This window comes from Acinetobacter sp. YH12152 (assembly GCF_013418285.1).
GTDB lineage: Bacteria > Pseudomonadota > Gammaproteobacteria > Pseudomonadales > Moraxellaceae > Acinetobacter > Acinetobacter amyesii.
In genome coordinates, this window is sequence record NZ_VPCH01000003.1 from 57,672 (window position 1) to 148,728 (window position 91,057).

At 39.7% G+C, this 91,057-nt stretch carries 79 protein-coding genes, 1 tRNA gene and 1 pseudogene (1 of these 81 running past the window's edge); 31 read left to right on the top strand and 50 right to left on the bottom strand.

Annotation, left to right across the window (positions count from 1 at the left end; genetic code table 11):
• The 6 genes from FTU83_RS01780 to dnaB all read left to right on the top strand — a co-directional run.
• A protein-coding gene (locus FTU83_RS01780) for a hypothetical protein (RefSeq protein WP_180105552.1) crosses the window boundary here: on the top strand, nt 1-2,072 show its 3' portion. Its footprint begins 46 nt before the window's first position; the window shows 2,072 of its 2,118 coding nt (coding positions 47-2,118); its start codon lies beyond the left edge, outside the window; the stop codon is at nt 2,070-2,072.
• Nucleotides 2,073-2,078: 6 nt separating this feature from the next.
• Nucleotides 2,079-2,867: a DUF3142 domain-containing protein gene (locus FTU83_RS01785; protein ID WP_180105587.1), complete on the top strand. Its 789-nt coding sequence runs from the start codon at nt 2,079-2,081 to the stop codon at nt 2,865-2,867.
• Nucleotides 2,868-3,024: 157 nt separating this feature from the next.
• Entirely contained in the window at nt 3,025-3,411 is a 387-nt protein-coding gene (gene rpsF, locus FTU83_RS01790) for a 30S ribosomal protein S6 (protein ID WP_004696436.1), read from the top strand.
• Between the two features lie 12 nt (nt 3,412-3,423).
• On the top strand, nt 3,424-3,651 hold the full coding sequence (gene rpsR, locus FTU83_RS01795; RefSeq protein ID WP_004278792.1) for a 30S ribosomal protein S18: 228 nt from the start codon (nt 3,424-3,426) through the stop codon (nt 3,649-3,651).
• Between the two features lie 9 nt (nt 3,652-3,660).
• On the top strand, nt 3,661-4,107 hold the full coding sequence (gene rplI, locus FTU83_RS01800; RefSeq protein WP_078188585.1) for a 50S ribosomal protein L9: 447 nt from the start codon (nt 3,661-3,663) through the stop codon (nt 4,105-4,107).
• A gap of 238 nt (nt 4,108-4,345) precedes the next feature.
• Nucleotides 4,346-5,785 (top strand): replicative DNA helicase, encoded by a 1,440-nt coding sequence (gene dnaB / locus FTU83_RS01805; protein ID WP_078188586.1) that lies wholly within the window; start codon nt 4,346-4,348, stop codon nt 5,783-5,785.
• 21 nt (nt 5,786-5,806) lie between these two features.
• Here the strand turns inward: dnaB and FTU83_RS01810 are convergent, their stop codons facing one another.
• Nucleotides 5,807-6,373 (bottom strand): hypothetical protein, encoded by a 567-nt coding sequence (locus FTU83_RS01810; protein WP_180105588.1) that lies wholly within the window; start codon nt 6,371-6,373, stop codon nt 5,807-5,809.
• Between the two features lie 466 nt (nt 6,374-6,839).
• Between FTU83_RS01810 and alr the strand changes: the two genes are divergently transcribed.
• Nucleotides 6,840-7,913, top strand: coding sequence for an alanine racemase (alr, locus tag FTU83_RS01815; protein WP_180105553.1), 1,074 nt, complete (start codon nt 6,840-6,842; stop codon nt 7,911-7,913).
• 96 nt (nt 7,914-8,009) lie between these two features.
• On the opposite strand, the gene FTU83_RS01820 is transcribed toward alr, so the two are convergent.
• From FTU83_RS01820 to FTU83_RS01835, 4 genes are read right to left on the bottom strand one after another with little or no spacing between them, the layout of a single operon-like run.
• A complete protein-coding gene (locus FTU83_RS01820) occupies nt 8,010-8,744 on the bottom strand; it encodes a proteasome-type protease (protein WP_180010367.1) in 735 nt (244 codons plus the stop codon).
• Nucleotides 8,745-8,761: 17 nt separating this feature from the next.
• The gene (locus tag FTU83_RS01825) at nt 8,762-9,541 is read right to left on the bottom strand and encodes a transglutaminase family protein (RefSeq protein WP_168377742.1); all 780 of its coding nucleotides are present in this window, start codon (nt 9,539-9,541) and stop codon (nt 8,762-8,764) included.
• Nucleotides 9,538-10,140, bottom strand: a complete 603-nt coding sequence (locus FTU83_RS01830) for an alpha-E domain-containing protein (RefSeq protein ID WP_168377743.1) — start codon at nt 10,138-10,140, stop codon at nt 9,538-9,540. Before FTU83_RS01830 ends, FTU83_RS01825 begins: the two co-directional genes overlap by 4 nt.
• 22 nt (nt 10,141-10,162) lie before the next feature.
• On the bottom strand, nt 10,163-11,710 hold the full coding sequence (locus FTU83_RS01835; protein ID WP_180105554.1) for a circularly permuted type 2 ATP-grasp protein: 1,548 nt from the start codon (nt 11,708-11,710) through the stop codon (nt 10,163-10,165).
• A gap of 260 nt (nt 11,711-11,970) precedes the next feature.
• On the opposite strand from FTU83_RS01835, the gene FTU83_RS01840 reads away from it, so the two are divergent.
• Both FTU83_RS01840 and FTU83_RS01845 read left to right on the top strand, forming a co-directional pair.
• On the top strand, nt 11,971-12,969 hold the full coding sequence (locus FTU83_RS01840; RefSeq protein ID WP_180105555.1) for a YafY family protein: 999 nt from the start codon (nt 11,971-11,973) through the stop codon (nt 12,967-12,969).
• A gap of 840 nt (nt 12,970-13,809) precedes the next feature.
• Complete coding sequence (locus FTU83_RS01845) at nt 13,810-15,480, top strand: FMN-binding glutamate synthase family protein (RefSeq protein WP_180035278.1); 1,671 nt, start codon at nt 13,810-13,812, stop codon at nt 15,478-15,480.
• A gap of 450 nt (nt 15,481-15,930) precedes the next feature.
• Here the strand turns inward: FTU83_RS01845 and FTU83_RS01850 are convergent, their stop codons facing one another.
• Genes FTU83_RS01850 through FTU83_RS01865 form a run of 4 tightly spaced genes read right to left on the bottom strand, consistent with a single transcriptional unit; the run spans nt 15,931 to nt 19,697 of the window.
• Nucleotides 15,931-16,974, bottom strand: coding sequence for an alpha/beta hydrolase (locus FTU83_RS01850; RefSeq protein WP_180026424.1), 1,044 nt, complete (start codon nt 16,972-16,974; stop codon nt 15,931-15,933).
• Nucleotides 16,974-18,113 carry a YdcF family protein gene (locus tag FTU83_RS01855; protein WP_180105556.1) on the bottom strand — a complete coding sequence of 380 codons (1,140 nt, stop codon included), beginning with the start codon at nt 18,111-18,113 and terminating at the stop codon, nt 16,974-16,976. Before FTU83_RS01855 ends, FTU83_RS01850 begins: the two co-directional genes overlap by 1 nt.
• 21 nt (nt 18,114-18,134) lie before the next feature.
• Nucleotides 18,135-19,172, bottom strand: a complete 1,038-nt coding sequence (gene murB / locus FTU83_RS01860) for a UDP-N-acetylmuramate dehydrogenase (protein ID WP_180105557.1) — start codon at nt 19,170-19,172, stop codon at nt 18,135-18,137.
• A gap of 9 nt (nt 19,173-19,181) precedes the next feature.
• A complete protein-coding gene (locus FTU83_RS01865; protein ID WP_111884272.1) occupies nt 19,182-19,697 on the bottom strand; it encodes a low molecular weight protein-tyrosine-phosphatase in 516 nt (171 codons plus the stop codon).
• A 118-nt stretch (nt 19,698-19,815) separates the two neighbouring features.
• Here FTU83_RS01865 and FTU83_RS01870 point away from each other — a divergent pair, with 118 nt between their 5' ends.
• Both FTU83_RS01870 and FTU83_RS01875 read left to right on the top strand, forming a co-directional pair.
• Nucleotides 19,816-20,976 (top strand): iron-containing alcohol dehydrogenase, encoded by a 1,161-nt coding sequence (locus FTU83_RS01870; protein WP_180105558.1) that lies wholly within the window; start codon nt 19,816-19,818, stop codon nt 20,974-20,976.
• A 36-nt stretch (nt 20,977-21,012) separates the two neighbouring features.
• The gene (locus tag FTU83_RS01875) at nt 21,013-21,474 is read left to right on the top strand and encodes a thioesterase family protein (protein WP_180105559.1); all 462 of its coding nucleotides are present in this window, start codon (nt 21,013-21,015) and stop codon (nt 21,472-21,474) included.
• On the opposite strand, the gene dnaX is transcribed toward FTU83_RS01875, so the two are convergent.
• The 6 genes from dnaX to FTU83_RS01905 form a co-directional block, all read right to left on the bottom strand.
• Entirely contained in the window at nt 21,467-23,686 is a 2,220-nt protein-coding gene (gene dnaX / locus FTU83_RS01880; RefSeq protein WP_180105560.1) for a DNA polymerase III subunit gamma/tau, read from the bottom strand. The two genes, FTU83_RS01875 and dnaX, sit on opposite strands and share 8 nt — an antisense overlap.
• A 136-nt stretch (nt 23,687-23,822) precedes the next feature.
• The gene (locus FTU83_RS01885) at nt 23,823-24,449 is read right to left on the bottom strand and encodes a hypothetical protein (protein ID WP_180105561.1); all 627 of its coding nucleotides are present in this window, start codon (nt 24,447-24,449) and stop codon (nt 23,823-23,825) included.
• Nucleotides 24,450-24,549: 100 nt separating this feature from the next.
• On the bottom strand, nt 24,550-24,996 hold the full coding sequence (locus tag FTU83_RS01890) for a copper resistance protein NlpE N-terminal domain-containing protein (protein ID WP_180105562.1): 447 nt from the start codon (nt 24,994-24,996) through the stop codon (nt 24,550-24,552).
• Nucleotides 24,997-25,080: 84 nt separating this feature from the next.
• Nucleotides 25,081-26,367, bottom strand: a complete 1,287-nt coding sequence (locus tag FTU83_RS01895) for a serine hydrolase (protein ID WP_180105563.1) — start codon at nt 26,365-26,367, stop codon at nt 25,081-25,083.
• Nucleotides 26,368-26,442: 75 nt separating this feature from the next.
• Nucleotides 26,443-27,297: a MaoC/PaaZ C-terminal domain-containing protein gene (locus FTU83_RS01900; RefSeq protein WP_078188603.1), complete on the bottom strand. Its 855-nt coding sequence runs from the start codon at nt 27,295-27,297 to the stop codon at nt 26,443-26,445.
• Between the two features lie 133 nt (nt 27,298-27,430).
• The gene (locus FTU83_RS01905) at nt 27,431-28,822 is read right to left on the bottom strand and encodes a 3-oxoacyl-ACP reductase (protein WP_180105564.1); all 1,392 of its coding nucleotides are present in this window, start codon (nt 28,820-28,822) and stop codon (nt 27,431-27,433) included.
• A 241-nt stretch (nt 28,823-29,063) separates the two neighbouring features.
• Here FTU83_RS01905 and FTU83_RS01910 point away from each other — a divergent pair, with 241 nt between their 5' ends.
• Complete coding sequence (locus FTU83_RS01910; RefSeq protein WP_180005218.1) at nt 29,064-30,584, top strand: acetyl-CoA C-acetyltransferase; 1,521 nt, start codon at nt 29,064-29,066, stop codon at nt 30,582-30,584.
• A gap of 67 nt (nt 30,585-30,651) precedes the next feature.
• Here FTU83_RS01910 and FTU83_RS01915 read toward each other — a convergent pair.
• Nucleotides 30,652-31,755: pseudogene (locus FTU83_RS01915) on the bottom strand (OmpW family protein).
• A 204-nt stretch (nt 31,756-31,959) separates the two neighbouring features.
• Entirely contained in the window at nt 31,960-32,385 is a 426-nt protein-coding gene (gene aceI / locus FTU83_RS01920) for a chlorhexidine efflux PACE transporter AceI (protein ID WP_168377760.1), read from the bottom strand.
• Between the two features lie 117 nt (nt 32,386-32,502).
• Between aceI and FTU83_RS01925 the strand changes: the two genes are divergently transcribed.
• From FTU83_RS01925 to FTU83_RS01940, 4 genes are all read left to right on the top strand, one after another.
• On the top strand, nt 32,503-33,393 hold the full coding sequence (locus FTU83_RS01925; RefSeq protein ID WP_180026433.1) for a LysR family transcriptional regulator: 891 nt from the start codon (nt 32,503-32,505) through the stop codon (nt 33,391-33,393).
• Between the two features lie 89 nt (nt 33,394-33,482).
• Complete coding sequence (gene tal / locus FTU83_RS01930; protein WP_078191801.1) at nt 33,483-34,472, top strand: transaldolase; 990 nt, start codon at nt 33,483-33,485, stop codon at nt 34,470-34,472.
• A 73-nt stretch (nt 34,473-34,545) separates the two neighbouring features.
• Complete coding sequence (gene leuE, locus FTU83_RS01935) at nt 34,546-35,196, top strand: leucine efflux protein LeuE (protein ID WP_180055164.1); 651 nt, start codon at nt 34,546-34,548, stop codon at nt 35,194-35,196.
• A gap of 256 nt (nt 35,197-35,452) precedes the next feature.
• Nucleotides 35,453-36,622, top strand: coding sequence for a benzoate/H(+) symporter BenE family transporter (locus FTU83_RS01940; RefSeq protein ID WP_180105565.1), 1,170 nt, complete (start codon nt 35,453-35,455; stop codon nt 36,620-36,622).
• A gap of 304 nt (nt 36,623-36,926) precedes the next feature.
• On the opposite strand, the gene FTU83_RS01945 is transcribed toward FTU83_RS01940, so the two are convergent.
• From FTU83_RS01945 to FTU83_RS01955, 3 genes are all read right to left on the bottom strand, one after another.
• Entirely contained in the window at nt 36,927-37,487 is a 561-nt protein-coding gene (locus tag FTU83_RS01945; protein ID WP_180055160.1) for a TetR/AcrR family transcriptional regulator, read from the bottom strand.
• A gap of 1 nt (nt 37,488) precedes the next feature.
• On the bottom strand, nt 37,489-37,833 hold the full coding sequence (locus tag FTU83_RS01950; RefSeq protein WP_078188613.1) for an SMR family transporter: 345 nt from the start codon (nt 37,831-37,833) through the stop codon (nt 37,489-37,491).
• Between the two features lie 81 nt (nt 37,834-37,914).
• Entirely contained in the window at nt 37,915-38,922 is a 1,008-nt protein-coding gene (locus FTU83_RS01955; RefSeq protein WP_180105566.1) for an alpha/beta hydrolase, read from the bottom strand.
• A gap of 311 nt (nt 38,923-39,233) precedes the next feature.
• On the opposite strand from FTU83_RS01955, the gene FTU83_RS01960 reads away from it, so the two are divergent.
• A complete protein-coding gene (locus FTU83_RS01960) occupies nt 39,234-39,677 on the top strand; it encodes a universal stress protein (RefSeq protein ID WP_078191806.1) in 444 nt (147 codons plus the stop codon).
• A gap of 141 nt (nt 39,678-39,818) precedes the next feature.
• Nucleotides 39,819-40,265, top strand: coding sequence for a universal stress protein (locus FTU83_RS01965; protein WP_078188616.1), 447 nt, complete (start codon nt 39,819-39,821; stop codon nt 40,263-40,265).
• Nucleotides 40,266-40,314: 49 nt separating this feature from the next.
• Here the strand turns inward: FTU83_RS01965 and FTU83_RS01970 are convergent, their stop codons facing one another.
• The 5 genes from FTU83_RS01970 to FTU83_RS01990 all read right to left on the bottom strand — a co-directional run bounded on the left by FTU83_RS01970 (nt 40,315) and on the right by FTU83_RS01990 (nt 46,137).
• Nucleotides 40,315-41,343, bottom strand: coding sequence for a DUF1311 domain-containing protein (locus FTU83_RS01970; RefSeq protein ID WP_180105567.1), 1,029 nt, complete (start codon nt 41,341-41,343; stop codon nt 40,315-40,317).
• 121 nt (nt 41,344-41,464) lie between these two features.
• Entirely contained in the window at nt 41,465-42,940 is a 1,476-nt protein-coding gene (locus FTU83_RS01975) for an OmpA family protein (protein WP_180105568.1), read from the bottom strand.
• Nucleotides 42,941-43,149: 209 nt separating this feature from the next.
• On the bottom strand, nt 43,150-44,385 hold the full coding sequence (locus FTU83_RS01980; RefSeq protein WP_180105569.1) for a dihydroorotase: 1,236 nt from the start codon (nt 44,383-44,385) through the stop codon (nt 43,150-43,152).
• A gap of 9 nt (nt 44,386-44,394) precedes the next feature.
• A complete protein-coding gene (locus FTU83_RS01985) occupies nt 44,395-45,411 on the bottom strand; it encodes an aspartate carbamoyltransferase catalytic subunit (RefSeq protein ID WP_180041141.1) in 1,017 nt (338 codons plus the stop codon).
• Between the two features lie 369 nt (nt 45,412-45,780).
• Nucleotides 45,781-46,137, bottom strand: a complete 357-nt coding sequence (locus FTU83_RS01990) for a hypothetical protein (RefSeq protein ID WP_180026441.1) — start codon at nt 46,135-46,137, stop codon at nt 45,781-45,783.
• A gap of 221 nt (nt 46,138-46,358) precedes the next feature.
• Here FTU83_RS01990 and rlmKL point away from each other — a divergent pair, with 221 nt between their 5' ends.
• Complete coding sequence (gene rlmKL, locus FTU83_RS01995) at nt 46,359-48,563, top strand: bifunctional 23S rRNA (guanine(2069)-N(7))-methyltransferase RlmK/23S rRNA (guanine(2445)-N(2))-methyltransferase RlmL (RefSeq protein WP_111884254.1); 2,205 nt, start codon at nt 46,359-46,361, stop codon at nt 48,561-48,563.
• 41 nt (nt 48,564-48,604) lie between these two features.
• On the opposite strand, the gene FTU83_RS02000 is transcribed toward rlmKL, so the two are convergent.
• From FTU83_RS02000 to crp, 8 genes are all read right to left on the bottom strand, one after another.
• Entirely contained in the window at nt 48,605-49,072 is a 468-nt protein-coding gene (locus FTU83_RS02000) for a hypothetical protein (protein WP_180050577.1), read from the bottom strand.
• 189 nt (nt 49,073-49,261) lie between these two features.
• Complete coding sequence (locus FTU83_RS02005; RefSeq protein ID WP_180063520.1) at nt 49,262-50,563, bottom strand: DUF945 family protein; 1,302 nt, start codon at nt 50,561-50,563, stop codon at nt 49,262-49,264.
• Between the two features lie 128 nt (nt 50,564-50,691).
• Complete coding sequence (locus FTU83_RS02010) at nt 50,692-51,858, bottom strand: GNAT family N-acetyltransferase (RefSeq protein WP_180105570.1); 1,167 nt, start codon at nt 51,856-51,858, stop codon at nt 50,692-50,694.
• Between the two features lies 1 nt (nt 51,859).
• Nucleotides 51,860-53,410, bottom strand: a complete 1,551-nt coding sequence (locus FTU83_RS02015; protein ID WP_180105571.1) for a GH3 auxin-responsive promoter family protein — start codon at nt 53,408-53,410, stop codon at nt 51,860-51,862.
• Nucleotides 53,410-54,246: a hypothetical protein gene (locus FTU83_RS02020; protein WP_306669647.1), complete on the bottom strand. Its 837-nt coding sequence runs from the start codon at nt 54,244-54,246 to the stop codon at nt 53,410-53,412. The genes FTU83_RS02015 and FTU83_RS02020 overlap by 1 nt, the downstream gene beginning before the upstream one ends.
• A 225-nt stretch (nt 54,247-54,471) precedes the next feature.
• The gene (gene clpB, locus FTU83_RS02025) at nt 54,472-57,051 is read right to left on the bottom strand and encodes an ATP-dependent chaperone ClpB (RefSeq protein WP_180105573.1); all 2,580 of its coding nucleotides are present in this window, start codon (nt 57,049-57,051) and stop codon (nt 54,472-54,474) included.
• Nucleotides 57,052-57,397: 346 nt separating this feature from the next.
• Nucleotides 57,398-58,447 carry an NADP(H)-dependent aldo-keto reductase gene (locus tag FTU83_RS02030; protein ID WP_180105574.1) on the bottom strand — a complete coding sequence of 350 codons (1,050 nt, stop codon included), beginning with the start codon at nt 58,445-58,447 and terminating at the stop codon, nt 57,398-57,400.
• A gap of 202 nt (nt 58,448-58,649) precedes the next feature.
• The gene (crp, locus tag FTU83_RS02035; RefSeq protein ID WP_180004890.1) at nt 58,650-59,360 is read right to left on the bottom strand and encodes a cAMP-activated global transcriptional regulator CRP; all 711 of its coding nucleotides are present in this window, start codon (nt 59,358-59,360) and stop codon (nt 58,650-58,652) included.
• Nucleotides 59,361-59,508: 148 nt separating this feature from the next.
• Here crp and FTU83_RS02040 point away from each other — a divergent pair, with 148 nt between their 5' ends.
• Nucleotides 59,509-59,937 (top strand): OsmC family protein, encoded by a 429-nt coding sequence (locus FTU83_RS02040; RefSeq protein ID WP_180088117.1) that lies wholly within the window; start codon nt 59,509-59,511, stop codon nt 59,935-59,937.
• A 403-nt stretch (nt 59,938-60,340) separates the two neighbouring features.
• Entirely contained in the window at nt 60,341-61,087 is a 747-nt protein-coding gene (locus tag FTU83_RS02045; protein WP_168377779.1) for an IS5 family transposase, read from the top strand.
• An 86-nt stretch (nt 61,088-61,173) separates the two neighbouring features.
• Here the strand turns inward: FTU83_RS02045 and FTU83_RS02050 are convergent.
• From FTU83_RS02050 to efp, 7 genes are all read right to left on the bottom strand, one after another.
• A tRNA-Val gene (locus FTU83_RS02050) sits at nt 61,174-61,250 on the bottom strand.
• A gap of 32 nt (nt 61,251-61,282) precedes the next feature.
• On the bottom strand, nt 61,283-63,295 hold the full coding sequence (locus FTU83_RS02055) for a DUF3488 and transglutaminase-like domain-containing protein (RefSeq protein ID WP_180105575.1): 2,013 nt from the start codon (nt 63,293-63,295) through the stop codon (nt 61,283-61,285).
• A gap of 3 nt (nt 63,296-63,298) precedes the next feature.
• Entirely contained in the window at nt 63,299-64,204 is a 906-nt protein-coding gene (locus FTU83_RS02060) for a DUF58 domain-containing protein (protein WP_180063516.1), read from the bottom strand.
• A 12-nt stretch (nt 64,205-64,216) separates the two neighbouring features.
• A complete protein-coding gene (locus tag FTU83_RS02065) occupies nt 64,217-65,173 on the bottom strand; it encodes a MoxR family ATPase (protein WP_180105576.1) in 957 nt (318 codons plus the stop codon).
• Nucleotides 65,174-65,402: 229 nt separating this feature from the next.
• Nucleotides 65,403-65,705, bottom strand: a complete 303-nt coding sequence (locus FTU83_RS02070) for a YbdD/YjiX family protein (RefSeq protein ID WP_078190160.1) — start codon at nt 65,703-65,705, stop codon at nt 65,403-65,405.
• Between the two features lie 13 nt (nt 65,706-65,718).
• Nucleotides 65,719-67,821, bottom strand: coding sequence for a carbon starvation CstA family protein (locus FTU83_RS02075; protein WP_078190161.1), 2,103 nt, complete (start codon nt 67,819-67,821; stop codon nt 65,719-65,721).
• A gap of 194 nt (nt 67,822-68,015) precedes the next feature.
• Nucleotides 68,016-68,585, bottom strand: coding sequence for an elongation factor P (efp, locus tag FTU83_RS02080; protein WP_067762759.1), 570 nt, complete (start codon nt 68,583-68,585; stop codon nt 68,016-68,018).
• A gap of 388 nt (nt 68,586-68,973) precedes the next feature.
• Between efp and epmB the strand changes: the two genes are divergently transcribed.
• From epmB to FTU83_RS02095, 3 genes are read left to right on the top strand one after another with little or no spacing between them, the layout of a single operon-like run.
• Nucleotides 68,974-69,990 (top strand): EF-P beta-lysylation protein EpmB, encoded by a 1,017-nt coding sequence (gene epmB / locus FTU83_RS02085; protein ID WP_180105577.1) that lies wholly within the window; start codon nt 68,974-68,976, stop codon nt 69,988-69,990.
• A 14-nt stretch (nt 69,991-70,004) separates the two neighbouring features.
• On the top strand, nt 70,005-71,750 hold the full coding sequence (locus FTU83_RS02090) for a GTPase (protein ID WP_180105578.1): 1,746 nt from the start codon (nt 70,005-70,007) through the stop codon (nt 71,748-71,750).
• Nucleotides 71,732-73,861, top strand: a complete 2,130-nt coding sequence (locus tag FTU83_RS02095; RefSeq protein WP_180105579.1) for an EAL domain-containing protein — start codon at nt 71,732-71,734, stop codon at nt 73,859-73,861. The genes FTU83_RS02090 and FTU83_RS02095 overlap by 19 nt, the downstream gene beginning before the upstream one ends.
• A gap of 85 nt (nt 73,862-73,946) precedes the next feature.
• Here FTU83_RS02095 and rpmE read toward each other — a convergent pair whose 3' ends face one another.
• The 5 genes from rpmE to FTU83_RS02120 all read right to left on the bottom strand — a co-directional run bounded on the left by rpmE (nt 73,947) and on the right by FTU83_RS02120 (nt 78,860).
• Nucleotides 73,947-74,171, bottom strand: coding sequence for a 50S ribosomal protein L31 (rpmE, locus tag FTU83_RS02100; RefSeq protein WP_078190165.1), 225 nt, complete (start codon nt 74,169-74,171; stop codon nt 73,947-73,949).
• Nucleotides 74,172-74,388: 217 nt separating this feature from the next.
• Nucleotides 74,389-74,859: a hypothetical protein gene (locus FTU83_RS02105; RefSeq protein WP_180105580.1), complete on the bottom strand. Its 471-nt coding sequence runs from the start codon at nt 74,857-74,859 to the stop codon at nt 74,389-74,391.
• A gap of 57 nt (nt 74,860-74,916) precedes the next feature.
• On the bottom strand, nt 74,917-75,891 hold the full coding sequence (locus FTU83_RS02110; RefSeq protein ID WP_078190167.1) for a bile acid:sodium symporter family protein: 975 nt from the start codon (nt 75,889-75,891) through the stop codon (nt 74,917-74,919).
• 224 nt (nt 75,892-76,115) lie between these two features.
• Nucleotides 76,116-76,517 carry a lactoylglutathione lyase gene (gene gloA, locus FTU83_RS02115; RefSeq protein ID WP_078191833.1) on the bottom strand — a complete coding sequence of 134 codons (402 nt, stop codon included), beginning with the start codon at nt 76,515-76,517 and terminating at the stop codon, nt 76,116-76,118.
• Nucleotides 76,518-76,715: 198 nt separating this feature from the next.
• Nucleotides 76,716-78,860, bottom strand: a complete 2,145-nt coding sequence (locus FTU83_RS02120; protein ID WP_180105581.1) for an MFS transporter — start codon at nt 78,858-78,860, stop codon at nt 76,716-76,718.
• 205 nt (nt 78,861-79,065) lie between these two features.
• Between FTU83_RS02120 and FTU83_RS02125 the strand changes: the two genes are divergently transcribed.
• Nucleotides 79,066-81,711, top strand: coding sequence for a Lon protease family protein (locus tag FTU83_RS02125; RefSeq protein ID WP_373685349.1), 2,646 nt, complete (start codon nt 79,066-79,068; stop codon nt 81,709-81,711).
• 170 nt (nt 81,712-81,881) lie between these two features.
• Here FTU83_RS02125 and grxD read toward each other — a convergent pair whose 3' ends face one another.
• Nucleotides 81,882-82,223 (bottom strand): Grx4 family monothiol glutaredoxin, encoded by a 342-nt coding sequence (gene grxD, locus FTU83_RS02130; RefSeq protein WP_067762767.1) that lies wholly within the window; start codon nt 82,221-82,223, stop codon nt 81,882-81,884.
• Nucleotides 82,224-82,421: 198 nt separating this feature from the next.
• Here grxD and FTU83_RS02135 point away from each other — a divergent pair, with 198 nt between their 5' ends.
• On the top strand, nt 82,422-83,633 hold the full coding sequence (locus FTU83_RS02135) for an aspartate aminotransferase family protein (protein ID WP_180004879.1): 1,212 nt from the start codon (nt 82,422-82,424) through the stop codon (nt 83,631-83,633).
• A 67-nt stretch (nt 83,634-83,700) separates the two neighbouring features.
• On the opposite strand, the gene FTU83_RS02140 is transcribed toward FTU83_RS02135, so the two are convergent.
• The 3 genes from FTU83_RS02140 to surE all read right to left on the bottom strand — a co-directional run bounded on the left by FTU83_RS02140 (nt 83,701) and on the right by surE (nt 86,441).
• Nucleotides 83,701-84,630, bottom strand: a complete 930-nt coding sequence (locus tag FTU83_RS02140) for a LysR family transcriptional regulator (RefSeq protein ID WP_180004878.1) — start codon at nt 84,628-84,630, stop codon at nt 83,701-83,703.
• Nucleotides 84,631-84,722: 92 nt separating this feature from the next.
• Complete coding sequence (locus FTU83_RS02145; RefSeq protein WP_180004908.1) at nt 84,723-85,553, bottom strand: peptidoglycan DD-metalloendopeptidase family protein; 831 nt, start codon at nt 85,551-85,553, stop codon at nt 84,723-84,725.
• A gap of 114 nt (nt 85,554-85,667) precedes the next feature.
• Complete coding sequence (gene surE / locus FTU83_RS02150; protein WP_078190173.1) at nt 85,668-86,441, bottom strand: 5'/3'-nucleotidase SurE; 774 nt, start codon at nt 86,439-86,441, stop codon at nt 85,668-85,670.
• Between the two features lie 116 nt (nt 86,442-86,557).
• On the opposite strand from surE, the gene FTU83_RS02155 reads away from it, so the two are divergent.
• The 5 genes from FTU83_RS02155 (at nt 86,558) to FTU83_RS02175 (ending at nt 90,793) form a co-directional block, all read left to right on the top strand.
• Entirely contained in the window at nt 86,558-86,932 is a 375-nt protein-coding gene (locus FTU83_RS02155) for an MCR_0457 family protein (RefSeq protein ID WP_078190174.1), read from the top strand.
• A gap of 216 nt (nt 86,933-87,148) precedes the next feature.
• Entirely contained in the window at nt 87,149-87,535 is a 387-nt protein-coding gene (locus tag FTU83_RS02160; RefSeq protein WP_180105583.1) for an MCR_0457 family protein, read from the top strand.
• 118 nt (nt 87,536-87,653) lie between these two features.
• Nucleotides 87,654-88,802 carry a D-alanyl-D-alanine carboxypeptidase PBP5/6 gene (gene dacC, locus FTU83_RS02165; protein ID WP_078191838.1) on the top strand — a complete coding sequence of 383 codons (1,149 nt, stop codon included), beginning with the start codon at nt 87,654-87,656 and terminating at the stop codon, nt 88,800-88,802.
• A 103-nt stretch (nt 88,803-88,905) separates the two neighbouring features.
• Nucleotides 88,906-89,439 carry a gamma carbonic anhydrase family protein gene (locus tag FTU83_RS02170; RefSeq protein WP_180105584.1) on the top strand — a complete coding sequence of 178 codons (534 nt, stop codon included), beginning with the start codon at nt 88,906-88,908 and terminating at the stop codon, nt 89,437-89,439.
• Nucleotides 89,440-89,485: 46 nt separating this feature from the next.
• On the top strand, nt 89,486-90,793 hold the full coding sequence (locus FTU83_RS02175; protein ID WP_180105585.1) for a PD-(D/E)XK nuclease family protein: 1,308 nt from the start codon (nt 89,486-89,488) through the stop codon (nt 90,791-90,793).
• 85 nt (nt 90,794-90,878) lie between these two features.
• On the opposite strand, the gene FTU83_RS02180 is transcribed toward FTU83_RS02175, so the two are convergent.
• A partial coding sequence (locus tag FTU83_RS02180) for a transposase (RefSeq protein ID WP_180003507.1) occupies nt 90,879-91,057 on the bottom strand: 179 nt, incomplete at its 5' end.

Below are 91,057 nucleotides of genomic sequence, written 5' to 3' on the forward strand. Positions count from 1 at the left end.
TTATTCCTTTTGGCATTTTCTTTAGTGCACACAGTCATGCAGGTATGGATGTCTATTGTGAACCTTCGACAGAAATTCAGACCAATGCCTATACTGCATGCAATGAATTGCCTGCGCTCACGCCGGCAAATGACAATCAAACCAATATGCTGCTGTTGCTTAGCGATTTAGGCATTGCCAAATTTAATATTCAAGAAGAAAAATCCACTTTATGGACAACTAGCTATAGCAAAGTCCCTTTTGAAGTTTCCAGTCTTTTAGTGAATAGCCACAATAAATTGCCAAATGCACGCAAACCTCTAAAAGCACCAGATTTAAGCTATAACGAGCATTGCAATAGCCTGCAAAATGGTGCGCACGCGTTTATTCAACAAGTCAAAACCGACACTAAGCTTTCAAGCAGTGAAAAAGACATGTTGATCCACGAGCGTGAAAAAATTAATAACTGTGAAAACACATTAGCTTTACTGAGCGTGAATCCCAATTGGTCTGCCGCTGCACGTCAATATGTATCCTATTTAAATGCAACGATCTCTTTTTATAATGCTCACTTTTCCACAGCGACTAAGATTTATTCAGTACTAACCAATGTTGATCAAACGTGGTTAAAAGAAACTTCTCAATATATGCTTATTCGTAGCACCTTAAATGAAGCCTATCAAAGTGGTGTTGGTGAATATGGTGATTTAGTACATGACAAACTCAATCAAAACTTATTAACCACTTTTTTTAATAACATTACTCAGTACTTTAAGCTCTATCCGCAGGGTCAATATGCTGCAAGCGCACGCGGTTTATTAAGACGTGGTTTTTGGCTCAGCGGTAAACACGATTTACTGATCAATGAATATGTTTGGCAAATCAATCATCCAACATCCAGCGTCTATAATTTAGAATTGCCAAATCTACCTTATGAATTAGATCGACATGTTTTTCAAAGTAATAGACTCAATGTCAAAAATTTGAAAGATCCATTTTTTCTTAGCATTTATGACCTTATGCATATGCGCAAAAAAGAAACGGCAGATGATGTGGTCATTTCATGGGCTGAGTTAAACGCACAGAAAAATTATTTTAAAGATTCACCAGAACTGTTCCAGTATTTGCAGGCAAATCACTTATTTTATGTGCAAAACAAAGCACAAGAAGCACTCAAATATCTGCCACAACAAGTACCGAGCAGCATCAACAGTTACCTACAGTTGAGTCAGCTACTACTTAAAGGCCGCATTCTGGAAGCTAGTGGGCGAAATCAAACCACTCAAAAATATTGGGAAAACCTACTTTCCATCAGCAAAACCGCCGAACAACGTGGATTGGCTGAACTTATGCTGTATCGTTACTATGCTCAACAGCAAAATACTGCACAATTTATTGGTTCTTCAGCCAAAATCAAGCAAGCTTATCTACAGCAACAATATTTAGTCGATGCAGCGAATGAACAAAGTTTAATGTCTGTGGTCAAAAATAACGTGGCCACGCAAGATCAAAAAAATGTTGCGCTTTATACCCTACTAAATAAGTCATTGGCTTATCAAAACTTTGATTTATTTAACCAAGCGTATCGTGAATTACCAAGCAACGCGGCTCAATTTAATACTGAACAAAACACTGCGGAGAAGTTTCGCAATCAGCCATCATTTGCAAATTTCTTATGGAAAGGTGCAAGCGTGAGCAATTCGATTAAATGTCCTGACTTGGCAACTTTGACCCAACAATTGCAAGTCAACCCAAAAGACCTGAGCCTTAATTTATGCTTAGGTGAATATGCGCGTAGTTCACAAGCCTATACCATACTAAATCTCAACTACCTGCCTGATCATTCACTGCAAAGTTTCAAGGGTACTTATTTTGCCCGTGGCGATGTATATAAAAACATTATTAAAACAGGGACAAAATCTGAATTAACGGCTTATGCGCTGTACCGTGCCATTCAATGTTATGCGCCAAGTGGCAATAATGAATGCCAAGACAAAGATGTAAATAAGTCGGTTCGAAAACAATGGTTTGATCAAATCAAACGCGACTATCCAGAAACCAGCTGGGCTAAATCTCTAAAATATTATTGGTAATTGATGATGATTTTGCAGGTGATAAGGCGGGTAAATACATTAGAACTTTTGTTCATATTGAGCATTGTTTTGTGTTCCGCATGTTCACCTGCCCAATCTGGAAATACACAACAAGCTCACACCGAAATACAGCAACGTGTTAATGCAGCACATTATTCAAGTTTTTGGATTTGGGGCAATATTTCTAGTAGCCCCTACTTACAGCAAGCCACGGAGCTCTATATTTTACAAGGTGAAATGAATTGGAATAAACCGTTAAAGCAATCCGAGTTTATCCCACAAGGTATTCAAGTCCTCCATAAACCACAGCAGAAAATTTGGATTGTAATCCGTAGCCATCATTTACAATGGTCAAATAACAATATTCAGCAAATTTTGCAGCGGCTTAAATATTGGGAAAAAAATGGCAATCAGATTCAAGGCTTACAAATCGATTTTGACGCAAAAACTAAAAACATTCATCAATATGCCTTATTCCTTGAAAATATACGAAAGCAACTACCTCAAAAATATCGTTTAAGCATTACTGGTTTAATGGATTGGACAAATATTCAAGATCAGCAAACGCTCAGTGTTTTGCGACGCAATATTGATGAGATCGCTATTCAAACTTATCGTGGTAGTGTCACGATCGAGAATTACACGAGCTATTTGAATAAAGTCTCAAAATTAAAACTACCTTATAAAATAGGCCTTGTACAAAATGGCCTTTGGCAAGCACCCAAACATTTAATTCAAGATCCTTATTTCAAAGGTTATGTGGTGTTTTTATTGCGTACCGCTAATCAGCCTTAAACCATAAATAATTCAAGCATTTTAAATCCATGCCTTGTATTTCAAACCTAAACGCTCTAAAATTCACGCTTCGCAAACTTTGCGACACAACTTTGGTTGTGACTCCTTGCTTCAATCAATTAATGATTGGGGCTGCCTAAACCGTAAGGAGCTGACAATGCGTCACTACGAAATCGTACTATTGGTACATCCAGACCAAAGCGATCAAGTTGTGGGTATGGTAGAACGTTACCTAACTCACATCAAAGAAGCTGAAGGTCAAATCCACCGTCTTGAAGACTGGGGTCGTCGTCAATTGGCTTACCCAATCAACAAGATCCACAAAGCTCACTACATTCTTATGAATGTTGAGTGTGGTCAAACTACTCTTGATGAGCTAGAAGAATTGTTCCGTTACAACGACGCAATCATTCGTAGCCTTATCATCCGTCGTGAAAACGCTATCACTGAAGAGTCACTATTGGCTAAGAGTGCTGAAGAAAAACGTGCGCGTAAAGCTCAACGTGAAGAAGCACAACAAGCTCAAGACTCTGCTGAAGCATAAGGAGAACATAACATGGCACGTTTTTACCGTCGTCGCAAGTTCTGCCGCTTTACAGCTGAGAACGTTACGTACATCGACTACAAAGATATCGACACTTTAAAACAGTACATCACTGAAAACGGCAAGATTGTTCCTAGCCGTATTACAGGTACTAAAGCTCGTTACCAACGTCAATTAGCGCTTGCTATCAAACAAGCTCGCTACTTGTCTTTGATCCCTTACACTGACAATCATAAGTGAGGTTGAGCTGTGGATATTATCTTATTACAACGCATTAAAAACCTTGGTAAATTAGGCGATAAAGTTTCAGTTAAAGCTGGTTACGGCCGTAACTTCCTTATCCCTCAAGGTAAAGCAGTTGCTGCTACTGAAGCTAACACTGCTGCATTTGAAGCTCGTCGTGCTGAACTTGAGAAACAAGAAGCTGAAGTATTAGCTGCTGCTCAAGCACGTGCTGACCAATTGAACGAAGTTAACATCGTGATCACTGCTAAAGCTGGTGACGAAGGTAAACTATTCGGTTCTATCGGTACTCGTGACATCGCTGACGCGTTAACTAATGCTGGTCTTGTTGTAGACCGTGCAGAAGTTCGTTTACCAAATGGTGCGCTTCGCAACACTGGTGAATTCAACATCGCAATCCAATTGCATCATGATGTTGTTGCAGAAGTTCTAGTTACTATCGTAGCTGAGTAATTTCTTGCAAAGAAAAGAGCATGCTTACGCATGCTCTTTTTTTATCTGTAAAAAATAGTGCTCCAACTTTTTTATATTTTTAACTCTTCATTCAATTCAATGTATGACGAATTAATCGGAAATACTTGTTCGCATTTCTGTAGAAAACGCCTATCATTTCAGTTCAATGAAGAGTTGAAAAAACTGTAATTAGCACCCATTTCCATCACATTAAATGGTTTCAGCATCAGGGATTTTTATGTCACAGGCGAATGCCAGCAAGCCAAACTCTACGCCAACAGCAAAAACCACAGAACAAAGTTCGTTGAAAGAGTTTCGTACCCCACCCCATAACCTTGCGATTGAACAAGCCGTGCTTGCTGCACTGATGACCGTTGCAGAATCTTTTGAGCAAGTGGGTGATGTACTGACTGAAGCTGATTTTTATGCGACCCGTCATAAATATATTTTCCGTGCCATCGATCAACTGTCAAAAGATAGCTCACCTTATGATGCGGTCTTGGTCAATGACTGGCTGATTAAACAAAACTTGCTCGATGCTGCTGGTGGCGAAGAATATCTGATGCAACTCATGTCAGATTCACCTTCAAGTTTCTATAACCTTGAAACGTATGCTGCAAAAATTAAAGAGTTTTCCACTTTACGCAGCATGATTAAAGTCAGCTCAGAAATTTTACAAAATGCCTATGACACCAAAGGTCGTACGGTCAGTGAAATTTTAGATCTAGCAGAAACCAATATTTTCTCGATTGCCGAGCAACACAACAACAACGCCAAAGCACAAGGCCCTAAAGCTATTAACTCTGTCGTTGCTAGTGTTTTTGATAAATTGAATGAACTTTCACAAACTGAAGGCAGTATCACGGGTTTAACCACTGGATTTGTTGAACTAGATAATAAAACCTCAGGTATGCAAGCAGGCGATTTGATTATTGTAGCGGCCCGTCCATCGATGGGTAAAACCACTTTTGCCATGAACTTGGTTGAAAGTGTGCTGTTTAATAACAACCTGCCCGCTCTGGTTTATTCCATGGAGATGCCCGCTGACTCGATTGCCATGCGTTTGATTTCCTCGTTCGGTCGTGTACACCAAGGGCATTTACGTGCAGGTAAAATGGATGCTGATGAATGGTCAAAAGTGACCAGTACCATTGTGCATCTCCAAGAAAAGAATTTGTATATCGATGACTCGTCTGCACTACCTCCAACGGAAGTACGTGCCCGCGCGCGCCGAATTGCCAAAATGCACGGCGGTAAACTTGGCTGCATTATGGTCGATTACTTGCAGCTTATGAAAGTACCCGGTATGGGCGATAACCGTGTTGGCGAGATCTCGGAAATTTCCCGAAGCTTAAAAGCACTGGCTAAAGAAATGCACTGCCCAGTAATTGCACTGTCACAGTTGAACCGATCACTGGAAAACCGTCCTAATAAACGCCCAGTGATGTCCGACTTACGTGAATCAGGTGCAATCGAGCAGGATGCCGATTTGATCATGTTTATTTACCGCGACGAGGTTTATAACAAAGAGTCTAAAGAAGCAGGTACTGCAGAAATTATTATTGGTAAACAGCGTAACGGTCCAATTGGTACTGTGCGTCTTGCCTTCGAAGGTCAATACACCAAATTTAGTAACCTCTCCCCTGAGTTTTATGCTCAGTATGATGATGAAGAGTAATGCTTGCATTGCTCTTTTTTATTAAAACCATGTTTTAATCTGACTTATTAACTTTGCCCACCATAGTTTCCAACTTGAGAGTAATTTATAATCTTGACTATTTTCTTCCATTTCAAGTGATGGAAATGCTTTATTTAATTGCTTGCATGTCGGATACTTTTGTTGCAGTTGCGCCAAATAATGTGTCTGATCATAGTCTATAAAACCATCTAAAATCCCAACCTCTGATCTATCGACTGTAGAACAATTTGAGGTCTGCTTATTCCAAGCTAAAAATGGGACAATCGGTTTAGATAAAACAAGCTGGTCATTCTTACAGTTTAATGTTGCAAATGAAACTACTTGATATTGCTGGGGTTTAGCACCATCTGGTGCATAAGCTAAACCAATAATTAATTGGTTTTTAGCTGTACTTTTACCTGAAAATCCACTGTACCATTGAGTAGGCTTTTTATATTTAACCTCATCTAGTATTGAGCGAAAAATAAATTGACCTGAACTGAGTTCAAAAATGAAGTCTGAACTCTCCTGTACTGCCAGTGAACCTTGGTAACGGGCAATAAAAACGTCATTGGGTGAATGTGGCATACAAGCCATAACTGACTGACAAAAAAATAAAGTACTCGATCCCAGATAACAAAATATTTTCATTATTTATTCAACATATCCAAGTTTAAAATGCATTGTTTAATCTCTCTTTGAGTTCATTTAAATTACGAACCCACTCTCCACAATCTTCTGAGTCTTGCCATAACTCGTACAGTTTAGAATTTCCTGAGTGAGAGCATCTAACACCATAATAGCTTTTAGAACGTATAGTTTTATATGAAAAATAAAGTCTGAAACTTTTACAAATTATTTGCAATCAATAACCTAATAGATTTTTCGATCTTAAATTAATTTATGATCAAAAACTTAAATGTTCATGTCTATTTGAGGTTGATAGGTCTACAATAGTGAATATTTTTAAATAGAACTATTTTTAGTATTTATTTATTACTCCACAGTGTATCTAACACAAATTACCAATTGTCATTCCCAAGGAGTATTTAGGGTGCGCCAAGCAACAGTTTATATTGACAGTCAGGCACTGCAATATAATTTAAACCGTGTCAAACAACTTGCCCCAACCGCTAAAATTGTAAGCATGGTGAAAGCCAATGCTTATGGACATGGAGTTAAAGACTGCTTAGCAGCCTTAAAAGACAGTGATGCCTTCGGTGTTGCCTGCCTAGAAGAAGCCTTAGAAATTCGCGAACTGGGTTATGAACAACCCATTACTTTAATTGAAGGCATTTTCTCAGATGATGAAATGCAAATTATCATCGATAAAAAAATTGAATGTGTGGTGCATCATCAGCAACAACTAGATTGGTTACGTGCACATAAGGATGCCTATATTGCTCAAGGTCTGAAAGTTTGGGTCAAACTCAACAGCGGTATGAACCGTTTAGGTTTTAAAGTGCCTGAAATTATTGATGTCATCAATGCTTTAAAGGCGGAAGGTTTTACTTGCGTACTGGCGATGCACTTTGCCAATGCAGACGCAGAAAATCATCCTTTAAATGACCAACAACGTGAACAATTCTTACACGTAAAAGAAGCTTGTGCGCCAATCATGGGTTCGTGCTGTAACTCGGCTGCGATTTTCAAATGGCCAGAACTGAATTTTGATTTTGTTCGCCCAGGCATCATGCTATATGGCGCGACACCTTTCTCAGACCGTTCTGTAGAAGCATTAGATCTTAAACCGGTGATGACCTTTACCGCTGAAGTGATTGCTTTAAATACCATTCAAGCTGGTGAATCTGTGGGTTATGGATCGACTTTCGTTGCAGAACAAGAAATGAATCTTGCGATTGTGTCGATTGGTTATGGTGACGGTTATCCACGTGCCTTCCCTAAACAAAACTATGTATCCATCCATGGACAGAAAACGCGTGTGATTGGCCGTGTTGCCATGGATATGATTGCGATTGATATCACCGGTATGCATGCACCGATAGGCACTGAAGTTGAGCTTTGGGGCAAAGATCGTCTGGTTGATGACGTTGCAGAAGCGAACGGAACCATTGGCTATGAATTATTATGCCGTATGAGCGCGCGCCCTGTACGTAAATTAGCTTAATTACGCCAAATCAAAAAGCCCAGATCAAATCTGGGCTTTTTTTTATCTCGCTTTTTTTATTCACTTTTTAAATTGATCGATTTGTTGATCAAATGGTTATTGAAAATAGTCAGCTGTTGGTTTTGCCAATTCAATCAAACCCTGACGCAATGCTTCTGACCAGCCTTTACTGATCATGGTGAAATATGGGTCCTCTTCATAAATGCGCTTACCATTTGGTATTTCTAAACTGTCTTTTTTATAAACCAAAGCATCTAAAGGCATACCTACTGACACATTTGAACGTATCGTTGAATCAAAAGAAATCAAGCTACAGCGCATTGCTTCATCGAGTGGCATATCGTAACGCAAAGTTCGGTCGAGTATCGGCTTGCCATATTTGCTTTCACCAATTTGAAAATATGGGGTATCCGGTGTCGCACAAATAAAGTTGCCTTGCGGATAGATGTTATATAACTGCATATCTGCACTGCCAATTTGACCGCCTACCAATAAACTACAGTAATAATTACTTTGTTCTAAAGTATCTGATGTGACATCTGAGATGACTTTTTTTAAGGTATGCCCGACCAATTCAGCCACTTCGAACATCGTATTTACACTATATAAATTCGGCTCTTGTTTGACCTCTAGCTGATTTTGTAAATGCCCAATGACCGCTTGTGTTGTGGCTAAATTTCCAGAGGTTTGGATGGTAATAAATCGCTCACCCACAATACCAAAGGAATAAAGTTTGCGAAAAACTGAAATATGGTCAACACCTGCATTTGTCCGTGTATCACTGATAAATACCATGCCATCTTTTAACCGTAATGCACAACAATAGGTCATTTTTATCCCTCAAATGATTAACAACTCAGCACTTGTACAATTGAGCTCATAGACTCAATACCACCTTTATCACGAACGCCTCGAACTGGAGCTACATCCCAGTAGTCCCGCCCAATCGCAACATAAATATGTGATTGTGGTGTAAATAGCTGATTACTGACATCAAAACAATACCATTTATTTTCGATATAGACTTCTACCCAAGCGTGACTGGCAAGGTGGCTACTATTCGGCACAAATAAATACCCAGAAATATAACGTGCAGGAATACCCAAATAGCGACACATTGCGATCATGACATGGCTATGATCCTGACATACCCCTTGCTTATGATGAAAAGCATCAATCGCTGAAGTATGTACCGATGTTTGATTCGATACATAGGGAATATGCGCCAATATCGCTTCAGCCAAACGAATCAGATTGGCACGATTGATACGAGGGACATAGCAATCGGCAAAACTTTTCATGTGAATATCGTACTGCGTACTCGGCGTTGGCTGTAAAAACAATTTCGGGTTTAAATCATCCGCATTTGAATCATTTGAACTCAAATTCATCTCTACGATGCCCTGCGCCATAATGGTCATTTGCAGATAAGGTTCGCGCTGCGTTGTGGTCAACCACACATTACCAAAAGTATCCAATTGCATATCACGCTGCCCCGGCACACTCACATCCCAATTTTGCACCTGTTGGTGTGCATTGGTGGACGGGGTCATTTTGATATATTGAATGCTTCTGTTTACCACATCAGTGTAAACATAATGGGTCTGATGGTTGATCATGAGCCTCATACAGCCACCTCAAACATATTTTGGATATGATCACTGAAATGGTAGAAGTTTTGGCTATTCGGCTGCTGTTTAAGTGCCAACCATGCCTCTTGCACGCTTTCCCATCCAAACTGAACCAAAGCCATGACAATATGTTCAATCTTCGCTAGGGTGTGTTGAATGTCCTGCTGCATGCGTAACTGGCGATCAAGCTGCTCTATGGCTTGTCCTAAACTAAAAAATAAAAATACATCTTCAGATTCGGACTCTAAAACATCTTGGCAATCTGTTACCACGTCACAGATATAACCTGGGTTATCACTCGCATTACGAATTAAACGGCTGAGTTCTGCATAACTTTTTGCTGAAAGTACACCCCTTAAGTCCTGAATATTACTTTGCGCATATTGAAATTGGCTGGAAAATGACGCCGGCTGCTCCGCATTTAAAACTAACTCATTCATTGAGTCGGCATCAAATGCTGGCAAACAAAAAGCATGTGCATAGTTCAATGCCGTATCAACATCTTGAAAAGGGAAAATACTGCATAAATATTGAGTACGTGCTAAATAACGCCCCAACCAAAAAATATGTTCTGCATTACTGTTTAATAAAATCATGTTTTGCTCCTTCACTGGAGTGCTATGAGCGTAAATCGTCTACTACCCACGTATCTTTAATGCCGCCGCCTTGAGAAGAATTCACTACTAATGAACCTGCTTGCATCGCGACACGAGTTAAGCCACCCGGTACAATTTCAGTTCGATATGGTGAACTCAGTACAAATGGGCGTAAATCGATATGGCGTTCCGAAACACCCGCCTCACTTAGGGTTGGGCTGACAGATAAATTTAAAGTCGGCTGTGCAATATATAAATGTGGTGCTGCGGCCACTTTATCTTTAAAGCTATTTAATTCTTGTAAAGAAGCTTGTGGACCGATCAGCATGCCGTAACCACCTGAACCCTGCGCTTCTTTGACCACCAATTTTTCGATATTCGAGAGCACATAATCCAATTCGTTCTGCTCACGACATTGATAGGTCGGCACATTTTTCAGGATCGCTTGTTCGCCTAAATAGAAATGAATCATTTTATCCACATATGGATAAATCGATTTATCATCTGCTACGCCTGTTCCCGGTGCATTTGCAATGACCACATTATGTTGCATATACGCTGACATGAGCCCTGCTACGCCCAAAGTACTGTCAGGTTTGAAACATAATGGATCGAGAAAAGCATCATCCACACGACGATAAATTACATCAACCTGTTGTCGGCCTTTAATGGTTTTCACATAAACCTTATCGTTTTCTACATAAAGGTCACGCGATGTCACTAAGGGTACATCCATCTCCCTTGCCAAAAAGGCATGTTCATAATACGCACTGTTAAAACGCCCTGGGGTTAAAACCACGATAAACGGGTTATCGACGTAGGCATTTTCTGCAAGAATTTCACGTAAAAGCTGCGGATACTGCTCAATCCCCATGATGTTGCTTTGCTGGCAAAGTTCAGGCATCAGTTTTTGACTGATCTTACGGCTTTCCAGCATATACGACACACCAGACGGTGTTCTAAGATTATCCTCAAGGACGTAAAATTCGCCTGATTGATCACGTATGATATCAATGCCACTGATTTGGCTATAAATTTTACCTTTTAGCCCATGCATATACATTTGTGGCAAATAGGCTTCATGGGTTAAGACTTGCAGTTCAGGAATAATTCCTGCTTTTAAAATATCTTGTTGATGATAGACATCATGTAAAAACAGATTGAGTGCTTTCACGCGCTGTGCGCAGCCTAGAGATAAATTATTCCATTCCTTTCGTGCAATCACACGCGGAATAAGATCATAAGGTATGGTGCGTTCAATGCCCTCATCTTCGCCATACACTGTAAAGGTAATGCCTTCATAGAGAAAATGTTGTTTTGCAACCTGATTTAGTTGCTTCAATTCATCAAGCGTATGCTGTGATAACCACTGCTCTATCCGTTGGCATGATTCTTTTACTACCGTTTTGCTGTCGCGCATTTCATTAAAAAAATCCGAATTAAATTGATTAAACAGCGCATGTCCTCGAGCAAGTGGTAAAGTTTTTAATGTAGAGACAGAAGTATTAACCAACTTTGCCTCATAACCCTCAATTCCATTTGAAGTTGTATTACGATTTTCTTTCAGCATAGCAACTCCATGTTTTTGTCATGTTTTGTAAATCAGATAAAGCAATATATATGCCATCAATACATATGCTGCTTCTCTTTGATTATTTATGCATCATTTTTGCAAAGTGGTACAGCATGTAACTGCTCAAGTTATGTCAAATTGCGTTATTAAAATCATGTTAGTTTTTTCAGATGAAGACTTGCTTAACGCAGGAAGATTTCTTATTGTGTCCCACAGCATCATTTTATTCATTTAAGTCCAAGTTCAAGCACGAGATTATGTCTTCACAAGAAAAAGAAACGTCGAACAGCCTCTATCGTCAGTGGCAAATTCTTTCACGACTGTCCACAGGTAAGTGGATGGGTACGCGTGAATTACAAGAAATACTGAACCGTGAAGGCATTGATATCAGCCTACGCACCATTCAGCGTGACTTAAACCAAATTTCTCTACGTTTCCCAATTGAGAGCAGTAAAACAACGCCGCAAGGCTGGCGTTGGCGTTCTGATGCACCTATTCAAAGCTTGCCTCATATGACCAGCTCACAAGCGGTCACCTTTATGATGGTTGAGGAGCACCTAAAACATTTGCTTCCACCAAGCTTAATTGAAGAAATGAATCCTTGGTTTGACCTCGCACGTCGAAGTCTATCGTCGCAAAATAATGTTCGTCAGTGGATTAACCGCGTGCGAATCGTGCCAGCAACTCAGCCATTGATTCCACCAGTGGTTGAAAAGGCCGCACAGCAATCGATTTATGAAGGTTTACTACAAGACAAACAACTGGAATGTCAATATCAAGGTCGTGGACAGCAAAGCGAAGAAAAGACCTATATTTTAAATCCACTGGCGTTGGTCCAAAAAGGTGCAATTATTTATTTGGTGTGCACACGTCATGACAAAACAGACATCCAAACCTTTGCTTTACATCGTTTTAAATCAGCTACAGTCTTAAATTCACGTGCATTACACCCTGTCGATTTTGATATTGATGCCTATATTGACTCTGGAGCGCTTGGCTTCCGTGTGGACTTCAATAAGCCGACTGAAATGATTCAGCTCAAATTAACCATGTCGGAATCAGAAGCAGTTTATTTTGAAGAAAGTCAGCTAAGTAAAGATCAAGTGATTCAAAAAACCGAAGATGACTGGGTTGAAGTTAGCGCAACAGTACCATTTACCTCTCAGTTAACATGGTGGCTGCGTAGTTTTGGGAAAAAGATTCAGAAAATTGAACCTGAAGAAGTCGCTATAGTTGTACAACAACGCAATGATTAAACCGATCTAAGGTTTTCTGCTACCTTAAATACTAACTAATGTTACGCACATAAAAGTAATTTCGCATTTTAAAAATGATTTTTAAGTCTATTCGACGGAGTCTTACATCTAGGGTTTAAATAAAGGAATTAGCCTTCGGCTGGAGGTACTTTTGTTTCGGCAAAAGTACCCAAAACCATTGTCATCCGCAAAACTCGTTCACTAACGTCTACTTATTCAAAGTATCGCAAAAACATTTTTAAATAAATGTAGTCCTGTCTCAAACACTTGCGGATGACCTTACCGCGTATCATTCTTTTATTTGAGGTGACAACTTCTAACGCATAATGAATATCTAGTACATTATTTATGCTTAGATTTTCCCTTAAAATATCAACACATAAAAAAGTCCCAACGCTGGGACTGGATAATTTCTTAGAATATTTTTGTAATTTTAGTCGTTTAGGTCAAAGGAACTACAGCATAAGTATCTGCTGAATACCTTATGCCGTAGCGCTAACTTCTCATGGCTATAATCAATTACTGACATAGGCAGGCTAGGTCGGCATTATTATAACGAATAGATTTCATAGTCATATTCAGCACCTCGTGTTTAGAAAGTAAAATCACTTTAACCTCCATTTTGCACACCGTGAAATAACAAGAACCGCGCTACTTTTCACAAATTTTCTTAAAGAACATTCCTGCTTTTCTTATCTCATTTGGCTTTAAATGAAAAATTCATCCAACTTCAGTGCTGTTTTTTATAAATGCTACACTGAATCAACAAATTAAAGCTTGAGCATTGTGCATAAACTCGGCAAATTATGAGCAAATGAGCTGAATAAGATTTTTCAAAATATGGCCAGTCCAGCGCAAACTATCAGACATAAACTTTTAAATACTTTTTTCTCTCGACATTCCATTTGGTTTGCTTGTATTTTTATCTTCCTACTCATTTCGAGTTTTCATTTAGGTTATTCCCCTCGTTATATTCAATATTTTATTCCACAGACCTTATTGAATAGTATCTGGGTCATTACTGGGCTTTTGAGTTTATTGGGTTTGTATGACGTCATACAAAACAAACATTCGATCTTAAAAAATTACCCCATCATGGGGCACTTTCGTTTTCTTTTTGAAGAATTTCGACCTGAAATTCGCCAATATTTTATTGAATCTGATCAAGATGCACTGCCCTTTTCTCGTATGCAGCGTAGTTTGGTCTATCAACGTGCAAAAAACCAAAATGCAGATAAACCATTTGGTTCAATTGTTGATGTATACCAAAATGATTACCGCTTTATCAATCACTCCTTGTCACCTTGCATTCCTGCCATTCCTGAAACTTTCCGTATTAACATCGGCAATGAACAGTGTAAGCAACCGTATAGCGCATCAATATTAAACATTTCTGCGATGAGCTTTGGTAGTTTAAGTGCCAATGCCATTCGTGCCTTAAACTTAGGCGCAAAAATGGGCAATTTCTACCATGACACCGGTGAAGGCAGTATCAGTCCGTATCACTTGGAAAATGGTGGCGACATTGTCTGGGAACTCGGTAGTGGTTACTTTGGCTGCCGTACGATTGATGGTCAATTCGACCCTGTACGTTTTGCTGAACAAGCCAAGCACCCTCAAGTCAAAATGATTGAGATCAAATTATCTCAAGGTGCAAAACCAGGCCATGGTGGCATTTTACCTAAAGACAAAATTTCCGAAGAGATTGCTCAAATCCGTGGTGTCAGCCGTGAACATGACTGTATCTCGCCATCTAGCCATCCTGCCTTTAGCACCCCTATAGAAATGATGCAATTTATTCAGCAATTGCGCGAACTGTCAGAAGGCAAACCTGTGGGTTTTAAACTGTGTATCGGGCAACCGTGGCAATTTATGAGTATCGTAAAAGCCATGTTACATACGGGGATTACACCTGATTTTATCGTGGTGGATGGTTCTGAAGGTGGGACTGGCGCTGCACCTATAGAACTGATTGATAATATGGGGACACCACTGCGTGAAGGCCTACTCTTTGTCAATAACACCCTGATTGGTGCAGGCTTGCGTTCAAAAATTAAAGTCGGTGCCAGTGGTAAAATTATTAGTGCTTTTGATATTGCCAGTACCATGGCAATTGGCGCAGATTGGGTCAATTCGGCTCGTGGCTTTATGTTTGCAGTCGGGTGTATTCAGGCTCAAAGCTGTCACACCAACCAATGTCCTGTTGGCGTTGCAACGCAGGACAAAGACCGTCAAAAAGCCATCCATGTTCCGACCAAAGCAGAACGTGTTTTTAATTTCCACAAGAACACCATGCATGGTTTATCTGAACTTATTGCCTCAGCAGGTTTACAACATCCATCAGATATCCGTGCGCACCATCTAGCGCAGCGGATTAATAACCGTGAAATTAAAAACTATGCACAGCTACATTTTTGGTTAAAAGACGGGGAGCTGCTCAGTTGTGAAAATAAAGATGAAGAAAACTTCTATTTCCGTATGTGGAATATGGCCCATCTAGAAAAGTTCTGATTCCTCCACCCAAAAAAAAGAGGCGTCCACGCCTCTTTTTTTCGTCTAGATCCATCACACTGATTAAGGTAGGCTGTGCTCAATCGTCAATTAGTAACTGATGTTACGCGCGTAAAAGTAATTACGCATTTTAAAATAATTTTTAAACCTATTCGACGGAGTCTTACATCTAGGGCTTAAACATAGGGATTAGCCTTCGGCAGGAGGTACTCTTACGAAACGTTGTTTCTCATTCGGCAAAATGAGAAGCAAAGCTTCGCAAGGAAACCATCTTGCGGTGCAATGCACCTCACCGACAAAACTCGTTCACTAGCGTCAAATTATTCAAAGTATTGCAAAAACATTTTTGATTAGAAGTAGTCCTGTCTCAAACACTTGCGGATGAACTTCCCGCGTATCGTACTTTTATTTGAATCAAATTACGCTCCTGATGTTAGTGCGTAACATCAGTTAGTAATAAGACTTACTATTCGATTGAGCATGCAAGAATGCCGGGATCAAACCTGTTAATGCAGCACGAATATCGGCACGTTCATTAATCAGCTGATGTGAACCTTCTTCAAGCATGAGAAGCGTCTGTAAACGGAATTTACGACGTATAAACTCAATGTTATAACGCCAATCCACCGTTTGATCCTGTGCGCCTTGAGCTAACCACACTGGAATACGACACGCAGGTCGTTCTTCCATTTCCTGCATCCATTTTGACATGGCCAAAATCCAATCCATCCCCATCATTCGAGGTTGTAGAGGATCCTTTAAACGTACAAAACGTAAAAACTCAGGGTTGTGATTATTCCGTCTAAAATGACGTGGCACTTCACGTTTAATACGACGAATAATGCCTAATCCAACCGAGTTATGCCACCATGCCGTTTTTGCAGGACGAATCAGCGGAGATAATAATAAAACCCGTTCGACATAAGGGTTTTTGCGATGTTCAGCAAAATCTAACAGATGATGCAGCCAAATCGCACCACCCGTACTCTGCCCAATCCCTAACCACGGTGTCGGTAATTGAGCTGCATGTTTCACATAACGATATACCGCTTCCAAAACTTGTTGGTAATGGTCAAAGTTTTGAATACTGGCTGGCGATCCATTACTTAGACCATGCCCCGGTAAATCATAGGTCAAAACACTAAAACCTTGATCTAAGAGCTCACGAATAATCGGCTGATATATTCCACTATGCTCTAAATAACCATGCAATAAAAATACAGTGCCTTTAATGACATCCGTTTCAGTTTTCAGTTTCGGTTGAAATACTTGTACATGTAATTTGAACAAAGGCATTTCTACATAGCCTTGCCAATGTTCACAGTTCAAGGCATCTAAGCCGTAGAGTCGTCGATAAGATTGTATTTCGACACTAGGCTCAAACGGCCGATTTAAATTTAGCGGTTCTAATAATTGTGGGGTTAATTCTCGACTTGGAACAGGAAGATCTAATTGTTTAAGGATCGAAGGATTAAGAAATGGGATATCTGACATTATGGGACCTCCCGACAGTCACTTGAGCCAAACCAAACGTCACGTAAGGTAGCTAATAATTCATAATTAGCACGACGACTATGGTCATAATTTTTTTCACTTGGTCGCCATGTAGTTAATGTTGTTGGCATAGGTGCAACAACAGGAATGGTTTCGATACCATTTAATGCAAATAAACGACGTGTTCGAGGCATATGATATTGGTCAGTGATTAAAATAACCGTCGGTGCCCCACCTTTTTTCTGTAAAAGCAACGAACTAAAACGCGAATTTTCGCAAGTATTCATACTGCGGTCTTCAAGCAATTTCGCATCGACATCATATTGCTTCAACCATGCTTGCATATACGGTGCTTCAACACCACTCAGTACAATCGGTAACTTATTGGCTCGTTCAACATCGAGTGTTTTTTCCAGTCGAAGTCGTGTGTAGTCATTCACTACGATATCTTTATCATTTTTAGCTAAGGTTAAACCACCACCTAACACCACGATCGCATACGGCTCTGCGGTTGGCTGCTTCAGGGTTTTATCTTTCATTTTGGCAAGATCAAGATACGTTTCATCATCGATCGGTTCTGCTTCTGAAGCAGCTTGCTCAATTTCATGGGTTTTTAAGAACTCAGTATATTGAGTCATCAGGCCTTTATTTTCCGCACTATTGAGCTCAAGCAGCTCTTTCATTTTTTGAGCAGGATTTTCCGCCATTGCTTCAGAGGATGCCGCCTCGGATGCAGAAGGATTCAGCAAAGGAACTTTCGGTATGTCCTTTTGATTATCACTTATTTCTTTTTCATGTTCTTCTTCAATGAGCTGCTGTAAAGCCTTATAACGCGCTTGTATAAGGGTCAAGTCTTGAGGCTCATCGGACTGTATGGTTTGCTCCATGAGTTGTAAATACGCTTGGCGTGCAATCCATAAATCTGAGCCCGGCTCATAGTTATCATCATCACTCAAAGCACCGAGTTTTTGACTTTGCGCTGCGAGCTGATTGACTTCTACAGGAACGAAATAATTTAAACTTTTAACGATCAATTTAGAATAAAACGGCGTATAGATAAAAATCATTAGACAGCCCAAAAGTACAAATAGCACTGCGGCAATTTGTACTAAGCGAACCATCCAATGTGTTTTATGCATAAATCTAAAACCTATGTGTTTTTATTGATCTGCGTGAGATCGAATCAAGCCATTTGTATCAAATAATACAGGCTCAGGATGTAGTTCAATATTAAATTTTTCAAAAACATCATGTTGTACAGCTTTGTAAGTTGTACGCACATCTTGCAGCGTGGCGTCCTGATAATTGACCAACACCAAAGCTTGCTTATGGAACATACCCACTGAACCCACAGATTTCCCTTTCCAACCTGCTTGGTCAATCAACCAGCCAGCTGCTAGTTTTACCGCATTATTCGGTTGCGGGTAATGGGGTAAATTGGGAAATTGCAGCGCAATTTGGTCAAAGGCTTGCTGGCTAATCACAGGATTTTTAAAGAAACTTCCGACATTTGGAAATTCTTTCGGATCTGGGAGTTTGGTTTGACGAATATGAATGACTTGTTGTTGTAGGTTTTCTGCACTTAAGTCTTCACCTACCGCCTGCTTTAAATCACCATAATTTAATTTTAAATCTGCATGTTTTAAAAGTTTAAACGTGACATGCGTAATAATAAAACGCTCTGGCTCATCTTTAAAAATACTATGGCGATATGAAAAATGACAATCGGCAGCGCTAATACTACTTTGCTGTTTTTTTACACGATCATAGACCTGCACAGATTCAATAAATTCACCCGCCTCAACACCATAAGCTCCAATATTTTGCACAGGTGAAGCACCGACTAAACCGGGTATCAATGCTAAATTTTGTAAGCCATAAAACTGGTGTGCCGTCGTCCATAGCACAAAGTCATGCCACACTTGCCCTGCACCCACTTTTAAAGTCTGTGTATCGGCATCGTCTTGTACATATTCAATCCCTTGAATATCCATGTGCATCACTAAAGCATGTATTTGCTCAGGCAACAGCATATTACTGCCTCCTGAAAGTACCAATACATTTAATTGCTCAGCTTTGGCAAAGTCGAGCGCTGCTTGGATATCTTCTACCGATTGAACACGTACATAATGAGATGCTACAGCATCGAGGCTTAATGTATTAAATGGCTTAAGCTGAACCTGTGTTTGAATTTGCATTCTTAAACCTTAATTTTTTTGCTGTGCTTGTAACTGAGTTTTTAAATAATTGACCCAAGCCTGACTGCTAGATTCGCATTGATCTAATACATGTTCAAACCCTGCATCACCACCATAGTACGGATCTGGTACTTCTTGTTGCGGATATTGGTGATCATGTTGACTCATCAAAGACACTTGTGCACGTAGTTGACCGAATTGTTGCTGCGCCTTTTGCATGAGGTTTTGAATATTGTCTAAATTTTCGTAGTCCATGGCCAAAATCAAATCAAATTCAATAAAATCATGAACCGTTAACTGACGTGCACGTAATGCAGATAAGTTATAGCCACGTAATTTTGCATGCTGTTGGCTACGTAGATCAGGCGCTTTGCCCGGATGATAATTGCTCGTACCCGCAGAATCGACGTGAATATTGAGTTGCGCTTCATCACAAAAATGTCTGAGAACCACTTCAGCCGTAGGTGAACGGCAAATATTTCCTAAACAAACACACAACACCTTATATGGCGTGCTGGATGACATAACAACCTCAAGACTACTTTTATTTCAAGCGTCTTATGTTAAGTTATTTACAGGATGAATCCTATATCAACACTCAAGAATAATGTTTATTTGGATATAAAAAATTAGGGATAAGCCAATGAGTCAATTTCAGTTTCAAACCGTCAGCAATATTATTTCAGGCTTAGGCTCTATTTCCCAACTGAGAGAGGTCCTAGGCGACTTTCAAGCCAAGCGTGTCATGCTTGTGACTGACCCCGGTATGTTGCAGCAACAATTGCATTTACCCATTTTGGATATTTTAGAAAGTATCCATCAAGACTATGTGATTTATTCCAGTATTCAAGCTGACCCTGCAGAACATATAGTTTTGGATGCAGTTCAATTTGCCAAGAATGAAAAAGTGGATTTGATTATTGGATTTGGTGGTGGAAGTTCAATGGATGTAGCTAAAATTATTGCGATCTTGGCTCATCCTAAGCAAACACAACAGATCCGTGATTTATATGGTGTTGCTAATGCAAAACGACCACGCTTGCCGCTCATTTTGATCCCGACAACGGCTGGGACGGGCTCTGAAGTCACACCAATCTCTATCGTCACCACAGGTGAAACCACCAAAACTGGTATCGTCTCCCCTGTACTGTATGCCGATGTCTGTATCCTCGATGCGAACTTTACTTTAAATCTTCCCGCACATATTACCGCAGCGACAGGTATCGATGCCATGGTGCATGCCATTGAAGCCTATACGTCAAAAATTAAAAAAAATCCGTATGCGGATATGCTCGCCAAACAAGCTTTGCGTTTATTAAATAAAAACTTAGCAGTGGTTTTACAAGATGGACATAACCTCGAAGCGCGTCAGCACATGCTAGTCGGTTCAATGCTTGCAGGTCAGGCCTTTGCTAATGCACCAGTTGCAGCGGTGCATGCACTCGCCTATCCACTCGGTGGACACTTTCATCTCTCGCATGGTCATACCAATGCACTGGTTCTCGCTGAAGTGTTAAAGTTTAATGCACCTCAGGCCAAGCAGCATTATGCAGAACTTATGAGTTGGCTAGACCCATACAGTACGGGCTGTACCGATGGTTTATGTGATTTATTTATTGATCATATGCAAAATCATTTAGATCAGAGCGGTTTGGTGCTAAAACTCAGCCAACTGAATGTGCCTGAAAATATGCTCGATCGTTTAGCAGAAGACGCATTATTACAAACACGACTATTACAAAATAATCCGCGAGAACTGCAGTTTGAAGATGCTCGCCAGATTTACCAATCAATATATGCCTAAAGTTCACTCATTTTTGAAATAAAGAAAATACCAACGATGAAACCTGAAACTAAACGCCGCCAAAACTATCGATTTTTATTTCCAATCCAAACGCGTTGGGCAGACAACGATATGTATGGCCATGTCAATAATGTCACCTATTACAGCTATTTTGATACCGCTGCAAATGCACTCTTGATTCAACATGCCGGTTTTGATTTGCAAAATACCCCGATCATCGGTTTAGTGGTCGATTCAGCCTGCAGTTTTTTACAAGAACTGTCCTATCCAGAAATCATTGAAGTTGGGGTTGCGATTGAAAAAATTGGTAATTCTTCACTGCGCTATGACTTGGCTATTTTTAAACAAGGACAAAATGAGGCTGCAGCCCAAGGACATTTCGTACATGTGTTTGTCGACCGCCAAACACGAAAAAGCACCTCGATACCCGATGATATGCGAGATGCTTTAACCCAGTTTTTACTTCAATTTTTAGAATCCAGCTTAGAACTTATTTGAGCTGGATATTTTGCAACTCACCATCAAAGCTTTTGAGCAAATCTTTCACAACAGGCTCTGCATGTAATAACTCATTTGCACGTGCAAACGCTTTTTCTTTGCGGACATGTTGTAAAGCATACGGTGTGGTTTCTTCGACATCTTCAAAGCTGATATGTAAACGACATTTTGACCATTGCGCATGAATGGCTTGTTCCAATACATGCTGTAATTGAGTCACTAAAGCTTCGTATCGCTTTGGAATATGGAAAGTCGATTCACCGTCAATCGTACCTCGCATAATGCCATGCTGCGCCAACTCTTGTACCGCAGGTGAAAGTTGACTATTTCGGAACCAATACTCCCACTTTTCGACCGTCCACTCACCTTCAAGGGTTTGAGGCTGTAAAGTCAAAATATCTTGTGGCATCAAGGTAGAGGATGAACCCGTTTGAACAGCATCCGAAGAAACGGAACTTTGCGTAACTTGTGGTGATGCTAGATCAAAACCATTGTCGCCTTGAGCACCCGAAACTGATTCATTCACCACATGTTGTGGTTCAACGGCATTTATCAAATGTGGCTGAGCTGTTTCAGGCTGTGTACTTGTTGGCTCTAAAGCTGTTGGTTCTAAAGGTGCAATATCTTCAAAATTTATAGCGCTCACATCAACTTCTTCAGTTTCAGTACTCGGCGTCGGATCTAAATCAAATAATGTATCTTCTGCCACGGCATCCATAACAAGCGTGTCATTTTGCTGTGTCGATACAGACTCAACCGGTGCAACCTCTTGCGTATCTAGAGTGCCATTTGCTGTAGATGCTGTAGAAGTTTGGCTAATCACATCCTCTTCAGGATCATCTAAAAAATCATCAGATGAAGGTTCGTCGGCTGCAGGTGCAGAAACATAGCCATCATCGTCATCATAATGTGAATCATCAAAATCATCGAAAGCTGGCGATGTGTCTACAGCGGGTACAGCTTCAGGCTGCTCAACAGTGGCAACCTGTGCAGCAGACTCAACAACGGTATTGGGTTGCTGCAAAGACTGTGTTTGAGTCGGCTGAACTGTTTCGGCCTGATTTTGAGCAAGCTGTGGCTGTGCGGCTGACTCTTGCTGTACGGCAGAGACCAACATTTCGTTTGGCTGTAATGGTCGGAATGCTAATAGACGCAGCACACACATCTCAAAACCTTGCTCTTGCGTGACTGCCAACTGCAAGTCTGCCCGACCTTTGCATGCGACTTGATAATACAGCTGCAAATCTTGAGCTGAAATCAACTGCGACAATTGCATAATTTTTTGATTGATCTCAGCGCTATATTTCAACGCTAAGTCTGGCAAGTATTGTAATAATGCCAGTTCATGTAACGTTGAAATCAACTGATCTAATACCAGAGAAACATCCAGCGCTTGTTGACGGAATTGCATGAGTAAAGCACTCACGCGTTCACGCTGATTTTGATGAATGGCTAAAATCAAATCATAAATAATGGTACGGTCAATTAGGCCCAACATGTCTTTAACATCTTGGTGCTGAATTGAACCCTGACCATAGGCAATGGCTTGGTCAGTCAGTGACAATGCATCACGCAGTGAACCTTGAGCCGATTCAGCAATTTGCCAAATCGCATCTTGCTCCGCTTGAATTTGTTCTTTTTGTAAAATATCGGTCAGATGCATGGTGATTTCATCCACGGCTAAAGGACGCAAAGTAAATTGCAAGCAACGTGAAATGACAGTAATCGGTAATTTTTGTGGATCTGTGGTTGCAAATAAGAACTTCACATGCTCTGGCGGCTCTTCCAACGTCTTTAATAACGCATTAAATGAATGCGTAGAGAGCATATGCACTTCATCGATTAGATAAACTTTGAAGCGACCTTGCGTTGGTGCATAAGGAACGTTATCGAGTAGTTCTCGCGTATCTTCAACTTTGGTCCGTGATGCCGCATCGATTTCAATTAAATCAATAAAACGACCTTCATTTACTGCTTTACACGTTGGGCAGACTTCACACGGCGTTGAGGTTACACCTGTTTCACAGTTCAGACATTTTGCCAAAATACGGGCAATGGTGGTTTTACCCACGCCACGAGTACCTGTAAATAAATACGCATGATGTAACCGACCACGTTCTAAGGCACTGGTAAGTGCGCGTGACACATGGTTTTGCCCCACGAGTTCAATGAAATTTCGTGGACGGTATTTTCGTGCAAGTACTTGATACATGTATGCTCCTTTTTACAGGTGTAAGCATACTGTTTTTTTGTCTAAGAGTGAATGAAGTTCTTAGTCAGTGGAACTAATTCGATCAATATCTTCGAATTTAAGAACTTTTGAAATAAATTTATTTGTATTTACAAGTTTATTCGCTTACAAATTGTTTTTTTGAAATTCGTTCTGAGACAGTTCCCTCGTCTGTATCTATCTGTATTCCAATTCCTCTTATCTTAGAACCAGTTTGAGTAAATTCCTCTGTTACATAATGGTCCAATTCACTTTTATTAAACTTTGTACCGGCTCCCCAAAACTCACCAAGTCCCTGCCAAAAACTATCACCCTGTGCATATTCAATTGAATAATTCCCAATTGGCAACATTAATTTTTCGCTGCTTCTTCTTGGTACTTGCACAATGGCCATAATTCCATTGTTCAATTTATTTCTAACAATGAACACCGCATCTGTATTATTTGATGCCCTCAACTGAACCGGGCCTAGAACTGAGCCATCATCAGAATAACGTAGCATTACTTTAGCAACAAAAGGCTGAGCATTTTTTTTCAATTCAGACTCATGCCTTTCGTAATCATGCTCTATTCTTTCTAAGGCATTCGGCTGATCATTATTCCCGACAGAAAGATTTAAATTCGCCAATACCGCAGAGCGGTTAACATTTTTATCAGTGAAAAAAATATATAAACTACCAACAATCACTGAAGCAATTAAAAACCCAGAAAATTGTGATCCTAAATTACGATTATTAAAGCCCACAAACCACTCATTACTAAATCATTAATTTAGCAATCAATAGCTTATAATGATCATAATTGCAACACTTTAAATTTACCAATGTAACTTTAAGATTTTTACTTTAGATTTTCCCTAGCAAAAAATCACTCTGCATTTGATAGCGTTTCGCCGTCTGGTCTTCACGAATTTCAAGCAATTGCTGATCCAAATCTACATACAAAAGATTACGCGTTTGCACATTCATAAGTTCTAGCTGCTGCTTTGATTCATCTTTAAAACGAATTACACCTTTTAGCACTTCAACGTCGTTATGACCGCTTAGACTTTCACGAGTAAGTGTATAGGTTTGATCTTCATGTAACTCAAGAGCCACAGCCATACCGGGACAATCTTCACAACGAGAAAGACAGCCCATACACGGCGTGGTACCTTTAAAATCACCCACCCATGCAGCTTGCTGTTTTTCGGCAGTAATCGCTTCTATCTCTTTTGCTTTCGTTTGAGTTGAATCCTGACAACCCAACATTGCCGACGTTGCTACTAAGGGAATCAAAACAACTTTTTTCATAGGGATATCACAGCAGTCTAAAACTGCGAGGGAAAATAGCATATTTTTCACATTTCCCCAATTTCTGTTCTATTCCGAAGTATCTTAAATCCAGCCTTTACGACCTTTTAATACTTTATCTGCACAGCGTAAGGTTTCTTGAGTTAAGCCCCATAAGCGATAATCGCCGGTGATTGAACCCGTCGCAAAGTTATGTGTATAAGCAAAACTTAAATCACGCTGCGGATCACACCAAGCCCCAGAACCATTAAAACCAATATGTCCAAAACCTTGACTCGATTTGCCTAAAGTCAAAATTCGATGATATCCCAAACGCCAATTCATCGGTAAAGGCATAATACGATCACGTTTTTTATATTGAATTTTACTTAAAGATTCAAAAACTTGTGGTGTGATTAAGGTCTGTCCTCGCCACTGGCCATGATTGGCTAGCATTGCATAGATTTTCGCTAAACTATTAGCACTAAATACGCCTGTTGCCGCAGGAATAATGGCTTGCAAACCCTCATCACTAAAAAATGAAAACTTGCGCATTCCTTTAGGAATCATACCATCTTGAAAGTCTTGCAAATTTTGTCCTGAAATTTGCAGGAGCTGATCAAAGATTGACGGTTTTCGTGTCTCGGTCTTTTTTTTCGTTGTCTGCGCTTGGGTATTTTCTTGAACAGAAGCATCTATAGTGCGTTCTACTTGTTTCTTTTTCGGAATCAAGCGTGCAACCTTACCAAGTTGATGCTCTGGTACACCAAAAAAAGCATGATCCAATGCTAAAGGTTCAACCAAATACTGTTGCATCAATTCTGTAAGCGGTCGACCTGTGGCCTTTTCAAGTACACCACCGACTTGCCAACCGAAGGTTAACGGTTGATATGCTGCATCAGTTGATGGCTCAAAACGTGGCTTAGCTTGTTCGATGACTTTAAGCATATGTGACCAATCAGCCATTTCAGATGCTGTTTGAATGATATTACGAATATCGTATAAACCACTCTGATGACTCAGCATGTGCCTTAATGTGATATCCGACTTACCATTTTGAGCAAACTCCGGCCAATATACGGCAACGGGAGTATCGTAATCTAGAAAGCCTTCGCTCACTAAGATATGTGCAAGCGTTGCAAGTACACCTTTACCCGTGGAATAACAGACCGAGGGCGTATTGGACTGCCAAGCTTCTTCGGCTGACTTTTTACCGGTCCAAATATCCACAACTTTTTGACCTTTAAAATACACCACTAAGGCGGCTCCGCCTAAGTGGGTTCGAGCATCCTGCATACGGCTAAATTGCGCCGCCAAATCTTGAAACGCCTCGTCAACCGTACCTTGAAAATTATTCTTCTGTGCAAATAGATATTCTTTGAGCGCCTGCATCATCATTCCTTTGAATATGAATCGCTTGAGATTAAAACAAAAAAGCCTAAACCGATATCGATTTAGGCTTAAGTCTTAAAGTGCCTTTACACTTCCCGCTACATGCGGCTTTTTGTTCTTACTATTTCGAATAGCAAACTCTGTATCTTTACCCGTTTGTGCAGTAAGGAACTCAACTTGAGAAGGCAAATACATCGGTAATTTAAACCAGACATCCGCTTCATAGGCATCTGGCAAAGTTAAGCTCGACAAGGCTTTGGCTTTACTCCACATACCATGTGCAATGGCTTGTTTAAAACCAAACGCTTTAGCGGTTACAGCATGAATATGAATCAAGTTAAAGTCACCAGAAGTCAACGCATAACGGCGACCGGTATTTTCAGAAACATTCCATTCAGCTTGAACTTGCAACTCAGCTGACTTTGTTTCGGTAGATTTTGCCGCAGCTTTGTTCTCTGTTTTTTGACGTGCTAAATACGTGGTTAATGATTCTACAACCACTTCATCGCCCACTTTTGCAGTGGTAATAAAGTCAAATTGCACGCCTTTATCATGTGGCTGTAATTCACCAAATTTGCATGACAATGACAGTGTTTCATTCACACCAACTTTGCGATATTGCTTCACTTGGTTACGAATATGTACCAAACCTAAGATCGCAAATGGAAAAGCTTCCGTAGTCATCATATGCATTTGCAAACTTTGAGAAAGCACAGCCAAATAAATCGCTGGGATATAACCATTGTTTTTAAAGCCACACACTTCGTTATAGGCTTTTAAATGCTTTTGATCAACCTTAAATGAATCCACCACATATTCAACTTGCGGCAGCACTTTTTCAGCTTTAGGCTTTTTAAAAATCAAGCCTTGAATCACTTTTGGATAGGCTAAATAAGGTTTTGGAAGTTGACTAAAATGGCGAGTATTCATACTAAACCTTTGGAAGTTTTATCTTTATAAAGTTCCCTTCCTTTTAAAGAAGGATATTTTAAATCCCCCTCATCCCCCTTTGATAAAGGGGGACTTCTCCTCTCTTTTTCAAAGGGAGGTCGGGAGGGATTAATTAAGCCCCTAACAAGCTTTGACCACACACACGTACCACGTTACCGTTCAAGCCTGTCGATGCCGTTGAAGCAAACATCGCAATCGTTTCAGCAACGTCTACAGGTAAACCACCTTGACTCATCGAGTTCATACGACGACCTGCTTCACGGATTGCAAATGGAATCGCAGCAGTCATTTGCGTTTCAATGAAGCCTGGAGCAACAGCATTAATGGTTACGCCATTTTTCAATAATGGAGCAGTAAATTTAACCACACCAACAACACCTGCTTTAGAAGCAGCATAATTGGTTTGACCTAAGTTACCTGCGATACCTGAAATAGAAGATACGCACACAATACGACCATTTGCATTGAAGCCATCATTTTCAAGAAGGTAATCATTTACACGCTCAATCGCAGACAAGTTAATGTTAATCACCAAGTCCCAAAGCTCAGGTTTCATATTGGCCAAAGTTTTGTCACGGGTAATCCCTGCATTGTGCACGATGATATCCAAACCACCTTGAGCAGCTGCCGCCGCTTTGATTTTTTCACCGGCATCGCTTGCAGTAATATCAATCGCGAGCGTAGAACCGCCAATTTCACCTGCAACACGGTCAAGGTCTGCTTGCTGCTGTGGAACGTCTAAACAAATCACATGCGCGCCATCACGTGACAATACATGTGCGATTGCTTCACCAATACCACGGCTTGCACCTGTTACAACAGCTGTTTTGCCTGCAAGCGGCTTATTCCAATCAACATCCACAACATCTGCTTTAGATACACGAATCACCTGACCCGATACATAAGCTGAACGTGGTGAAATTACAAAACGTAATGCAGATTCTAAGTTTGCTTCAGCACCTTCGTCCACATAGACTAACTGTGCAGCAATCCCTTTCTTAAACTCTTTACCGACTGATTTTACAAAACCTTCTAATGCACGTTGTGCAATGGCTTGTTTCACAGTTTTCGCAGTTTCTGGTGTTGTACCAACAACGACAACGCGACCAGACGCCTGAATTTGACGCGCGATTGGGTTAAAAAATGCATATAAGGCATGCAGTTGTTCTGAGTTTTGAATACCTGAAGCATCAAATACCACAACTTTAAACTTAGACTCTTTATCGCCTTCGTTAAATGCGCTTAAGTTCAGACCTGATTTTGCCGCAGCTTGTTGTAATTCAGCATTATTACCTGCATAGCTATTGGCATGAATATTTGCCAAGACTTGTGCAATTGCACCAGACAATGTTGAAGCAGGCGCTGCACCGAATAAAACCGCACCTTTAACTACAGGTGTTGCAGACTCAAAACGCTCTAAAAAAGTCGGTGATGGTAAACCTAAATTTTTGATGACAAATTTACCAATAGGAGATTTTGCAAATGTTTGGTATTGATCAGTCATGTTTATTATCTCTCATACAGATTAATTTTTGATGGATCTGAAGATATCCCTTTAACTTCAAGATGATGTCAGATACTTATATTTCAATAGTTCCATCAGTTTCCATGGAATCATACTTGAGTTAAACCGCAGATGGCTTGACCTGAATGCTTTAGCGAATGTCATTTTAGTCAATTTACCCCTTTGGTGAATATGCTAATGTAGCCGTCAAGAAGATCATCAACATGCTTGGAAAAGCCTTATGAGCAAAACAACTCAAGAAAATCCAGCAGTCGAAAGTCCGACTACGGAAACTGTGTCAAATACATCAAAGAGTACGCCACGTAGCGCTAAAAGTACGGGCACAGCAACCAAGTCTACAAGTGATGCCGCTAAAACGAGCCGTCCTCGTCGTGCATCTACGCGCACTAAGACACCCGCTTCAAACCCTAAAACAGCTTCAAAATCAACAACTCAAACGTCTGTTCAACAGGATAATACCATGAGTCAAAACACAGTTCGCCGCGTTGCTATTATCGGTGGTAATCGTATTCCTTTCGCTCGTTCTAACGGCGCTTACTTCACTGCATCGAACAGCGATATGTTCACAGCTGCATTAAATGGTCTTGTTGAACGTTTCAACCTTCAAGGTCAACGCCTTGGTGAAGTTGTTGCTGGTGCCGTGTTAAAACATAGTCGTGACTTTAACATGACCCGTGAGTGTGTACTCAATACCGAACTTGCTCCTGAAACACCTGCTTACGATATTCAACAAGCATGTGGTACTGGTTTACAAGCAGCTTTCTTGGTTGCTAACAAAATCGCATTGGGTCAAATCGAAGTGGGTGTTGCTGGTGGTGTAGATACAACCTCTGATGCACCGATCGCTTTTGGTGATGGCTTACGTAAAGCTTTACTTGAATTGAATATTGCTAAAACAGGTAAAGACCGCCTAAAAGCATTAACTAAAATTAATGTTAAAGATTTGATGGATGCACCGAAGAACGGTGAACCACGTACAGGTCTTTCTATGGGTGACCATCAAGCAATTACAACGCTTGAATGGGGTATCTCTCGTGAAGCGCAAGATGAACTTGCTGCATCTTCACATCAAAAAATGGCAGCTGCATATGAAGAAGGTTTCTTCGATGACCTTATTACGCCATTCCTAGGTTTAGAACGTGACAACAACTTACGTGCAGACTCTTCTGTAGAAAAACTTGCGAAGTTAAAACCAGCGTTTGGTAAAGGCGATGCACGTACGATGACTGCGGGTAACTCGACTCCACTGACTGATGGTGCGTCATGTGTCCTTCTTGCCTCTGAAGAATGGGCAAAAGCAAACGGTCACGAAGTTCTTGCTTATTTAACTTTCCAAGAAACAGCGGCGGTTGACTTTGTCGAGAAAAAAGAAGGCTTATTGATGGCGCCTGCTTATGCAGTGCCTCGTATGCTTGAACGTGCAGGTATTACGCTACAAGATTTCGATTACTATGAAATTCATGAAGCATTTGCATCTCAAGTATTGTCTACACTGAAAGCATGGGAAGATCCTAAATTCTGTAAAGAACGTTTAGGCTTAGATGCACCATTGGGTTCAATTGATCGTTCTAAATTGAACGTGAAAGGTTCATCTCTTGCTGCAGGTCACCCATTTGCTGCAACTGGCGGTCGTATTATCGCAACTGCTGCAAAACTATTGAACCAAAAAGGTTCAGGCCGTGTACTTGTATCGATCTGTGCTGCGGGTGGTCAAGGCGTAACAGCGATTATTGAAAAATAATCCTTTATGCTTTAAAGCAAAAAACCGCTCTTATGAGCGGTTTTTTATTTCAGAGATTTCATAATTTTTAGAAACGATAACCGACACCTAAATAAGTAATGATGGGATCAATATCGATCTTTGTCGTTGCATGAATTAACTGTTCACCGGTCGTTTGGTTAATCACATCGATCTTGGTCTTATTATTTAACTTTGCATAAGACACTGAAGCTGCTGTAAACCAATTTGGGGTGAAGTCATAGGTAAAACCGAGTGTGACAATTGGAGCAATCGCATCATCCGCATCGACATCGACCACCATTTTACCTGATGATTCTTTACCGTCTAATGCAGCACCTGCAAGATTATCCTTAATATTTTGAATCATATGCCCTGCAGCAATTAAGTCAGATTCAATACCTTTATTGAGTTCAATATCATTAAAATACGCATACATAATCCCTGCACCTACATAAGGTCTGAATTTATTCACGCCCGATTTTCCAAATTGATACTGAGCTTGAAATGCTGGCGTCCAAGCACGCGCTGTTGCTGCTTTACTATAAGCATCCAGATTGGTAATTGGTACATCATAATCCAAAGGTAAACCGTCCGGAAACAGCAAACCAGCAAGACCTCCCGGCATTGCATTGCCAGATAAAGGTGCCGTAATCATCCCTTTCCCTTGAATATCCACTTTGGGAGGAATACCGCCAATCATCTGTAAGGATACGTTGTCATTGATATAATAATTGACCATCAAACCTAAAGTATCAACATCCTCTGCTTCTAGACCAGTGCCTCCTGCTGACCAATTTTCCAATCCATATAATGTCGATGTCCCTGCAATATCTGGTTTGATATTGCCTTTGCCATCTGTCATGAGTCCATTAATAAAACTATCTTCTAATAATGTTCCTAAAGTCTCCTTTAAATTTACTGTGTTATCACCGTCTTGAATCGTTGCATTTGGGTCAATTGCTTGTAAAAAACCCTCTTCACTAATGCTTCCAACTTTGGCCTGTGTCCCATTTGCCACAGAAGTATTAATGTTAAAAGGATTCGCCTTTCCTTACGGCATCACGTGTAACCAACCTGCAGATACAGAAAAGCGCTTAAAGTTACCATCTGCAAATGTAAATTGTGTAAGCCCAAGTAAAACAACAGGTGTGACAATTTTTATCAATTTCATATTCTAACTCCTTGTTTTGCATATTTTTTTAATTAATATATAAAAACATTCTTTGTTCTTATATTTAAAAGTTATGTAATTATTTTAACTTTTTATAGTTAGTTTATGTTTTTATATATTATTATTTGTTAAATATTGCACTATTTTGATGCAAAAAAGGCCTGTATTTATCAGTACAGGCCAATGTGATTTTCTTATTGAAATTTAACGATATTGTGGTTGGTAGCCCAAGTGCGCCTCGATCTGGTCATAGCACCATTGGAAAATAAATGTGTAGACTAAAATGCACATGGTCATACTAAAATCGAGCAAAATCGCCTGCCATAAGGTCATATGCATGGCATAAGCCACCATTGGGATGGTTGCAAGCATTAAGCCGCCCTCAAATCCAATCGCATGTAAAACACGTACACCAAAGGTTCTTTTTAACTTTCTTTTTGCTTCAAATTTTTCAAAATAATGATTAAAAATCATGTTCCAAATCACAGAAGTGACCGCCATCGCAATACCTAGCGTACCCGTTACTTCCATTGGAACTTTAAAAATAAAACTTAAAGCAATAGCAATGATCACCAATAGGATGATCTCATAGCTTAGCGCATGAATAATCCTTCTCTTGGAAATCGTCATTTTGAAACACTCTATTATTTGTAAAAAACTTATTTTATTTTTATATTATTGATTAATCGAGTTAGGTTCTTTCAATATTATTGAAAGGTTGTATTCCTTTATTTTTTCTGTATGCACATGAATATTAATCAAGAACAACTGATGATTTTTAAAACAGTCATGGAAACAGGATCATTTTCCGCAGCTGCCAGACAACTCGGCAAAGTACCTTCGGCTGTCAGCATGTCCATTGCGAATTTCGAAATTGATCTCAACCTTAAACTGTTTGAGCGCGTTGGTCGTGAGCCTGTGCCCACCACTCAAGCGCTTAACCTGTATGAAAAAACTGAACAATTATTGATAGAAATCAATCAGTGGAAACAGCATGCGATTGCGCTGAGTCATGGTTTAGAGTCTTCACTGAATATCGTGGTGGTATCAGAACTGCTTCATACGCAGTGGACCGACTATATCTCTTTGCTAGAAACTCATTTTCCATCTTTGCAAATCAATATTTTTTCTGCGCCTCAAGAAGATGCTCAAAAGATGTTATTACAGGGTCAAGCGCAGCTTGCTCTAATGTTTGAACGTGAACAGCTTGAGAGTTATGAACAATTTGTCGAATTGAAGCGTGAAGCATTGGTTCCTGTTGCAGCGACAAAACATGCCCTGTCTAAATTTAAGCAAGTCAGTTTTGAGCAAATTTTGCAAAGTCGGCAAATCGTGGTTGCAAGTCGTGATAAAAGCATCAAACCAGAATTGTTATTTTCCAAACACAGTTGGCGTACAGATAACCACCACTCTGCCTGTTCGATGATTATTCAAGGGCTGGGTTGGGGTGTGCTTCCATTAGAGATGTTTAATGAAAATCCGACGCTCAAAGATCAACTCAAAATCTTAAGCTTTCAAGATTTCACACCCAAATTTGAATATTTCGTCGACTTGGTCTGGAACCGTGAAAAACCACTCGGCTCGGCTGCTCATTTTTTGATTAATCACATCCGAAATTCACGAAAAACTACGATTTAGACCGCCTAATTGGGCGGTTTTTGGTTGGGTTCTAAACAGATTGTGTTATAAAAGTATGTACACCAAGAACATTAAGAACTAGATTTCAAATGACTCAAAATGCGTTAAACCAATTAAAAAGCCTAACAACGATTGTTGCTGACAGCAGTGATTTAGCTGCGATTAATACATTCCGTCCATTGGATGCGACTACAAATCCATCTTTAATTACAGCAGCGGCAAATCAACCTGAAAATAAAGAACTGATTGAAAGTGCTTTTGAACAAGCGCGTAAAGAAGGTTATCAAAACGATGAGCTGGTTGAGCGCACCATCGATATTCTTACGGTCAAATTTGGTGTTGAAATTTTAAAATTGATCGAAGGACGTGTATCTACAGAAGTCGATGCAGCCTTGTCTTATGATACTGATGCCACCATTGCAAAAGCTAAAGAGTTATTGGCTTTATATGCACAGTATGGTATCGATCAAAACCGTATCTTAATTAAAATTGCCTCAACATGGGAAGGCATTCAAGCCGCTAAAGCCCTTGAAGCTGAAGGCATTCACTGTAATCTGACGTTATTGTTTGGCTTACATCAAGCTCAAGCCTGTGCAGATGCTCAAGTCACGCTGATTTCGCCATTTGTTGGTCGTATTTTAGATTGGTACAAAAAAGCTGAAAATGTGGATAGCTACCCGATTGAGAAAGATCCGGGCGTGTTATCAGTGAAGCAGATTTACCACTACTACAAACAACATGACATCAAAACTGAGATTATGGGTGCTAGCTTCCGTAGTATTGATCAAGTGCTTGGTTTAGCAGGTTGTGATTTATTGACGGTTTCACCGAATTTATTGGCAGAACTGGAAAAAGATCAGCGTACCGTGGAAGTGCAATTGTCTAATCATCATGCGCATGCACACTGTCAACACGATGTACAAGTGCTCGACAAGCAAACTTTCAAAGCTGAAGTTGAAAAAGACTTAATGTCTTTCCAACTATTACAAGGCGGTATTGATGGTTTTATTAAAGCCCGTGAGCAATTAAGTAGCTTACTGCGTCAAACTTTTGGCTTAGATGCTGAAATAAAAGCATAAATTAGAAATTTTCAGTTTCATCTAGAACCGAAGTTGTATACTACAGCTTCGGTTTTTTATTTGAGTGTCTTCAGTGTTTGGAATCACAGACTTAACGACCTTTATTATTGGTACGATATTAATTGTGATTTTACCCGGTCCAAATTCACTTTATGTCATGTCTGTTGCTTCTCGCTATGGCATTAAGGTCGGCTATTTAGGCGCTTTTGGTGTCTATACTGGCGATTTAATCTTAATCTTACTCACCGCTCTGGGGGCTGCATCCTTACTTCACGCCTTCCCTTGGTTATTCTTATTATTAAAAATTGTCGGTGCGCTGTATTTAAGTTATCTAGGTATCAAACTTTTCAAGGCTGCCTACCAAACATGGAATGCCGTTCAAATGCCAGAACAACTCGACACCAAGCAACTGAGTTTGAGCGAACTGAAACCGTTTAAGACTGCATTAACCATCAGTATTTTAAACCCTAAAGCCATTCTTTTTTACTTATCGTTCTTTGTGCAATTCGTTGATCCTACGTATCCATATCCTGCGATTACATTTACCGTACTCGCGATCGTATTGCAAATTATCAGTATGAGCTATTTAACGATTTTGATCTTTTCGGGTGCAAAACTGGCTACCTATTTTAGCCATCGCTATAAATTTACGGCATGCTGCGTGGCAGCGGTTGGTCTTCTATTTTGTGGATTTGGTCTAAAACTTGCGACATCTACGTTGTAAATGACATGTGAGACATAGTTCAATTTTTTAAATTATAAAAATTTACAATGCTTTTAAATTTTGAATGGATGAAACATCCACAATCTAGGCTGTCGGTTCGTACTATTAAAGTGCCGTTTGTTAAAGTGTCATTTGTGAATAAATAAAGTATTTCCATAATATCTCGATGAGCACTTTTACTGTACAGGACTTGAGCGTATCATCCTGAAAAATGTCATCTTAAATCTGCGCCAAAAATAGTCATAGCTCGATCATTATGCAAAAACTACTACAAGACTTCTCCATTCCAGCTGCTTTTGCAGGTTTTATTACGTTCTTAGTCGGGATCAGTGTCTCGGCTGTTTTGGTGATCCAATCTGCACAAATGCTCAGTGCCAACACTGCAGAAATAACCTCTTGGTTTTGGGCTCTAGGTTTGGGTATCGGCTTAAGCGGGTTGATTCTGTCTTGGAAATTTAAATATCCCGTTGCGACTTCATGGTCCACTGCGGGACTGGCACTGATTTTAGCGACTGCAAATGGTTACAGCATGAATGCCGCTCTAGGCGCATTCTTGGTCTGTGGCCTATTAACAGCAGTACTCGGATTTTTAGGCATTTTTGAAAAAATACTGCGCTATATCCCACAAAGTCTAACCAGTGCAATGTTGGCGGGCGTACTCCTTAAATTTGGTATTGAGCTATTTATCAGTTTACAAAATGAATGGGCATTCGTTCTTGGTTTACTCGCGGCTTATGTCCTCAGTAAACGACTGTTACCACGATATAGCATTGTCATTACGGTGATCATTGGCATCATGCTTTGTCCATTATTACTTGGCTTTCAATTACCGGCGCTTAATTTAGAACTCGCACAGCCAGTTTGGGTCACACCTGAATTTTCGATCTCAGCAATACTGGGTTTAGCGCTACCACTCTTTGTAATCAATATGGCCTCTCAGTATTTACCGGGTTTAGCCATGATTAAAAGTTATGGCTATCAACCCCACGTTAATCAACTGATCGGTTGGACTGGGACAGCCCAAACGCTACTCGCGCCATTTGGATGTTTTAGTGTCAATATTGCTGCGATTAGTGCCGCCATCAGTCTAGATGACCAAGCCCACCCCGATGAGAAAAAGCGCTATATTGCAGGTATGACCTGTGGCTTTTTTTATATTTTGATGGGCCTGTTTGCAGCCACTTTGGTGAGTTTCTTAACCGCTTTCCCATTGGTGTTTATTACCGCTTTAGCAGGCATTGCCCTACTCGGCACTATTGGACACAACATCGTCATTGCTTTCCAAGAAGCTAGTGAACGTGAAGCCGCTCTGCTCACCTTCTTGTTTAGTGCATCCGGCGTACAGTTTTTTGGTATTGGCTCTGCATTTTGGGGTTTGGTCTTTGGTTTAGTCGTGCATGCTATTTTCAAATATAAAAGAAATTAAGCCCTCAGTTAAATAATTTGCTTCAAATAAAGAATGATACGCGGTAACGTCATCCGCATGTGTTTGAGATTGGACTATTTCTAATCAAAAATGTTTTTGCGGTGAGGAGCAATGCTCCGCAAAATGGTTTCCTTACGTAGCACGCTTCTCATTTTGCCGAATGAGAAACAACATTTCAAGAGTACCTCCAGCCGAAGGTTAATCCCTTTATTCAATCCCTAGATGTAAGACTCTGTCGAATAGACTTAAAAATCATTTTAAAAATGCGTAATTACTTTTACGTATGTAAAATCAGTTATTTAATCTATTTCGCTCGATACGTTCTGGCGATCAGTTCTTGTTTTAATAATTGGGTTTCACTTTCATCTTCCACTTCTGTAAAAGCGGTGAGCCAAATACCATCAGCTGCATAACGAACAATTTTGAGTTCTATATCTAAATCGGTCTGATGATGTCGCTCTAAACGTGAGTTCATCCATTCAATCCAATATTCATTAAAAGTTTTATCAGTCAGCATGGTCATCGAAATCGCAGACCATGACTGTTGCAAACCCATGATTTGTTTTTCTAAAGTAATTTCAATATAGGCTCGGGTAAAACGACCGTATGGCTCAGGGTCTTCGTCAATTAATCGGTCAACGACCTCGTCTAATTGAGCCAAAAGCATCACAATCATGGACTCTAAGAGCTTTTGCTTATTTGAAAAATGATGAAATACACCACCTTTTGTAACCCCAACTAAATCCGCAACGGCTTGAATCGACACCCCGTTGACACCTTTATCTGCAGCAAGACGGATTGCATGCTGCAAAATACTTTGGCGTATCAGTTGAGGCTCTTTCTTGCGCTGATGCGGATTATCCATATTAATGTCCAGCTGAAGTTGAAAACAGGTTGATCACGACCACACCTGAAACAATCAGGCCTATCCCTAACATGGCTGGGAGGTCTAAACTTTGACGAAAGATAAAGTAGCCAATTAGTGCGGTTAAAACAATACCAACGCCTGCCCAAATGGCATAAGCAATACCAAGTGGTATGACTTTAATCACCTGAGACAATAAATAAAATGCCAAACAGAATAAAACTGCGACAGCCAATGAAGGCGCAAGTTTGGTAAAGCCTTCTGACTTCACCAAAAATGTCGAACCAATTACTTCTGAGATAATCGCCAATGACAGTAAGCCATACGCCAATGTTACCGAATTCATTATTCATTCCAAAACAAACATACCAACTGGTAGGTATGTTATTAAGTTAGAGATTATTCTGCAAGCATTTTAAGTCTGTTTTTAATTTTTAACGGACTGTACGTGTTGTTGCAAAAATTCTAAAGTGCGATCAAAGGTCTGCTGGCTAGCCTTTTTACTCATCATAAATTGATATTCATGTACCAAATATTCTTTCGAATCTGGATAAAATACCGCCGTCACAGGTACATTATTTGCCTTCAATTTTTCTACAAAAGGCTCAGATTGCGTTTTGGTTAAAAAATCTTTATTGCCACCGCTGATAAATACAGGCGGATAATTTGCATTAATATTTGAGGCCGTTGAAATACGCGTTAAAAACTCGGCATCATCTTTTTTGTCTCCGGTATACGCCTGAACTAAGTTATAGACGCCCCACTCGATCAGTCCAATCTCTGCGGGTGCAGTATTTACAAAGCTGTTTAAATCATAAATACCACAATGTAAAATCAGCCCTTTAAGCTGTGAAGGCTTTAATACAGGTTGAATCTTTGACGCTTTCGCAAAATCTGGATTCGTAACCAAGGCGGCATAATGACTGGCCATATTTGCACCTGCAGAATCCCCTGCCAAATACATATTTTGCGAATCAATGCCATATTGTGCTGCATGTAGATTCAAAAACGTCAGTGCTGCATCTATTTGGTTGAGCTGTGTGGGATAAATGGCGTCAGGTGCAAACTGATATTGAACAGAAACCACATTATAGCCTTGGGCTGCGAGCCGTTTAAAATATCCCCCTGCATGTTCTTTTGAGCCAGAGACCCAACCGCCCCCGTGGATCCAAACAATTGTTGGTCTGGGTGCAATAACCGTACTTGTTTCAGGTTGATAGATATCCAAGCTTAAATTTGGATTTTGTAGATATTGAATATTTGACTGCACAATAACATTGTCAGGTGCATGTAGGTTGATAAAGGTCTTTTGGACTTGTGTCGATAAGTTAAATGCACCTGCAATCACTTTGGTACTGCTTTGCGTGTTTTGACAACCAGACAAATGCAACACTGAACACATGCTGAGTACAACCAACCCTACTTTATATGACATATCTAACTATCCAATCGCATCAATTTTGTTATAAATCTAAGATTTAAAACTGTATATAGTTTAGGCTTATTTTTATAAAGTTCATATTGATCTTTTAGGCTCAAAATCCGAGAAAATTAGTCGATTTTATTTTAATATTTTTTGAGCAAAGTCCGAGTTTTTCGCTCAGATTTATTTGACGACTTATCGACATTAATTTATGTAATTTTATGAATTTACAATATTTTTTAGATTAATAAATTGAACCATTCACGACAATGTGTTATCAATAATCTATAGGGTTTAAAAGCAAAATTACAGGAGATTGTTCCATGTCATATCAAAACATTTTAGTACCTGTCGATGGTTCAGAAATCTCGTTTTCTGCAGTTAAAAAAGCTGCAATTATTGCCAAGGCGTTTAACAGCCAACTCACTTTAATCAGCCTTGTTGCTGAAGACCCATTTACCGATGCAGACTTCTATTATTCTTCATCAATCATGAAAGAATATTTCGTACAAGCTTATGCAAATGCAGAATCCGCATTGAAAGAAGCTGTGCAAATTACAACTGAAGTGGGTGTAGAAGCACAAAGTAAGATTATTAAAGGTCAAGTTTCTGCTGAAGGTGTCGTAGAAGCAGCCAATGAAGTCAAAGCCGATTTGATTGTGATGGGTTCACATGGTCGTAAAGGCTTTAAGAAAATGCTACTCGGCAGCTTCGCACAAGATGTACTCAGTAATACTGAATTACCTGTGTTGGTTGTAAAAGCTTAAGATGACTAAGCCCACATCATGTGGGCTTTTTTCTATTCAGCACACCCTTCACCCATAGGCTTACCCTTTTGTCTAATTCATACAATATCGTGAATAGAGCAAGATTAGATTGATAACATTTAAAATATTAAGGAAGCAGATATGAGTCAATATCAACAAATTTTAGTCCCTGTGGATGAATCTCCAATTTCATATTCTGCTGTTGAACATGCCCTCAGCTTGGCTAAAAGTCAAAATGCACAAGTGACCATTGTCAGTGTTGTTGCTGTTGATCCATTCGTTGGTGTCGATTTCTATGCTGTTGCACCTGCAATCACTGAATATTTTATGCAAGCTGAAAAAAGTGCTCAGCTGCGTTTAGAAGATATCAAACAAACCTTTGTACGTGATGGTATCGAAGTTAAAACCCGTTTGATTCATGGTGTATCGCCAACCGAAGGGATTTTACAAGTGGCTGATGAAATCTCTGCAGACTTAATCATCATGGGTTCGCATGGACGCACAGGTTTAAAAAAAGCCATGCTGGGTAGCGTAGCACAAAATATTTTAACGCAGTGCCCAATTCCTGTTTTGATCATCAAGCAATAAACTAAGATTCAAAAAAAAGCCCTTCATTGAGGGCTTTTCTTCTTTTAGATCAATTAAACACGTTATTTAAATACACAATTCGTTCTGTAGTTTTCTGATTAAAACATTTGGTATATTGCAACTCTTGATTTTGCGTATTCATCGCATCATCCCAGTATTGCGAATGCTTTTGATAAGTCTCTTTTTCACTTTCATTTAATGAATAAACACTTTTTTGTGCAAGCACTTTACAGTCGATATCACGCTTTTCAAACCAGTCTGCTTGATCTTGCTGTAACTGCGCCTTTTGTTCATCACTAAAACGATCCCAAGTCTGATTGAGACGGTCCACCACTTTGCCATTATCCTGATCTAGCTCTTTCTTACGAATATCCATTGCCTTTTGTGCAAGGCTCATTTGTTGAGATTGACTCTCCATCCCTTGCTGATAGGATTCTTCGTTTCGCTTATTTTGAGCACTATATGCCGCATATAGCACCGCATGACGTGTCACTGTTACAACGCTATCAATTACGTCATTTTGACTTGGGACACTTAAACTTAAACCATCTTTGTCCGTTTTAGTGATGCTATAGCTAAAGTTCCCTTTAAGCTGATCATTGTCCATGCTTAAGCCTGACTCACCATCTTCGAGTGAATCATTCAAAGTATAATTACCACGTTCTTCACAGCCTTCATCACATGGTCGTTCAGCAAAGGCGTTTTCAGCACGCTTTTGTAATCCTTTCGGGAAAACCACCAACAATTGACTGCTACATTCCAATGTTTTGGCTTTATTAGGGTCTTCAGTTAAAGTCGTGACATTTTGAATGTTAAATTTTAGATTTTTTACAATCAGATCCATGAGTTGCTGATCGGCTTCATAATCTGACTGACGTATTTCTTTGTTTAATTCTTTGAGATATTCTTTTTTTAAATGATCTTGCAATTGGTCAATATTGGCTTGTGCAGTACAACTCCAATCTTCCAAAGCAGGCGCTTCCGTTTTGGCTTCTGTATCTTTTTTATTTTTAAAATTATCACAGCCGGATATTAATGCCGCAGACAACATGAGGCTCGTGATGACTATTTTTTTCATTGTATAAGTACCATTATGATTTTATTCTTCGGGCGTATTTTACTCAAAATTACAGCGCTTTGACGAGAAAAATCCCCGCATGTGCAGGGATTTTTTATATATCATCTCATTTAGTATGGTTTTAATTGGTCTTTTCAGCCACGCCTTCACTGGTAACATCTCGTACTTTGCCATTCTCAGTATTTAAAACTTCAAACTCAATACGACGGTTTTTGAATTGACCTTCTTTGGTGCTGTTTTCTGCTACCGGTTTTTCTTGACCATAACCCACCGCTTGAAGCTGTGCAGGATCAACGCCTTTCGACACCAAGTAATCCACCACAGCTTGTGCACGCTCTTGCGATAACGCTTTATTCGCTTCCGCATTACCCACAGCATCGGTATGACCTTGTACAGTCAGATGTACCTGTGTAGCGCGCTGCATTAACGCTGCCGCCTGATCCAAAATCGATTTATTCACATCAGGAATATCAGATGAACCAGTCGCAAAATTAATAATTTGTAAGTTCAGCGCAGTCGCAACATCTAGAGCACGAACTTGTTCAGGGTTAATGCTCGCTAATGCTTTTTGCGCATCAGTAATACTGTTATCTACTGCTGTTTGTTCACTCACACCTTCTTGAACCAATACTGTCATATTTTTTGCTAAAGGTTTAATTTGATTGGCAAGGTTTTGAGCATCTGCAGGATTTTGCGACAAAATTGATAACTGATTTTCTGTCCAGGTCAAAGTGGTATTTGGCACACCTTTTAGTTTTTGCAGAACCGTTGGAATGGTATCTTGATCAATAAATTGAGTATGGTAACTGGCATCAGATGTTGCACCACAGCCCGTATTAAAGTTAAAGATCTGTTTGACTTGTTGCTGCAAAATTTCAAGATAGTTTGAATCACCTGTTTGAATTTGACAGTTGGTTAACTGCCCATCCGCACCAGTGCTAAATTGCAAATGTGCTGGCTGAGAAGCTGCAGGCTGTGCAACCGTTGTTGCAGAGGTGGTTGGTTCTTGTTTATTGGTACAAGACTTAAACCAAAATGCGATCAGACCCAATAATATAAGCAGCGCAATAATCGGCAATAACCAATTCGAGCGTTTTTCTTCAACGATAACAGGCGTTGGTTCAACGGCAGGCGCTTGGTGTAATGTACGACCGGCTGCTGTATTGATCCCTAAACCTGCGAGTAAAGGCACTGCCCATTGTGGCAGTGCAGCCAAAATGCTATCTGCATGATTATCGAGTAAATGCGTGATTGCGACGGGATCAGATGAACCCGCTTCATTTTCAAGTACCCCTAAAGTTGGGGCAATCGTGTGGTTCAAGGTCTGCTCTATTTCTGACGCTGGTGCTGCACCGCCACCCAGATGTTGCAGAAATTGATCTTTTAATGTGGGATTCGCTGAGAAAATATCACCAATGCGGGGATTTAACTGTTTTTGGAACGCATCAATAAATTCAGGTTTGGATCGAAAAATATTCAACAGGACTGGAACAAACTGGCTAATGGCTGAATTTTTTTCAGTTAAGTGTTGTGTATCACCGTCCAGCACAATCGAGGAGACGTGCTGCTTAATCAGCGCTAATAAGTCTATATTCATATTTGTACTCCATGCAGTTGTCATTATTTTCATGTGTACTTCAGTTTATATGCTTATTTTTTGATCAAATGTAATAATTTGTTCGGACTTGTCAACGCTTTAATTTCTTCTTTTATTTTCAATCTTCACTAAAAAAGCCAGCCGAAGCTGACTTTTTAATGTCTAATCAAAATTCTGAGAATCAACAAATTTCCATGTTGAGCGTGCGCTTAAACGGCATAAAAAGCGTGAACTACTTTACCTTTTACCGTTTGCTGAATTAATGGTGTGTTCTTACCATTTGACACAATCGCGTCTTTATTAATGGTCCACTCAAGCTCTGGATCAACAAGCACCCAACCCGCTTCATCTGCCCAACGTTGTTGCATATTGGCTACTTTAGCAGGTGCGAGTGTGACTTTCTCAACCCATTCCAGTGGGCTTAATAGGCCTTCTTGAATCAGTTGAATACCAAAAGGCACATAAGTATCAAATGCGGTAAAACCGGGCTGTGTTTCAGCAAATGGCGCCATTTTCGCAGAGCTGCTCAGCGGCTCATGATGCGTACAAATTGCATCAATCACACCGTCTTTCACTGCTTGGCGGAGCAAGTCTTTATCTTGCTCAGAACGCAGCGGCGGACGAACATGTGCAAGTGAGTTAAAGCCATCAATCAACTGATCAGTTAAATGTAATTGGTGCATGGCTACATCGCAAGTCACAGGCAAGCCTTTCGCTTTAGCATGTTTAATTAATTCGACAGATGCGCCTGATGACAACAGACCAAAGTGCGCACGCACTTTAGTAGCTTCAATCATCAATAAATATTTTGCAATGGCTACGGTTTCCGCTAATGCAGGGATCATCGGTAAACCTTGACGAGATGCGACAAAGCCTTCATGCACACAACCATCTTTGGCAATTTGCGGTTCTTCGGCATAGAACACAACGGTCATGTTCAGACCCGCTGCATATTCCAAAGTACGAATCACCACATCATCGTCCATAAATGGCGCATTGGCATTCGATACTGCTGTACAGCCGCCTTTTTTCAAACCTGCCATATTCGCCGGCTGCTTGCCTAACAAGCCTTGAGTTTGCGCACCAATCACCTGCAGATAAATGCCGCCGTCTAGCATGGCTTTTTCCACCAGGCCATGAATCAATGCGCCATTGTCCTGCACAATCGGTTTTGAGTCAGGCGGGGTAAACACATGCAAAATACCATTCGCACGTGCAGCCTTACCTTCTGACTTTAAAGTGCCGTGCTGCTGCTGACCCGGCTCTCGTAAACGCGCGCAAAGGTCAACCATACTTGGCATCAGCCATTTGCCTTGACCATCAATGGTTTCAGCGGCATTGCTTTCGGCAACCAATCGGCCATTTTCAATATAAACCGTCTGTACGCTGTCAGTTTGATTAATTGGATCTAAGACACGTACATTTTCAACTTTAACAATACTCATGACTATCCCTTAAACCGCAATCGCTTCAATTAAACCTTTTTCTTGCAACTGACCTTGCATTGCCAAAGCCAGTACCGCCATACGCACCGCAATACCATTGGTCACCTGATGTAAAATCACTGACTGAGTGCCATCGGCAATACTCGAGTCAATTTCAACACCACGGTTCATTGGTCCCGGATGCATCACAATGCAGTCAGGTTTTGCCAAAGCCAAGCGCTCTTTATTCAAACCGTACATTTTGTAGAATTCAGCTTGAGATGACAGCGCAGGAGAATCAATACGTTCGTTTTGAATACGTAAAGTAATAATCACGTCGCAGTCTTGAATGCCGTCTTCCATATTGTTGAACAGACGAATGCCTTCGCCATAATCATCAAAACCGTAAGGCAGCAAAGTATTTGGCGCAATGACACGAATATCTTTACAGCCCAATGTTTGCAATGCAGCGACATCTGAACGGGCAACACGCGAATGCTTAATATCGCCAATAATGGCAATGGAAATGTCTTCAAAATTCTTTTTGGTTTCACGGCGAATCGTCAACATATCCAACATGGCTTGCGTAGGATGCGCATGACGGCCATCGCCTGCATTGATGATTGCCACATGCGGACAAACATCTTTGGCAATAAAGTGCGGCGCGCCTGACGATGAATGACGAACCACAAAAATGTCGGTCGCCATCGCTTCTAAATTCCACAAGGTATCACGCAGTGTCTCGCCTTTTGATGTACTTGAACGCGCAATATCAATGTTCAATACGTTTGCAGACAGACGTTTTGCTGCCGCTTCAAAAGTGGTACGGGTACGTGTTGAATTTTCAAAAAACAGGTTCATTACCGTACGGCCTTCTAAAAGGTTGTTGGTAATCAGCTGATTTTGGTCATTAAAAAAGGACTGCGCAGTGTCCAATATTTTTGTGAGAGTTTCTTTAGAAAGGCCTTCGATGGTGAGGAAATGTTTTAAGTTACCATCTTGGTTGAGTTGAATCTGGCTCGGTGTATGCAATGCCGCCAAGTGCATGAGAGATTCCTTATCGTTAAGTTAACGCATTATACAGAGAATCTTGGCAAATGGCAGTTGAAGTTTTCAACGTTCAATGCAAACGCATGATGTTATTCAAAATGAATTTTCAAATTCCTATCTATCATTTCAATTAGATAAATTAAACGTTTTAATTTAAACTTCACCTTTCCCCTTTCAAAAAGCCTTCAAACAGGACTTCTATCTGTCCTTATTTTTGATTGAATTGAATACTTTCAAACAGATAAAGTTCAGCTATAAACAGCCGCCTTCTGCGCAGTTAAATAACTTGTGAAATAAAGAAAGAGAGTTGATACGTCAGGCTGCGTGCAGCAGGAAATTTATGCTGCTGCTCACAGCGGGATTGAATTAACGCAATGCGCCAATATAACGATGTGCAACCTGTGCTTTACAGATGTCTTCCGCAGTCGGTTCGCTCATTAATATTTCTGCCGTTTCAGGCTGTACTGAACTGTCCGTCAATTCCTCTGCTTCAGAAACGGCAGCTTCATGCAAATTCAACTCGCTGTAAAGCCGCGCAACCAAACGAGATAATTCAGGATCGGCCGTTTCCAGAGCCAAGTTAGAAACAAAGCGTGCGTATTCGACATTCTCAACCACATATAATGCGTCAATAACCCGACCTGACACACGACGTAAACGCGCGTAAATTAAAGTGGCGATTGAAAATGCGTTTGATTGACTATTGATTGCCAGCCCTGTCATAAATACCCCTAATGATATCAATATTATAAAGATCGAAATTTGATCAGGGTTATAGCAATTTTTGTACCATTAAGTGATATTTCTCACAATGTACACAGAATAAATTTGATAAAGTCATTCAAATCTACCGATATTTCTCCCGTTTCAGCGCAATATCGTCCGCCCAAATCCACGAAAATACGTTAAAATATGCGATTGCTTTTTTGCCTTTGGAAATTTACATGAATTCGAAACCGCGTCTTTCTACATATTGGGTTACCTGTGCAGATGGACTGGAAACCTTACTCCGCGAGGAAATTGAAGGTTTAGGTGTTCAAAATATTGAACAATTCCCGGGTCGTCTTGTATTCAAAGGCACACTTGAAGATGCATACCGTATTTGCATGTGGTCACGTTTGGCTTCTCGTGTACTCACCCCGATTCATACACATGAATTAGAGTTCACGCATGATGCACGTGATGTAGCGGAAGAGCTCTATGAAGGTGCAATAAACTTTGACTGGTCACTTATTTTTGCACCACAAAGTACATTTGCTGTTCGTTTACACATCGAACGTGACATTAAAGTCAATTCTCAGTTCGCAACTTTACGTGTCAAAGATGGTGTGGTCGATTCCTTTATGGAAGCTGTGGGCAAACGTCCTAGCATTGACATTAAGCAACCTGAAATTACGTTGTATGTATTAGCTGGCAAAACTGAACATACTTATTGCTTAGATTTATCAGGTGATTCTCTGCATAAACGCGGCTACCGTCGCTACATGACAGATGCACCGATTAAAGAAAACTTAGCGGCTGCTATCTTACAGAAAGCAAAACTTAAACAACATCAACCCGATATTATCTTGGACCCAATGTGTGGTTCAGGGACCTTTATCATTGAATCTTTAATGATTTTGACTGACCGCGCACCAGGCCTTGTTCGTCGTTTTGGTTTTAATGGTTGGAATGGTCATGACCATGAACTTTGGATGTCAATTAAAGGCGAAGCGGCTGAGCGTCATAAAGCTGCACTTGAAAATCCTCTCCCACAATTCTATGCATTTGATGCAGACTGGGAAGCGGTAAAAGCGACCAAACAAAATATTATTGCTGCAGGTTTCGAATCTGTACTTGATCAAATTAAAATTGAAGAACGTACACTTGCAGACTGGCCAGAATTCCAAGCAACAGGTAAGAAAAGCTTTGTTGTCACTAATCCTCCATACGGCGAGCGTTTAGGTGATAAAGCCTCTAACCGCGCACTGTATTTAGGTCTATCGGCATTATTACAAAAGAACTTCCCAAATCAGCCTGCTGCGATTATTGCAGCACAAGTTGAACAGGCCGATGTCCTTGCCTTTAATGATCCGCAAATTTTGCGTTTGATGAATGGTAAGCTCCCAATTTACGTCCGTTTTGGTACAGTCAAACCTGCAGCAGTTCAAAAGCCTTTCCTCGAGCATTGGGAACCTCAACAATTTGAAAAAATTGAAGGTGCAGAAGACTTTACTAACCGTCTGCAAAAAAACATGCAGAATCTTAAAAAATGGGCAGTTAAAGAAAATATTTTCTGCTTACGTTTATATGATGCCGATTTACCAGACTTTAATGTCGCAGTAGATTTGTATGGTGATCGTTTACACGTACAAGAATACGCACCACCGAAAAAAATTGACCCTGAGAAAGCCAAAAAACGCTTTAACTTAGCACTGCAAGCGATTCGTGCAGTGACAGGCTTAGGTCGTGATGCGATTTTCATTAAAACACGTGCCCGCCAAGAAGGTAAAAATCAGTACACCAAACAAAGTACTGCGTCTAAACGTTTTATCGTTCAAGAAGGCAAAGCAAAGATTTTGGTGAACCTAACAGACTACCTCGATACAGGTTTGTTCCTTGACCATCGTCAAATGCGTCTACGTATTGCCAAAGAAGCCAAAGGTAAACACTTCCTGAACTTATATAGCTATACCTCTACAGCGAGCTTACATGCAGCGCTTGGCGGTGCAGCAAGTACGACCAGTGTCGATTTGTCAAATACCTACCTAAACTGGTCTAAAGAGAACTTTGTACTGAATGGTTTGACAGTAGATCATGCAGATGAACAACATCAGTTCTTCTCTAGCGACTGTTTTGAATGGTTGAAAGAAGGTCACGAGCAATATGACCTGATCTTTATTGACCCACCAACATTCTCTAACTCTAAAAAGTTCTATGGTACGTTTGATGTCCAACGCGACCATATGTCTTTGCTTAAACGTGCCATGAACCGTTTAACCACTGACGGAACGCTTTACTTCTCAAACAACTACCGTGGTTTTGAGATGGACGATGTGATCATGGCAATGTTTGACGTTGAAGAAATCAGCAATGAAACCATTGGCCTAGACTTTAAACGTAATACCAAAATTCACCGTGCATGGAAAATCACTCATCCACAAATCTAAGGTTTGACTTTAGAAATTCCTGATCTATGAAATGAAGCACGTCAGTGCTTCATTTCAACCACGACTCCATCTGGATACGTTACTCGAATATTTTCATGTCGCTCTTGCAGCACAATACGGTTAATCGGTGCAACTTCAGGAGATTGTATTAACCCGACCTGATCCGCTGCCCTTTTCTTTTGAAGCAAATAATCACTCATGGTTGAGCCTTCAAGCTGGGTCTCCTGAATGATCTTATTATTACGATTAGATTTATGATTTGAATTGTTCTGCTGCTCTTCTTTGGGTTTAGCTGCTTCACTCTCAATAATATCTAAGGTTTCTTCACTAAATTGTTTTTTACCTTGCGTTTCATTCGACAAACGTTGATCTGAAATTGAAGTACCCGCAAAAACTGTAGACTGAACAGCGATCAGAAAAATGCTACTAATAAGACTGTGTTTTACCCAAGAACATTTAGGCATGGATGAATGAACAAGTTTCCGTCTAAAAAAATAATCGTGTGACATGGTGTCTTTCCTATTGTTGTTTTCATTGGCTAGTTGCCCATTGACGCTAGCAACTTTTCAACTGTTCAACAATGGCTAGGCCGCTGTGTTCCGATAAACTGAAAATCATAATTCTGTAGCCAAAAATACAAAACCGCCAATCTATGACGGTTTTATATTTTTTAAACTTAACTACTCACTACTGGTTGCTTATTTCTTTTGTATGGCTTGACCAAAAAGCTTTTGACCGAACTTATATTGCATACTCATGACCATGTTATCGCCATCGCGCTTGCCTTGCCCTGATGTTTCAAAACCAGCAAACATGGCTTCAGCTTCCTGTCCTGACAAACTTTTGCCCTGTAATTGCAAAAAGTTATTCATGATTGCAGTCATCATATTTTTATCAAAACTTAAGTCTGCTTGAAAATCCAGTAAGCTCGGCACCATTTTAATAAAAGACTCCATTGAGGCATGGTGACCCGGCATGACTTTCCCCACGACATTTGCAGAGGCTTTACCTCCACCAATACTGATCGAGTTATCTTTAGACTCAAAATCAAAACCTTGGCTTGCGATAGCTAAGAAAGCTTGAGTCATTTCTTCACTTGATTCACTCACTGCATCGCATGAATTTTCCACCTGATGCAAAAGTTCACTAAATGCACGAACTTTATCTAGATTGACTTTATGTAATGCCAAATTTAGTGCGAAATCTTTGGTGACTGGTGAACCTGGGAAATCCATCTCATCAGCTTTTAAGTAGCCTTCAAAGTCCACATCATGTTTATTTAGTTCGGTCTCCCAACGCAGTTGCATACCACGCATGCCGCCTGAGAACTTTTGATCTAAACGTTTGATAGAACCCGCTTGGATTTCAACAAAGCCATTTTCAAGATTTTTCTGATTTAGACCTTGATTGGTCTTCATCGAAAAATTTTGCACCATGGTTTGCATTGGACCTTCACTCAACCGAACCACAGGTAAATGGATTGAAAGCTCAGATACCTTAGTGACTTGCCCCGGTAAACTACTGATCCGAATTTGCAATTGGCTGGCATCAGCTTGTACCGTTGCACCTTGTGCAGTCGTTTTAAATGCAGGAATCTGTAGATCTGTTTTACTTTGACCAATCCAATTGACCAACGTTTTTGCCGTTAAGTCCGTGCCAAAAAGCTTGGCATATTCGGACGTACTTTGTTGTTGAACAATCTTAAAGTTCGAGTTGATGTTATAACCTTTCAACCCACGTTGAATCTGATCGGTACCCTTCAATACGATCACTTCTTTGGGTTTACACGGGTCTGTTTTCAGCGTTAATACCCAATCGACCGTTCCGCCCATCAAGCCCATTTGATAATTGCTGTACTTCACATCAACATCTTGTACAGCTGCTGACCAATTATTCTGTGTATAAAATTGGGCAAGAGATTTATCTGCATATAAATTTCCTCCCACCACAGCTGCTGAAAGCACCGCTAAACTGCCAATTCCCCACATCAATTTTGACATGTCTTTCTCATTCTGATTATTCTTTGCGCAGTATACTGAAGAACTCAGTTACATAAGTACACAATTAGAATGATATTAAATGATTGATTTGGCAGTTTTAATTGATTTTTTGATGGCTATCACTTCAACTATATACGCCCAGCTTCAAAATAACTTATACGTTTACGATCAAAAGCTGCATATGGATTGCCTTTAAAACTATGAAAATAGTGCTTGGCTTTTAACACGTGAGAGGTGGTATTTTTCATCCATCCTATACGTGGGTCCTTCTCTGCCAAAGTGATGCAATAGGTTTCTTTGCCACGTCGCTTGGTCTGTTGCTTGGCATGAAAAACCAAACTTGCAAATACATCCAGATGTTCAGGATGACATAGTGGACTATGCAACATTAAATAATCAAAAGTTCCCTGAATTTTTGGCAGTGATAACACACCACGCACACTCGCGTAGGCATTATAAAAAGGCTTCATCAACTTTAATGGACGCGAATAGTCGATTACGCGGGTTTGTTTAAAACTCTTTTGATTCCATAATCCGTAGAGTCCAACCAACAGATTGTGCTGATCATAAATCAAATAAAAATCGTCCAGATTTAAGCCTGCCCAAAATGGATTTTGACCATCAACCAAAGCATTAAAATCATAGCTAGGTAAAAAATTATAATGGTCTTTCATTTTTAAAATGAAATCATTTGCTTCATCTACACGTTCAGCAGTCAGCGTTTTAAATTGATATTGATTGAAAGCTTTTGGTTTCACTGCTTGTGAAACAGTAAAGGTTCGGATTTCGTCATAAAAATATGGCAACGGAAAACCTGATCTTTCATGATGTAAAATACTAGCTGCGACAATATTGGCGTTTAAAACTACACTTTCAAAAATCGTATCTTGGGGGATTTCATCATGGACATAGTCCATTAATAAGCGCATGACTTTAGCACCACGATACGCTGGATTCATTCTTAAATCGGCGACATAACGCATCAGGTCAGGCTGACCATTGATATAACAATAACGCCATCCCAAATTCATCATCGCAATTACAATAGTTGGATCATCCACAGGGACAACCACTTTTAAATCTGGTCGATTATACTGTGCATGGCTAGCAGCCAAATAACTCGGGTGACGTTCATAAGATAAGGTAATGCCATTACTTGGCACAGTCTCAGCACTAATTTTCATTAGTTGCTCATCATCTTCTACATTCGCATTTCGAACCGCAAACTTAGTCTCGTTCTTTGAATGATATAGCACCGTTTCGTCGAACGGTGCATCTAACACATCGATATCCATCTCAATACTCAATTATTTTTGTTTTCATTTTCTTAAGCGGTTCAGGCTTAATATTCCCTTCAATCATGCCATTGTTCATGGCTAATGTTTTGTAGTAGTCCCATGCATCTTGTACATGAACTACTTCAGGTTCATCCAACTGCCCTAGATCGCGTGCCAATTCATAATGAAAATTATGTTTAAGCAAACGGTCTAGTGTTTGAGCGGATGGTTGTTTGTCTACATTGCCTTCACTGAGTAAAATATAGTGCGGTTTTTTAACCGAACATTGTTCAATACCCAAGATACTAATCGGCAAATAATCCGCTTGTTTAAACTCTGCAAGCACTTTAACTGCAGCATTGTGGTCGAGCTTTTCTCCAACCAAATCAACCGTCATTTTACGACCTAAAAACTTGAAGCATGGCACTTGCTGATAAAAGTCTGTGACTTCTAATTCATCATCAATCACATAACGAATTAATCCTGAACCTGTCGTGATCACAGGACTAACGATATCGCCTATTTTTAGTTGCCAAGATGGCACCACTTTTTGGCTGTCCTGCAAAATAAATTCATAAAAATGTGACTGATAACTTAAGGTAAAACGCTCTGCAAATGGAATCGTCACTACGCCTTCAGTTGCCCATAAACCTTTACCTTCAAATGCCACACCTGCAATTCGTTGCTGGAGTTGTACTGCCCACTGCTCTGCGCTCGCTGTATCCCAACTCGAAACCAGACTGAGTTTAGGCCACAGTTTTTTCCACGCCGTTGCTTGGGTCAAATCCAAGTCTTGTAAACGATAGCATTGTTGACAAGATTTAGGAACTTGCAGAAAACTCAAACCCTCACGTTGCCATTGTCCAGTTTTCAAGACCTGCACAATTTCAGCTTGATGTTCTTGAATGATATCCAACAATTGCAAAGCAAATGTAGGACTCCATACCGAAATCATGCCTAAATGCTTATCTGCAACGAGATACACCGCGGTTGCAAACATGGCATCTTCGGCTGAATTTGCCATCGCAATTTCAGTCGGTACCGATTGAGTAATTTTACTCAACACTCGCTTCGACAGATTAAGCAGCGCACTGTCATCATTTAAATTACTATTTTCTAAAAGCTTTCGCTGGCTTTCAGGCAACCATGAAACCGACCAATAATGCGTTGAATTTTTAAGTTGTGGGTGTGTCAGATATAAATTAGTCAGCCATAAACCAATAGCCTCATCCAGTTCATCTAAAAAAGCCTGAGTATAGGGAATGAATTTAATTGCTTCACTCGACCCACTGGTCGGTTGAAACCGTACAATTTTTTCAGGCCCCAAACTATTTTTGCCACTTTGTCTGGATTGTTCAATTTGGCTTTTCCAATTGCTATAACGAGAAAGCGGATACTTTTTGGCAAATTGCTCATAGCTTAAATTTTGCGAAATGTGCTGCTTTAAAAAATGGCTTAATTTTTTACGTTGCACATTTTCTAGCTGATTTGCCTGCTGTGTATAGCGTTGAAACGCTTTGCGGCAGGCAATATTCAAAACTTGATGTGCAGTGGTGAGAAGCAATCCCATTAGGCCACCTTCGAGTCAGAACCTATCGCAATATGTAATGTACGTGATTTATAACGTAACTTGCTATCATGTTTGCTCACACTGGTGGTCTTGGTTAAGAATCGATTCACATAACGGTATAAATCGCTCCAGCGTAATTCACCAATGCACGGAAGTTCTGTTCCATCGACCCAAGTTGGGTTCTTATCTTCAAAGAAAGCTATCTTGGTATTATTTTCGCGCATTTCATGGGTGATGGGCGCAACATCTGCTTTGAGTGGTTGATAGTCTTCGCCAAAATTCAGCAGACCCGTTTCGTGGTTATAATATTCTGAGAAGTATTCTTTACAGTACGATTCAACAAAGTCTTTGAGATGAGCATTTTTCTCACCATAGTGTGGATAGTAGCTGTAGTAGTTATTGGCTAAGAGCAGATAAGTTTTAAAGCCTTTAGAGATTAAAATCCAATATATAGGTGTTCTTGGATGACGAAATTTAAAACTAATAATATAACGGAACATTGCTCTAGTTAATGCACGATTTCCCCAATACTCTTTCTCAATAATGGTATCTCCACTGAAAAAAGCATGTCGGGCTTTACCATCAACAACAAAGTCACGTTCCATAACCGTCGAAAATCCGACAATTTGATTATTTTTCGGTTCAATAATAAAAAAAACACCGGTTTTTTCTAAGAAGTCGCGTTCAAAAATTTCATAACGGGTATTGGCATAATACTTTTGATAAATACCATACATGCGTTTGAGTTCTTGAACAGTGATGTCACCAGTAGGTTTATATAAACTATAAGGTTCTTTTTTGATCTGCCTAAGCAGTTTAAATTCCATCATAATCATAATTCCCTGTTGCCATTCATTCATGATGAACGAGCGATATTGTTTTTGTTTTACAGAACACAGTCATCTCGTTGGATGTGTGCGGACGTCATATTAGTGGGTGAAAATGATGAAATGCAATGAACTTTACGTATTTAAACGAAAATTACGACAAGCGTAAAATTAAAAAACCCGGCCTAAACCGGGTTTCTGTTTTTACAACTGGATGTAGCAGATTTGTGCTTTTTAGTTGAGTTTTAACTTTTCAAAAGTTAGGTGATCTCCTTCCGCTTGAACGACAATCGTATCGCCCGGTTGGAAAGCACCTGATAAGATTTTCTGTGCCAATGTATTTTCAACTTGTTGTTGGATAGCACGTTTCAGAGGACGTGCGCCATACACAGGGTCAAAACCAGCATCGATAAGTAATTCAAAGGCACTATCTTCAACCGCCAGACTCATGTCTTTATCTGCCAAACGAGAACGTAAGCGATCCAACTGAATATCCGCAATGCCACGAATTTGCGCTTTTTGTAAAGAGTGGAAAACCACCAACTCATCAATACGGTTCACAAATTCTGGACGGAAATGTTCCGAGACAGCAGCCATCACCACAGCACGAACTTCGTCTTTCGACGGGTTTTCACCTAATTCACGAACATCGGTTGAACCTAAGTTCGAGGTCATCACGATCACGGTGTTTTTGAAATCAATCACACGACCTTGTGAGTCTGTTAGTCGACCATCATCCAACACTTGAAGCAAGATGTTAAAGACGTCTGGATGTGCTTTTTCAACCTCATCAAACAACACCACACTATAAGGTTTACGACGTACAGCCTCGGTTAATACACCGCCTTCTTCATAACCCACATAGCCCGGAGGCGCACCTACTAAACGGCTCACCGAATGCTTTTCCATAAACTCTGACATGTCGATACGAATAATCGCATCATCACTGTCAAATAAGAAATTACCTAGCGCTTTGGTTAACTCAGTTTTACCTACACCTGTAGGCCCAAGGAATAAGAATGAACCACTTGGGCGGTTTGGATCGGATAATCCTGCACGAGAACGACGCACCGCATTCGACACTGCTACGACAGCTTCATCTTGACCCACTACACGGTTATGTAAGAACTCTTCCATATGTAAGAGTTTTTCACGTTCACCTTGCAACATTTTCGCAACAGGAATACCTGTAGCCGCACTTACCACTTCAGCGATTTCATTTTCTGTGACTTTGGTACGAATCAGTTTCGGTTCTTCGTTCACCTCGGCGACTTCTTCTTCATTCAAGCGTTTTTGCAACTCAGGAATAACGCCATATTGCAAACGGCTCGCTTCTGCTAAATCACCTTCACGTTGTGCTTTTTCAAAGGCAGTACGTGCTTTATCTAGCTCGATTTGAGCCTGATTCGTGCCGTCAACCAGACGTTTTTCCGCAATCCACACTTCTTCCAAATCGCTATATTCTTTTTGAACTTCAGCAATTTGTTTCTCCAAATGCTCAACTTCAGCCTTCGACACCGAATCCGCATCTTTTTTTACGGCTTCAAGTTGCATTTTTAACTGAATTAAACGGCGGTCTAAACGATCAAGTGGCTCTGGTTTAGAGTCAATTTCCATTTTGATTCGTGATGCTGCTTCATCAATCAAATCAATGGCTTTATCTGGCAACTGACGGTCTGTGATGTAACGGTGCGACATTTTTGCCGCAGCAATAATCGCAGAGTCTAAAATTTGCACACCATGATGGGTTGCATATTTGTCTTTTAGACCACGTAAAATCGCAATGGTGTCTTCCACGCTCGGTTCATCAACAATCACTTTTTGGAAACGGCGTTCTAATGCCGCATCCTTTTCGATATATTGACGGTACTCATCTAAGGTGGTTGCACCTACACAGCGAAGTTCGCCACGTGCCAACGCAGGTTTAAGCATATTCCCTGCATCCATTGCACCATCACCTTTACCTGCGCCAACAAGCGTATGTAATTCGTCAATGAAGAGAATGATCTCGCCATCATATTTGGCCAAATCTTTTAGAACTGCTTTAAGACGTTCTTCAAATTCACCACGGTATTTTGCACCTGCAAGCAATGAACCAAGGTCGAGTGAAAGTACACGTTTACCTTTCAGACTTTCAGGAACTTCGCCATTGACGATACGCTGTGCTAAGCCCTCAACGATTGCAGTTTTACCCACACCCGGCTCACCAATCAGTACGGGGTTGTTTTTACTACGGCGTGATAAAACCTGAATGGTACGGCGAATCTCTTCGTCACGACCAATGACCGGATCTAGCTTACCTTCTAATGCACGTGCATTGAGGTCTAAGGTATATTTGTTGAGTGAATCACGTTGATCTTCGTGGTTATTACTCATGACTTGTTCACCGCCTCGTATTTGTTCAATTGCACTACGTAATTTATCTGTCGTTACGCCTACACTATTTAATAAGGTTTTGGTTTTACCCGTTTCAGCTAAACCGAGAATCACCCAATCTGTAGAAAGAAACTCATCTCCAGCTTTTTGCGCAAAACTATCGGCTAAATTTAGCGCTTTGACTGCTTCAGGATTTAGGTTGATGTCCCCTGTCGGCGTAGCAATGGTGGCGGTATCCTGTAGGGCTTGCTGAAGTTTGGTTTTTAACTCAGGAAGATTAGCACCTGCCTGTTGTAACAAGCTTTGGTTCGAAGGCTCTTCAAGCAATGTCGAAAGAATATGGATTCCTTCAATGGCTGTATGGTCTTTCCCCATTGCTAAAGATTGGGCATCGGATAATGCTTGCTGCAAACGGTTTGTGAATTTTTCGAATCGCATTCTTGTTATTCCTCACAACAAATTCTGTACTTGAAGCATATATGGGAGTCATATTTAAAATTTCAAATACATTTTTAAATATTTTTCAATGAGTTAATTTTAAGATAAAGATAAATCTCAATTATAATATTGGTATAAATAGAATACTTTTCAAGTCATTTATTGAAGAATTTAGTACTTTATTATATTGTTTAAATACATATGTATTTTTAGGCAATTTTCTTGTCAACTCAACTGACTTTCTGACAATAAAATTCAATGATTTTCCATTTGCTTAAATAATACAAATGTCAAAAAAGCCCACATTTACATGCAGGCTTTTGCTTAATCCACTAAAAAGTTCAGCTTAAGGTGCAGGATTTGGCTGTTGGCGATGAATAGCTTCAATCCCTTTTAAAATGTCTTCTGATAAATTCACCTCAAAAGCATCAATATTTTCTTTCAACTGATCTAGATTTGTCGCACCAATAATTGTACTGGTGACAAAAAATTGCTGCTTAATAAATGCTAGTGCTAACTGTGTCAACGTTAAACCATGCTGTTCTGCCAATTGTGCATATTGTTCTGTTGCCCATTCACTCTCCGCATTTGAATAGCGGCTAAAGCGTGAAAATAGTGTCACTCGAGCATTGGCAGGACGCGCACCATGACGGAATTTACCTGTTAGATAACCAAATGCCAATGGAGAATATGCCAATAAGCCCACGCCTTCGTAGTGTGCAATTTCAGATAAACCTATTTCATAAGTACGGTTCAATAAACTATACGGATTTTGCACACTGACAATTTTTTCTAAACCATGCTTTTCTGCAAGTTGTAGGAATTTTAAAGTTCCCCATGGTGTTTCATTGGAGAGTCCAATAGTACGAATTCGGCCTTTTTTCACCTCATAACTTAAAGCAACCAATGTTTCTTCTAAATTGGTAATGGTTTGCGTACTGTTCGCTTCGGCATTGCCATAACCCAATTTACCGAAAAAGTTGGTTGGACGTTGCGGCCAATGCAACTGGTATAAGTCAAGATAATCTGTTTGTAAGCGCTGAAGAGAATGATCCAGTGCAGACTCAATTTCCGAAGCAATAAATTTAGTTTGCCCGTCACGAATATGACTACCGCCTTGTGACGGCCCTGCAATTTTTGAAGCTAAGATTAATTTATCACGTCCACCGCGAGCTGCAATCCAGTTACCAATAATAGTTTCAGTTGAACCTTGGGTTTCAGGTTTCGGTGGGACAGGATACATTTCTGCAGTATCCCAAAAGTTAAGACCACGCTCTAAAGCATAATCCAGTTGCTCGAAAGCTTCTGCTTGGGTGTTTTGTTCACCAAACGTCATAGTGCCTAAACAAATTTCTGGAACTAAAATTCCGCTATGTGCCAATGGTTTAAATTGCATGCCACAAATTCCCTCTTTATTTTAAATATCAATATATAAGTCACGAAGTAGCTTACCTAAGATATCGGCTTTGTTTAAATCATAATTTTCTGTTTATTTGTCAAAAAATGTGAGAAAAGCTTGTTCAGATATAATAGTGAGAAATGAATAGACATAAAAAAAGCAAACCCCTGAGTTTGCTTTTTTTTATTTAGAAGAATGATTATTCTTCGTCGTCAAATTCGTCAGAAGCCAATTGACTTTTATCTTCAAGCGATGCATCAAAAATTAGAATCGCTTTACCATCAGTTTCAATCATGCCTTGCTCTTCAAGTGTTTTTAGAACACGACCAACCATTTCACGGGAACAACCCACGATACGACCAATCTCTTGACGAGTAATACGAATCTGACGACCATTCGGCAAAATCATTGCTTCAGGTTGTGAAGATAAATCAATTAAGCAACGTGCAATTCGACCTGACACGTCAATAAACGCAAGGTCAGTTACTTTCCGTGTCGTATTTTTAAGACGGCGTACAAGCTGTGCAAATACCGCATAACTTAAGTCTGGGTATTGTTTACTTAATTCATGAAAGTTTTCATAGGTAATCTCAGCAATTTCACATACATCTCGCGTACGCACTTCTGCAGTACGCTGTGCATTTGCTTCGAATAGACCCATTTCCCCAAAAAAGTCACCCGCATTTAAGTACGCAACCACAATTTCACGCTCATCATCTTCGCGTAAAATGATAGATACTGAACCCTTAAGAATTAAATACAAAGATTTAGATTCTGAGCCCGCATCAATGATTGTTGTACGTTTTGGGTAACGATTAATATATGCACGTTTTAATAATGCCTTCACCGACTCAGGTAACTGCCCCGGAGATAGCGCATCTGTGCTAAGTTGTGAAAAGTTTGAAGTCATGCTAACAGTTTCCGAATATGGATAATTTATAGATCGCACAAGACCTAAAGTGAACTTGTCACACGTAAGAGTTGAAATTCCTTATCAACTCAATTTATGTTAGTGTACAGGTACTGCGTAAATTTATAGCTTTTTTTAGGGACTTGCAATGCAAACTAGTGTTCATTGGCTAGAGAATGTTGCTTTTGAAGCAAAAACTCAAAGTGGTCACACTGTTATGATGGATGGATCACAAGAATATGGCGGTGAAAACCGTGGTCCGCGCCCAATGGAACTGATTTTAACAGGACTTGGTGGTTGTGCATCTTTCGATATTGTGACGATTTTAAAGAAAGCACGCCAAGACATTACCGATGTTCGTTGTGAATTAAATGCAGAACGTGCCGACACTATTCCTGCTGTATTCACTAAAATTCATTTGCACTTTGTAATCACTGGTCATGGCGTGAAGGAAAAGCAAGTTGCAAAAGCGGTTGAACTTTCTGCTGAAAAATACTGTTCTGCTAGTAAAATGCTGATGGACGGTGGTGTAGAAATTACCCATGACTTCGAAATTTTAGAAGCTGAAGCGGCATAATATATTTGCTCAATTAAAAGCCGCATAGAATGCGGCTCTTTTGTTTCAAACAATCCGCTAAAGCACACATTGTATAAAGCACTGCTATATAGTCATAAACGCAGAAATATGAGCCAAAGAAGTTTGGCTTAATCACTTAAACAATCAATATCCAAATTGATGTATTTGCACATAGATGCATTTACACCCAATTCCATCTCATGATGATTTTACGACTCAATCCATATGAATCTATTCAAGCCAAATACGATTGAAAACGATTGCGAAGAACACCTTACATATAAGTAGATTTGATTTAACTATAGTCTTAATAACACTTTAATTAGGGTGTGTTGACACTTTTAGCTTAAAAAAATAGCGAAGTAGTAAAATCAAATCACCAAACCCAATTTTACTATTCGCTATGCCTCGTACCATGCTGACAGATCAACACTGGCAAAAGTTGAAAGTTATTCTGCGTAATTTATCCATTCACCACAACTCAAATTTACGCAATTTTATTGAAGCTATTCTCTATAGAATTAGAACAGGCTGTCCGTGGCGAGATATTCCTTCTTGTTTTGGTCATTCAAACTCTATTTTCAAACGTTTTAATCGTTGGTCAAGCAGCGGTAAGTTACTTAGATTATTCAAATTACTAGCCTCATGCCCCGATATGGAGTGGATTTTTATTGATGGCTCTCATGTACGTGCTCATCAACATTCTGCCGGCATAGCGAATCAATCTATTTCTAAAAGTGTAGGAGGAAACTCCTCAAAAATACATTTGATTGTTGATGCACATGGCAATCCTATTGATTTCATGATTACCGATGGAACCACACATGATGTTAAAGTTGCACATGATTTAATATCAACATTAGATTTAAAAGAGACAAAAGTGGTATGCGCAGATAAAGGCTATGATTCAGAATCACTGCGTGAACAGATCAGGAAAACAAGGACTAAAGCGAATATACCAAGGAAAACGAATAGCCAATCGAACAATGACCATATGGACTGGTATTTATATAAAATCAGGCATTTAGTTGAAAATATGTTTTGCAGATTAAAGGAATTTAGAGGAATAGCTACTCGATATGACAAGCTCAAAAGGAATTATCAAAGTTCTGTTGCTTTAGCCTGTATATTTTTATGGCTACCTTTATAGGGTTAATTATGAACAGTAAATGTCAACAGACCCTAATAATTTCAGATAAAAAAAAGCAGAATAATTTTGATTCTGCTTTTTGAATTTGGTAGGTTTAACCAGATTCGAACTGGTGACCTCTACGATGTCAACGTAGCGCTCTAACCAACTGAGCTATAAACCTAGAATGCGTAGAATCATATTCATTTTTATTTTTTATGACAAGCCCTTTTCTGAGTTTTTTAAACTTTGCGTACAAGTTTTAAGCAAAGCCTTAAAATATTGAATATCATGAGAACTTAGCGCGGTACCTACATAAATTTCCTGCTCAAATAACGTAATAACTTGTTCAAATGCCGCCCTTTCCTGTTCAGGTATATTTTCAGCCAAACGTTGTAACCAATGCCTAAAACTTTCTGAAGCCACTTTTTGCTGGCTCAAGGGTAAATTCTTAGCAAACTTGGCAATTTCTCTTTCAAGAGGGCTTAGGCTTTTTCTTTTTTTCCACAAAATCCATATAAAATATAATGCTACAATGCCACCAATACTCAAAATAAGAAGTAACCCACCTGCATAAGCAGAATTTACCCCGAGCTTTTTAAACCATTGTTGCTGTGATTCAGCATTATAACCCACCACTTTGCTTTGCCATTGGTAACTCGCATAATCACTCCATACACGGACTTTTTTCAACATCGAAAATTGTTGATAGGCCCAAGTCGACTGCTGGCTCCCCAAAATTGTCCGATCTTGTTCCATATAATCCTGCATCCCCCCATCGATACGCTGCGGTGCGATCATGGCCGTCGGATCAATACGACGCCAATGTTGATTGATATAAACCTCTGTCCACGCATGTGCATCAAGTTGACGAACTTCCCAACTTTTTCCATCTGGTGCTAATTGACCACCTTGATATCCCACGACAATACGCGATGGAACACCAACATAGCGCATCAACATTGCAAAGCTCGAAGCAAAATGTTCGCAAAAGCCCTGTCTTGATCCGAATAAAAAATCATCTATCCGATTTTGCCCCAATACACCTGGGCTTAAGGTATATGCAAAGCGATTTTGTTTATACCATTGCAAAACTTCGGCAATATAACGCTCGGGATTTTGATGACTTCGCTGCCATAATGTTTGGGCCAATTGTTGTGATTGAACATCCAAGTGTTCAACATAACGAGTATTTAATTTTTCAAGCAAAGCCACATTTTTTATTTGTGGCGGCTCTGCACGTCCTAACCATTTCAGTTGAATCGGCTCCGTGCGTGCTGTTAATCGGTAGGGTGTAATTCGACCATCTTGACCTAATGCAAAACGTGCTTCATTGGGAACGGATTGCTCCAACGACATAATCCACATCACACTTGGGTCGGCAGCCAAATATTGATAATTCAATGTCCGCTTGGGTTTTAACTCGGCTGGATTCAGCTGTATAACGTTCTGGTTAAAAAAATGACTGGTCCATTTAGAACCATCATATTCATCTAATGCCATCGCCCGCCAATACAGCTCTGTACGTGGTGGCAAGGCCTGAATATCTCCAATTATACGAAAAGCCAAACTACTCGACTGTGATAACTCAGCAATATCGCCCGGAGACATGCTATCACTTATCCCTGTTGTGGCTTTATTTTCAGGAATAGGAATGTGCCATAGCGGTGGCAGGCGTGGAAAAAAGAGAAACAGTAAAATAAAAAATGGAACAGCTAAGCCAATAAATTTTCCCACATGCCCAATATCTTGTTTAATCGCCTGTATTTCACCGCTTGAGTCTTGGCTAAAACCAACGGTCTGTAAACGGTACAACCCAATAAAACAGCTCAACAACGCCAATAAAATAACCAATGCCATGGCAAAAGACTGGCTAAACAAAAAACTACTGGCAATCACAAACATCGCAAAGTTATATAAAATAATTACATCACGACGTGTTTTTGTTTCTAAAGATTTAGCAAATAAAAATGTACTGAGTACTGCAACCCCTGCATCAACACCAATAAAGGTTTTATGGCTTATATAAATGCTAAATAATGCTGTCAATGTCAGCACATAAGTTAAAATTTTAGAAAATGGTTTTTTACTGGCGCGGGTATTGAGTAATAAAATAAGCCAAATGACTAAAAATACTAATGATGTCGCCACAGGGATATAAAGCATTTGTGCAATGAGCACCAAGGCTAAAGTGAGTAATATTGAGCGGCGTATGGTATTTTCAATCATCTCTTAAGCCTGCGCCAATAACCGTTTAGCTTCGGAAAAATGCAGTGCTCCAGTGCCTGATGCTAACTCAGCATTAGGTAAATACAGTGCATATTGATCGTGATTTTGCTCAGCCTGCTCGACCAAACCCATCATAAGACTAAGTTTTTCTTCATGACTTTGAGCTGGCATATAGTGATAATGAATCTCCAATTTCTTTAGATCTTCATATTGTTCAAAGACTTTCACATATAAGCCTTGTCCTCGTGCTGCTTGTTTCCAAGACACCGCATGAAGTGAATCCCCCGTCTGAAAACTCCGTAATTCGCGAAATTCATCAAGATCAGGTTCAAAATTTTGCTGTTGTTGCTTATTTTCAACGGAATGCAAACTGGCTTGAGGTGCAACCCACGCTGGTTGCTGTACGTACAAATACGTCCAGGCCCGAACTAAACCAAAAGGATAAACACTATAAATTTGTATTGGCGGAATCTGAAAAACACCGCGTTGGCTGGTTGTAAAATTTAATTGAAAGCATTGCTGTTGCGTATTGAACAGTAATTTATGTAGCTGATTTTCTGTTTTAATCCACAAATATCGCGCCTGTTCAACCTCTTGTTTAAAATAAATTTCGACCGAAAGTAATTCCCCAGCTTGCGGGATATCAACAACATTTATTTGAATCTGCAACGCATGAAGCTGTTTAAAAGTAATATAGAAACTAATACACAATACGGCGCTAATTAAAAAGCAAAAGCCTAAAATCAAATTATTGGCATAATTCACACCTGCAATAAAAGTGATGAAAATTAATACCAAATACAAGTAGCCTTGCTGATAGATAAAGATCAAGACATCTTTTTGAGTCAGCTGCTTGTGCTGATCGATTTTAAATCGACGTTCAATCCATTGCTGCCACATTGAAGCCAAGGTTCAACTCCTTTATTGGATCGAAACTTGTTCTAAAAGCTTAAAGGCTTCAAGATCTGACAACCCAATTCGATGAGATACCACAGCTGTAAAAACGGCTTGTACATCGTCAGGATTCACATAATTTCGCTGCTCAATCAGCGCATAGGCTTGCGCAGCTTTCTTTAAGGCTAAAACACCACGAGTAGAAAGACCATGTCTCCCCTTACGTGTCTCAGCAGCAAGATCCAAAATGTAATCCATTAAACGATCACTCAGATGTATCTGCTCGACAAACCCTTGTAGTTGTAAAATTTCTGCTTCATTAAAGATATGTGCTAATGCCGCAATCAGATCATGGCGTGAAGTTTGTTGGAGCAATAATTTCTCTGCCTGACGCGATGGATAACCTAAAGACAAACGCATTAAAAACCGGTCCAACTGGGACTCAGGTAAGGCATAAGTACCACTTTGAAATAAAGGGTTTTGTGTCGCAATCACCCAAAATGGTTGAGGCAAAGCATATCGCACACCGTCGACCGTCACATAGCCCTCTTCCATCGCTTCCAATAAAGCACTTTGGGTCTTTGGACTACAACGGTTGATTTCATCTGCCAATAAAATTTGGGTAAAAATCGGCCCAGATTTAAACTCAAAATGATGTTCTTTTTGATTAAACATATTTACCCCAATCACATCGCTGGCCAGCATGTCATTGGTAAATTGAATCCGTTGAAACTTTAATCCCGCCAAATGTGACAAGGCGCTAGATAATGTCGTTTTTCCTAAACCAGGTAAGTCTTCAAATAGCACATGCCCGCCTGCCAATAGACAAGCTAAAGCCAATTTGGTTTGCTGATTTTTATCCAAAATAATTTGGTTAATTTGTTCGAGGAATGTATTTATTTTCGGGTAAAAAGGCGCAAGGCTCTGCTCACTTAAAAGCGTTGATGTATTATTTTGTTGGCTTTTCTCTGATACCCAAAACACCTTTTATTCCCCAATAAAAAAGTTAAATGAATGACTAACATACAGGGTTTTATTTAAAAATACAGTGTTTATCTCCAATCTATACCTAGTTCAATACTTTAAATACATACGCTTGATATTTATTGGGTATACAAAAGCGTTGTTTTCGCTTCGACTGATCACAATTCAGCAAAAAAAAAGCGTCCCGAAGAACGCTTTTTTTATTGGATTTTTAGCACAAGTCAAAGCATTAGCAAGGACACTTCTTCATGTCACCACCAGCTGATGGATAACGTGCATCTACACAGTGACGATAAAATGTTTTTGCATCCATCGCTTCCAAATCAGGATGATGTTTTGCCATATGTTCCAAATAGTTTTGGTAATCTGGCACACCCACCATCAGGCGGAAGCTTTGCTGTAAACGTTGCCACAACGTCGCAATACGTGACCAATTTTTCGGGTTCAGAATTAGATCCTTCTGCGACATAATGGTCATTTTAATGATTTTATAAATCACCGTTTTTCCACTTTTTGCAAACTTCAGGTTCATTCATATTCCCCTATTAATGTGCTGAATTCGACGGATTAATTTCAGCTGGGTCACGGTAAATCGCTTCTGCTTCATTCACCGATGGATTTGGATTTGCCAAAGCACGACGCACCACACCAATCGCTGCAAATAACATCACAAATGCCACGATCATAAAGAATGCACAAAGACCAGCATTGATTTGATTCGACAATGCAACCGTATGCATTTCAGCCATGGTTTTTGCAGGTGCCAACAATTCATTTTTCGCAATTGCTGCGTTAAAACGATCTGCCTGAGCCAAGAAACCAATCTTTGGATTTTCGTGGAAAATCTTCTGCCAACCAGCGGTCATAGAAGTGATAAACAAGAATACTGTTGGGATAATCGTCACCCAAACATACTTTTGTTTTTTCATCTTGAATAAAATCACTGTACCCAAGATCAAAGCCATCGCAGCGAGAATTTGGTTACCAATACCAAATAGCGGCCATAAGCTATTAATACCACCAAGTGGGTCAACCACACCTTGGTAAACGAAGAAGCCCCAACCTGCGACAGCCACCGCTGTACCCAACAGATTTCCGAAGAAATTATGAGAGTTTTTAACCGCAGGAACCACGATACCCACTGTATCTTGCACCATGAAACGACATGCGCGAGTACCTGCATCCACAGCTGTTAAAATGAAAAGTGCTTCAAATAAAATCGCGAAGTGATACCAGAACGCCATCATTGAACGGTTATTGAAAATTTCCGTAATAATGTGAGCCATACCAATCGCAAATGTCGGCGCACCACCTGTACGAGACAGAATCGAATTTTCACCCACTTCTTGTGCAAGTAAGGTCAATGCTTCAGGTGTTACCACGAAGCCTAATGTACGAACTGCTTCTGCAGCGGACTCAACCGTTGTACCAATCACAGCTGCTGGCGCATTAATCGCAAAATACACACCAGGCTCAAGAATCGTTGCACAGACCAAAGCCATGATCGCAACAAAAGATTCCATCAACATGCCGCCATAACCGATCATGCGAATATCTTTTTCATTATTCACAAGCTTCGGTGTCGTTCCTGAAGAAACGAGCGCATGGAAACCTGAAATTGCACCACAGGCAATGGTAATAAACAAGAATGGGAACATTGAGCCTGCAAATACAGGACCTGTACCATCAATAAAATGCGTCACCGCTGGCATTTTCATTTCAGGCAATGCAAACATGATCCCGATTGCCAAACCTGCAATAACACCAATTTTCAAGAAGGTCGATAGGTAATCACGTGGTGCAAGCAGTAACCAAACAGGTAATACTGATGCCACGAAACCATAACCAATCAACCACCAAGTTAGTTCAGTCCCTGAAAGTGTAAAGAATGGACCCCAGTATGGGTGCTGTGCAATGTCACCACCATAGATAATCCCTGCCATCATCAGTACAAAACCAATGATCGACACTTCTGCAATTTTACCCGGACGGATAAATCGCATGTAGATACCCATGAAAATCGCAATCGGTACAGTGGCCGCGATACTGAAAACACCCCACGGACTGTTGGTCAACGCTTTTACAACAACCAAAGCAAGTACCGCAAGAATGATGATCATCACGCCAAGTGCACCAAGCATCACGATGATTCCGGCAAAAGAACCCAGTTCTTGTTTTGCCATTTCACCGAGTGAACGACCATCACGACGAGTCGAGATGAATAAGACTAAAAAGTCTTGAACCGCACCGGCGAGAACAACACCCACCAAGAGCCAAATTGTTCCCGGCAAATAACCCATTTGCGCAGCAAGGATCGGTCCGACTAAAGGACCTGCACCTGCAATCGCAGCAAAGTGGTGACCAAATAGAACGCTTTTATTGGTCGGCACATAATCCAAACCGTCAGCTAAGCGATGGGCAGGCGTTAAACGTCGCTCATTCAGTTCAAAGACTTTATTGGCAATAAATAAACTATAAAAACGATATGCAATGCTATACACACAGATTGCTGCAAGGATCAGCCAAACTGCATTGACATGCTCGCCTCGACTGAGTGCTAGTATGCCGAATGAAACGGCACCTAGAATGGCTACAAACAGCCAGATAATCTTTGAAGCCATTCCTGACTTCGGTTGAATGGTTTCCATCTCAATCCCTCATAAATGTTGAAATAAATCAGCTTGATTTTTCTTGTTCGAGGTACTGCTGTTTCTTCCCTTGAAACTCTACTCCTGTTATGGGCTTTTTCATCTAATACTTTGGCATAAAAATTTAAACCAATAGGTATAAAAAAAGGGATGAATCACTTCATCCCTTTCGATAATAGTCTATTTTTAAACCATTATGCACGTTCTAAATAGTCACCAGTACGGGTGTCTACACGAACGCTTTCTTCTTGCTGTACGAATAATGGAACACGTACAACTGCACCAGTTTCAAGCTTAGCAGGTTTACCGCCGCCGCCTGAAGTATCACCACGCACACCTGGATCAGTTTCAACGATTTTTAATACAACGAAGTTTGGCGCGCTCACAGTTAAAGGAACACCATTCCAAAGCATGATTGTGCAAAGTTCATTTGAATCATCTTTCAACCATTTAGCCGCGTCGCCCATAGCAACTTTATCAGCAGCGATTTGTTCGAAAGATTCTGGATCCATGAAGTTCCACATTTCACCATCGTTATACAAGTAGTTCATTTCAACTTCTTGGATGTCAGCAGCTTCTAGTGAATCACCAGATTTGAAAGTTTTTTCTAAAACTTTACCAGTTTTAAGGTTACGTAATTTTACGCGGTTAAAAGCTTGGCCTTTACCTGGTTTTACGTATTCGTTTTCCATGATTGAACATGGGTTACCGTCAAGCATGACCTTAAGGCCTGACTTGAAATCATTCGTAGAATAATAGGCCATGACTGGCTCACTCCAAACTTACTAACTTTAATCTATAGATGCTATGGGCTGTAACATGTCATTTAGCAAGTACTGACTGTAACATTGGCTGCCACATGCACATTAATGTGATATTGCGTATTCTAAATGACCAATGCACCATGTCGCAACGAAAAAATCCCCATTAAAGGGGTCAAGCTGCTTAACTTACACTCAGACATTAAAGAACTTTGTTTATACAATGCCCACAAACAGGTAAAATTGCTGTTTACTGAAACTTAATAAATGTTTCGTAGGCTTCATCCGTTGTGAGCTTTATCGGAATTATTTCAGCTTACACTTAAAAGTTCGACGCATTAATTTCAGCAATATTCCCTACTCACCTTTCTGCATTTTTTAAACAATCGGCATGATAAACTATTTATTTCAAGAGCAAAACTGGCAAACCCAATTGAGTGATTTGATTACAAATCCTCAAGAATTACTCGATGTATTAGAACTTTCGCATGATCAGTTATTATCTGGTGCTCAGTTCGCAGCAGATGAGTTTCGCCTACGTGTGCCGCGCGCTTTTGTCGAAAAAATGCAAAAAGGTAATCCGCTTGATCCGCTTTTACTCCAAGTTCTACCGCATCATTTGGAACTTGAAGAACACGCCGGTTTTGTCACCGACCCATTAGGTGAAGAACAAGCCAACCAACAGCCAGGGGTATTACATAAGTACAAGTCTCGTTTTTTACTGACTTTAACCGGTGCCTGCGCGGTCCATTGCCGTTATTGTTTCCGCCGGCATTTTCCCTACCAAGAAAACCTGCCTAAAAATGACGATTGGACAAACATTAAACAATATATCAAACAACAACCCGATATTAATGAAGTGATTTTAAGTGGTGGAGACCCGCTCACACTATCAAATCGTAAACTTCAAGTGTGGATTGAACGTTTATCGACTTTGCCACAAATTAAATTTTTGAGAATTCATTCACGAGTTCCTATCGTAATCCCCAACCGTGTCGATGAAGAGCTGGTTTCTATTTTAAAAAACAGTAGGCTACGCATTATTCTAGTGGTACACTCAAATCATCCATCAGAGCTAGATGACTTCACGTGCAGCCAGCTTCAACAGCTTGTCAAACAAGGAATCACCGTGCTGAACCAAGCAGTCTTATTAAAAGGGGTTAATGATTCTGCAGAAGTGTTGGTCGATTTAAGTTACCGCTTATTCGACGCAGGTGTAATGCCATATTATTTGCATGTTCTGGATAAAGTAAAAGGTGCTCATCATTTTGATACACCAGCTCAGGATATTGATTTAATTTATAAAAAAGTTTTAGAGAACCTACCTGGTTATTTGGTTCCTAAACTTGTACGGGAAATAGCGGGCGAAAAAAACAAGACACCGCTTTTTGGGGCTTCAACTTTTTGAGTTAAATAATAAAGATGACCACGCATACTTCAGATACGTTTTACAATCCGACTGAATTAAAGCTGGATAAATTAAGCTTTTGTCCGACCAATGCTAAAGGTCTGCAAGAGTGGTTGAACGGTATTTCAATTTTACAATTGGGTACCTCATCTAAAGCTTTATTCAATGCCTTACTTGAAATCTCCGAGCTGAAATGCCAAGAGATGTTACGTTTTGATTTGGTTCAAATTTTACATCCGACTATGGAAAGTGTGCTCACGAGCTTAGAAAAACATTTTACCAATCAAAGCCTCATTACCACGGATCGTAATGACCAAATTATCGAATTGGCTATGCTTTTACGCAGTCACTTTGCCAAAATCTATATTGATATTGCCAAGCGATGTAATCAGCAGCTTAATCAACAAAAATTTTCGATCTTTTCATTCGGCCATAAAAAAAGCTTACAAACCGCTCGAATTGCGTCAATTTACTATGCGCTGCAACAACTGACATTGTTGTTGTATCAACAACATATGTTGTATGCCACCCCGACTGCAGGTCAATGGATTGCAGCACATCAACTGATTGAATGCGCCATTGAACACAATTTCTACCAAAGTAATGTCAATCAGTTACTGGGTACTCAACATCAAATTGCAAATATTGCTCAAGCTTATGCACAATTAATCTTGTTAGATATTTTCAATAATCATCAGATTCGCCCTGCTGAAATCCAAGGTTTGTATTTATGTAGTTTTGACTGGGCAAAATTGGTTCAAATTCTACCCAAAGAAACCACGCTTTCTCGCTATATTGTGGATACTAAAAAAGATCATCCACCGATTTATAACTCAAAACAAGATCGGTCTTATCAAGCCAATGTATACATTTCAACGCAAAACTTGCTCGATCATTTGACCGAAACGCAAACTAGAAATGCCAATTATTTATCTAAAAATGAAAAGTTATTTTTAACTCCAGCGCTATATTTCCATATTCATAATATTTTGACCAACAACACTGAACGTCGTCATGAACGTTATGAATATTCTGCGCAAATTAATATTTGCTTTAGCTTAATGGTGGCGCATTTCTATCTCTCTAAAGGTAAAAACTTCCACGAAACTTTAGATTTGGAAGGCAATTATCAATTCCACAATGAAGCCTCTTTTGTCAATTCGCATGATTCAAATATGCCAACAGGCATGACTAATGCGAAAGCGCTAGATCGTGAAGCAAAACAGATTCATACCGCTGACGTATTAGATATTAGTGTGAATGGTTATCGCATTAAATGGACTGGCCCTACCCCAGCCAATTTAAAAACCGGTGAATTTATTTTGATCCAAGAAAATGCTCAAAGCCAATGGCGTGGCGGTGTTGTTCGTTGGATCAAACAATCGACTGAAAAAAGTTTGGAATTGGGTCTCGAAGTACTGGCTCAAGATTTGTATCCATGTTCAGCCCATATTCGTACCGACCGCAATACAACAAATCATCAACCTGCTTTATTGGTACAGACCACACAACTTGATCAAGTGTCTACGACCTTAATTTTACCTGGGGCAAATCTCTTCCGAGAGAAACAAACGATCCACCTTCGCTTAGGCAAAGAAGACATCAAAGTCTATCTCACCAAAGCGCAGTTGGTGACACAAAGCTTTATTCGCTTTGAATATGAATTATTGAATGAAGAGCAAGAAAATGTCGTTAAAGACTATATTGCGAAACAGAGCAATGAGATCAAAAATAACGACTTATGGGAAGCATTAAAGTGAGAAATCCATTACTATCCAAAAAACTAAAACGTACGGAAACTCGATTACTCATTATTGATGATAATCAAATACGTTTTAACCAGATACGTGATTTATTGACAGACAGCGAACATCAAGTTCATGCCATATTACTTGATGATTTACAAAATTTCGAAAAACAGCTGAATCTCAATTGGGACTTGATCATTTTTGGACGTGCTTATGATTTAAAATATGAACAAGCTTTAAGTTTAGTTCAACTATCGAGCCAACCGAATTTACCGATTATTTTACTTAAACCCGAAGACTATCAAGCAGAACAATATGCAAGTTTAGTCAAAAAAGGGATTTATGACATTGTCGATATTGCTGAACCTGAGAGTTTCTATTTTGGTTTAATCCGTGCTTTATCCTTTAGTCGCCTACAACAATCGCAGCAACATTTAATGGAAGAGCTCGAAACAGCTCAAATCCAAACCCAGTCTTTAGTTGAAGATAGTCGTAAAGCGGTTGCCGTGATTCAAGAAGGCATTCACATTCAAGCCAATGCTGAATATCTCACTTTGTTTGGTCTAAAAAATGAAGATGATGTAATTGGTCTGCCTTTACTCGATCTATTACAACCTACTGACCTCAACGACTTTAAACAACGCTTTAAAAAAATTAGCCAAGGGCAGCTCGATTTAGGACGTTTTGATCTCGTTTCACAAAATATCGCAGTGGCTGGGCAAAACCCACTAAAACTCGACTTTATTGCCGCGGCTGAAGAAGATGCTTTACAGCTCGCAATTGAAATTGGTAGTCAAAACAGCAATGCTGTTAGCAACGCGCCAGTTGAAGCCAGCCCACAAAAACCAAAAGCTTTTCAACAACTCAACCGTACCATCGGCCAACAACCTGCCAATGTAAATGCATTAGTGCTATTTACATTGGCTTCTTGCTCAGATGCGATTTTTCAAAAAGATTGGAATACTTATAAGAGCTATTTCACCAATATTAAAGACTTCTTGAAAGATCAGACTCATGCTCCATTATTTGGTTTAGATAATGGTGCAATCGTTGCCTTATTCCAAGCGGATAATCAGCTCAAACTTGAGTCTAAATTGATTGGTCTTAATACCCTGAGCAAACCTCAATTACTCAGTGTAAACAATGAAACTTATCCATTAAATTTACGCATAGGATACAGTGTTTTAGACAGCGATATTCGTGATGAAGCACATTTTGATACCTTTATTGCGAAAGCCTTTAATACTGCGCTACCAACCAACCAACAAGCACCTGAAATCGATTTAACGATTCCATTAGAAATTGACATACCAAGTTTGGATTTTGGTACACCAGAAGCGCAAATCGCACCGATTGTCGTTAGTGATGAAGCTCCTGTTATCAAGGCTCTTCGCAACTGCTTAGAACGCGGTGAAATTCATCTTAAATATCAGCAACTGTATGATAAAGAAGATTCACATCTTTATACTTATGAAGTAACCAGCGGCTTTATTTTTGAAAATAAATGGAAAGATATCGCCCAACTACGTGAATTGGCTGAAGACTCAGAGCTATCCATTAAATTGGATCGTTGGATCTTGGTTGAATCGTGTAAACAGCTACACAACTTTATTACTCAGTTCCCTGAAGCGAAATTAATCGTTAACCTGAACAAGGAAGTGCTATATAACGACCGCACCTTCCCTGAGTTTATTTCAAAACTCATTACGATTATTCGTAGTAAATTGAAGAATCCACTGATTTTACAATTTGCAGAAGAAGACATTCAGCTCAATATTGATGCCGCTCAAAAAGCATTTGTTGAACTTCGTAAAAATGGTGCCGAACTGGCTTTACGTAATTTTGGTCATTCGATGTTTAGTGAATCATTATTACGTCAAATGGATGTTCACTGCTTAACACTAGATTCAAGCTTGACCCAAATGCTTGCAAACGACAAGTCATGCCAAGAGCTGCAAGAAAAAATTACCACTTATCATGAAATCAAAACTGTTGAAATCATGCTACGTGAATTAAATGACATGACACTGTTTGCCAATGCTTGGAATGTAGAAGCTCGTTTTATTCAAGGTGATTATTTCCAGAAGAAACTCGACCATCTCATCGATGTTCAGGACCAATAAGGTTCTGAACATTGCCGATTTAAGGTTTATCTTTTTATCGGCACAAAAAAAAACGGGCATAAAGCCCGTTTTTTCGTTTTGGATATTAACGTTTGATAGAACGTGACATACCAGCAAAACGTTGTTTGAATTTGTCGATACGACCGCCAGTGTCAACGCTTTTCTGTTTACCAGTGTAGAATGGGTGGCAAGCAGAACATACGTCTAGGTAAATAGTTTCTTTACCAAGAGCTGAACGAGTTTCAATTACGTTACCGCATGAACATGTAGCAACTAAAGTTTCATATTTTGGGTGAATATCGGCGCGCATCGTCGATTACTCCTAAGATTTAAGAAGGTTTAGCTGTCATCGCAATTGATCACTCTTGCATCACTACAAGGAAGGCTTAAAAAAGCAGACCAACACCATAACAGACCATTCTTTTGGCCCACCGAGACGGATACCGTCAGAGCTAAGCACAACAAGTTGAGGCAAATTATAGCTGATTTTTTAATGTTAATAAATAGATATTCAAGGCTGAATCGCTCTACTCTTTAGGTTGAGCTTGCTCTAAATATTTCTGATATTGTAATTCGACTGTACGCTGAAATTGGGCTTGATCAAAATGGTCTAATTTTTCAATAAATGCAGGACAAAACGTCGCTGCATTTACTGACTGTAATGATCTGCTCATGCCCTCTAACATACTTTGAAGCTGCTGTTTAAATTGTGCATCGACGGGCTGATCAACATCTTTTGCCTTTAATGGCTCTACACCATTAAAACGGACAGCCTGAACCGCAGCAATTAATTTAAGCTTTGCAGTTTGATAAGCCTGATCTAATTCCGTATTCATCTGTGGTTGTCGATCACGACAAAAATCCAACATGGGCTGCAGGCTGATGAGCGGCATTTTTTCAATGACATCACGGTTACTATTTACGGATAAATCCTCTTGGGCATGAACGACTGTGTTCAGACCCAAGAATAAAATGAAGAAGCCTTGTTTAATTTTCATGATTTTTTTCTTTTCATCTATATTAAGGTATTTTAAATGGACGTACTCATCTCGCCCTTATTCTTGCCCACGGCTTTGTTTTGCCCAAAGGTTGGCAATCACACCACAGACCATCAACTGAATTTGGTGAAAGATCATAATCGGTAAAACTATCATCCCCATCGGCTGCCCAATAAATAAAATTTGTGCCATGGGCACGCCACTCGCCAAGGTTTTTTTAGAGCCACAAAAGAAAATCGTCTTTTGATCAGCTCGGCTAAAGCCCAACCAACGTGGTACATATAGCGCCAATAACATAATGATCGTTAACAAGACAGAGCACGCCACAATCAACAGGAATAAAGTCATACCACTCACTTGATGCCAAAGCCCTGCCACCACCGCACTACTGAATGCACCATAGACCACCATCAAAATTGAGCCCTGATCAAATACCTTCACGATTTTTGGCATTTTCTTCATATAAGGAAACACCCAAGGACGGAGGAGCTGCCCTAAAATGAAGGGAATCAGTAATAACAGCGTAATTTGAATAATAGATGCTGTCGGATCGTAGTTATGTTGTGACTGACCAAGAATAAAATAGGCCACCATCACTGGGGTAATAAACATCCCAATAATATTTGAAAATGATGCACTACAGACTGCGCCAGCAACATTACCCTGCGCTACCGAAGTAAATGCAATAGAAGACTGTACTGTCGAAGGTAAAAAACACATAAACAAAAAGCCCCAATACAACTCTTGCCCTAACATCGGCACGAGGATTGGTTTCGCCATTAAACCCAATAATGGAAATAATGCAAAGGTAAAAGCAAAAACTAAAGCATGTAACTTCCAATGCATTATGCCTTCAACCACAGCCTCACGAGATAACTTTGCACCATGGAGAAAAAATAAAATGGCAATTGCAGCCGTGGTAATATAGCCAAAGATTTCTGCAGCTTGACCACTAACAGGCAAAAAAGTCGCAAGTATGACCATTACAAAAAGTAGAATGGTAAAACGATCCAAAGCCAACATTTTCAGCATAACAACATCCTGTACAAATTTCCCTTTAAAGCTCATCGGCAAAAAAAATGCCCAATAAGCTAAATTTACCATTGAGTAAATTTCATCTTACTGGGCCATATAAATAAAGCCAGCTTTTCTCCGATATATTCGTTATTTTAAACGTTGATAGTGAGCTCAACGCAAAAAAATTTATAAATAAGAATATTCAGCATTACATATGACTTTAAATGAATAATTGCAGATTAATTATTTCGTGCATTTGAGTCTTGTTGGATCAACTCAATTTTATAGCCATCTGGATCTTCAACAAAGGCAATGACGGTCACACCACCTTTCATTGGTCCTGCTTCACGTACCACGTTTCCGCCACGTGCTTTAATTTCTTCACAAGCCTTGTAGGCATCATCTACTGCAATAGCAATATGCCCATAAGCGTTACCCAATTCATAACTCTCCGTATCCCAGTTATGTGTTAACTCGAGTACGGTATGATTTTCTTCATCACCATAGCCCACAAATGCCAAAGTAAAACGACCTTCTTCATAATCACGCTTACGAAGCAAAGTCATACCGAGTACTTCAGTATAGAACGCCAATGAACGCTCTAAATTGCCTACACGTAACATGGTATGCAGCATGCGCATAATCGAGTTTCCTAAATCTATCATTATGTTTGAATACTATAGGGATTTAACATGCAAAGTTCAATTTAAGTCTAGAGCACATATACCGCCTTATTTCAAATATCCTTGTCCAAAACCGTAGACCTGCTTAGGCTATTCAACAGCTTAGAATAAAAAAGCCCACTCAAACTGAATAGGCTTTTTTTAAGTTAAATTGAATTATAAACTAGATTTCTGTTCATGTTCTCTCAATAGTTTGGCAACCCAAACCACTAAAATTAAAATCGGAATACCAATTAGAGTTGTCATCAAGAAAAAGTTTGGATAACCGATATTGGTCACAATCGTACCTGAGTAACCGCCTAAAATTTTAGGGGTTAAAGTCATTAATGAACTAAAGATGGCATATTGAACGGCTGTGAAAGAAACACTGGTTAAACTCGATAAAAATGCGATAAACGCCGCGCCTGCAAGACCAGAAGCCAAGTTATCAACAATAATCGCGAAATATAACCAAAGCGAACTATAAGGCTTAATAACCTTTCCTTTGATGTCCACATTCTGTTCAGCACTTGCCAAATTAATCGGTTGAATATCAACACCAAGTACACCCGCCATATTGGCTGATGTATTCACTTGATATGCTAAATCGACACTCTTTTTCACTACATCATTTTCTAGCAGTTGAGCCGTTAATGTTTTTTGCTTTGCTGTTTCGAGCGCTTGTCCTGGAATTGCAGCACTAAATACACCAGTTTTATCAAGCTTTGCGTCGAATGGTTTAGCATCCAGAATAATTTGAATTTTTTGATTTTCTTTTAACGCGCCAGCCAAGTATTGTCCACGGACCACGATACTATTTGCAGTCTCTTGAGCTGAAATCGTGTTATCTGAAGTCACTGGCAGCAACATCATTGCTGCGTTTGAAAAAGCATTATTCAGATACGGCAAACTCACCTGTACTGGATGTTGATTCTTAGACTGATAATCCGCACTGACTTTAATATTCTGATCTGCAGCCAAGACTGCTTTTGGAATTTGAACTGCCCAAGCACCCGTATCATCTGGCGTCGCGGTATATTGCTGCCCTGCTACATTGACAGTGACATCGCTCAATGGCTGACCTGATTTGACCAGACCGATAAAAATCAAGTTTGTTGAACTTGCTAATATCGCACCGACAAACATCAATTTCATAATGTTCATACGCTGCGCAAGCAAACCACCAAGGAAGCCACCAACCAAGCTAAAAATCACACCATAGACTTTTACAGCTTCGGCAATCTGCTCTTTGGTGAAGTTTAAATCTTGATAAAACACATTGGAAATGACGCCGGCGATAATATCGGAAATACGGTAAAAGCCAATAAGTAACAACAGTACTAAAGCCAGTTTTAGACCATAACGCTTAAAGAAATCTGCAACTGGATTAACCCAAGTTTCAAATGCCATCTGCTTATTTACAGCACCCGATTTCACTAAAACAGAACCGACACCAAAAGCAACCACAGCTGAACCAATAAAACGCACAGCCTCTAAACAGAACAAGGCGAATGAGTCTGAAATTTGCCACTGCTCTTTCAAGCTTTCAACCGCTACACCTGAATAGATATAACTCAAGACAAAGGCAACCACCGCAGCAAAGAATACAGCGACTAAACGATAATAGTCGGTCCGTTTATAATGCTTTTGTACACGGTCAACTTGCGGCTCACGTATCGATAAAGTTGTGATAATACCGATAACCATCACAGCAGCCATTGCAAGGTAAGTATATTTCCAAGCTTCATAAATATAGTTACCTTTGGCCGTGCCTAAATATGCCGCCAAAAATAACGCCCCTGCACCTGCCACGATCATGCCGATACGATAACCTGCATTATAGGTCGAAGCTAAAACGGTTTGCATTTCAGTTTCTGCCAACTCAATACGATACGCATCAATCACAATGTCTTGCGTTGCGGCAGAAAAACCAAGTAATACGGCTCCAGCAGCCATTTGGTAAATATAGCTTTGCCCTAAAGCAGGATCTGAAAATGCCATGATACAAATTGCACAGATAATGAGAACCTGAGCGATCAACAACCATGCACGGCGACGTCCGAGTTGCTTAGTTAAAAATGGCACAGGTAACTCATCTATTAATGGCGCCCAAACAAACTTAAACGAATAGCCAAGCGCTGCCCAACTAAAAAAAGTCACTGCACTTTTATCAATCCCTGCTTCACCTAACCAAAGCGATAAACTGGAAAAGATCAGTAAAATTGGAATACCGGCCGAAAAGCCAAGAAAAAGCATAATCAGCGCACGTCGGTCTAAAAATGCAGTAAAAGCAGATTTCCATCCTGAAGCTTGTGTTGTCATGACTCAGTTATTTTTGTCAAAATCGAATGTTGCTATTCAAGCGCTTAATGACAACGGTTTCAACAACATTTATGAAATCATTGTTTTATTTTATCGATATTTCGCATGCTGTTGCTTGATCTTTGGCATTAAACCTGTATACCTTAATTACATATCTCTATTCTTTAGTTTTTTGGATTCAACAGTGACCCAGCGACTTGAACAAATTCACTCTTCTTTATCAACCACCATTAATGAAACCAACACAAAAAACTTAGCAGAAACAGTAACGACACTAAAGAGCGCTTTTGATCAACCCGAAATACAAAATACTTTAACTAAAACCCAGTTGCAGCCAATTCAGCTGACGCATACGCCTGAGCTTAAAAAAATACCGACATCTACCAAGCGGATCAAACCACTCAATGACTTTTTAGGACAAGATCGTGCCCGTGCTTCGGTCGAAGCTGGCATTGCATTACCCTATTCAGGCTATAACATTTTTGCTGTAGGTACCGCAGGCTTAGGTAAGCGCACCATGATTAAGCGCTTATTACAACAACACGCTAAAAATATGCCAACGCCTTCAGACTGGGTCTATGTCAATAATTTTAAGTTTCCGCGTGAACCGATTGCGCTAAAACTTCCTTCTGGTCAAGCGACAAAGTTCCAAGCGTTATTACATCAAAGTTGGCAAACCACATTAAAACAGCTTGAACGTCGCTTTACCGCAGAAACCTATCACAATCGCATTGAAATGATTCGCCAACACGCCGGTGATGAACAACATCTTGCCTTAGTTGAATTAACCCGAGAAGGTGAAGAACTTGATCTTAAACTGATTTCTCAGGATGATGATCATTGCTTCGTTCCTGTTCATTTGGTTGATAACAAATACCAAGAAATGTCGAAAGAAGATATCAATGCATTAAGCAGTAAACAACGAGCTGAAATTGCGTCAAACGTCCGTTATATGGATAAAAAACTCGAACGTCTTGGTCTGCATCTTGGTGATCTTGAAGATGATGCTCGCGATAAAGTTCAAGTTTTGAACCGTGAAATTGCTAAACAAGTTGTGATGCCGCGTATTGATGTGATTCAAAATAAATTCAGCATGGTTGAAGGCTTAGAAGATTATCTGAAGCAATATGCAGATGACATCATTCAAAATGTTGAGTTTGTACTTGAGCAAGAAGAAGATGACTTTACACCTGGCCAATTTAACCGCGTGCCCTCTCGCTACCAAGCAAACATCATCGCCACACATAAACCTAATGCTGGTGCGCCAGTTATTTTTGAAGATTTCCCAACCCATTACAATTTGCTAGGCCATGTTGAACAACTGACTCAAAACGGTACCATCACCACAGACTTTACCTTAATCCGTCCCGGTGCGTTGCATAAGGCCAATGGTGGTTTCCTCATCTTGGAAGCTGAACAACTTTTAGAGCAGCCTTATGCATGGCAAGGTCTAAAACGTGCATTAAAGTCAGGACATTTAAAGCTGTCTTCACTTGAACATATGCTTACATTGACAGGCAGTATTTCGATTGAGCCTGAAGCTATTGATTTAAATATCAAAGTGATCCTGCTTGCTGAACCTGATATTTATTACGATATTTTAGAACTCGAACCTGAGCTGGGCAGTGTCTTTAAAATTCGTGCCGATTTTACCGATACATTACAACGTAATGACATTAATGAGCAGGCATATATGCAGCTGATTGCTGACTATGTGCAAACAGACAAACTTCTGCCGTTTGAACGTACAGCACTTGCTGCACTGTTAACTGATTCAAGTCGTCAAGCTGAAGATCAAAGCTCTTTGTCATTACATGCCCTCACCTTAGGTGATTTGATTCGTGAAGCACATCATCATGCAGCACTTGCTGGCGATAAAATGGTGACAGAAACACATATCAACACCGCTCTTGATCATCGTAAATACCGTCTAGGCTACTTACGTGAATTATATTGGCAAGATCTCACTCGCGGTACACAGTTAATCGAAACCAAAGGTCATCGATTCGGGCAGATTAACGCCCTCTCTGTGATTCAATATGCAGATGTTGAATTTGGTTTACCGTCACGTTTAACGGCTTCGGTTTATCAAGGTGGCGGCGATATTTTAGATATCGAGCGTAGTGTAGAACTCGGTGGTTCTTTACATGCCAAAGGCGTCCTGCTGATGTCGAGTTTCTTAAAGGCACACTTTGGTCGTGAACAAATTTTACATTTCTCTGCTGCCCTTGCCTTTGAGCAAAGCTATGGCCAAGTAGATGGCGACAGCGCAACTGTTGCAGAGCTTTCAGCTCTTATTTCCGCTATTAGCCAATTACCGATCGATCAATCATGGGCAATCACTGGCTCAATGAACCAATTGGGTCAAGTTCAACCGATTGGTGGTGTAAATGCCAAGATTGAAGGCTTCTATGATGCATGTAAATTACAAGGGCTAACAGGCAAGCAAGGTGTGATTATTCCACGCCAAAATATGCAGCACTTGATGTTACGCAAAGATGTGATTGAAGCTGTGCAACAAGGTCAATTCCATATTCATGCCATTGATACCATTGACCAAGCTTTAGAAATTTTGATGGCGCGCCCAGTAGGTACTCTTGATAAAAAAGGTCGTTATAGCAAAGGCTCAATCTATGCTGCTGTCATGGAGCAACTTGAGTACTGGCAAGCGATTGAAGATGGCGCTGAGTTTGAGGAAGAAGAGCCAAAGAAAAAGAAAAAAAAGAAGAAGTCTAAAAAGGCAAAAGATAAAAAGACAAAGAAGTCTGAAGCTCAAGACAGTACTGCTAAAAATGAGAAAGTTGTTGAAGAAAGTCTGACTGAAGATGATCCGTCAGAAATCTTCGATTAGATTATTCATTTGTTGATTTTTCCACCATTCATTGCACTTTAAATGCCTTTGAAATGGTGGAAAAACGCATAACCCTAGACTTTTTAGATAATTAAGTCATAAAAAAAGCGCCTTAAAGGCGCTATTTTTTATCTGTATCCAATGATTAAAATCATCAAATACATATCCAATTAAGCTTCCGGAGCTGGGCTATATTGTTCAACTAAAGGTTGTAATTCACCTTTTTGGAACATATCAAGCATAATGTCACTACCACCGATCAACTCACCATTGATCCATAATTGTGGGAAAGTCGGCCAGTTTGCAATTTGTGGAAGAGTTGCGCGAATATCTTGATTTTCAAGAATATTTACATAAGCAAACGGACGACCAATTTGACTGAGCGCTTCTACTGCACGCGCAGAGAAACCACACTGTGGAAACTGTGGGGTGCCTTTCATGTAAAGTAGAACTGCGTGTTTAGCAATTTGGTCACGAATTAACGCTTCTGTATCGCGTGCTTGTTCAGTCATTGATATATCCTCAATAAATCTGCTTCGCATTATACCCAAAACTGAGTAAAACAATATGACTAAAGCAATATTTCACGTTTTATTTACATTTCAGCTTTTCAAGTGGGTCATATTTTGCTTATATAGACCTCTTGATGCTCATATATATATGGCGTCTCCTCTATATTATTTCAATCACCTGACAAATTAGAGTTAGTCATGAATAACATTACCCTTGCCCCAGTACAAACTGATCAACCATCGCACTTGATGCCAGTCTTTGGCCGCCAACCGATCAGCTTTGTCCGAGGTCAAGGTGCTCACCTGTATACTGCAGATGGCACAGAATACTTAGACGCACTGACAGGGATCGCTGTTTGTGGTTTAGGTCACTCACATCCTGCAATTACAGCAGCAATTGCTGAACAGGCAGCGACCCTCATTCACACCAGTAACTTATTTGAAGTGCCTTGGCAAACGGCTGCTGCGCAAAAATTAGCAGAAGTTGCGGGTATGGAAGAAGTTTTCTTCTCAAATAGTGGTGCAGAATCAAATGAAGGTGCAATCAAAATTGCACGTAAATTTGGTCATATGCAAGGTGTCGCAACACCAAAAATTATCGTTGCTGATCATTCTTTCCATGGTCGTACCATGGCAACCTTATCTGCAACAGGTAACAAAAAAGTTCAAGAAGGCTTTGGCCCATTGGTTGAAGGTTTTATCCGTGTACCTTTCGGTGATATCGAAGCGATTGAGGAAGCGGCGATTCACCACCCTGACATCGTAGCGATTTTGGTTGAGCCGATCCAAGGTGAAGGTGGTGTAAATACTGCACCTCAGGGTTTTAGCTACCTAGAAGAAATTCGTCAAATCTGTAATCAGCACAACTGGTTAATGATGCTTGATGAAGTGCAAACAGGTAATGGTCGTACAGGTAAATACTTTGCGTATCAACACACTAATATTGTTCCTGATGTGCTAACTACAGCTAAAGGTCTGGGTAATGGCTTCCCTATCGGCGCAGTCATGACTCAAGGTCGTGGTGTTGGCGTTTTAACAGCGGGTAACCACGGTTCAACTTATAGCGGTACAGCATTAGGTTCACGTGTGGTTTATACCGTGATTGATACCATTCAAAAAGAAAACCTTGTTGAAAATGCTGCAAATATGGGGGCGTATCTTGTTGAGCAATTCACAGAGCAACTTTCAGAGCAAAACGTGACTGTTCGTGGTTTTGGTTTGATGGTCGGTATTGAATTACCAAAAGCATGTGGCGAACTTGTGAATATTGCTCGTGATGAGCATCACTTGATTATTAACGTAACAGCAGGCTCAGTGATTCGTTTATTGCCTACGCTGAATATCAATAAAGAACAAGCGGATATCTTGATTGAACGCATTGTTAAAATGGTGAAAAACTTTCTAGCGTAATTTGTGCCGAAAGTAAAAAAGCCGCTGATTGCGGCTTTTTTTATATCTTTTTAAACCTTTTTTGTTTTTATGAGGCTTCTTGGTATACACGTCCGCCTGGTAATTGACTGAAATACAATTTTAATGCATCTAGGCAACGATGAATTTTAGTAGGCTGTTGATCACGTTTAGACATCACCGCATATAGAGTAAATGATGGTAAGCGCCATTCTGGTAAAACTTCAACAAGAGAACCGTTTAATAAGTCTTTTTGCGTATCTAGATATAATATTCTTGCAATGCCATGTCCTTGTTGGCACATTGCTTTTGCAGCAAATACATTATTTGTTGTAAATCGGGAATGCACATCCAATGCAACCTGCTCTTTCGTCACTGCATTTTCAAATGCAAAATGCTGAAAGTTTTTAACCAAATTTATTTGAACCATATCATGATTTTGTAAATCTTCTGGTCGTGTAATTAAACTGGTTTGGTTGATATAGCTTGGTGCAGCAACGAGAACTTGTTCAACATGTGCCAATGGCACCACATGAAACTGTTGATCATCAATTTTTGAACTCATTCGTAGCGCAATATCAATGCGTCCATCAATTAAGTCGATATATTGATTATCTGCTTCTAGATGAACGGATAAACCACGATGTGCCGACATCCAATGTGACAATGCAGGAATCACATGATTCGCACAAATTTCTGGTGTTGATGCAATACGTAATTCACCGACTAAGTCGTCACGAAGTTCATTGATACGAATTTTGCCGCGCTCTGCGGCAGATAGCATCTCTTGGCAACTATGAAAAAAAGCTTGTCCAGCTTCTGTCAAACTTAACTTACGTGTTGAACGATGTAAAAGAATGACTTCCATATCCTGCTCTAGTGAGCGGATTTGCTGACTCACGGCACTCGTGGTAATACCTAACTCACGAGCAGCACCGCTAAACGAATTTTTTTCCACAACGCAAGCAAAGACACCCATTGCTCGAAGTTGATCTAACATAAATTTCCCTCATAAACTTATGAGAAGCTTCATCTTTCGATAAAAGCAACTCATTGTATTATACGGGGATATTTTGCTTTTGCATTATATATTTAATTATTTGGTAAAACTGAAGTTGGATTGATTGGTTTACCATCTAAACGCACTTGGAACTCAAGCATCGTGCGGTTGGTACCCGATGAACCCATCTCACCAATTTGCTGCCCTGCTTTCACAGTATCGCCACTTTTGACATTCATTTTACTGTTATGTGCATATGCAGTGATATAGCCATTAATATGCTTCACCAAAATTAAATTGCCGTACTCTTTAAGACCATCGGCGGCATAGACCACTTGACCATCAGCTGCTGCAAAAATAGGATCACCTGTATTACCTGCGTAACGTGTTCCTTTCACATTCGATGCTAAGTTATAGCCTTGTAATACCGTAGGACGCGATACTGGACTCACCCAACGTAAACTTGAAGAACTGACCACAGGCGTTGGAACTGTAGTTCGCGTCACTGTCGATGGTGTGGTTGAAGCTTGAGTCACGGGCGCTGTTTGCGTTGGCATTGCAATCGTTTGGCGTTGAATTGGTGCCGCTTGAGTCATGGCTTGTGTAGACGTCGTACGACGAGAGCCACTATTTTTAAGGCGAATGGATTGTCCAACATAGATGCGATAAGGCTGCGCAATATCGTTCATTTCTGCAATGCTGACATAGCTCAAACCATAGCGAGCGGCAATGCCACTTAAAGTATCTCCCGAACGAACTGTATAATAATCCGGAGCAGTCGCATAACGGGTCGCATTATTAATTTGTGGTTTTGACGCACAGCCAGTCATGACCAAAGTCGTAACAACCGCAGCAGATAAAACAAGGGTCTTAAATAATGCTGCAGGAGCGGCAATAACGCGATATTGTGACACCAGGGACATCATCTTCCTCACTAATAATTCAAATATAGTCATTATGAATGGGCTAAGATTAGCAAAAATCCACTCTAAAAAAGTTGCGGCATAACCATTTTCACAAAGTTATAACATTAATACTTAAGATTTAGATAACTCTGAGTGCAAGTTATTCAAAATCTCATAGTTTGTAGCATCCATTTGTATAGGCGTTACACTGACATAACCATTTGCAACTGCAAAGAAGTCTGATTCGATATGCGTTAAGCCTTTTTTAGGCTCTGCCACAGCCTCACCTGCCAAGCCAATCCAATAGACTTGACGACCACGCGGGTCTACATGACTGGTAATCGGTTTGGACTGTAAACGTCGCCCTTGATAGGTCACTTTAGTGCCTTGAAGTTCAGCGACATCTGGAATATTGATATTAAAAATATGTCGTGCAGGTAGCGCAGGTAAGCCATTGGCAATAAAGTCATGCACCCATTGTGCAGCTACGGCATAATCTTCAGGGTTGTTATAACTACGCACATTCGGCCCAGCCAAAGACACGGCTAGCGCAGGTTGTTTCATTAGACGACCTTCAAATGCGGCACCGACCGTCCCTGAATACAGCACATCATCACCCAGATTTGCGCCGCTATTGATCCCACTCACCACCAAATCAAATTCAAAATCGAACAGACCATTCATTGATAAATACACACAGTCCGCAGGTGTGCCATTTACCGCCCACATATTTGGTGCAATTTCGACAGGTCGTAATGGTCGATCTAAAGTCAGTGCACTTGAAAAACCACTGCGTTCACTTTCAGGTGCAACAATCACCACACGACCGAGAGGACGCAATGCATGTGCTAAAGCTTGGATACCGGGAGCAAAAACGCCATCATCATTGGCAATTAAAATATTCACAACTAAATTTCCATTACTAAAAAATTAAAAATGACTCGCAAGAACATTTTATTGAAATATATGAATAATTATATATATTTACATTTCAACATCCAGCATAAATGTGTGTGTACAAAATGAATAAAACCGTAGCACTTCGTGGTTTATTGGGCTTTGCTCTAGCAGCTTGCATGACTCAAACTGTGGTCGCAGACAATGACTTCACTCAAGAAGAAGCCAATACCATCGTAAAAGAAGACATTGCATCTGCACAAGTCATGTTAGAAGTATGCCCTGCGATTATTGGTCAAAATGCAAAATTTGATGCCAACATTCAAGCACTCACTAAAACATATCTTGCTGATTATTCTGATAAATCAATGACATTAGAAAAACTACAGTCTGACAGCGAATATAAATCAGTTCTTGAAGAAGCGCGTCAAGCTGCTAAAGAAACTGATAAAGCTGAGCAAAAATCAGTTTGTGATGACGTTTTAAGTTATGAAGGTTAATTGATCATTCAGCTTTGGACGTCCTCTAAATAGGTTAGTCCTTATTGCATCAAACCTGCCAAAAAAAGGATGAAGCCTTATAGCCTCATCCTTTTTTCTTTCACAATGTATTGATTTTTAAACAGCTTCAATACAATTTTCTACTGATCTCTACCAGAAATACGATTAAGCTAAGCAAATAAATTTTAGCTATTTGATATCTTTTAGGTTATTTAAATGAAAAACTCCTTTGTAAAATCTCTTTGTGCCCTTAGTCTTTCTGCTTTTGCGTTCACCACCATGTCTGCACATGCCGCAGATGAAAAAATTGAAGTGACTCCTACACCTCAAGTGACCAGTCAAGAACTTGCAGCTATTTATGTACTTTCTGAAGTTTGTCCAAAACTGGTGAATGACAAAGATCAGCCGAAGTTTGAAGCGGGTTATGCAAAATTAGCCAAAGAATATATGCCGAATGAAAAGAACCCTGTAAATGCCTTACAACAGCTCAGCAAACAAAAAAGTTTTAAAGACGCTTTAAAAGAAGCGCAGTCTGATGCGAAGAAAGCTGGCGATAAGAAAAATGGTACGATTTGCAAAGAATTGACTGCTTACAGCAAATAATACCAATTGGTTACAATACTTTTAAAATAAGCGCTTGCACCCCATAGCAGTCCGCCTAGCTTTGTCCTAAAATGCTAGGCTCTTTGTGCTTATACCTAAGTTATTGGAACCACCCAGAATGACCCGAAAAACCGCCCTTGCCGCATTACTACTTGCACCTAGTTTTTCATTCGCGGCAACTGTCCTTTCTGCACCACCTGAATTAAATAATAAATCTTATGTGCTGATGGACTATGAGACAGGGCAAATCCTTGCTTCTAAAAATGAAAACGAAAAATTAGCTCCTGCTTCAATGACAAAAATGATGACCAGTTACATCATTGAGCAAAAGTTATTAAGCGGTGAACTAACTGAAAATGAAAAAGTACGTATGAATGAGTCGGCTTGGTGTCGCGGCAGCAGCACTGAGTCATGTATGTACGTTCCGCTCAACGGTACTGCAACTGCATTAGAAATGTTACGTGGCATTATCATTCAGTCGGGTAACGATGCTTCTAAAGCTATGGCAGAACATATTGCTGGCAATGAAGGCACCTTTGCCCACATGATGAACCAAGAAGCGAAACGTATTGGCATGGTGAATACTCAATTCATCAATGCGACAGGTATGCCAGCTGAAGGTCATTTCTCGACTGCCAAAGATATGGCGACTCTTGCGCAACATATCATTCATGACAGTTCAAAATACTATCCGATCTACTCTGAAAAAGAATTTACGTTCAATGGCATTAAGCAAGGCAACCGTAATGCCCTGCTTTATACTGACCCAAGTGTAGATGGTTTAAAAACTGGTCATACTGAAGAAGCTGGCTACTGCTTAACGACTTCAGCTAAACGTGGTCCTTTACGTTTAATTTCAGTGATCTTTGGTGCGCCAAGCATGAACGAACGTGCATCTCAAACACGTGAAATTTTAGCTTGGGGTTATGCAAACTTTGAAACTGTAAAAGTTCAACCTGCTAAACAAGTGCTTGCAAAAGCAAAAGTTTGGTACGGTAAAGACAATGAAGTTCAAGTAGGTCTAGCTGAAAACTTTAACGTGACGATGCCTAAAGGCGAAGCGAACGCCATTAAAACTCAATTGGTTGTTCAACCTAAATTGACTGCTCCTTTAAAACAAGGTCAAGTGGTTGGTAAATACGTTGCAACGCTTAATGGCAAAGTCATTGCTGAAAAACCACTTGTAGCTCTACAAAATGTCGAAGAAGCTGGTTTCTTTGCAAAAATGATTGATCACATCAAACAATTCTTTAGTAACTTATTCTAAATTTGATGAAAAATCGATATTAAGACTAAAGTGAAAGCATCTAGATTTCGGTCTAGGTGCTTTTTTATTTTATACTGCCTAAAAACCTGTAGATGACTTTCCTATGAGCCAAAACATTCGCCCTTATTTAGACACTGTTCCACGTATTGCTGACTCTTGCTATATCGATGAAATGTCAGTCTTGATTGGCGATGTTGTATTGGCTGAAAATGTTTCGGTTTGGCCATTTGCTGTGATTCGTGGTGATGTAAACCATATTCGTATTGGTAAAAACTCTAATGTGCAAGATCACTCAATGTTGCATGTGAGTCATAAAAAAGCCGATAAACCTGAGGGTTCTCCACTGATTATTGGTGAAGATGTGACAATTGGTCATCATGTGAAATTACACGGTTGTACCATTGGTAATCGTGTTTTAGTCGGTATAGGTACGATTATTTTAGATGATGTAATTGTTGAAGATGATGTGATGATTGGTGCTGGTTCACTTGTTCCACCCAATAAAGTTCTAGAAAGTGGTTATTTATATGTGGGCAGTCCCGTTAAGAAAGTTCGCCCACTGACCGATAAAGAAAAAGCGTTCTTGCCTTATTCAGCGCAGAATTATGTGAAGGTGTCGGGAAATTACCTATTTTAATTTTTAATTTCACAAATTTAGGTAAAAAAAAATTTAAGCAGGATTTATGTCACATACAACTTTAAACATCAATTACGATGATTTTGAAAAACTATTAGTAAACAATAGCTCGCTAGACCAAATTCAAGCCTACTTAAACCGTTTCAACCCCATTGAAGTTATGAGAATGTCTAACCAAGAAATTAGACATTCTAATATCTTAGCATGGTTATTAGATCCTTCAGAAACACATGGTCTAGGAGACCGTTTTTTAAAATCTTTCCTTGCAAAAGCATTACAAGGGGAATATGTCAAAGGTGGATTATCCTCAATAGATATTATCCAAGCTGACTTACGCGATATTGAAATAAAGCGAGAATGGAATAATATTGATATTTTAATACTTTCTACAAAAAATAATTTTGCTATAGTCCTTGAAAATAAATTCAAATCAAAACAACATAATGGACAATTAAAAAAATATATAGATAAAATTGAATATATTTATAGAGATGACTTCCCCAATATCAAAATTAAAGGTATATTTTTAACATTATATGATGAACAACCTGAAGATCTTTCTTATGCCACTATTGGTTACGATAGTATATGCGAAATTTTACCAAGAATTATAGATATTGAGAATTCATCAATATCATATCAAGTTAAAATTTTTATTGAACACTATATTGAAACTATAAAAGAAGCAGCGGGTATGAGCGAAAAAGCTAAAGAAATGGAAAAACTAGCTAAATCGATTTATAGACAACATCATAAAATTTTTGATTTTATTTGGCAACATGGAACATCTAATGAATTCAATCTAGCATTAGATGAATTAATGGGTGAAAATTGGGAAGATAAAAATCATCTTACAATTAAGAATAAAATAAAAATTTCAAAATTTTGGAGCAATAGCAGTCTTTTTTGTTTTTTACCCACAGAATGGTTTAATGCTTTAGGTGCGGAAAAGTATAATTGGCGAGGTTGTGAAAAATGGTGGTTAACTTATCCAGTTACATGTTGGATTGAAATCAATCATGATGAAAACACGTCAGGAAAACTTCGTTTATTTGCGGAAGTAGGCCCTTTAAGTAATTACAAAGATAGATTAAATCTAATTAATTTAATAAAACATGTTGCAGAAAATGAAAAACTTCATCAAATTTCATTTCAAAAAAATGCTACTGATGTTGGTAAAAAATACTCCAAGTTTTTAAAAGGTAACACTATTAAAATTGATGACGTTCAAGACATTGATGAAATTTCAAACAAGATGTTAAAACTTTTTGAAAATTTTGATAATTGTTTTAAAAAATTAACTTCTGCTTTGCTAGATTTTAATGAAAATAACTCTTCATCATTATTAAAATAGTTATTTTTATATAATAATTTTCATTGGCATTAAAGCTTAAAATAAATTGCGGGAATATGAATTTAGAATAGATTTCTTTCATAAGTCATTTTTCACTCAGCTCCAAGTTATAAATTCCAGCAATTAGATTGAATCTTAATGCTAGTCTTTTGCCTCGATTGCGATATCGCTCAGCAAGAATTTTGAAGGTTTTCAAACTGCCAAATACATGCTCAATTCCAATTCTTCTTTTATTGATTTCCTGATTATAGATTTTTAGTTCGG

What these genes read in the sequence shown, in the direction of transcription:
- FTU83_RS01785 (WP_180105587.1), top strand. Translation starts at nt 2,079, where the DNA reads ATGATTTTGCAGGTGATAAGGCGGGTAAATACATTAGAACTTTTGTTC.
- rpsF (WP_004696436.1), top strand. Translation starts at nt 3,025, where the DNA reads ATGCGTCACTACGAAATCGTACTATTGGTACATCCAGACCAAAGCGAT.
- rpsR (WP_004278792.1), top strand. Translation starts at nt 3,424, where the DNA reads ATGGCACGTTTTTACCGTCGTCGCAAGTTCTGCCGCTTTACAGCTGAG.
- dnaB (WP_078188586.1), top strand. Translation starts at nt 4,346, where the DNA reads ATGTCACAGGCGAATGCCAGCAAGCCAAACTCTACGCCAACAGCAAAA.
- FTU83_RS01810 (WP_180105588.1), bottom strand. Translation starts at nt 6,373, where the DNA reads ATGCCACATTCACCCAATGACGTTTTTATTGCCCGTTACCAAGGTTCA.
- FTU83_RS01820 (WP_180010367.1), bottom strand. Translation starts at nt 8,744, where the DNA reads ATGACCTATTGTTGTGCATTACGGTTAAAAGATGGCATGGTATTTATC.
- FTU83_RS01825 (WP_168377742.1), bottom strand. Translation starts at nt 9,541, where the DNA reads ATGAGGCTCATGATCAACCATCAGACCCATTATGTTTACACTGATGTG.
- FTU83_RS01830 (WP_168377743.1), bottom strand. Translation starts at nt 10,140, where the DNA reads ATGATTTTATTAAACAGTAATGCAGAACATATTTTTTGGTTGGGGCGT.
- FTU83_RS01835 (WP_180105554.1), bottom strand. Translation starts at nt 11,710, where the DNA reads ATGCTGAAAGAAAATCGTAATACAACTTCAAATGGAATTGAGGGTTAT.
- FTU83_RS01840 (WP_180105555.1), top strand. Translation starts at nt 11,971, where the DNA reads ATGTCTTCACAAGAAAAAGAAACGTCGAACAGCCTCTATCGTCAGTGG.
- FTU83_RS01845 (WP_180035278.1), top strand. Translation starts at nt 13,810, where the DNA reads ATGGCCAGTCCAGCGCAAACTATCAGACATAAACTTTTAAATACTTTT.
- FTU83_RS01850 (WP_180026424.1), bottom strand. Translation starts at nt 16,974, where the DNA reads ATGTCAGATATCCCATTTCTTAATCCTTCGATCCTTAAACAATTAGAT.
- FTU83_RS01855 (WP_180105556.1), bottom strand. Translation starts at nt 18,113, where the DNA reads ATGCATAAAACACATTGGATGGTTCGCTTAGTACAAATTGCCGCAGTG.
- murB (WP_180105557.1), bottom strand. Translation starts at nt 19,172, where the DNA reads ATGCAAATTCAAACACAGGTTCAGCTTAAGCCATTTAATACATTAAGC.
- FTU83_RS01865 (WP_111884272.1), bottom strand. Translation starts at nt 19,697, where the DNA reads ATGTCATCCAGCACGCCATATAAGGTGTTGTGTGTTTGTTTAGGAAAT.
- FTU83_RS01870 (WP_180105558.1), top strand. Translation starts at nt 19,816, where the DNA reads ATGAGTCAATTTCAGTTTCAAACCGTCAGCAATATTATTTCAGGCTTA.
- FTU83_RS01875 (WP_180105559.1), top strand. Translation starts at nt 21,013, where the DNA reads ATGAAACCTGAAACTAAACGCCGCCAAAACTATCGATTTTTATTTCCA.
- dnaX (WP_180105560.1), bottom strand. Translation starts at nt 23,686, where the DNA reads ATGTATCAAGTACTTGCACGAAAATACCGTCCACGAAATTTCATTGAA.
- FTU83_RS01890 (WP_180105562.1), bottom strand. Translation starts at nt 24,996, where the DNA reads ATGAAAAAAGTTGTTTTGATTCCCTTAGTAGCAACGTCGGCAATGTTG.
- FTU83_RS01895 (WP_180105563.1), bottom strand. Translation starts at nt 26,367, where the DNA reads ATGCAGGCGCTCAAAGAATATCTATTTGCACAGAAGAATAATTTTCAA.
- FTU83_RS01900 (WP_078188603.1), bottom strand. Translation starts at nt 27,297, where the DNA reads ATGAATACTCGCCATTTTAGTCAACTTCCAAAACCTTATTTAGCCTAT.
- FTU83_RS01905 (WP_180105564.1), bottom strand. Translation starts at nt 28,822, where the DNA reads ATGACTGATCAATACCAAACATTTGCAAAATCTCCTATTGGTAAATTT.
- FTU83_RS01910 (WP_180005218.1), top strand. Translation starts at nt 29,064, where the DNA reads ATGAGCAAAACAACTCAAGAAAATCCAGCAGTCGAAAGTCCGACTACG.
- aceI (WP_168377760.1), bottom strand. Translation starts at nt 32,385, where the DNA reads ATGACGATTTCCAAGAGAAGGATTATTCATGCGCTAAGCTATGAGATC.
- FTU83_RS01925 (WP_180026433.1), top strand. Translation starts at nt 32,503, where the DNA reads ATGAATATTAATCAAGAACAACTGATGATTTTTAAAACAGTCATGGAA.
- tal (WP_078191801.1), top strand. Translation starts at nt 33,483, where the DNA reads ATGACTCAAAATGCGTTAAACCAATTAAAAAGCCTAACAACGATTGTT.
- FTU83_RS01940 (WP_180105565.1), top strand. Translation starts at nt 35,453, where the DNA reads ATGCAAAAACTACTACAAGACTTCTCCATTCCAGCTGCTTTTGCAGGT.
- FTU83_RS01945 (WP_180055160.1), bottom strand. Translation starts at nt 37,487, where the DNA reads ATGGATAATCCGCATCAGCGCAAGAAAGAGCCTCAACTGATACGCCAA.
- FTU83_RS01950 (WP_078188613.1), bottom strand. Translation starts at nt 37,833, where the DNA reads ATGAATTCGGTAACATTGGCGTATGGCTTACTGTCATTGGCGATTATC.
- FTU83_RS01955 (WP_180105566.1), bottom strand. Translation starts at nt 38,922, where the DNA reads ATGTCATATAAAGTAGGGTTGGTTGTACTCAGCATGTGTTCAGTGTTG.
- FTU83_RS01960 (WP_078191806.1), top strand. Translation starts at nt 39,234, where the DNA reads ATGTCATATCAAAACATTTTAGTACCTGTCGATGGTTCAGAAATCTCG.
- FTU83_RS01965 (WP_078188616.1), top strand. Translation starts at nt 39,819, where the DNA reads ATGAGTCAATATCAACAAATTTTAGTCCCTGTGGATGAATCTCCAATT.
- FTU83_RS01970 (WP_180105567.1), bottom strand. Translation starts at nt 41,343, where the DNA reads ATGAAAAAAATAGTCATCACGAGCCTCATGTTGTCTGCGGCATTAATA.
- FTU83_RS01975 (WP_180105568.1), bottom strand. Translation starts at nt 42,940, where the DNA reads ATGAATATAGACTTATTAGCGCTGATTAAGCAGCACGTCTCCTCGATT.
- FTU83_RS01980 (WP_180105569.1), bottom strand. Translation starts at nt 44,385, where the DNA reads ATGAGTATTGTTAAAGTTGAAAATGTACGTGTCTTAGATCCAATTAAT.
- FTU83_RS01985 (WP_180041141.1), bottom strand. Translation starts at nt 45,411, where the DNA reads ATGCACTTGGCGGCATTGCATACACCGAGCCAGATTCAACTCAACCAA.
- FTU83_RS01990 (WP_180026441.1), bottom strand. Translation starts at nt 46,137, where the DNA reads ATGACAGGGCTGGCAATCAATAGTCAATCAAACGCATTTTCAATCGCC.
- rlmKL (WP_111884254.1), top strand. Translation starts at nt 46,359, where the DNA reads ATGAATTCGAAACCGCGTCTTTCTACATATTGGGTTACCTGTGCAGAT.
- FTU83_RS02000 (WP_180050577.1), bottom strand. Translation starts at nt 49,072, where the DNA reads ATGTCACACGATTATTTTTTTAGACGGAAACTTGTTCATTCATCCATG.
- FTU83_RS02005 (WP_180063520.1), bottom strand. Translation starts at nt 50,563, where the DNA reads ATGTCAAAATTGATGTGGGGAATTGGCAGTTTAGCGGTGCTTTCAGCA.
- FTU83_RS02010 (WP_180105570.1), bottom strand. Translation starts at nt 51,858, where the DNA reads ATGGATATCGATGTGTTAGATGCACCGTTCGACGAAACGGTGCTATAT.
- FTU83_RS02015 (WP_180105571.1), bottom strand. Translation starts at nt 53,410, where the DNA reads ATGGGATTGCTTCTCACCACTGCACATCAAGTTTTGAATATTGCCTGC.
- FTU83_RS02020 (WP_306669647.1), bottom strand. Translation starts at nt 54,246, where the DNA reads ATGATTATGATGGAATTTAAACTGCTTAGGCAGATCAAAAAAGAACCT.
- clpB (WP_180105573.1), bottom strand. Translation starts at nt 57,051, where the DNA reads ATGCGATTCGAAAAATTCACAAACCGTTTGCAGCAAGCATTATCCGAT.
- FTU83_RS02030 (WP_180105574.1), bottom strand. Translation starts at nt 58,447, where the DNA reads ATGCAATTTAAACCATTGGCACATAGCGGAATTTTAGTTCCAGAAATT.
- crp (WP_180004890.1), bottom strand. Translation starts at nt 59,360, where the DNA reads ATGACTTCAAACTTTTCACAACTTAGCACAGATGCGCTATCTCCGGGG.
- FTU83_RS02040 (WP_180088117.1), top strand. Translation starts at nt 59,509, where the DNA reads ATGCAAACTAGTGTTCATTGGCTAGAGAATGTTGCTTTTGAAGCAAAA.
- FTU83_RS02045 (WP_168377779.1), top strand. Translation starts at nt 60,341, where the DNA reads ATGCCTCGTACCATGCTGACAGATCAACACTGGCAAAAGTTGAAAGTT.
- FTU83_RS02055 (WP_180105575.1), bottom strand. Translation starts at nt 63,295, where the DNA reads ATGATTGAAAATACCATACGCCGCTCAATATTACTCACTTTAGCCTTG.
- FTU83_RS02070 (WP_078190160.1), bottom strand. Translation starts at nt 65,705, where the DNA reads ATGAACCTGAAGTTTGCAAAAAGTGGAAAAACGGTGATTTATAAAATC.
- FTU83_RS02075 (WP_078190161.1), bottom strand. Translation starts at nt 67,821, where the DNA reads ATGGAAACCATTCAACCGAAGTCAGGAATGGCTTCAAAGATTATCTGG.
- efp (WP_067762759.1), bottom strand. Translation starts at nt 68,585, where the DNA reads ATGGCCTATTATTCTACGAATGATTTCAAGTCAGGCCTTAAGGTCATG.
- epmB (WP_180105577.1), top strand. Translation starts at nt 68,974, where the DNA reads ATGATAAACTATTTATTTCAAGAGCAAAACTGGCAAACCCAATTGAGT.
- FTU83_RS02090 (WP_180105578.1), top strand. Translation starts at nt 70,005, where the DNA reads ATGACCACGCATACTTCAGATACGTTTTACAATCCGACTGAATTAAAG.
- FTU83_RS02095 (WP_180105579.1), top strand. Translation starts at nt 71,732, where the DNA reads ATGGGAAGCATTAAAGTGAGAAATCCATTACTATCCAAAAAACTAAAA.
- rpmE (WP_078190165.1), bottom strand. Translation starts at nt 74,171, where the DNA reads ATGCGCGCCGATATTCACCCAAAATATGAAACTTTAGTTGCTACATGT.
- FTU83_RS02105 (WP_180105580.1), bottom strand. Translation starts at nt 74,859, where the DNA reads ATGAAAATTAAACAAGGCTTCTTCATTTTATTCTTGGGTCTGAACACA.
- FTU83_RS02110 (WP_078190167.1), bottom strand. Translation starts at nt 75,891, where the DNA reads ATGCTGAAAATGTTGGCTTTGGATCGTTTTACCATTCTACTTTTTGTA.
- gloA (WP_078191833.1), bottom strand. Translation starts at nt 76,517, where the DNA reads ATGCGCATGCTGCATACCATGTTACGTGTAGGCAATTTAGAGCGTTCA.
- FTU83_RS02120 (WP_180105581.1), bottom strand. Translation starts at nt 78,860, where the DNA reads ATGACAACACAAGCTTCAGGATGGAAATCTGCTTTTACTGCATTTTTA.
- grxD (WP_067762767.1), bottom strand. Translation starts at nt 82,223, where the DNA reads ATGACTGAACAAGCACGCGATACAGAAGCGTTAATTCGTGACCAAATT.
- FTU83_RS02135 (WP_180004879.1), top strand. Translation starts at nt 82,422, where the DNA reads ATGAATAACATTACCCTTGCCCCAGTACAAACTGATCAACCATCGCAC.
- FTU83_RS02140 (WP_180004878.1), bottom strand. Translation starts at nt 84,630, where the DNA reads ATGTTAGATCAACTTCGAGCAATGGGTGTCTTTGCTTGCGTTGTGGAA.
- FTU83_RS02145 (WP_180004908.1), bottom strand. Translation starts at nt 85,553, where the DNA reads ATGTCCCTGGTGTCACAATATCGCGTTATTGCCGCTCCTGCAGCATTA.
- FTU83_RS02155 (WP_078190174.1), top strand. Translation starts at nt 86,558, where the DNA reads ATGAATAAAACCGTAGCACTTCGTGGTTTATTGGGCTTTGCTCTAGCA.
- FTU83_RS02160 (WP_180105583.1), top strand. Translation starts at nt 87,149, where the DNA reads ATGAAAAACTCCTTTGTAAAATCTCTTTGTGCCCTTAGTCTTTCTGCT.
- dacC (WP_078191838.1), top strand. Translation starts at nt 87,654, where the DNA reads ATGACCCGAAAAACCGCCCTTGCCGCATTACTACTTGCACCTAGTTTT.
- FTU83_RS02170 (WP_180105584.1), top strand. Translation starts at nt 88,906, where the DNA reads ATGAGCCAAAACATTCGCCCTTATTTAGACACTGTTCCACGTATTGCT.
- FTU83_RS02175 (WP_180105585.1), top strand. Translation starts at nt 89,486, where the DNA reads ATGTCACATACAACTTTAAACATCAATTACGATGATTTTGAAAAACTA.